Raw genomic sequence first — 111,417 nt, forward strand, 5'->3', positions numbered from 1 at the left:
CCACACGGGCTACGGCGCCTGGCGCGGGCAGGTCTTCGGGGCGGAGCTGATCGGGGATCTCGTGCAGGGGATCGAGGAGCGCGGGGTTCTCGCTCGCTGCGACGCCGTTCTCTCGGGCTATATGGGGGATGCCGCGATCGGGGAGGCGATCATTGACACCTTCGCGCGGGTGCGGGTGGCCAATCCGGCAGCGGTCTGGTGCTGTGACCCCGTGATCGGCGATGTCGGACGGGGTGTGTTCGTGCGGCCGGGGATTCCCGAGTTCATGCGGGATCGTGCGGTGCCGGCGGCGGGGATCGTGACGCCGAACCAGTTCGAGTTGGAATGGCTGACCGGGCGGCAGGTGGTGTCGCTGGACGACGCGAAGGCGGCGGTGACGGAGCTTCAGCGCCGCGGGCCGCGGACGGTGCTCGTGACCAGCCTTCAGGTGGAGGACACGCCCGAGGATTCGGTGGACCTGCTGGCTGGCGAGGAGGGACGGTTCTGGCGGGTGCGGACGCCGAAGCTGCCGATCTCCGTCAACGGCGCCGGGGATGCGATGGCAGCGCTGTTCCTGTTCCATCGGCTGCGCTGGGATGATTCGCGCCTCGCGCTCTCGGCGGCCACGTCTTCCATCTTCGGGCTGCTGCGGCGGACGGCGGAGGAGAAGTCGCGGGAGATCCTGACCGTGGCGGCGCAGGAGGAGTTCGTCACGCCGTCCAGGGTGTTCATGGCGCAGCCCTGCTAGGCACGAGCATTGCAGGGAACGCGGCGACGCGCCCATCATCGCGGCCCCGCGAAACCCATCGCCCCAAGCCCCTCGGAGGCCCCCATGCTGCCCATCCTTCCCCGCCGGCTCGTGCTCGGCGGCGCGCTGGCGATGCCTTTCATCCGCACGGCCAGCGCCCAGCAGACCTTCGAGTTCGTCGCGGGCTCGCTCGGCGGTGGGTGGTACACGATGGGCGCGGGCATCGCGGCGCTGGCAAAGGACGAGGCGGACCTGCAGATCCGCGTGGTGCCGGGCGGCGGGCTCGCGAACCCCACCCGCATCAACAACGGGCAGTCGCAGATGGGCTGGGGGATCGACGCCTTCACCGCCGCCGCGGTGCGGGGTGAGGATCCCTACCGCGCGAAGCACGACAAGATCCGCACTCTCGGCACCGGCTACTCGCCGACGGAGCACAACTTCGTCCGCGCGGCGGAGAAGACGCAGGAGGACATGCGAGCGATCCTGACGCAGCGGGGCATCCGGATCGGCTGCCCGCAGCGCTCCTCGACCGACGAGATGACGTTGCAGCGGATCCTGAGGTTCCTCGGCACCTCGCCCGAGAAGATCCGGGCGGAGGGCGGGACCTACCTCAACGGGTCCTACAACGACATCGCGGCCGCCTTCGGGGACGGGCAGGTGGACTATCTCTATATGGCGCTGGCCAAGCCGGCGGCGATCCTGACGGAACTGGGCACGGGTCGGCGGGCGGCGCGGCTGGTGGCCTTCCCCGAGGACGTGCGCAAGCACCTGATCGACGCCTATGCCTATAACCAGGGCGTGCTGCCGGCCTCGGCCTATCCGGCGCTGCAATCGGCGGATGTGCCGGTGACGACGATGGACAGCGTGATCGTTGTGCACGAGACGGTGCCGGACGAGGTCGCCTACAAGCTGACGAAGGTGCTGATCGCGGCCAAGGGGCCGCGGCTGACGCAGATCCATGCCTCCATGGCGAGCTACGACCCGGCCCAGGCCTGGAAGTATGCGGGCGCGCCGCTGCATCCGGGCGCGGCCAAGGCCTATCGCGAGGCCGGCGTGATGCCGGCCTGAGCGGTTCGTCTTGCGCGCGCTGAAGGGGCCGCTGCGGCCCATTCTGTCCGGGTGGCTGGCGCTGGCGGTGGCGGTCCACCTCTACTTCGGTGGGGTCGGCTTTCCGGAGCCGGTGGGGATGCGCGCCTTCCACCTGCTGGCCTTCGTGCCGCCGATCTTCCTGCTATGGCCGGCGCGGGCTTCGAGCCCCAAGGCGCGGCCGAGCCTGGTGGACTGGGCCTGGTTCCTGGCGGCGGCGGCGCCGCATCTATGGGTGTGGTGGAATGCCGGCGCGGTGTCGGACCGCATGGAATATGTGGACGATTTCACGCCGGCGATGTCCGTCATGGCCGTGCTGGCGATCGTGACGCTCCTGGAAGCGACGCGGCGGGCGGTGGAGCCGGGCCTCGCCTGGATGGTGATCATCAGCATCGCCTACATGGGTTTCGGGCACCTGCTGCCGGGGGTGCTGAACACGCGCGTATTCTCCGCCGCGGAGATCCTCGAAGCCTCCTGGCTGGTGCCGACGGCGGGCGGCGTCTACGGGCCGCTGACGGGGATCGTGGCCACGACCATCGCGGTCTTCATCATCTTCGGCTCCTTCATGGCGGGGAGCGGGACGGGGCGGCTGTTCAGCAATCTCGGGGCCGCGGCGGCAGGGCGCTACACGGGCGGGCCAGCCAAGGTGGCGGTCATCACCTCCGGGCTGTTCGGCACGATGAGCGGGTCTTCCGTTTCGAACGTCATCACCACGGGGGCGATGACGATCCCGCTGATGAAGCGGATCGGGTACCGGCCGGCTGTCGCGGGGGGGATCGAGGCGGCGTCCAGCGTGGGCGGGGCGATCATGCCGCCGGTGATGGGGGCGGCGGCCTTCGTCATGTCGGAGATCACGAACATCGCCTATGGCGAGATCGTCGTCGCGGCGGCGCTCGGGGCGGTGCTCTATTACTTCGCGATCCTGGCCGCCGTGCATTTCGAGGCGAAGCGAATGGGGATGGCGCCCATGCCGGCGGCCGATGTTCCGCCCTGGCGGGAGGTGCTGGCGGACGCGCATCTCGTGATCCCGATGGGCGTGCTCGTCTACCTCATGATGGAGCGCTGGTCGGGCAACTACGCGGCCTTCTGCGCGACGCTGGCGATGATCGCCGTCGCCATGCTGCGGCGGCGGACGCGGATGACGCCGCGCGCGATCTTCGAGGCGCTGGTGAATGCGGGGCTGACCATGGCGCCGCTGGCGGTCGCCATCGCGGGGGCGGGAATCGTGGTTTCCGCGCTGACGGCCACGGGGATGGTCGTGGCCTTCGGGGGGATCATCAAGGACATCGCGGGCGGTTCTCTGCCGCTGCTGCTGATCCTGCTGGCGCTGACGGTGCTGGTGCTGGGGATGGGGCTGCCGACCACGCCCTCCTACATCATCGCGGCGGCGATCGGGGTGCCGCAGCTCGTCGCCATGGGCGTGGGGCTGCTGCCGGCGCACCTGTTCCTCTTCTATTTCGCGGTGCTGGCGGATGCGACGCCGCCCGTGGCGGCCGCGGCCTTCGCGGCGGCCTCAGTCGCCGGGGCGGGGCCGACGATCACGAGCCTGCACGCGACGCGCTTCGGCATCGCGGGCTTCACCGTGGGCTTCGCCTTCGTCTACGACCCCGGGATCATGATGCAGGGCGGGGTGCTCGACATCCTGCTGGCGACCGCCATCCAGGTGGCGGCGCTGGTGGCGATCACGGCCGCCTACGCCGGCTATTTTCTCGCGCCGATGGGGCTGGTGGCGCGCGGGGTGCTGGGGCTGGCGGGGCTGGTTGCCGCCTTCATGCCGGTGGTGCCGGGGCCGGGGCGGCTGGCGCTGGCGGTGGCGGCGATGGGGCTGGCCTGGGCGCTCTCGCGCGCAGGGGCTGGAGTGGCGCGTCGGGCGGCCTAGAAGCCGGCGCAGCTTGGACGGAGGCTGCGCAGGACGCTCTCCTGGGCGAAGCGGGCGCGGTAGGCCTCGGCGAGCGGCTCCGTCCGGGCGGCGGCCTCCGCGAGGCTGGCGCCGGGAAGGACGAGCAGGAGGAGCTTCGAGGGTTCGCGGAAGATCCGGCCGTCGGGGGCGCGCCACTGGCCCTCGGCGTCAAGGGCGGTCAGGCCCTCGGGGAAGCGCGGGGTGGCTTCCTCGGCCAGGAAGGCGGACCATTCGGCATCGGTGACGCGCAGCCGGCCAGCGCTGCTGCGGCCGAGGGCGACTTCCGCGATGGCAGCGGGCGCGGTGCCCGCCGGGCAGGCCGGCGGGAGGGCGCAGGCGCCGAGAATGAGCGGGAGCAGCAGGGTGCCGGTCCGCAGTCGGGCGGGCGGGCGCAAGCCGCGCTCAGGCGCTGGCCAGCATGACGACGCCGAGGCTGATAAGCGCGACGGCGGCGATCTTCTGGGCGCCGAGCGCCTCCCCGAAGGCGAAGTGGCCGATCATCACGGCCACGACGTAGGAGGCGGCGGTGCAGGGCAGGGCGACCGACATCGGGATGCGGCGCAGCGCCACGATGTAGAGCAGGGCCGCGCCGCCGTAGAGGCCGAGACCGACGACGGTGTGCGGGCGGAAGAGCTGGGCGAAGAAGCCGCCATCGCCGGTCGCGCCCGACTTCAGCAGGATCTGGCCGGCGAGCGAGGTGGCGATCGCGGCGGCGAGGGCGATCCAGTGGGCGCTCATCGGCCGTCTTCCTCGTCGGCTGGGCGGGCGCGGACGACGTCGCGCACGACGCCCTGGGGGGTGCCGTTGGCCGAGAGGAAGGCGCGGCCGACATATTCGCCGAGCACGCCGAGGATGAGGAACTGCACGGCCGAGAGCAGCAGCGTGACCGTCATGGTGGAGGCCCAGCCGGAAGGGGTCTCGCCCGTCATGGCCTCGGCCATGACGAAGAAGGAGGCGACGATGCCGAGGAAGCCCATGGCCAGGCCCGCGAAGGTCGCGAGGCGCACGGGCAGGAGGGAGAAGTTGGTGGCGAGGTTCAGCCAGAGCCGGACGAGGCGGCGGAGCGTGTAGTTGCTGCGGCCCTCCACGCGCTTCAGGTGGCGGACCTCGATGGATTCGATGCGCTGGGTGACCTGCATGATCAGGCCGTCGATATAGGGGTAGGGGCCGGCATAGCGGGCGACCTCCCGGACGACGAGGGCGCTCATGCAGCGGAAGGAGGAGAGATAGAGGCCGCGGGGCTTGTCGAGCAGCAGGTCCGCCACGCCGTTGGCGAAGCGGCTGCCGAGGTTGCGCCAGCCCTCGTGCTCCTTGATGGCGTAGCGGGTGTAGACGACGTCCCAGTTGCCGAGGCGGGCGTGGTCATAGAGCTTCAGCACCTCCTCCGGCGGGTTCTGGAGGTCGTCGTCCATCGTGATGACGTAGCGGCCGCGGGCGACGCGGAGGCCGGACATGACCGCGTTGTGCTCGCCGAAGTTGCGGGCGTGCTCCACATAGGTGAGCGGCACGGTGGCCTTCGCGGCGAGGTCGCGGCAGACCTCGGCGGAGTTGTCGGGGGAGCCGTCGTTGACGAGGACGATTTCGATGCCGCCCACGGGACGGAGCGCCGAAAGGGCCGCGACGAGCGTGCCGATGGTGGTCGCGCCGCGATAGACGGGCACCACGATCGAGAGGCCGACGCCCTCCTGCGGGAGGACCTCCCCGGTGAGGGAGGCGGGGAGGGGCGCCGTCAGGGCATCGGGGCGCATGGCGTTCGGGTCCTTCAGGGTCGGTTCGCGGCCAGCAGCACCGAGCCGCCGGCGGGGAGGGGAAGGGCGGTGCGGCGTTCGATCTCGCAGACGCCGTGCAGGAGGCGGTCCAGCCAGGGCGGGAAGTCGCCGACGTCGCTCGCGTGGTTGTCGCCGCGCGCGAGGACCTTGCGCTGGAGGATCATGAGCGGGAGCAGGAAGCCGTTCCAGTAGCGGGTGGTGACGTCGGCGAAGCCGGCGGCGCGCAGGAGGGCGGCGGCGCGGCGGGCGGTGTAGCGGCGGGCGTTGTGCACCCGCACGTCGTGGGCCGAGAACATCCACTCATAGGCCGGCAGGTTGAGCACGAGGGTGGCGCCTGGGGCGAGCACGCGGTGCAGCTCCGCAAGCGCGCGTTCCTGGTCCGCGCCGGCATGGGAGAGCACGTCCACCGAGACGGCGGCGCCGAAGGAGGCGTCGGGGAAGGGCAGGTCGTTCACCGTGCCCGCGGTGACGGGCTGGCCGGACTTGGCGCCTGCCCGCGCGGCGGCGCGTGGGTTGTAGTCGAGGCCGAAGGCGGGGCGAGGGGAGCTTTCCGCCAGGCGGCGGAGAAAGCCGCCCGTTCCGCAGCCGGCGTCGAGCAGCGGCAGGGAGGCGATGCCCGGGCGGGCCGCGAGGGTCTCGAGGAGGCGGGCGTGGACGGCGCGGTACCACCACATCCCGTCCTCCGCGGCGTCCATCAGGGCGTATTCGGCGTCTTCCACTCGGGACCTGCTGGGAGGGCCTTTCCGGTGCGGCGTGCCGGGCGGGCTGGGTGACGAAAGGGCTTGTGGCAGCGGCTTGGGGCGTGGACAAGGCAGCCTCGCCCAGGGGCCGCCGCAATCTGTGGCTAGAAGGCTTCGATACGGGGCTGCAAGATTGCGGCCGCGCTGTCCCAACAGGATCCCCTCTCGAACCGGCCGGCATGAACGCACCTCTTCCCCCCTCTTCTCCGGCCGAGCCGGCGGCGGTGACCCTCGATGCGCCGCGCGGCGCGGGGCGGCTGGGCGCGGCGCTCGGTCTCGGATCGGGTGAGGGGGTGCTAGCAGGGCCGGGGGCCTCGGCGCGCCTCTGGCGGCTGGTGGCGCTGCTGCCGGCGCTGCTTTTCCTGCTGACGGTGCTCTCCCCGCCGCTGAACCACGATGTGGCGGCGGTGCTGAACTTTTCGATGCGCTGGTTGGGCGGGCAGCGGCTCTATTCGGAGCTGATCGACGTCAATCCGCCGCTGATCTTCATCTTCAACCTGCCGGCGGCCTGGCTGGCCTCTGTCACGCCGTTGGACGGGCCGCGGGCGCTGCTGCTGCAACTCGTGTTGTTCTGCGGGCTGGTCTGGTGGCTGAGCGGGCGGCTGCGGGAAGGGGTGGCGGAGGGGCCAGTGGAGGCAGCGGTGCTCTCCGCCCTGCTTCCACTGGCGCTGGTGATGCCGGGCTATGACTTCGGGCAGCGCGAGGTGCTGATGGGGACCGTCGCCATCCCCTACGTGCTGCTGGCCTCGAGGCGGATGCAGGGTTTGCCGACCGGGGGCTGGCTGCTCCTCGGTGTGGCCGTGCTCGCCGCGCTCGGTTTCGCGCTGAAGCCACATTTCCTGGCGGTGCCGCTGCTGGTGGAGGCGGCGGTGGTCACGCGGCGAGGCTGGCGGCGGATCGGGGTTTCGCTGGCCGACCCGGTGCCCTGGATCATGGCGGGGGTCTGGGTGCTCTATCTCGCCTCTATCCCGGTCTTCTTCCCGGACTTCTTCGGGCATGTCGTGCCGCTGGTCTGGGACTACTACGTCGATCTCGGGGGCATGTCGGCCTTCGGGGTGCTGCTGACCCCGAACATGGGCGCGGCGGGGGTTCTGCTGGTCCTGGTCTCGGCGCTCTGCGTGTTCGGGCGGTTCGGGCCGCTGGTGCTGGCGCTCTGGGCGGCGACCGCGGGGGCCTTCGTCTCGGCGGCGGTGCAGCACAAGGGCTGGACCTACCACGTGGCGCCGATCTTCATGCTGGCCGGGCTCTCGATGGGGCTGATCGTCGCGCGCTGGCTGGACGGGGCGCTGCCGCCGGCGCGGGCCCGGCTCTCGGCGCCCGCGCTTTCGGCCGTGATGGCGGGGTTGCTGATGCTTGGCATGGTCCGGGGCGGCGAGGCGCCCTTTCGCGAGATCGGCTACGAGAGCGACAAGGGCGGGCGGCTGACGGCCTGGCTGCAGGAGCATGCCTGGAACGAGCGGCTGCTGATCCTGACGCCCGACATCTGGCCGATCTATCCGGCGCTAAACTATTCCAACAGCCAGTCCACGCTGCGCTTCATGAACCTCTGGCTGCTGCAGGGCGTGAACCAGCGCTGCCCGGAGAGCGGCGAGCGATACCGGGAGACCTGGGAGATGTCGCGGGCGGAGTTCTTCGTCTACCGCACCGTGGCCGAGGACTTCGCCTCGGCGCCGCCCTCGGCGGTGCTGGTCACGCGGCACGTAGGCATACCCTGGTGCGGCAAGGAATTCGATTTCATCGAGTATTTCAGCCGCCACCCCCTCTTCGCGGAGGCTTTCCGGAGCTACCACCAGCAGGGCGAGATCGAGGGCTACAAGCTCTACGTCCGCGAGGACTAGCATCCGCGAGGACTGGGGCGCCCCAATAAGGGGCGGGGGGAAGCGCATGGCGTACGAGGAGTATGTGGGCCGCGAGGAGGTGCGGGAGGACCGCGCCGACCCGAGACTGGCTGTCGGGCTGGCGGCGACGCTGGGGCGGCCGCTGGAGGGGGACGAATGGGGCCCCCTCTGGCACTGGATGCTGTTCCAGGACTGGCGGATGCCCGGGGAGATCGGGCCGGATGGGCACCCCCGGCGCGGGGGCTTCCTGCCGCCGGTGCACGACCTGCCGCGGCGGATGTGGGCGGGCGGGCGCGTGAGCTTCCGGGCACCGCTGCGCACGGGGGACTCGGTGCGGCGGGTGAGCACCATTCTTTCCGTGAAGGAGAAGTCGGGCGGCTCGGGGCGGCTGGTCTTCGTCACGGTCGGGCATGTGCTGCACGGGCCGGCGGGCGTGCTGGTCGAGGAGGAGCAAGACATCGTCTATCGCGGGGCGGAGGGCGCCGCGGTGAAGGCGGCGCCGGCCGCCCCGGCCTGGGAGGGAGCGCTGGAGGCGTCCCTGGTGCCGGACCCGGTGATGCTGTTCCGCTACTCGGCGCTGACGGGGAATGGGCACCGCATCCACTACGACCATCCCTATGTAACGGGGGAGGAGGGGTATCCCGGACTGGTGGTGCACGGGCCGCTGCAGGCGACGATGCTGGCGCGGCACGCGCTGGACCTGGCAGGGCCCGGTGCCGCTCTGGGGCGCATCGCTTACCGGGGGAAGAGGCCCTGCTTCGATGGGCGGCCACTGCGGCTGCTCGGGCGGCTGGAGGCGGAGGGCGTCGTCCGGCTGGAGACGCGGGACGAGACGGGCGCGACCTGTCAGGAGGCCGAGGCCGTCCTTGTCCGGCGATAAGGCGACCGCGCCCGCCAGCTTCGCGGCAGGGCTGCCCGAGGAGGCGCTGCGGGGGATCGGCCTGATCGCGGCGGGGTTCGGGATCGTCACGATCTCGGACGCCGCCGTGAAATGGGTGCTGCCGGAGATCGGGGTTGCCGTCGCGATGATGGTGCGCGGCGCGCTCGGTGCGATGACCGTGCTGGTGCTGGCGGGCGGGCTGCGGGTGCGGGCCGTGAACAAGCGGCTGGTGGCGGCACGGAGCCTGCTGCACTGCGCGGTGACCGTGACCTTCTATCTTGCCTGGTCGCGGGGGATGCCGCTCGGGGACAGCTACGCCGTCGCGGCCGTGGCGCCGCTGGCGATGACCGTGCTGGCCATTCCGCTGCTGGGGGAGAGCGTGGGATGGCGGCGCTGGCTCTCGACCCTCGTCGGCTTCGGGGGCGTGCTGGTGATGGCGCAGCCGGGCGGCGACCTCTGGCGCTGGGAAGCGGCGGTGCTGCTGGGCGGCGTCGTCTTCATGGCGGTGACGCGGATCTGGACGCGGGTGCTGGCGCTGACGGACCGGCCGGCGACGATCGCCTTCTGGCTGATGGTCGCGCATATCCCCTTCGGGCTCGCGGTGCTTCCCTTGTTCCCGGCGATCGGCTGGCCCTCGCTCAGCGGGTGGATCGCGATCCTTTTCGTCGGTATCGGGAACGGCTCGGCGCATTTCCTCTTCGCGCGGGCCTTCGCGCTGGCGCCGGTCGGGGTGCTGGCGCCCTTCGAGTACTCGACGCTCGTGATGGGCACCTTCGTGGGCGTGCTCGTCTGGGGGGACGTGCCATCCTGGGCCACGGTGGCTGGCGCCGCGGTGGTGGTGGCTGCAGGGCTCTATAATTTGCGGCGGGCGCAGATCAGGGCGCGGGAGGCGCGGGCCAGGGCGGCCCTCGCACGCGGCTGATGGTGCTGCGACACGACATGCGCCGCGGGGCGCTGCTGATGCTCGGCGCAACCGCCTGCTTCGCGCTGATGGGCGCGGTGGTGAAGGTGCTGAGCGCGCGGCACGCTTTCCTGGAGCTGATGTTCTTCCGCAACCTCTTCTCCCTGCCGATCGTGCTGGTGGCGGGGCTGCGTACCGGGGCCTTGCTGCGGACGCGGCGCCTGGGCGGGCACGCGGTGCGCGCGCTTTCCGGTATGGCGGGGATGGGCTGCGCCTTCCTCGCGCTGTCGATGCTGCCGCTCGCGGACCAGACGGCGCTGAACTACACGCAGCCGCTTTTCATCATCCTGCTGGCCATTCCCTGGCTGGGGGAGCGGCCGGGGCCGGCGCGCTGGGCGGCGGTGCTGATCGGATTCCTCGGCGTGCTGGTGGTCGCAGCGGGGCAGGGGCTGGGGCAGGGCGCGGCGGCCGGGTTGCTGGCTGGATATGCGGTGGCGGCGCTCGGCGGGTTCTTTGGGGCGCTCTCGACCATGCTGGTGCGCCAGCTCTCGGCGACGGAGGCGAGCACGACCATCGTGCTCTGGCAGGCGCTGCTGATGACCGGGATGGCGGCGATCGCGCTGCCCTTCTTCTGGACGACGCCCGGCTGGGCGGACCTTGCGCTGCTGGTGCTGATGGGCGTGATCGGCGGCGTGGGGCAGGTGCTGAACACCGAGGCCTTCGCGAGCGCGCAGGTCTCCTCCCTCGGGCCTTATACCTACACGGGGTTGCTCTGGGCGGGGCTGCTGGGCTGGATGATCTGGGGCGAGGCGCCGGGGGCCGCGATGCTGCTCGGCAGCGCCCTGATCGTGGGGGCGGGGTTCCTCGTGCTGCGCGGCGAGTACCGGGGCAGGAAGCCCCGCGGAGGAGAGCATGGGTCCTGAGTTCCGGCGCGACGATTCCCTGGCACCCGGAGAGGTGGAGTGGGTGGCGCCGGGAGTGCGGCGCATCCTCTGCGGCAATCCCGGGCCCTTCACCTATCGCGGCACGAACACCTACCTCCTCGGCCGGAGGGAGGTGACGGTGCTGGACCCCGGGCCCGCGGATGACGCGCAGCTGGCGGCCATCCTGCGGGCGGTGGACGGGGAGCGGGTGACGCGCATCCTCGTCTCCCACACGCATCGGGACCACTCGCCGGGGGTGGCGCCGCTGGTGGCGGCCACGGGCGCGGAGACGCTGGGCTTCGGGCCGCACATGACCCCGCCGGAGGAGGGTGGGGAAGGGGCGGACCACGCCTTCGTGCCGGAGCGGCGGCTGGCGGATGGCGAGGCGGTGGAGGGCGACGGGTGGCGCGTCGTGGCGCTGCACACGCCCGGCCATTGCGCGAACCACCTCTGTTTCGCCCTGGAGGCGGACCCGGCGCTGGCGCCCGAGGGAGTGCTGTTCAGCGCCGACCACGTGATGTCCTGGTCCACCAGCGTCGTCTCGCCGCCCGACGGGAACATGGCGGACTACATGCGCTCGCTGGAGCGGGTGGCGGAGCGGAAGGACCGCCTGCTGCTGCCGGGGCACGGGCCGGCGCATGACGATCCCGTCCCCTTCATCGCGGCGCTCCTCGCCCATCGGCGGGAGAGGGAGGCGAGGGTGCTGGAGGCGCTGCGGGCGGCCGGCGGCGCCACGACGGCGGCGGCGCTGGTACCGGCCGTCTATGGGCCGGCGCTGGAGCAGCGGCTGATGCCTGCCGCCGCGCGGAGCCTGCTGGCGCATCTGGTGAAGCTGGCGGAGGAGGGCCTGGCGGTGCGGGAGGGGGAGCTGTTCCGGCGGGTCTGAGGCGTGCTGGTCGGTCGCCGGCTATCCCATTCTCTCAAGCCGCCGGGTATCGCGGCCCTGGTACCAGACGAGGGGGCGGGTTTCGCGCTCCGGTTCCGGCAGGGCCATGAGGTCGCGGAACTCGGCGAGGACCCGGGCGGTGATGGGGGCGAGGTCGTGGGGCGGGGTTTCTGCGACGGGGTAGTAGGCGAGATGTTCGAGTTCTCCGCTGCCGCCGAAGGTGCCGGTCGCGGTCTCGGCCGGGGCCATGAGGAAGCGGGCGTTGAAGCGCACCGGGCTCATGGCGGGGGTGAGGGCGCGGCAGAGATAGCGCAGGGGCGCGAGTTCCGCGTGCAGGCGCCCGGCCTCGAGGGTGCCGAGGAGAAGGCCGGTCTCCTCGTGCAGCTCCCGCACGGCGGCGATGGCGATGGCGCGGGCGAGGCGCGGTGCGGCGCGGTGCTCGAGTGCGCGGCGGGTCTGGGGGTGGAGTTCCGAGGCGGCGGGGGCGCTGCGATCCTCCCGGTCCACCCGCCCGCCGGGGAAGACCAAGCGGTTGGGCATGAAGCGGTGTTTCACGCTGCGGACGCCCATCAGAACCTCGAGGCCGCTCGCGCCCTGCCGCCATAGAAGGAGCGTGGCAGCATCCCGCGGGCGCGCCACCCTTTCAGGCCGGGCCTCGCCGGTCGCGGTGAAATCGGTAGGACGCATGGGTTCGGGCAAGGCGCGTCCTCTTCGATGGGCCGGCGCGGTTCTAGGGCGGGGCGGTGGGCGGGGGAAGCGGGGGCGGGCAACCGCGAACGCCTCGCAAGTGGTTGTTTTCGGGTGCCGCCGGGGGGGTGGCGCCTTGACAGGAACGGGGGGCAGACGCATTTCCTGCCCATACCGGACCGCAGGGGTCGGGTATCCATCCAGTGGTTGGGATCGCCCACCGTGTTGCGTCTTTCCAAATTGGCGGATTACGCGGTCGTCCTTCTCGCCCGGCTGGGGCAGGAAGATGGGCTGCACACCGCACCGGCGCTCGCCTCGGCCACCGGCATTGCCGAGCCGACGGTCGCGAAGGTGCTCCGGATGCTCTCGCAGGCCTCCCTGGTCGAGGCCCAGCGGGGCGCGCGGGGCGGGCACCGGTTGGCCAAGCCGATCTCGGCCATCCCGCTCTCGGACGTGATCGTTGCCATGGATGGGCCGATCGCGTTGACAGCCTGCGTGGACGGGGCCGTGGGCGGCTGCGAGGCGGAGGGACATTGCCCCGTGCGCGGCCGCTGGGATCCCGTGAACGAGGCGGTGCGCGCCGCGCTCTCCGCCGTGACCATCGCCGACCTCGCGCGGCCGAGCTGCAACGAACGGCACCGCCACGCGCCCGTTTTTCCTCCTGCCACTGGACCGGCCCTGGGGCCCTCCCCTTTGGCCGCCGAGTAAGGGACAGAGAATGCCCGCCGTCGAAGAGACCCTCGATACCGTCCGTGACGCCACGCAGGGCGCCTATAAGTGGGGGTTCGAGACAGATATCGAGATGGAGTTCGCCCCCAAGGGGCTGAACGAAAGCATCGTGCGCTTCATCTCCGCCAAGAAGGGCGAGCCGGAATGGCTGCTCGACTGGCGCCTGCGCGCCTTCGAGGCCTGGAAGGGCATGGAGGAGCCGCGCTGGCCCTCCGTGACCTATCCGCCGATCGACTACCAGGACGCCTTCTACTACGCGGCGCCGAAGGAGAAGGCCGGGCCGAAGTCGCTCGACGAGGTCGATCCCGAGCTGCTGAAGACCTATGCCAAGCTGGGCATTCCGCTGCGCGAGCAGGCGATCCTGGCGGGGGTCGAGGGCGCGGGCCAGGTGCCGGCCGAGGGCGGGCGCATGCCGGTGGCCGTCGACGCGGTGTTCGACAGCGTCTCGGTAGCGACGACTTATCGCGAGCGGCTGGAGAAGGACGGGATCATCTTCTGCCCGATCTCGGAGGCCGTGCATAAGCACCCCGAGCTGGTGAAGCGCTATCTCGGCTCCGTCGTGCCGCACACGGACAACTTCTTTGCGGCGCTGAACAGCGCGGTCTTCACGGATGGCAGCTTCGTCTACATCCCCAAGGGCGTGCGCTGCCCGATGGAGCTGTCCACCTATTTCCGCATCAATGCGAAGAGCACGGGGCAGTTCGAGCGGACGCTGATCATCGCGGACGAGGGCTCGACCGTCTCCTACCTCGAGGGCTGCACGGCGCCGCAGCGCGACGAGAACCAGCTGCACGCGGCGGTGGTGGAGCTGGTGGCGCTCGACGACGCCTCCATCAAGTACAGCACGGTGCAGAACTGGTACCCCGGCGACGAGAATGGGGTGGGCGGCATCTACAACTTCGTCACGAAGCGGGCGGCCTGCCGCGGCAAGCGGAGCAAGGTTTCCTGGACGCAGGTTGAGACGGGCTCGGCCATTACCTGGAAGTACCCGTCCTGCATCCTGCAGGGCGAGGAGTCGGTGGGTGAGTTCTACTCCGTCGCCATCACCAACAATCATCAGCAGGCCGATACCGGCACGAAGATGATCCACCTGGGCAAGAACACGCGCAGCACGATCGTCTCGAAGGGGATCTCCGCCGGTAAGGGCCAGAACACCTATCGCGGCCTCGTGCGGATCAGCCCGAAGGCGACGAACGCGCGGAACTTCACGCAGTGCGACAGCCTGCTGATCGGCGATCTCTGCGGCGCGCACACGGTTCCCTATATCGAGAACCGCTGCATGACCGCGAAGACCGAACACGAGGCGACGACGTCCCGCATCGCGGAGGACCAGCTCTTCTACTGCCGGCAGCGCGGGCTGTCGCAGGAGGACGCTGTGGGCCTGATCGTGAACGGCTTCTGCCGCGAGGTGCTCAAGGAACTGCCGATGGAATTCGCGGTCGAAGCGCAGAAGCTGCTTCAGATCAGCCTGGAAGGGAGCGTCGGCTAGTCATGCTGCGCATCGAGAACCTTACTGCCGAGATCGAGGGCAAGGAGATCCTCAAGGGGATCACGCTGGAGGTGCCGGATGGCGAGGTGCACGCCATCATGGGGCCGAACGGCGCCGGCAAGTCCACGCTTTCCTACGCGCTCGCGGGGCGCGAGGGCTACGAGATCACGGGCGGCTCCGTGACGCTGAACGGCCAGGACCTGCTGGGGATGGAACCGGAGGAACGGGCCGCTGCCGGGCTGTTCCTTGCCTTCCAGTACCCGGTGGAGTTGCCGGGCGTCGGCAACGCCAACTTCCTCCGCACGGCGCTGAACGCCATTCGCCGCACGCGCGGCGAGGCGGAAGTGGACGCGATGCAGTTCCTCAAGCTGGCGCGCGCGCGCATGAAGGAGCTGTCCATGCCCGAGGACATGCTCAAGCGCGGCGTGAATGTTGGCTTCTCCGGCGGCGAGAAGAAGCGGAACGAGGTTCTGCAGATGGCGCTGCTGCAGCCGAAGATCGCGATCATGGACGAGACCGACAGCGGCCTCGACATCGACGCGCTGCGGATCGTGGCCGACGGCGTGAACGCGCTTCGTGGGCCCGGTTTCTCGGCCCTGGTGATCACGCATTACCAGCGGCTTCTGAACCATATCGTGCCTGACCGGGTGCACGTGCTGGCCGATGGCCGCATCGTGACCTCCGGCGGGCCGGAACTGGCGCATCGCCTCGAAGCCGAGGGCTACGCGGGCGTGCTGGACGAGGCCGCATGAACATCGATTCCCCGCAGGGCAACGCGGCGGCCTTCCTGCACCGTTACGACGGGCTGGCGGAGCGGCTGCCGGGCGCGTCCATCCCGACGGTGCGCGCGCTGCGCGACGCCGCGGCGGAAACGCTGCGCGCGGGCGGGCTGCCGAACCGTCGTGTAGAGGCGTGGCGCTACACCGATCTCTCCCCGATGCTGCGCGCGGAGTTCCGCGAGGCGCTGACGGCGGTGGACCGCGCCGTGCCGCTTCCGGCGGCGCGGGCGGAGCGGCGCGCGGTCTTCGTGGACGGGCGGTTCCGGGAGGACCTTTCCTCTCTCGATGGACTGGTCGCGGCTTCGCTGGCCGAGGTGATCGCGACGGTGGCGGGACGGCTGAACACGGTTGCTTCTGCCTCCCAGCCGATGGTCACGCTGAACACGCTGCTGTTCGAGGACGGGCTGGTGCTGGAGGTGCCGGAAGGCGTGGACGCGGGGCGGCTGGAGCTGCTCTCGGTTGCCTCTGGCGAGACGGCGAGCACGGTGCATCCGCGCCATCTCGTGCGGCTCGGGCGCGGGGCGCGGCTGGTGCTACTCGAGACGGCAATCTCGAGTAACGGCGCGCGGCACCTGCACAACCCGGTGTTCGAGATCGAAGTGGCGCAGGACGCGAAGCTCACCCATGTGCGCGTGCAGCGGGAGGCGGCGAATGCCTATCACCTCGCGCATCTCGGCGTGCGCGTGGAGGAGGGCGGAACCTATGACGGCTTCGTCCTGAACGCGGGTGGGCGGATCAGCCGGAGCGAGACGCATCTGGCGCTGCTCGGGCCGCGAGCGGCGGCGCACCTGAATGGGGCGCAGCTTGTGGCGGATGGGCAGCTGGCGGACACGACTACGGCGCTCGACCACACGGCGCCGAACTGCGCCTCCCGCCAGACGGTGAAGACGGTGCTGGCGGGGCGTTCGCGCGGCGTGTTCCAGGGCAAGATCCTGGTGAGGCGCGAGGCGCAGAAGACCGATGGCTACCAGATGAACCAGGCGCTGCTGCTGTCGGAGGAGGCGGAGATCGACAGCAAGCCGCAGCTTGAGATCTACGCCGACGACGTGAAGTGCAGCCACGGCGCGACAGCCGGGGCGCTGGACGCCGACAGCCTGTTCTATCTCCGCGCCCGCGGCATCCCCGCGGATACGGCCCGCTCCATGCTCGTGCGCGCCTTCCTGCAGGAAGCGGTCGAGGTGGTGGAGGACGAGCCCGCGCGCGAGGCGCTGGAAGAGGCGGTGGCAGGCTGGTGGGACCAGCATGGGAAGGCTGCGTGATGGACGGCACTCTTCGCCCGGCGCTCGACGTGCAGCGGGTGCGGCAGGATTTCCCGATCCTGTCCACCAAGGTTCATGGCAAGCCGCTGGTGTTCCTTGACTCCGGTGCCTCCGCGCAGAAGCCGCGCGTGGTGCTGGATGCGATGCTGCGGATGATGGAGACCTCCTACGCGAATGTGCATCGCGGGGCCTATCACCTGAGCGAGGCATCGACAGCGGCCTACGAGGCGGCGCGCGAGGCGGTGGCGCGCTTCCTGAACGCCGGCGATGCGCGGGAGGTGATCTTCACCGCGAACAGCACCGCCGCGATCAACCTTGTCGCGCATTCCTATGGGCGCGGGGTGATGCGGCCTGGGCAGGCGGTCGTGGTTTCCGAGATGGAGCACCACGCGAACTTCGTGCCCTGGCAGATGCTCTCCCAGGCGCATGGGATTGAGCTGCGGATCTGTAACGTGCTCGATTCCGGCGAGCTGGACATGGCGGACCTTGAGGCGAAGATCACTGACGGGAAGGTCGGGCTGGTCGCGGTCACGCATATGTCCAACGTGCTGGGCACGGTGACGCCGGCCGCGCGGATCGCGGCGCTGGCGCATGCGCACGGTGCGAAGGTGCTGTTCGACGGGTCGCAGGCGGTGGTTCACCGGCGCGTGGACGTGCGGGCACTGGAAGCGGATTTCTACGTCTTCACGGGGCACAAGCTCTACGGTCCGACGGGAATTGGCGTGCTCTGGGGGCGGATGTCGCTGCTCGACGAGATGCCGCCCTTCATGGGCGGCGGCGACATGATCTCCGAGGTGACCCGGGAAGGTTTCAAGCCTGCCCCGGTGCCGGCGAAGTTCGAGGCGGGTACGCCGGCGATCGTTGAGGCGGTTGGGCTGCACGCGGCGATCGACTACGTCACAAGCATCGGCATGGAGGCCATCGAGGCGCATGAGCGCTCGTTGGTGGATCATGCGATGGCGAAGCTCTCGGCGATCGAAGACCTCACGGTCATCGGGCGGGCGCAGGACCGGGGCGGGGTGTTCTCCTTCGCGCTGGGCAACGCGCACGCGCACGACCTTTCCACGTTGCTCGACCGCGTGGGGATCGCGGTGCGCGCGGGGCGGCACTGCGCGGAGCCGCTGCACGTGCGGATCGGGCATGACAGCACCTGCCGTGCGTCCTTCGGCATGTACACGACGCATGAGGAGGTCGATTTCCTGGCGGAGGCGTTGAACTCTGCGCGGAGGTTCTTCACCTGATGTTCGACGACCTGCGGGACCTCTACCAGGAGGTCATCCTCGACCACGGGCGCAAGCCGCGGAATTTCCGGCGGCTGGACGGGCCCGACCTTTCGGCCCGCGGGGACAACCCGATGTGCGGCGATCGGATGGAGCTGTTCCTCGACATGGAGGGGGATCGCATCGCCGATGTGGCCTTCCAGGGGAAGGGCTGCGCGATCTCGATGGCGAGCGCCTCGCTGATGACCGAGACGGTCAAGGGCAAGACGCCGGACGAGGCGCGCGGCATGGCGGCGCGCTTCCGCGAGATGGCGATAACCGGCACCTGCCCGGATTGCGGCGGGGCGCTGGAGGACGAGATGGACCGCCTGCAGGCGCTGTCGGGCGTCCATGAGTTTCCCAGCCGCGTGAAGTGCGCGACGCTGGCCTGGCACACCCTCAACACCGCCCTTTCCGGCGGGAAGGAGGCTTCGAGTGAGTGAACCGATCACCGCGCAGGGCGGCACGCACGAGGCCTGGTCGCCGGACGGGCCGATCCCGCCGACGCGGGTGAGCGAGGTCGCGGTGCTGGACGCGATCAAGACCGTTTTCGACCCGGAGATTCCCGTCGACATCTATGAGCTCGGTCTCGTCTATGCCGTGGAGATCACGGACGAGGGCGCGGTGCGGATCGAGATGACGCTCACCACGCCCTCCTGTCCCTCGGCGCAGGAATTGCCGGGGATGGTGGAGCAGGCGGTGAAGGTGGTCCCGAACGTTTCCTCCGTGGCGGTCGAGATCGTCTGGGATCCGCCCTGGGATCCGTCCCGCATGAGCGAGGACGCGAAGCTCGCGTTGAACATGTACTGACAGGGGGCTGGAAATGAGCACGACCACCACTGACGCCCCGCGGCCGCGCCGCGCGCTGCCGCCGCTGATGTCGCTGTCGGATGCGGCGGCGGAGCGGCTGCGCTCGCTCTACGCGAAGGCCCAGGGCGGGAAGCTGCTGCGCGTGGCGGTCTCCACCAAGGGCTGCTCGGGCATGTCCTATCAGATCGACTGGGTGGATGCCGCCGGGCCCGGCGACGAGACCGTGACGGACAAGGGCGTGACGGTGCTCGTGGACCGCAAGGCGACCTTGTTCCTGATCGGGACGGTAATGGATTACGAGAAGAAGGCCATGTCCGCTGGCTTCACCTTCACCAACCCGAACGAGAAGGGCCGCTGCGGTTGCGGGGAGAGCTTCCACGTCTGAGAGGAGGTGGCGCCGGGGCTCAGTCGATCGAGCGCCCGGCGAGGCGGGTGTGCCAGGAGGCGATCTGGCGCGCGATTTCCCCGGCGGTGCGGGCCGCGTCGAAGGTGACGGGCTCGACCGAGAGCGCTTCCAGGCGGGCTGACCAGGCAGGGTCTCGGCCGGTCTCCGCGGCCGCGGTGGCAAGGCGCTGGGCGGCCGGTGCGTCCAGATTGGGCGGGGCGAAGAGGCCCCACCATGGAACGAGGTCCACCGAGGGGTAACCAAGTTCTTCGGTCGTGGGGACGTCCGGCAGGTCCGCGTGGCGTTGCGGGTTGGTCGTTGCGAGCGCCCGGGCGCGGCCGTCCTCCAGCAGCGGCCTCGCGACGCCGGTGAGGGCCGGAAGGAAGGCGACCTCGCCGGTCAGGAGCCCGTTCAGGGCGGGACCGCCCCCGCGATAGGGCACATGGGTGAGCATGACCTTGGCGGCATCCGCGAGGGCGAGGCCCGCGAGATGCGGGTCGGTGCCCGCGCCCGGGGTGCCGTAGGGAAGCGCACTCGACCGGGCCGCGGCGACGAGGTCTTCCAGCCGGCGGTAGGGCGAGGCGGCGGGAACGACGAAGAGGATTGCCTGCCGCGCGATGGTCGCGATAGGCGTGAGGTCCCGTTCCGGGTCGTAGGGCGGGGGCGGCTGCAGTGCGGGAAGCACGACGATGGCCGGGGACGAGGTGAAGAGGAGCGTGTAGCCGTCGCCACGCGCGCGGGCGACGGCGGCGGTGCCGATGGCGCCCGACGCCCCGGCGCGGTTCTCGACGACGACGCTGCCGCCGAGGATCTCGCCCAGCCGGACTGCGAGGATTCGGGCGATGAGATCGGTGCCGCCGCCGGGCGCGAAGGGAACGACGAGGCGGATGGGGCGGGAGGGATAGGGATCGGGCTGCGCGCGCGCCGCGCCAGCCGCCCCCGCCGCGAGGCTGCCGAGGAGGAAGGCGCGTCGCGGGGCGCGGGTCACCCCGCCGTGGCCTTGGCGAAGGCCGGGCGGGCGGCGATGCGGGCGCGCCAGGCTTCCAGCGCGGGGAGCGGCGGGCGCTCGATCGGGAAGTCGAGGCAGCGGGCGACGATGGGCGCGAGCGCGATGTCGGCCAGCGTCATGCGGCCCAGCGCGAGCCACTCGGCCGTTGCGAGCTGCCCATCGAGGATCGAGAGCAGGCCGTTGATCTCGCCGAGCTGCGCCGCGAAGTCGGGTGCGCGCTCGGCGCGTGCCTTCTTGGCCTCGCGGAACATGACGAGATAGGGGGCGTTGAGCTGGGCGAGGAGCCAGTCCATCCAGCGCTCCACTTCGCTGCGCTCCGCGGGCGTGGTGCCGTGCATCTCCGGCGCGTGGCTGGACGCGAGGTAGCGGAGGATGGTGTTGGACTCCCAGACCACGACCTCGCCGTCCACGAGGGTCGGCACCTTGGAGTTCGGGTTCATCGCCTTGTATTGCGGGGTGGCGGTGTTGCCGAACTGGCGGCCGTAGTCCTCACGCTCGTAGGGCGTGCCGGTTTCCTCGAGGAGGAAGAGGACCTTCTGCACGTTCCCGGAGGTCGCGCGTCCCAGCAGCTTCAGCATTCTGTTCCCCTTACTTCTCGCGCGGCGCGTAGGCGATCGCGTCCATCTCGATTTTCGTGCTGATGACAGCCCGCGCCTGCACGGTGGTGCGCGCGAGGGTCGCGTCCTTGAAGTGCTCGGCGAAGACCTTGTTATAGCGGCCGAAGTCGCGCGTATCCTCGAGGTAGGTCGTCACGCGCACGACGTCGGCGAGCGTCAGGCCTTCCGCCTCCAGCACGCGCGCAATGGAGAGGCAGGTCCACTTCGTCTCCTCCTCGATCGTGCCGGAGATCATGTTGCCCTCCGCGTCCTTGGCGACCTGGCCGGAGACGAAGACGAAGTCGCCCGCGCGCACGGCGGGGTGGAAAGGCAGGTTCGGATTCTTCTTCCCGATGGGGTAGACGTCGTCGCGCGGCACTCGGCGGTTCCTCTCAGCTGATGAGGGGGGATTCGAGGATCTGCACCCCGGCCACGCGGTCCACGAGGTAGATGAGGCCGCGGTCGTCGATGGTGACGTCGTTGGAGGAGGCGCGGTCGGCGCCCGGGGCGGGAGCGGGCACGTGGTGGCCGACTTCCTGGGGCGCGAAGGGGTCGGAAAAGTCCACGATACGCAGGCCCATGGCGAACCAGGCGCAGGGCAGCACCGTGCCGCGGAAGACCTCGGAGGGCTGGTGGCAGCCGGTCATCGCCGGCTGCGGCGCGCCGTCGGGGTCGAGGCCGGGCACCTGGAAGGTGGAGATCGCCGTCGGGTTCGTCTCGTCAGTGATGTCGTAGAACCAGAGGAAGGAGGGCGCGGCGGGGTAGAGCTTCGCCACGTCCTCATCCGCCACGATGAGGATGCGGCGACCCTTCACGGGCTCGGGCACCGGCATGCAGGTGTGGGTCGGGTGCGGGAAGGCGGCGGAGGTGTTGACGTGGGCGACAGGACGCGGGTTCGCCATGTCGGAGATGTCCAGCGTCCACATCCCGTGGTGCCAGTAGGAGACGTAGAGGCGGTCGCCGAGGCGCATCGGGTGGTGGCAGCGCGGCGTCGGCCAGCCCTCGGGCATGTCGTCGCGCTCGCCGCCGGCGGCGTGCTGACCGGGCGCCCACCAGCGCATGATCTCGCGCGGGCGGGCGGGATCGGAGAGGTCAAGGATGGCGGGGAAGTTACCGACATAACCAGCCTCCGTCGCCGAGACATAGGCGAGGGTGCCGTCGAAGGTGAAGCGGTGCACGCCCTTGCCGGACATGGCGACCTTCGTGATCTCGCGCGGGTTCGCGGGGTCGCGAACGTCGTAGATCATCATGCCGGCGCCGAACTCCTCGTTCCCGGGGCCGAACTTCTCGTGGTTCACGAGCATCAGCCCGTTGGCCGCGCGCACCTTGTGCGAGTGCCAGCCGGCGGGGATCGGGATGTGGTGGAGCACGCGGGGGTTCCGCGGGTCCGCGATGTCCACGACCGTCGTGCCGTGCGGCGGGCGCATATGGGCGACGTAGAGGGTGTTCCCGTCCACCCAGACCTGCCCGCCGCCGGGCAGGTCGAGATGGGAGAGGAGCGAGACGTTCCGGCTGCCGGAGAGAACGCTTTCAGGCAAGCCGCGATACCTCGCCGTTGGCTGCGCGGCCCCACTTCCGGTAGAGGGAGAAGGCTTTCTGCGCGGGCTCGTCGCTGGCGACGAAGAGGATGGCGGGCTCGGTCGCGGAGCCGTTCACGTGCTCGCACCAGCAGCCGCCAGGCACCGCCATGGTGTCGAACTCGCGCCAGTCGAGCCGCTTGCCATCCACGATGGAGTGGCCCGCGCCCCGGAAGGGGGCGACGAGAAGGCTGGCGGTCTGGCGCAGCGGCAGGGTGCGCTCGCCGGGGCGGAGCATCTGGGCGAAGAAGGTGATGGTCTTGAACACGGGCCCGCCCGTGGTGGGGTCCACGTATTCCACCATGATGGCCTCGTGCGGGTCGCCGTCCCAATCGGCGTGACGGTCGAGAAGGGCCTGCATCGCCTCCCACCGGTAGACGTACATGGGCGAGGAGTGGCCGGCGCCGCGCACATGGTTCACGAAGCGCGGCTGCATGCCCCCCGTGCCGTAGATCCGCTGGGAGTAGTCGTCCGGGAAGCGGGCGGACTGCTTCTTCACCACCGCCTCGTCCTCGACATAGTGGTGGTCGAAGGAGACGGCGTTGAGCGTCTCGACCAGCGGCAGGTCGAGGACGGAGAGGTTGATCGCGGGCTCGTCGCCGACGGTGCCGTGGTTGTGCCAGGTGTCGATCGGGGTCAGCACCATGTCGCCGGGGCCGAAGACGATGTCCTCGCCCTCCACCCCCGTGAAGTTGCCCTTGCCCGTCAGGCCGAAGCGGATGGCGCTCGGCGTGTGCTTGTGGGGGGGCATGATCTCGTTGGGGTCGTTCAGCCGGTAGGCCGTGTACATCGTGGAAACCGAGGCGCGCTGCGGGGCGAGGCCGGGATTCACGAGGATGAGCGAGCGCCGGTCGCTGTCGGCGGTGGAGACAAGCTCGGCGGAGCGGCGGAGGATCGGCTCGATGTCGTCGGCGAAGGACCAGAGGTGCGGCACCGCCTTCCGCGTCGCCATGAGCTGGCGGATCTCGTCGTGGTCCGTGTCCTTCGAGGTCGCCCAAAAGGGAAAGAGGTGATGCCGCGCGAGGTCCTCGTAGAGGCCGCGGAGCGCGGCCTCACGGTTGGCGTCGGGCCCCTGCGAGGAGGCCGGGGGCAGGTTCGTGTCCATGGGACCTCCGCGAAGGGGTGACCGTGATGCAACCGTAGGGCCGACCAATGGTAACCGGCAAGGAGAAATGGTCGAGATTCTCAGAGGGCGGCGCGTGGGGCGGGCTGGCGGCCGAGGATGAGGTCGGAGGCGCGCTCCGCGATCATGATGACGGCGGCGTTGATGTTGCCGGAGACAGTCGCGGGAATGGCGGAGGCGTCCACCACGCGCAGACCCTCCACGCCACGCACGCGCAGGTCTCCGCCGAGCACCGCGCGCTCCTCGGTGCCCATGGCGCAGGTCCCGAGCGGGTGGTGCACGGTGATCGCGGTGGCGCGGACATGGGCATCGAGGTCGGCGTCGGAGCCGCGTCCCTCGCCGGGCACGGCCTCCCGCGCGCGGAAGGGGGCCATGGAGGGTTGCGCCATGGTCTCGCGGATCATGCGAAGGCCTTCGCGCAGCCGAGTGCGGTCGCGCTCGGTAGAGAGGAAGTTCTGTCGGATGCGCGGTGGGGCGAAGGGGTCGGCGGAAGACAGCGCGATCTGGCCTTCACTTTCGGGGTGGAGGAGCACCGCGCGGCAGCCGAAGCCGTCCGGGAAGGGGCGGCGGAGCCAGGGCTGGGCGGTGAAGGGCGCGGCGGTGAGGAGGAACTGCAGGTCCGGCGCCGCGCCGGCCGTGCTGCTGCGTAGGAAGGCGGTGATGCCCCCGGGCACGTCGCTCGCGATGCCGGTGCCGCGAAGATAAGCTCGGGCGACGGAGAGGCCGATGCGATCGGCGCGCATGGCCCGCGGGAAGGGGCCAGGGACGCCGCGCGCATAGGGCAGCATGACCGAGACGTGGTCCCGGAGGTTGCGGCCGACGCCGGACAGTGGAACGCGAACCGGGATGTCGAGGCGCCGCAGCGTCTCCGGGTCGCCGAGGCCGGAAAGCATCAAGAGCTGGGGCGAGTTGATGGCGCCGCCCGAGAGGATCACCTCCCGCCCCGCGCGGGCGGTACGGGTTTCGCCGCCCTGGCGATAGGTGACGCCGACGCAGCGCCCGCCCTCGAAAAAGAGGCCGGTGGCGTGGGCGCGCACGACGATGCGCGCCCGGCCGCTCTTCATCGCCGGCCGAAGATAGGCGGTGGCGGCGGAGGAGCGGCGGCCGTTGCGGATGGTCATCTGCAGGGTGCCGAAGCCCTCCTGCCGCGCGCCGTTGTAGTCGTCGGTCCAGCCGAAGCCGGCGTCGCGGCCAGCCGCGGCGAAGGCGTCGAGCAGCGGGTCGGCGTAGCCGCACGGCTTCGTGCCAAGGGGGCCCTCGCCGCCGCGATAGGTGTCAGCACCACCCGACCAGGTTTCCTGCCGGCGGAAGTATGGGAGGACGGAGGCGTAGTCCCATCCGGGCAGGCCGCGCGCGGCCCAGCCATCGTAGTCGGCGCGGTTGCCGCGCACATAGGCCATGGCGTTGGTGGAGGAGGATCCGCCGACGACCTTGCCGCGCGCGCACTCGACGGCACGGCCGCCGACGGACTCCTCGGGCTCGCAGTCGTAGCCCCAGTCGTGCTTGCGCTGCTGGAGGATGCGACCCCAGCCAAGAGGGATGTGGATCCAGGGATCGCGGTCCCAGCCGCCGGCCTCCAGCAGGAGGACGCTGGCGCCGCCTTCCGAGAGGCGCCGCGCGAGGGTGCAGCCTGCCGAGCCCGCGCCGACGATGACGTAGTCCTGCTCCAACCGACCGCTCCCGAGAGGTGCTGAACGGGATCATCCATCGCAACCACTTGTCAACCAAACTCGTCAATGGTTACCCTGGGGTGGAAAGCATGAAGGGGCGTGGATGAAGGGCTCGGACCCGGCGGAGGCCGACAGCGCGCTCGTCGCGACCATCCGCTCCATCGTCGCCTCGGGTGGGCCGCTCCCGGCGGAACGCGTGCTGGCCGAGAGGCTGGCGGTAAAGCGCCACCGGCTTCGCAGCGCGCTTGAGTTGCTGCGCAATGCCGGCGAGATCGAGCCGGCGCGGCCGGGGCGGCGGGGGAGCCTGCGGTCGGACGACCTGGTACCGCTGACCAATCCGGTGGAGGTGACGGAGCTTCGGCTTCTGCTCGAACCGGGCCTGGCGCGGCTGGCGGCGGTGCGCGCCTCACCGGTCGAGGTCGCGCGCGTGCTGCGGGCTGCGACCACGCCGAGCGGGGAGGGGGCGGGGAAAGTCGATCTTGCCTTCCATCTTGCCGTGGCGGCGGCGGCGCGCAACGCGCTGGCGGCGGAGCTCTACGCCCTCGTCAGGCGGGTGGGACGCGACGTGCGGGTGGCGATCGCCGGCCGCACCGCTGCTTGCCCGAATGCGCTTCGCCAGCGCGACGCCGAGCACCAGGCGGTGGCCCGGGCCATCGCGGCGCGCGACCCCGATGCGGCGGAGAGCGCGATGCGGACCCATATGCTGGCGGTGCAGCGGCGGGTGGTCGAGCGCCTCTCGCCCGGCCTGACGGCGGCCTGAGCGGTGGACGCTACACCTTCCCCCCTCGTCGAGGCCCCTGGGGAGGTGCGGCTGCCGCGGGCCGTGCTGATCGTGGAGCAGGGCCTCGTCGGGCTTCTCGGCGTGCTGATGCTGTTCATCGTCGGGCTGAACGTCGCCAATGTAGCCGGGCGCTACATCTTCTCCATGCCCGTGCCGGCGGCGGACGAGATCATGACCTTCGCGATGGTGTGGGGGGTCTTCCTCGGTGCGGCGGTCGTCACGCTTCGCGGCACGCACTTGACCATGGACCTTTTCGTGGGGCTGTTGCCGGAGCGCGCGCGCCGCGCGGCCGAGGCCGTAGGGGCGCTCGCGCTGGTGGTGATCCTCGGTTTCATCGCGTTGCAGTCGCTCGAGTATCTCGATGTGATCGGGACGATCGGCCTGACCAGCATGGCCGCGGGCCTGCCAATGGCCTGGGTGCATGCTGCCATTCCCGTGGGTTTCGGCCTGATGGCTCTTGCCGCCCTGCTGCGGCTGTTCGGGCGGCGCGCATGACGGCGGCCCTCGTCGCCCTTCCGCTGGCGATGCTGGGCGCGGGCTTCCCGGTCTTCCTCGTGCTCCTCGCGGCGGCAACGGCCTACGCGGTCTTCGTCTCCGACGTGCCGCCGACGGTGCTGCACCAGGCGATGTTCGGCGGTGTCGATTCCTTCGCGCTTCTCTCGATCCCCTTCTTCCTCTTCGCGGGCGAGCTGATGACGAGCGGCGTGATCGCCCGCCGGATCGTGGCGCTCGTTGTCGCGGTGGTGGGGCGGCTGCCGGGATCGCTTGCCCTGGCGACGGTGGGGACCTCTACCATCGTTGGCGCCATTTGCGGGTCTTCCGCAGCGGCCACGGCGACGGTGGGGCGGATCCTCTACGTGCCGCTCCAGCAGGCTGGTTACTCGCGCCGCTTCGCCACGGGGGTGATCGCGGCCTCCGCCGGGATCGATGTCGTCATTCCGCCCTCCATCGCGATGATCCTCTACGGCGTGGTGGCGGAGGTCTCGGTGCCGAAGCTCTTCCTGGCGGGGGTGCTGCCGGGCCTGCTGCTGGCAGGATTCATGGCGCTGTTCATCATGGCCCATGCGGCGATCGCGCGGGTGGGCGGAACCTCGCCCTTCAGTCTCGCCGGGATCGGCGCGGCCCTGGTAAGGGCGCTCTGGGCACTCGGCATGCCAACGATCGTCTTCGTGGGCATCTATGGCGGCGTCTTCTCGCCGACGGAAGCGGCGGGGATCGCCTGCGTCTACGCGGCACTTGTCTCGGCGCTTGTGTACCGCGACATCGGGCCCCGCGCCCTGCTGCGCCTGGCGGCGGACGCCATGGTGCTGACGGCGCAGATCATGGTGATCGTGGCGGCGGCGGGCGTCTTTGCCTGGATGCTCACGACGTCGGGCACGCCGGCGCGCCTCGTTGCCTGGATCGCTGCGATGGATCTATCGCCCTGGCAGGTGCTGCTGGTGATCAACATCGTGCTGCTGATCGCCGGCTGCTTCATCGACCCGACCTCGGCGGTCCTTGTGCTCACGCCGTTGCTGCTGCCGATCGTGAAGCACGCGGGGATCGATCCCGTGCATTTCGGGATTGTCATGACGGTGAACCTCTCCATCGGGATGTTCACGCCGCCCTTCGGGCTGAACCTCTTTGTCATGCAGTCGCTTTTCAACGTGCCGACCGGTGATCTCTACCGCGGCGTGATGCCCTTCATCGCCGTTCAAGTCTCGGCTCTTGCGGTCGTGACCTATGTTCCCGCGATCTCGCTCATCCTCGTCGGGGGGTAGGCCCCGGCGAGACCGACAGGAGGCGTGACATGACCTGCATCACCCGCCGCGCCCTCGGCCGCACGGGACTTGGCGCCCTGGCGGCCCTGCCCTTGGCCAGGGCCGCCCGCGCGCAGGGAACTGCCATGAAGATGGCGAGCGCGACCGTGAACGACGTGCAGCACGAATGGCTCCGGCGCTACGACGCAGCCCTGAAGGCGCGACTGGGTGATCGCGTGAATGCCGAGATCTACCCCGCGAGCCAGCTCGGCGCGATCCCGCGCATGGTGGAAGGGCTGCTTCTCGGCACGATCGAATCCTTTGTCACGCCGACCTCCTTCGTCGTTCCCGTGGACCCGCGGATGCAGGTCTTCGATGCGCCGGGGCTTTTCCGCTCGCCCGAGCACCTTCAGCGCGTGATCACCGACCCGGAGACGCGCGCCCGTTCCCTCGCGCTATTGGAAGGACGGGGTGTGAAGGGGATCGGGATCTTCTACAACTCGCCCGTCGTCGTGCTCTCGCGGAAGCCGATAAGGACTCTCGCGGATTTAAGGGGGCAGAAGATCCGCACCTTCGCCTCGCCGCTGCAGACGCGGCCAATGGAGCATTTCGGTGCGACGCCGGTGCCAATGGCGCTCTCCGAGGTGATGCCGGCGCTCCAGTCGGGGGCGATCGACGGGCTGCTCGCGGGCATTCCCGTGCTCTCGGCGCTGCGTTACTACGATGTCGCGAAGACGGTGACCGAGATCCACCCGGCGATCGTCATCTCGGTCTTCCTCGTGAACAAGCGCTGGTACGACCGGCTTCCTGCCGATGTGCGGACAGCCATGGCGGAGGAGGGCGCGCGGGTGGATCGCGATATCTTCGCCTGGACGACGGGCGCGATCGACGAGGCGAACAAGGCGTGGACGGCGGGCGGGGGCGAGATCGTGCGGCTGCCCGCCGAGGAGCAGGAGCGGATGATGCGCGAGCTTTCCGTACTCGGGGAGGGCATCCTCGGCACCTCGGCGCCTGTGAAGGCGGAGTATGAGGCGCTGCGCCGCGCGGCCGAACGCCTGGCCTGAGGACAGGCGCCCTTGTGCGATGGCTGCGATGCCGAGCCCATCCGGGCCGGGCTTTTCTCCCCCGCCGATCTTCGCCGGGTCTCCGCAGCGCGGACGAGCCTGCGGCGGGTCTGTTCTGCGCCGGCGCTGCCGTTGGGGGTAACTGACGGCTCCGTCGCTCAGGCTTGCGCCGAGCGCGGCGCGCCGGGGGAGGGGCCGAAGCGGAGGCCGTGCCTTCCGGCATAGGCGCGCAGCCGCCCCGTGGCGCCGCGCTCCAACGCGAGCGCGACATGCCCGTCCGGGCGGACGAGATAGGCCGCCCCGCGCGCGAAGCCCGCCCGTTCCGCGCCGCCGCTCCAATCGAAGCGGTGGAGGGGTAGCGCTAGTTCTTCCAACTCAGCGCCCAGGGCCGCGTCCGCTTCGCCATGCACCTGGACGTGCCAGTCCAGGCTGGTGAGCGGCGCGAAGTTGTCAGGGCCATCGGCCCAGGGCAGGCGGTCGCCGCCGGCGATGCCGCCCGCCCGCCCCTCGGAGAAGGCGCTGTCCGGGTAGTGGATGCGGATCTGCGACGCGAAGCGGAAGAGGGCCCTCCGGCCCGCGGCGAAATGCGCGGCGGCGGGCAGGAGCATCGGCATCGCGGTGGTGCGGAAGAGCGACCCCGCGAAGCCCTCCGCGACGACGGCCCTGAACATCCGGTCCGTCGTCGCGACGAGCTCTCGCGCGAAGGCGATGCGCTCGGGCTCGTAGGTGTCGAGCAGCGCGGGCGGGGCGCGGCCCTGGAGCACCTCCGCAAGCTTCCAGGAGAGGTTCACCGCGTCGCCGATGCCCGTGTTCATGCCCTGGCCGCCGACGGGGCTGTGCAGGTGCCCGGCGTCGCCCAGCAGGAAGGCGCGTCCCCTGCGGAAGCTGCTCGCCACGCGGTGGTGCACGCGATAGGTCGAGAACCAGTTCACCTCGGCCACCTTCACGCCCAGCAGGTGTTCCGCGCTGCCGCGAACCGTCTCGAAGGTCGGCTGCTCGATGCCGTCAGGCACGAAGCCGATCAGGCGTTCCATGTCGCCCTTCCGGGCAGGCAGGCGCAGCGCGAAGGTCTCGGGGCCGGTGGCGAGATGGAAGTCCTTGCCCCGGTCCGGGCTCTCAAGCCGCACATCCGCGACATAGTAGAGGTGCTGGTAGGTGCCGCCGTCGAAGCCCGTGCCGATGCCCTCCCGTACCTTGCTGCGGGCGCCGTCGCAGCCGAGGAGGTAGTCGAAGCGGGCGGTTTCCGCACGTCCCCCGGGAGCGGCAATGGAGGCCTCCACGCCCGTCCCGTCCTGCCTGAAGGAGAGGAGGGAGGTGGCGCGCTCCACCTCCACGCCGCGCTCGCGCAGCCAGGCCACGAGGAGGTGCTCGTGCTCGTCCTGGGGGAGGTCGAGGATGAAGGGATAGGGGCTGAGGCCGCGCCCGATGCCCTTGATGTCGATATGGGCGCGCTCCTGCCCGCCCTCGTGCAGGCGGATGCCCTCCACTTCGGTGCCGGCGGCGACGAGCGCCTCGGCGAGGCCGAGCTGTCGGTAGAATTCGAGCGTGCGGGCATGGACCGCGAGGGCGCGCGATTCCTGGGCCGGGCCCTCGTGCTGGTCGATGAGGCGGAAGGGCACGCCGTGCTGCGCAAGGCGCAGCGCCATGTTGAGGCCGGTGGGCCCGGCGCCGACGATGAGCACGGGGGGATGGGGCATGGCGGCTCTCCCGCTTTGCGCCAAGCATAGGATCCGGCGGGCAGGGCAGGGTAAAATTGTGGCGCGGAAAGCCCAATGGCCTTGCTGCAACATTATCGTCACTTGCAAGCATCACGTCGGCGCCAGATATGTTCGCTCATGGAAAAGGAATACAGCCCGGCTCGCACCCGGGCCTGCGACTAGGGACGCTACCAGGCGACCGAGCCGGCCCGTGCCTTCGCGCGGCCTTTTCCCCTATCTCTCCCCAAGGTTCCGATGACTTCCCTCAGCGGCCGCGTGCCGCTTCTCTTCCCGCGGATCGGTCGCGACGACCTTCCGCGCGTGCTGCAGCTCGAGCTCGACGCCGATCAGGTCGACCGCTTCCTCGGCCCGCTGCCCGAGATCCTTGCCGCCGTGCGCCGGGGGCCTGCCCATCTCATGTTCGGCATTGAGACCATGGGGCGTCTTGCCGGCTTCTTTGTCCTTCACCCCGACCGACGGGACGGCAGGACGTGGTGGCTCGGCTGGCTCGCCCTCGACTGCCGGTTTCAGGGGCTCGGCCATGGCCGGCGTGCCCTGGAGGAGGCGCTGCGGCGCCTTCGCGCCGCCTCGGCCTGCGATCGGGTAAGGCTCCTCGTCGCGCGCGAGAATGCCGGCGCGCTGAAGCTCTACGAGAGGGCGGGCTTCCAAGCGATCGGCTCTCTGCGCGAGACCGGCGAGTTGATCCTCGAATGCGCCCTGCGCGTCGGCGGCTGGCTGAAACGGGGAACGGAACCCTTGCTGGTAAGCGTGCTGGCCAAGGTGAAGCGCGCCTCGGCCCATCGGCGGCTCCGCGCCTCCGTCGGGCCCCACGCCGCCTGGGTGATCGGGGTGGAGCGTGGGCCTCCCGGCCTCGGTGAGACACCGCAGCAATCGGTGAAAGCATAGGCCGCCACCGGTTCCACCGGGCGGTTGCCATTGGCGCGGTTAATGGGCTGCGCAAAGCTCCATATTAGACGGGCCCGGCGAAAAGCTGCGAGGCTATGGGGAGGATCGCGGGTTCCGGCCGGCGCCTTTCCTGCCGCCGCTGCCGGAACTCCGCCGAAGGAGCACCCCCATGGACAATGCCGCGCCCCGCTTCGGCACCGACTGGCCCTCGGCCCGCGACCAGGTGAGCGAGACGGAGTGGCAGGCGCGGCTTGAGCTCGCCGCCTGCTACCGGCTCGTCGAGGCCTACGGCATGACGGACATGATCTACAACCACATCACGCTCCGCATCCCTGGCACGGAGCACCTGCTGATCAACCTTTACGGGCTACTCTACAAGGAGATCACGGCGACCAGCCTCGCGAAGATCGACGTGGAGGGGAACATCATCTGGAAGCCGGACACGGACTACGGGATCAACAAGTCCGGTTACGTCATCCACGGCGCGATCCACAAGGCGCGGCCGGACGTCGCGGCGGTCCTTCACACGCATACGCGGGCGGGCATGGCGGTCGCGGCGATGAAGGAGGGGCTGCTGCCGTTGAACCAGACGGCCATCCGCTTCGTCGGGCATCTCGGCTACCACGACTATGAGGGGCCGGCGATCGACCTCTCGGAGCGCGAGCGCATCGTGCGCGACCTCGGGACGCACGACGCCATGGTGATGCGCAACCACGGGCTGCTGACCTGCGGGGCGACAATCCAGCAGGCCTTCAACACGATGTACCAGTTGGAGATGTCCTGCCGCGCGCAGGTGGATGCGATGGCCGCGCGGACGGAGCTGACGCTGCCCTCCGCCGAGGTGCTTGAGCGGACCGCGCATCTCTACCAGCCGGGCGCGCGGCGGCCCTACGGCGTGCTGGAGTGGCACGCGATGCTGCGGCTGCTCGAGGCGGAGGCGAGGTCTTCGGGCTTTCCGCCCTACTGGGTCTGACGCGCTGATTGCGGCGCAGCCCGCCGGCAGAGCGGGCGCCGCTGCATGGAGAGGAGAGGTGCATGAACCGGTCCATCACGGGGCGGCGCAGCTTGCTCGCGTTCGCGGCCGTCCTGCTGCCCGCCGCCGCTGGCGCGCAGGTCCCGGGCGGCGCGCCCGCTTCCGGCGCCTGGCCCAACCGGCCGATCCGCTTCATCGTGCCCTTCGCCGCCGGCGGGAACAGCGACGTGACGGCGCGACTCTTCGCGGCACGCATTTCGCCGCGTCTTGGGCAGCCGATCGTGGTGGAGAACCGCAGCGGCGCGACGGGGGCGATCGGCACCGAAACGGTCGTGCGAGCCCGGCCCGACGGCTACACGCTCCTCATCGGCAGCCCGGGCTCCATCGTCAACGGGCCCTTGCTGATGGCGGCGCCGCGTTACGACCCGATGACGGACCTCGTGCCGGTCGCGCTGCTCGGCCAGGTGCCGATGGTGATCATCGTCCGGCCGGAACTGCCGGTGCGGAACCTGGCGGAGCTGGTTGCCTTCTCGAAGGAGCGACCGTCCGGGGTCACAATCGGCACCTCGGGCGTCGGCGGGGCGAACCACCTGCCGCTGGAGCTGTTCAAGGCGGCCACGGGCGCCAACCTCGTGCACGTGCCATACCGGGGCGGCGGCTCCACCCTGCCGGACTTCGTGGCGGGCAATGTGGATGGCATCCTCATCGGGTTACCGAGCGTGCTGGACCTTCAGCGGGACGGGCGCGGGCGGATCCTCGGTGTCGCCTCAGCGGCCCGCTCGGTGCAGGTGCCGGAGGTCGCGACCTTCATCGAGCAGGGGCTGGAGGGCTTCCTCGCCGCCTCCTTCGTCGGTCTCTTCGCGCCGGCGGGCACGCCGGAGCCGGTGCTGGGAACCCTGCAGGCAGCGCTGGCGGAGGCGGCAGCGGATCCGGATGTGCTGGCGCGTCTTGCCTCCTTCGGGGCCGATCCGCCGACCGGCGCGGAACTCACCACGCCGGGCGTCGTGGCCTTCCTGCGGGGGGAGGTCGCGAAGGCGCGGCGGGCCATCGCGGTGGCCGGGCTGAAGCCGGAATAGGGGCGCGCCGCTACTCCAAGAGGTAGGGGGCGCCGCATCCGAGGCAGACGGCGCGTAGTTGCGCGGCCAGGCTGCGTGGGATGGGAATGCCCTCGCGCAGCCGCCGCTCGCGGAAAGCCGCCTCGGGGTCTCCGGGAACGAGGACGGGGAGGGCGGGGTCCACCGGCGGCGCGGCGTGCAGCACGTCCACGACCTCGTCGAGATCGGCCTCAAATTCGCCTTCGTCGCGGAAGGCGTCGGGATCAAGGGCAAGGAAGAAGTGCCCGAGATTGTCGGGGTCCTGCGGTCGCTGGGTCCGCACGCGCAGCGGCGAGAAGGAGGCGCCGGAGAGGACGCCGCCGAGGATGTGGACCATCATCGCCAAGCCGTAGCCCTTGTGCGAGGCCGTTTCGGGCCTGCCGCCGAGGGGCGTAAGCCCGCCCTCCTCGCCGCTGCGGATGATGCGGCGGGCCTCCTCCGGATCGCGCACGGGGTTGCCGGTGCCGTCCACCGCCCATCCCTCCGGCAGCGTGCGGCCGTTCAGGCCGTAGACGCGCACCTTGTTCGCGGCGGTGGTGGTGGTCGCCATGTCCAGCCGGAAGGCGCGGTTGCGCGCGGCTGGGGCGGAGAAGGCAATGGGGTTGGTGCCGAGCAGCGCCTTGCGCGCGCGGGTGGGCACCATGCTGATCGTGCGCGTGGCGCTCGTGACGAGGCCGACCAGTCCCTCCGCCGAGGCGAGGGAGGCGTAGTAGCCGGCCGCGCCGAAATGGTGCGAGTTCCGCACGGCGACGACGCCGACACCCGCGGCCTTCGCCTTCTTCATCGCCAGTTGCATGGCCATGACCGAAGCGGGGTGGCCGAGGCCCGCATCGGTGTCCAGCAGTGCCGTGACAGGGTTCTCCCGCACGATCCGGGGGCGGGCCTGGAGGTTCAGCTTCCCGCTCTGGCGCGAGGCGTCATAGTCCATCAGCATCGAGACGCCGTGGCTGTCCACGCCCGCGAGGTCGGTCTCGACCATCACCTCGGCCGTGGTGCGGATCAGGCCGGGCTCCATGCCCCAGGCGGTTAGCACGGCGGTGATCTGCGCGCGGATCGTCTCCGCGGGGACGAGGATCGGCGGTTCAGGCGACACGGGCCCAGGGCTCCTTCCCGGCGAGGACATCGAGAAGCTGCCGCGCCACGGCGAGGGAGCTGTTGCGCTGCGTGTCGAGGGTGCCGCCCGCCGCGTGGGGGGTGCAGACGACGTTAGGCAAATTCACCAGCGGGTTCGCGGTGCCCGGCGGCTCCACCGCGAAGACGTCGAGGCCCGCGCCGAAGAGGCGGCCGGAGACGAGCGCGGTGTGGAGCGCCGCCTCGTCCACGATGCCGCCACGCGCGGCGTTCACGAGGATCGCGCTCGGCTTCATGAGGGCAAGCGCGCTCTCGCCGATCATGCCGCGGGATTCCGGGGTGAGGGGGAGGTGCAGCGTGAGCAGGTCCACCCTCGGCAGCATCTCCTCCAGGCTCGCGGCACGGGTGTGGGGAATGTCTGGCCAGTAATCAGCGGGGACGTAGGGGTCGTAGGCGATCAGTTCGCTCGCGAAGGCGCCGTGCCATTTGCGCGCGACCTTCGTGCCGATATTGCCCATGCCGACGATGCCCACCACGCGGCCCCAGCTTTCCACGCCGAGGAAGTTCTCGCGCAGCACGGGGCCTCCGGCGCGGACCGCGCGGTCCATTTCGGCGATGCGGCGGCCGACGCAGAGCCCGAGGGCGAGGGCCATCTCGGCCACCGCCTCGCTGTTCACGCCGGGGGTGTTGCAGACGGTGATGCCATGCGCCATGGCCGCGGCGAGGTCGATGCTCTCGACCCCGACACCTTGCTTGCAAACGGCGCGCAGCTTCCTTGCCCGCGCGAAGTCCTCCGCCCTCAGCGGGGTGAGGCGGACCATCAGTCCGTCCGCCTCCTCGCGCCAGCGCGCGATACCCGGGTCGTCGCAGCGAATGAGGTCGGCATGCTGGGCCACCAGTTCGAGCCCGGCCTCGTCGAACTGGTCGAGGGCGTAGATCTTCACGCGGCGGGTTCCGCGAGCGCGCGGCGGATGCCGCCGGTCCAGTTGTTCGCGGCGGCCGCAAGGAAGGCGACGTCGGTCTGCGTGGTCACGAAGAGGGCGCCGCGGCGGATCGCCTCGGCCTGGCGGGCCACGTCGCGGTTGCCGCCGCAGCCCGCATGGATGCCGCGCGCGCGGGCGGCCGCGATCACCCGGTCCTGAGCCGCGACGATGCCTGGATCGTCGAACTGGCCGGGCTTGCCCATGTTCATCAGCAGGTCGTTCGAGCCGACATGGAGCACGTCGATCCCTGGCACCGCCGCGATCTCCTCCACGTTCTCCAGCCCCTCCACCGTCTCGATCATGAGGACGAGAAGGGTGGACTCCTGAAGCTGCGGCACGCTCTCGGTCAGCGGCAAGGCGCGGTAGTCGAAATGCGGGTAGCCGCCGCCGACCGAGCGGCGGCCGACGGGCGGGAAGCGTACGGTCTCCACCGCGCGCCGCGCCTGGGCGACCGTGCCGATATCGGGGAAGACGATGCCCGTGACGCCGTTGTCGAGCAGCAGCGATACATCCGGGTCGTCCACGCCGCGCACGCGCACGAGGGGCGCGATGCCGATGGCGAGGGCTGTGTGCGCGATGTTCGCGATCGTCTCGAGGTCGAAGATCGAGTGCTGCGTGTCGATGAAGAGGAAGTCGTGGCCGGTGGCCTTAGCCACGCGCGCGATGTCGGGGGAGCGCGCGAGGCGGACACTCATGCCGAGGGCGGCTTCGCCGGCGTTCAGGCGCGTCTTCACGGGGTTCGCGAGGGAGGCCTGGGGCGGTGCGGGCATGCTGGTCCTGGGGGAAGGGGTCACTCCGGCTTGATCCCCGCGAGCTCGATCGCGCGGCGGGAGCGGGTGATCTCGTTGCGGAGGAAATCGGCCGTGCCGGCTGGGGTCTGCTGCTGCGGGCTGGCGGGTTCGGCGCCGAGGGCGGCGAGGCGCTCGGTCACGGCCGGATCGTTGGTGGCGGCGGCGAGGGCAGCCTGGAGGCGGGTGATCACCTCCTCCGGCGTGCCAGCGGGCGCCCAGAGGCCGGAGAAGGTGTAGAAGACGAAGTCTCGCAGGCCGAACTCGACGAAAGTCTGCGCCTCCGGCACGAGCGGCGCGCGGTGCGCGGAGGTGATGGCGAGGATGCGCGCCTGGCCTTCCCGATGCAGGTCGAGGACGGTGGAGAACTCCGTGAGCAGCCCGTCCACATTGCCGGCGACGAGGTCCGGCGCGGCCGCCCCGCCGCCGCGATAGGGAACATGGACGAGGTTGGCGCCGGTGGCCGCCTTGAACAGCTCCAGCGGCACGTGGTTGGCGCCGCCGACGCCCGAGGTGCCGACCGTGATGCCGGGGCCCTTTTTCGAGAGCTCGACCAGCTCCGCGAGGTTCCTGGCCGGCAGGTTCGCGCGGACAACGAGCACCATCGGCATGAGGCTCATCAGCCCGATGGAGGCGAAGTCGCGCAGGGGGTCGTAGCGCGGGTTGAGCATCAGCAGCGGGCTGTTCACCATGGGTCCGCCGGCGCCCCAGAGAAGGTTGTAGCCGTCGGGCCTGGAGCGGGCGACGACCTCCGCCCCCGCACTGCCGCCGGCGCCCGCGCGGTTCTCCACCACGACGGGCTGGCCCAGGCGCTCGGACATGCGGGGCCCGGCGAGGCGGGCCATGAGGTCGCCGTTACCGCCGGCGGCGAAGGGCACGACGATCCGGATGGGGCGGTCGGGGAAGGCTGCGACGGCTGGCCGGGCCAGGGCGAGCGCGGGCAGGGCGGGGGCGAGGCGCAGCAGATGGCGTCTGGTCGGCATGGGCATCCCCTTCAGTCCGGCCGGATGCCGGCATCGGCCACGACCTTGCGCCATTTCGGCACCTCGTCGGCCAAGCGGGCGGCGAGCGGGCCAGGACCGTCCAGCCGGGCCGTCGCCGCGCCTTCGGCCATGCGCGCCTGGAGGTCGGGCGCGTCGCGGATCACCGCCATCTCCGCGTTGAGGCGGTTCAGCAGCCGCTCCGGCAGGCCCTTGGGCGCCATGAGGCAGAACCAGTTTGGGGCGGCGTAGCCCGGCACCTGCTCCGCGATGGCGGGCACCTCGGGCAGGGCGGGAACACGCTCGGGCATGGTCACGCCGAGAATGCGCGCCTGCCCCTGGCGCACATGCTGGAGGAGTTCGAGCGTGGAACCGAAGATGAGCGACACGTCGCCGGCATAGACGGCGTTCACGGCCTGACTGACGCCGCGATAGGGCACATGGGTCATCTCCACCCCCGCAAGGGCGGCGAAGAGCGCGCCGGCGAGGTGGTTGGCCGAACCGACGCCGCCCGAGGCATAGGTGAGATCACCCGGACGGACCCGTGCATGAGCGAGGAGCTGCGCAAGGGAGGCGAAGGGCGAGGCGTTGCGGACAAGCAGCCCCGAGGGCACGTCGCACATGAGGCTGACCGGATCGAGGTCGCGGATCGGGTCGAAGTTCAGGGCGGGCTGCAGCGTTGGCACGATGGCGATGCCGGCGCTGGTGGCAAGGAAGACGGAGCCGTCCGCCGGCTGCTGCGCCACGTGCTGGGAGCCGATGCCGCCGCCCGCGCCCGGGCGGTTGTCGATGATGAAGCTGGCGCCGAGGCTGCGGCTGAGCCGGTCGCCAATGATGCGGGTGGGGATCTCGATGGGGCTCCCTGGCGCCTGCGGCACGACGAGGCGAACGACGCGGACAGGCCAGGGTTCCTGGGCGCGGGCCGTGTTGGTCGCTGCGCCGAGCCCGCCGGCGGCGACCGCGAGCGCGAGGCTCCTGCGACGCATTGTTCCTCCCCTTGCCCGCGCGGCGCCGCGGTGTTCGGGAAAGACTGCGCTCCCTTCCCATTACCGTCCAATAGGAAAAGGGGCGAAGTCCATTGACTGAGACAATGGGCGCCCTCAACCGCCGTATTGGGCCGCAACGGTCGCCTTCAACTGCTGAACGAAGTGCCCCATGGCGGCCGAGCGTGGGGCGGAGCGGGCGCGCACCAGCAGGGCCGAGACCTCGATGCGCGGGCGGAGGGGGCGGGCGACGAGCCCGGGTAGGGGCATGGAGGCGAGGAGGAAGGGCTCGACCATCGCGACGCCCACGCCGTGGTAGGCCATCATGATGCCGGTCAGCGAGAGGCTGACCTGCACGGCGATGCGGGGCACCACCCCGGCCTCGCTCAGCGCGCGATCCACAGGGCCGCGCAGCAGGGTCTGCGGCAGGTAGGTGATGATGGCGTAGGGCTCGAGGTCGCGCACCTCGATCTCGGCGCGGGCGGCCAGCGGGTGGTCCTCCCGCAGGACGCAGGCGACGCCGGAGCGGACGAGCACCTCCGTCTCGACCTCCGGGTTCACCACGGGCTCGTAGGCGATGCCCAGCTCCACCTCGCGGCTGACCACACGGTCCACCACCTGCGGGGAGGTGAGGGACTGGAGCGCGACGCGCATTCCCGGGCGCGTTTCCATGAAGTCGGCGACGGCCTTGGCGAGATAGCCATTGGCAATGGGGAAGGCCGCGGCGACGGAGAGCGTGCCGAGCCTTCCACCCGCCAGGTCCTGGGTGAGGCGCCCGACGGCGTCCAGCCGGCCGAAGATGGCGGCCACGTCCGGGAAGATGGCCTCCGCCTCCGGCGTCGGGCGCAGCCGGCCGGCAACGCGCTCGAAGAGGCGAATCCGGAGGCTCGCCTCGCAGTGCTTGAGCACCGTGCTGACCGAGGGCTGGGTGACGCCGAGCAGCCGGGCCGCGGCCGTGACTGAGCCGGTGCGCATGATGGCGTAGAAGACCTCCATCTGTCTCAGGTTCATTATCCACCTGCCCTTGCCGGATGCGCAGCGGGCATAAGATCCGTTTATGGGTGCCGGCGGTCAAACGACTGGACTTGGCGGGCGGCCTGACAGACCCTCCGCGCCCGCTGGAGGAACGAACCATGGATGCAGACCGGGCCTCGCCCGCGACCGGGGCCCGCCGCCAGGCGACGGTGCTCGGCGTCACCCACGCGGCGCCGGGCTTCGAGGTGCCGGCGGGTGCCTGCGACTGTCATGTCCACGTCTTCGGTCCGGCGGGGCGCTACCCCTTCGATCCCGGCCGCGCCTATACGCCCGGCGACGCGTCGGTGGAGGAGCTGCTGGCGCTGCACGATGCTCTCGGGCTGGGACGCGTGGTGATCGTCCATCCCAGCCCTTACGGCACGGACAACAGCTGCACGCTGGATGCCTCGCGCCGGTTGGGTGAGCGAGCGCGCGCGGTCGCCGTCATCGATCCGGGCATCGGGACCGAGGAATTGCGGGAGATGCACGCGGCCGGGGTGCGCGGGGTGCGCGTGAACCTCGAGACGGCCGGGCAGCACGATCCCGCGGCCGCGGGCGCGCTGCTGGAGGCCGCTGCACGGCAGGTGGCGCCGCTCGGCTGGCACGTGCAGACCTATACGAACATGGCGGTGATCGGGGCGCTGCACGAGACGCTGATGCGGTTGCCGGTGCCTCTAGTGGTTGACCATTTCGGCCGGGCGCGCGCCGAGGCGGGCACGGGGCAGGCGGGATTTCCCGAGTTGCTCGCGCTGGTGCGCGCCGGGCGGGCCTATGTGAAGATCTCGGCGCCGCATCGCATCTCCGACCGGCCGGACTGCGCCGATGCGGGGCCGCTGGCGCGCGCCCTCTTCGAGGCGAGCCCGGAGCGCGTGGTCTGGGGCAGCGATTGGCCGCATCCGGGCGGCGCGCGGACCGACATCGCGGCCATTGAGCCCTTCAATCGCATCGACGACGGCGCGGCCCTGAACCGGCTGGCCGAGTGGTTCCCGGATGCGGAGGCGCGCCGCCTCATCCTGGTGGAGAACCCGGCGCGGCTCTATGGCTTCGGCTGACAGCATCAAACCCAGCAGCGGATCTGACCCGATGTCCCAGCGCAACGCCATGCACCTGATCGTCCTTCCCGGGGACGGGATCGGTCCCGAGATCACGGCCGCGACGGTGGAGGTGCTGGAGGCGGCGTCGGAGCGCTTCGGGCTTGGGCTGCAGCTTGAGTCCGATATTGCCGGCCACGAAAGTCTGCAGCGGCACGGCATCACCGTGCGGCCGGAGCTGCTGGAGAAGGTGAGGGGGGCCGATGGGCTGGTGCTCGGCCCCATGTCCACCTTCGACTACACGGACGAGAGCAAGGGCGGGATCAACCCTTCCATGTTCTTCCGCAAACGGTTGGACCTGTTCGCCAACGTCCGTCCGGCGCGTACCTATCCGGGGGTGCAGCACCACGCGGTTTTGGACTTCGACCTGATCGTGGTGCGGGAGAATACCGAGGGCTTCTATGCCGACCGTAACATGGAATCGGGTGGCAGCGAGATGCTGGTCACGCCTGATGTCTGCATCTCCCTTCGCCGGATCACACGTGGCTGCTGCGAGCGCATCGCGCGTGCTGCCTTCCGTCTCGCCATGACGCGCCGGAAGCGCGTGAGCGCCGTGCACAAGGCGAATGTGCTGAAGATCGGCGACGGCATGTTCCTCGAAGAGTGCCGCAAGGTGGCGGCGGAGTTCCCCGAGGTGGTGCTGGACGAGTACATCATCGACGCCATGTGCGCCCATGTCGTGCGCGATCCCGCGAGGTTCGACGTGATCGTGACCACCAACATGTTCGGCGACATCCTCTCGGACCTGACGGCGGAGCTTTCGGGCAGCATCGGCCTCGGCGGCTCCGTGAATGCGGGCGCGAGCCATGCGATGGCCCAGGCGGCGCACGGCTCGGCACCCGACATTGCTGGGCAGGACGTGGCCAACCCGCTCTCGCTCATCCTTTCGGCCGCGCAGCTGCTCGACTGGCACGCGGACCGCCTGGGCAGCCAGGCCTTCGCCGGTGCGAGCCGCGCGATCGAGGCGGCAGTGGCGGAGGCCGTGGCGGCCGGTGAATCCACGCAGGACGTGGGCGGAAGGCTGGGTACGGCCGCGACCGGCGCGGGCATCGCCGCGCGGCTGCGCGCCATGCCTGTACCCGCCTGATCTCGCGAAAAAAATGAGAAGGGAGGAGTTCATGGCAGGTGTTTTGACCAGGCGGGCAGCGTCTCTAGCCGCTTTGGGCGCCATGGCTTATGCGGCGGGTGTCCGGGCGCAGGATACCTCCTTCCCGACGCGGCCCGTGCGCATCATCGTCCCCTTCGCGGCGGGTGGCCCGACGGACGTCATCGTGCGGATCATCGCGGAGGCGCTGTCCGAGCGGTGGAAGCAGCCCGTCGTCGTGGAGAACCGCGGTGGCGGCGGCACGATCGTCGGCACCAACGCGCTCGCCCAGGCGGCGGGGGATGGCTACACCATCGGCGTCGCCACCAATTCCTTCGTAATCAACCCCGCGATCCGGCCGCGCCTGCCCTACGACACGGCGCGCGCCTTCACGGCGGTAGGCATGCTCGTCACCTCGCCCTTCGTGCTGGTTGCCTGGCCGGACCTCGCGCCGAAGAACCTCGCGGAGCTGATTGCCTTCGCGAAGCGGGAGAGCAGCCCGATCGCCTATGCCTCGCCCGGACCGGGGACGGGCGGGCAGATGGCGGGTGAGTTGCTGCAGCTGAAGGCGGGCATCCGGATGGAGCACGTGCCTTACAACGGCAGCGCCCCGGCACTGACGGACGTGCTGGCCGGCCGCGTTCCGCTGATGTTCGACCTGTGGAGTTCCGTGCGGCCCTATGTGGAGGCGGGGCGGCTGAAGGTGCTGGCCGTGGCGACGGACGCGCCACTGCCCGACGCGCCGCAATACCCGACAATTGCCACCACCTTCCCCGGCTTCTCGGTGAGCGCCTTTCAGGCGATGGTGGCGCCCGCCGGCACACCGCCCGCGGCGATCAGGCGCATAGCTGCCGACCTGCGGGAGGTCGTCGCCTCTGAGCGCTTCGCGACACAGGTCCGCCCGCTGGGCGTGGAGCCGGCGCCCTCGACGGCGGCGGAGCTGGAGACCTTCCTGCAGGGCGAGATGGCGAAGTGGCGCGAGGTCGCGCGCAGCTCGAACATCGTCCTCGAATGACCATTCAACGCAGCGGGCAGCCCTTGGCCCGATCCGGAGCGTCGATCATGACCAATCAACCGCGAGGTGCTGCCGACCTCGTCGAGGATCGCCCCGCGGAGGGCGTGTTCCGCGTGCATCGCGACGTGTTCCGCGACCCGCATGTGTTTGAGCTGGAGATGGCGCGCATTTTCGAGGGAACGTGGGTCTTCGTGGCGCTGGAAACCCAGGTCGCGCGGCCGAACGACTTCCTCACGACCTATATCGGTCGCCAGCCGGTGCTGCTGACCAGGGATTCCGAGGGGCAGCTTCACCTCTTCCTCAACAGCTGCCGCCACCGCGGCGCGGTGGTCTGCCCCCTACGCAAGGGGCGGCAGAAGTATCATGTCTGTCGTTATCACGGTTGGGCCTACGACAGCGCCGGGCGGAACACCCTCGTGACGGACCGGGAGGACGGGCAGTACCCGGAATCCTTCGACCGCGAGAGCCACGACCTCATCCGCGTTCCCCGCTTCGGCAACTACCGCGGGCTGCTCTTCGCCAGCCTTTCGGAAGACGTGCCGCCGCTGGAGGAGTATCTTGGCGAAGCGCGCGGCATGCTGGATCTCGTGCTCGACCAGAGCTCCACGGGCTGGGAGTTCGTGCCGGGGCCGGTGACCTACACCTACGATGCCAACTGGAAGCTGCAGCTGGAGAACGGGCTGGACTTCTACCACTTCACCTCCACGCACAGCTCCTACGTGGATGTGCTGCAGCAGCGGGCGAAGCGGAACCCTCCCAGCATCAAGCCGCCGCCGGAGACGGACCCGGAGGCGCAGGGCAGCTTCAGCTTCGCCCACGGCCATTCCGTCATGTGGTCCATCCGCAATCCGCCGAGGGGCCTCCGCCCGCTGGCGGTGGACACGGAGCGGCTGGAGGAGGTCCGCGGGCGCGTGGGCCAGGCGCGCGCCAAGTGGATGCTGCGCCAGCGCAACCTGACGATCTTCCCCAACCTGCAGATCATCGACATCGTCTCGCTGCAGCTACGCACCTGGCGTCCGTTGGCGGCGGACCGGACGGAGATGACCTCTCACTGCCTCGCACCGATCGGCGAGAACGCCGAGGCGCGGCGGCTGCGCATCCGGCAGTACGAGGATTTCTTCAACCCGACGGGCCTCGCGACCTCCGACGACAACGTGATGTACGAGTACTGCCAGTCCGGCTACGCGGCCGATACGGATGGGTGGACGCAGGGCTACGCACGTGGCCTGGGGGGCGGCAGCGGCAGCGGCAGCGGCAGCGGCAGCGGCAGCGGCAGCGGCAGCGGCAGCGGCAGCGGCGCCAGCTCGCTCGCCTCGGAGATCGGGATCACACCCTCGGCGGAGGCGGTGGGCACGCTCGGCTTCGGTGACGAGACCTGCTTCCACGCTGCCTATCGCGAATGGCGGCGGCTGGTCTCGGGCGGTGAAGGGACGGCGGCGCGATGATGGATCCTGCCGCCGCGGTGATCTGCGCCGACCTTCTGTACCGCGAGGGACTGCATCTCGACCGGCAGGAATGGGATGCCTGGCTCGCCCTCTATGCCGAGGACGCGGTGTTCTGGATCCCCGCCTGGCTCGACGAGCACCGCACGACGAGCGATCCGGACCGCGAGGTCTCGCTCATCTACCACGACTCCCGTTTCGGCCTCGAGGAGCGGATCATGCGGATCCGGACGCGGAAGTCGGTGACAGCGCTGCCGTTGCCGCGAACCGTGCATATGATCACCAACATCCTGCCCGTTCAGGCTGCGCCGGACACGATCGAGGTGACATCGAGCTGGATCGTGCACGACTTCGACCCCCGCGTGTCGCGGCAGCACATGCTCTTCGGGCGCTACGAGCATGGGCTGCGCCGGGGGGGTGACGGGACATGGCGGATCGCGCGCAAGAAGGTGCTGCTGACCAACGACGTGATCCCGACAGCACTGGACTTCTACAGCGTGTGACGCCTCAGGTCGGGGATGGCGCCGGGAGGTCCGCCTCGATGCCGAGGGCGCGGGCGGCGTTCAGCGAGACCATCTTGCGGATCTCCTCGTCGGAGTAGCCAAGCTTCATGCAGAGCTTGATGCCCCGGCGGAAGCCCTCGATCGGGCTGAACACGCCGGTCTGCCCGAGGTCGGAGCAGAGGATGGTCTGGCCCACGCCGGCCGCATCGATATGCTTGCGCAGATCCTCCTCCTCGCAGGTCTTGAACTTGGATCCTTCGAGGAACATGCAGAGGGAGTGCTCGACGAAGGCACCCATGGCGGCGATGCCGCTCACGTCGTTCATCGAGGCATCGACGATATCCTCCGGATGCGTCAGGACGAGCCGCTTCACGCCGCGCCGGCGTGCTTCCTCGAAGACGAGCCATGTCTCGCTGATGTGCAGGTGGCCGCTGGCGAGAGCGATGTCGTTCCGCGCGACGATGTCGAGAACCTCCTTCACCTCGTCCCGCACAGCCTTGTTGCCGTCGAGAACCGGGATTCCCGCCGCCGGCCGGATCTTCTGGGTGGAGGCCGGGTGGACCCAGCCCGCGGTCTTCTCCCAACGCAAATGGTTCTCGGCCGCGAGGGTCGGCATCCAGACGACCTTGCCGCCCATGGCCGCCATGTGCTCGACGGCGTAGGGATTGAAGCCGCCGACGACGTTGTTGAGCACGATGCTCGAGTAGACCTTGGTCCTCAGCTCGGGATGGTGCCTGGCGATGAGGGCCGCCGTCATCACGCCGCTGTAGTCGTGATCCTTGGTGACGACTGCCGCGAAGCCCGCCTTGGATGCCTCGATGGCGAGTTGCAGGTGGTCGATGCCGCGCTCCGCGATGGAGGGTCCGCTATGGACATGCGGGTCGATCGCACCTTGGAGCAGGGCGTCCACGCGCTGCTCCACCGGGTCGTTGATCGCTGCTTCGGTCATGCTGTCCTCATGGGCTTGGCGCCCGGTGGGGGCCGGAGGCGGGTGCCTGGGGCGGGCCGGAGGTCGTGGAAGGCGGCCTTACGACGGCATCGGGTAGTCGGCCGCGTTGAGCACCCAGCCCGGCTTGTTCGAGAAGTCCTCCCGCGGGGGACAGAAAAGGTCGACCATCTGCCCGGCCTCCTTGGCCTCCGACGTGTGGATTGAGGGCGGCGGGATGACGGTGAGGGAGGGGCCGCGGCAGTATTCGTGCTCGTCGGGCCGCCAGATCGTCATGTCGGTGGTCCAGGGCCAGCGGAGGTGGTGCGTGTAGGCGCCATCGAGCACGAGGGAGCCCTGCTCGAAGTCATCGTGGTGGTGCGGGGACATCTTGCGCGGGTCGCGCGGGCCGTCGGCGGGGTCGAGCACGTTCACCATCAGCGTCGTGCAGCGCCAGATGCGGCCAAAACGCTTCGGATCCGGCGGCACGTCCAGGCTGTAGGCGCGGAAGAGCAGCCCGCCCGGCGGCTCCGGCCAGGGGCGCAGCGGCGGGATGTTCGGGTCGCGCGCAGCATAGGAGGCGGCGTTAGAGCATTTCGCGACGAGGTCTTCCGCCCGCGTCGTGAGGATGCGCACCACGCGGCCAGGTCGCAGCACCTCGATGCGGCTGTTTCCGGGCGGGATGAAGGCGAGGCCGTTGCCGGAGAGGATATGACGGGTGCCGGATACCTCGACCGCGATTTCGGTGCCGGCATCGGGCAGCAGCACGGCGTACTCGTCGGGCTGGGCGTCGCGCGAGAGCAGAGCCCCCGCCTCGGCTTCCGTATAGGCGACAAGGAAGTTCTGCGCCCGCGCGTACCAGTGCCGCGCGGCCGCGTCCTGCTCCACCGGCGGGGTTTCGTAGAAGCGCTCGTAATGCGCGGGGCTGAAGGCGGTCGGCACGGGCGCGGCGCCGGAGGGGGGCGCGGCGAGAGCGGCGCGCGGGTCGGTCTGGTCGTACATGATCAGTGTCCGCTACTGCTTGGGGATGTTCGCTTCCTCGACGATACGGGACCAACGCTCGCCTTCCGTGCGAATGAAGGTTCCAAAATCCTCGGGGGAGGTGAAGGCGGGGGTGACGCCGAGTTCGAGCAGCTTCTCGCGGATCTCGGGCAGGGCGAGGACGCGGCCGATCTCGCTGTTCATTCGCTCCACCACGGCGCGCGGCATTCCGGCGGGGCCGGCGACGCCGTTCCAGGAGCCGACGACGTAGCCTGGAAGGTCGCGCTCCGTGGCCGTGGGAACGTCGGGCAGCAGCGGGTAGCGCTCGGCGGAGGCCATGGCGAGCGCGCGGAGACGCCCGCCCTGGATCTGGCCGAGGACAGGGGCGAGGATCTCGCTGGCAATGTGGACGTCGCCGGTGGTGGTGGCGTTGATGAGATCCGGTGTGGAGCGGTAGGGCACGACGGTCATGTCCGCACCCGCCATGCTGCGAAGCAGCTCCGCGCCAAGGTGCTGCGCGTTGCCGACCGCGATGGAGCCGAGATTGATGCTGCCCGGCTTCGCGCGGGCGGCCTCGATCACGTCCTTCAGCGTTCGGTAGGGGCTGTTGGCCGCCGTCAGCAGCACGTGGTCGAAGGTGGCGACGCGGGCGACGGGGGCGAAGTCACGCTTCGTGTCGTAGGGCAGGCTGCGATAGGTCGCGTCCGCGGTGCTGTTCGTGGTGGTGAGGAGCAGCATCGTGTAGCCGTCGGGCGTGGCGCGGGCCACGGGCTCGGCCGCGACGATCCCCGCGGCACCGGGCCGGTTATCGATGATGATCGGCTGGCCTAGCCCTTCCGAGATCTTCGGCGCGATCATGCGTGCCGTGAGGTCACCCACGCCGCCCGGTGCGAAGCCGAGTACGAGGCGGATCGGGCGGTTGGGCCAGGCGCGCTGTGCCAAGGCGGGCCGGGCAAGTGCGGTGCCGGCGAGAGCAGCGCCGAGCAGGACGCGGCGGGCGATGGTCATCGTTATTCCTCCCTCATGACGTTTTCTGGCCTGTTTTGGGCCGTTCAGCCCTGCTGTTCCGCCGGCACGTAGCGGCGCCAGTTCTCGTCGAGCGGCGGCATCTGCGCGAAGGTCTTGCGCGTGTCGGCGGCGCGGCCCACGAGTGTCTCCGCGGTCAGTCCCTTGGCAGCGAGATAGGCGTCGAGCGATGCCGCGGCGTCGCGCAGCACCCCCGAGCCGCGCAGCATGACCGGTGAGGCGATACCGACGGCGCTCGCCCCGGCGAGCATCATGCGCGCCACGTCGCGCCCGTCCCTCGCGCCGTTGATGCCGATCAGCGCGGCCTCGGGTCCCAGCCTGGCGCGGGTGAGCGCGAGCCAGTGGCAGGTGAGCGGCAGGTTCCAATAGCCGCCGATACCGAGGCTGGTGCCGAGCATCGGCGTCATGCTGTCGAGGTCGGGCACCATGCCGAGCAGCCGCCCCGCCATCACCACGGCGTCGGCCCCGGCCTCGAAAGCGGCCTCGGCCAGTTCGGGAACGCGTTCGGACTGGCCGGTGAGCTTCACCCAGAGGGGCAGCGAGACGGCCCCGCGCATGGCCGCGACCAACTCTCCCACGCGGCTCGGCTGCAGCTCCGTCGTAACCACGCCTTTCGCGGCCTGGCTGGCATAGGGCGTGCCGATGTTGAACTCGAGCGCGCGCAGCCCCGCACTCTCGATCTGGCGCGCCAGGTCCAAGGATGCTGAGAGATCCGCCATGACGAGGCTCGCCACGAGGAGGCAGTCGTGGTCACGGGCGAGCCGGTCCATCGCGACGTTCTGGGCAAGCCATTCATCGAAGCCCATCGGCGACATGCCGGAACGGCTGGCCAGCGTCACTTCGGGCGGGGCGCTGGCATCCCAGGGGACCGGGTTCCAGCCCGCGTCCAGCGCCACGTATTCGGCCCTTCCGAGCTGGTCCTTGCCGGCCATCGTCTCGTTCGTGGACTTCACGACGACGGCGCCGGCGCCGGCCTCGATAGCGGCGCGGATCCCCTCGGCCTCGATCAGGTGCTCGGCCGCGGCGGCGATCACCGGGTTCTTGATGCGGGTCCGGCCGAGACTGGCCTGCAGGCGCGAGGTCACCGGCGGCGTGGCCCCGCCCGCCGGCTGGGGAGCGCGACCGCCGATCGCTGCGAACTGCGCGACATGTTTCTCTCCCATTGAGTTTTCGGTTCGCGACCAAGGAACGCTGTTCCAGAACTGGTAGGTGTCCGGCCTCGGGGGGTCAAGCAGATTATGAAGGACTCGACAGGCCCAACCACATCATCCATATGGTGTTCTCCTCTCGCGAACAGCAGGATCGTCATGCCAGCACCGCGAAATCTTGATCCGCCCGGCGTACGGGCCGCTGATACGGTGCTTTCCGTGCTCGAGACTGTCGCCTGGGCGGGGGAGCCGATCGGCGTCACGCAAATCGCGCAATCGCTGAATGCGACGAAGAGCGCGATCTTCCGCCATCTCCAGACGCTCGCGGACCGCGTCTACGTGATCCAGGACGCTGACACGAACCGCTACCGGCTTGGGCCGCGCGCTTTCCTGCTCGGTTACCTGGCGCCCCGGTCCTGGGACCTGGCGCAGACGCTGGATGGGCCGATGCGGGAGTTGCGGGATGCCGTAGGATCGGCGGTGGTCCTGAGCACGCCTACACCGCAGGGCGCGCTCGTCGTTTCTACCCTCCCCGGAACCCATCCGATCGAGATCGGGGTGCGCCCGGGCAGCGAACTCGCGCTGCACGCCTCCGCGCAGGGAAAGGTGCTTCTCGCGTTCGGATCCAAGGCCGCGTCGGATCGCGTGCTGCGGGGGCCGCTCGCCCCGCTCACGGACCGCACGATCACGGACCCGGGCAGCCTGGCGGCGGAGCTCGCCCGCATCCGGGAGCAGGGCTACGCGACGGCGCCGGAGGAGACGCTGCTGGGCTGCAACGCGCTGGCGGTGCCGATCTACGACCACGAGGACAGGCTCGTGGCCTCGATTGCCCTGGTGGGGTCGATCCAGCACATCACGACGGTGCCGGGCCCGCCGCTGATCAGCGCCATCCGCCTCGTGGCGGAGAGGGCCTCGCGGCTGCTGGGGCAGGGGCTCGGAACGCGCGTGGCGGCGCCCGCGGAGCGCCGGCGCTGACCGCGTCGTGGCGCGTCAGTGGCTAAGGAGGCAGCATAGCTCGGCGCGCTGGAGCAGGTCCCGCGTCACCCCGAAGACCGGTTCTCGCCCAGTGGCGGTTTCGAGATCGCGATGGATATGCGCCTACCGGTCGCTCCTCAGCCCACCCGGACGGTCATGGCGCCGATCCCGCTGATGGCCGCCTGCATCACGTCGCCCGGGCGGATCGGCCCCACGCCCTCCGGCGTGCCGGTGAGGATGAGGTCGCCCGGCTCCAGCGTGTAGAAGCGAGAGGCGAAGACGATCAGTTCGGGGATGTCGAGGAGGAGGTCGCGCGTGTTGGCGCGCTGCCGCGGCTCACCGTTCACGCTGAGGGAAAGGTCGAGGGCGGCGGGGTCGGCGATCTCGTCGGCCGTCACCATCCAGGGGCCGAGGACGGTGTAGCCGTCGGGCGACTTGCGCATGCTCCGCTCCTCCGGGCCGCGGATGGTGATGTCGAGGCCGATGGCGTAGGCGACGACGTGGCTCATCGCGGTCTCGCGCGTCGCGTTCTTGCAGCGGGTACCAATGATGGCGGCAAGCTCCACCTCGTGGTCCGTACGGCGCTCGGGCTGGACGAGGTGGAGCGTGTCCGAGGCGCCCGCGAGGGAGGAGGTCGCCTTCAGGAAGAGGCCCGTCTCCTCGATCTTCCGGACATGGGCGGCGTGGAAGGTTGCGGGGTCCGCTTCGGCCTCCTCGAGGTGCTTGCGGTAGTTGACCGGCGCCGCAACGATCTTGCCGGGATTGGCCACGGGCGGGCGCAGCCGAACCGAGGCGACCGGCACGCCCGGAGCCTGGCCCGCCAGCGCCAGGATGGGTGCGCGCAGTTCCGGCAGGGCGGCGACCAGCAGGTCGTGGCGCGGCAGCGGGTAACGGCCGGCGGGCAGCGCGTCGAGCACGGCGGAGACGTCGTGCACCAGCTCCCCCTGGACGAGGCCAAGCCGGTTGTCGTCGAAAAAGCAGAGGCGCATCGGAAGGGCTCCGGTAAGGGCGGCAAGGCTTGGTAGAGGAAAGCGCCGCCCGCCGTCGATGGGGCGCCCGCCTCAGCCGCAGCGGTGCAGGCCGGCCGCGTAGAAGTCCCGCAGCGCCTTCCGCAGGGGTGCGGTGGCCTCCCGCCAGTTGCGCGCGCCCTCGGCGCCGTGCCGTGCCTGGGCATCCAGTTCCGCCTGGAGGGCCGGAAGATCGAGGCCGGTGAGGGCGCCGTCCCGCACCACCTCCCGCCCCGCCACCACCATCCGGCGCAGGGCGCCACGGGTGGCGCGCTGGGCGACGAGGGCGGCGTCCGGGCTTTCGAGCACGAGGTCGGCCGCGAGGGCGGCGCGGTCCAGCAGCATGATGTCGGCGGGCGCGCCCTCCGCCATCGGTTCCGCGGGCGGCTGACCGGTGACCGCCTGCCGGCCTCCGGCGCAGGCGGCGCTGAACAGGGCGTCCAGCGGCAGGCCTTCGTCCTGCGAGGTGCCGCGGTGGAGAAGGGCGTTCAGGCGCAGCTCCCGAAAGGCGTCATCGTCGTCGTCCACGGTGAAGCCGTCGAGCCCGGTCGCGAGCGGGACGCCGCGGCGGTGCATCTCGGCCATAGGCGGGATGCCGTTGCGCAGGTGCAGGTTGGAGCTCGTGTTGACGGAAACCGTCACGCCTCGCTCGGCCAGCAGCTCCATCTCGTCCGGCCGCAGCAGGGTGCAGTGGGCGAGGGAGAGGCGCGGTGAGAGGAGGCCGAGGCGGTCCAGGTGGTGGACCGGCCCCTCCGGGTGCTCCGCGTCGAGGTACTCCCGTTGGATGCGCGATTCGAGCAGGTGCATGTGGATGCGCCGGCCTGTGGTGGCGGAGCGCTCGGCGATGGCCGAGAGAAGCGCGTCCGAGCACCATTCGAGGCCGTAGGGGCCGTATTGCACCGTGACTAGCGGGTCGTTGCAGCTCTCGGCGAGGGCGTCGGCGAGGCGCAGTTGCTCGGCCGGCGGGCGCGGCGGGGTGAGGAGGCGCGTCTCCACCAGCGCCCGGGTTTCGGGCGGCAGGCGGGCGAGAATTACCTCGTCCGGCGCGTAGCCGAGCGCGTTGCGGTCGCGCATGGAAACCGCGATCGCCACGCGCACGCCGACGGCGCGAGCGGCGCGCACCACGTCCCGCAGCTCCTCCTCCAGCCGTGCCGGATTCTGGGGGCGGGTGTAGTGCACCATGATGGCGCCGCAGCCGCCGAGGGCCTGACGCCCGAGGGCGGCGGCGACCACCAGCCAGGGGTCGCAGACCGGCGCGCCCGTCATGGTGGCGAGCCAGATCTCCAGCGGCAGGTCGAAGGCCGCGAGTGCCGTTGGGCGGATGCCGCGCGCGTGGTCGTGCGCGTTTGCGAAGGGCGGCATGAGGATGTTGGCCGCGGCCTCTGGCCCGGCGGGCTCGGCCATGGCGACACGGTCAGCACGCAAGGTCAGGCGCAAGGGGGCGCAGGCCGCGCAGCCCTCTCCGAAGCGCAGCGGGCGGCCCTCGAGGATCAATGCCGGGCCCCGTGGTCGAGGAGGAGGCCATCGATCTCCAGCGGGTGCCGGCGCGCGCGGGCGTCGAGGGCGAGCAGCGCCTTGACCAACGGCGCCCGGCGGGTGCGGAGGGCGGTGTACTCGGCGGCCATGGCGACGTGGGCGCCCTCCGCCTCGGCAGCGAGGGCGGCGGGGTCGAAGCGGGTGGGACGGCCGTTGCGCAGGAGAAGTTCGCCCTCCACCAGCACGTGGCGGAGCGAGCGCGCGGGCTCGGCGTGGACGAGCTGGCGGACCGCGCTGTTGAGCGGCACCCAGGCGGGGTCCGAAAGATCGAAGAGGGCGAGGTCGGCGCGGTGGCCGGGCCGCAACCCGCCGACGGTGCCACCGAGGCCGAGCGCGCGGGCGCCGCCGAGCGTCGCGGCGCGGAAGGCCGAGGCCGCCGCCTCCTCCGGCGCGGCGGATTGGAGGGAGAGGTACAGCGCGGCAAAGCGCATGGCGGAGAGAAGGCTCTGCGCGTCGCCCGCGCTGCTGTTGTCGCAGCCGAGCGCGATGCCGGCGCCGGCACTCGCATACTGACGCAGCGGGGCCGCCCCGTTCAGCAGCCGGAGGTTGGCGACGGGGTTGTGCGCGAGGTGGCCGCCGGCCTCGGCCAGCCGTCCGATCTCCTCCGGCGTAATCCAGACGCCGTGGGCGATGACCAGCCGCTCGTTCAGCAGGCCGTGGCGGGCGAGGTGGTTGAGGAGGGAGCCGCCGTCCTCGCCATAGGCGGTGCGGGCGAGCACGGCCTGGGCGCGGGTCTCGTAGAGATGGGTGCAGACGGGCAAGCCGCGCTCGCGCGAGAGGCCGGCGGCCCATCGGAGTAGCGTGGGTGAGCAGCGCTGCGGCGCGGAGGGGGCGAGGACGCTGCCGAGCAGGCGGCCGCTCACGGCGTCGAGCAGAGATTCGACAAGGCGCATGCCCGGCGCGGGGTCGCTCGCACGTGGAAGGGAGGCGAGGATGTCGGGCGGCAGGACCTCGGCGGCGAAAGGCAGGGTTTCCGCCATGCCGCGATCGGCGAGCTGCCAGCCGAGCAGGGCGCGCAGGCCGATGGCGCGGTGGCCCTCGATCACTGCCTCCGCCTGCGCGCGGTCGGCGCCCTGGAGGGTCACCATGTCCTGCACGGTGGTGATGCCGTGCATGAGGCATTCGGCCGCGTGAAGGCGGGTGCGGAGATGGACCTCGGCGTCCGGACGGCGCGACCAGGCGGAGGGGAAGGAGAGGGCGCCCCAGGCATCCAGCGGCAACCCCTCGAAGAGGCCGCGCAGGAGCGTGTCGTGCGAGTGGGAATGCGCGTTGACGAGGCCGGGTGTGAGGAGGAGCCCGGCCGCCTCCAGCCGAGGCGCACCGGCGCCGCGCGCGGTGGCTTCGGCGCCGAGGGCGGCAATGCGCCCATCCTCGATGAGGAGGTCGGCGGTAGGCGGGCGGTGGAGGTCGTCGCTCTCGGGGTCGAGCAGCCGCGCGCCGGCGATGAGGAGGCGGTTCATGCGCGCAGCACCGCGGCGGCGGCTTCCACGGCGTCCACGATGGCGTGGTAGCCGGTGCAGCGGCAGTAGTTGCCCGACAGCGCCTCGCGGATCTCGGTGCGTGTGGGGGCGGGGTTCGTGGCCAGCAGCTCGGCGGCTTGGAGGAGCATCCCCGGCGTGCAGAAGCCGCATTGCAGGGCGGCGCGGTTGAAGAAGGCGTCCTGCAGGGCGCGGATGCGGCCGGTCTCGGTGGCGCCCTCGATCGTCTCGACGCGGGCACCGTCCGCCTGCACGGCGAGCATGAGGCAACCGCGCACCACGCGCCCGTCCACCTGCACGTGGCAGGCGCCGCAGACTCCATGCTCGCAGCCAACATGGCTGCCGGTGAGGCCCTGCCCATGGCGCAGCCAGTCCACGAGGTTCTGGCGCAGCGGCACGCGGGCGCGGATCGGCTCGCCGTTCAGGGTGAGGGCGATCTCGGCGGTGGGTTCGTCCGGGTGGTCCATGGGTCAGTTCGCGAGGGCCCGGCGCAGCAGCACGCGGGCGAGGTGAAGGCGATGGGCGGCGGTGACCTCGGCGCCCTCCATGGCGTCGGGGGCGGAAAGGGCGACGCAAGCGGCCTCAGCGCCGCTCTCGACGAGCGCGGCTTCGGCGGCGTGCTGGCGGCGTGGGGCGGGCTCGATGCCGCAGAGGGCGATGCGGGCCTTTGTGACGCGGGCGCCCTCCCGGCGCAGGGCGAGGGCGAGGCCGGCCATGGCATAGTCGCCGTGGCGACGCGAGACCTCGCTGAAGCCATGTGTCCAGCCGGAAGCGATGGCGGGGATTTCCGCGCGGAGGAGGAGTTCGTCGGGCTCAAGTGCCGTCGCGTAGACGCCGCGGAAGAAGGCTTCCGCCGCGATCCGGCGCTCGCCGCGTGCGGAGGCGGCGACGAGGGTGGCGCCGAGGGCGACCATGCAGGCCGGCATCTCGGCTGCCGGATCGGCCAGAGAGATGCTGCCGCCGATCGTGCCGCGGTTGCGGATGGCGGGGTGGGCGACGTGGTGCAGCGCTTCAGTGAGCATCGGCGCCGCCTGCCGCACGAGCGGGGAGGCCAGAACGTCGGCGTGGCGGGCGCGCGCGCCGATCACCAGCAACCCTGCTTCGAGCGAGATACCATCGAGGCCGGGGATGCGGTTGATGTCGAGCAGCAGGCCAGGCCGCGCCATGCGGAGGTTGAGCATGGGCATGAGACTTTGCCCGCCGGCGAGCACCGCCGCCTCCGGCCCGTGCTCGGCGAGCGCGGCGAGGGCCGCGTCCAGCGTCTCGGGGCGGGCGTAGTCGAAGCGAGCGGGCTTCACGGCAGGGTTCCGAGGGCGCGGAGGACGACGGCGGGCGTGATGGGCATCTCCGTTACCGCCGCCCCGCGCGCAGCCAGGGCGTCGTTCACCGCGCAGAGCACGGCGGCGGGGGCGCCGCAGGTGCCGGCCTCGCCCGCGCCCTTGGCGCCGAGGGCGGAACCGGAATAGGGCGTCTCGACGTGGCCGACGGTGATGTCGGGCGCGTTGTCGGCCATAGGCAGAAGGTAGTCGGCGAGCGTGCCGGTCAGGAGCTGGCCGTTGCCGGGATCGTAGCGGCAGGCCTCCAGCAGCGCCTCTCCGATGCCCTGCACCACGCCGCCGCGCACCTGCTCGTCGACCAGCAAAGGGTTGAGGCGCCGGCCGCAATCGCCGACCACCCAGTGGCGCAGCGGGGTCACGAGGCCGGTGTCCGGATCGACCTCCACGAGGCTCGCCTGCAGGCCGTTGGTGGTGAGGAACACATCCTCCTCGCGCCGGAACTGGTGGGTGGCGGTGAATTGCGGCTGGAGGCCGCCCGGCAGCTCGTGGCCACGGAAGAAGACGGTGGCGGCGAGGTCGGCCAGCGCCAGGCGCGGCGTGCCCGTCGCATCCACCACCTGGCCGTCGCGGAGGTCCAGCGCCTCGGGCGTCGTTTGCAGGAGCGAGGCGGCAGCGCCCAGGATTTCGGCGCGCAGCTTGCGGCCGGCGCCCCATGCGGCCTCGCCGCCGATGCCGGCGCCGCGCGAGGCCCAGGCGCCGCCTCCATGCGGGGCATTGCCGGTGTCGCCGGTGTGGATGGTGATGCGGGAGGGGGAAACGCCCACGGCGTCGGCCACCACCTGCACGATCCCCTGCTGGATCCCCTGTCCGATCTCGGCCACCGAGGCGCGGGCGATCACGTCGCCGCCGGGCTCGAGCTGCACCACGACCGTGTCCACGGCGGAGACGGGAATGCCGGCCGGGCCGTAGGCGCCGGGGCCCGAGGCCGTGTACTCGACCACCGCGGCAAAGCCGAGGCCGACCAGCCGGCCCTGTGCGCGCATCGCCGCGATCTCCGCGCGCAGGCTCGGCAGGTCGAGCAGGCGCTCGAACTCCGCGAGGGTGGCGGTGTGGGACAGCTCGGCCATGCGGCCGCCCGCCGGGTTGGTCCAGGGCAACTCCGCCTCTCGGAGCAGGTTGCGGCGGCGGAACTCGAGCGGGTCCTCCCCGCGCGCGGCGGCGGCGAGGTCCACCAGGCGCTCGGTGGTGGCGCAGCCGATCGGGTGGCCCACGGAGCGGTACTGGCCCGTAGGAACCTTGTTCTGCAACACGGATCGAAGGCGCGCGCGATAGGCGTCGAAGCGGTAGGGCGCGCCCACTGTCCGCAAGGCGCTGATCGCCTCCACGGTGGAGGAACGGGGATAGACGGAGTAGGCGCCGAGGCCCTGGATGTCGTCCACGTCGAAGGCGAGAATGCGGCCCTCGGCATCCACGGCCATGCGGGCGCGCATGACGTGCTCGCGCGCGTGGATATCGGCCATCAGCGCCTCGATTCGATCCGAGACCCAGCGCACCGGGCGGCGCAGCAGGCGCGAGGCGGCGCAGATCGCGACCTCATCGGGATAGACGTGCATCTTGATGCCGAAGCCGCCGCCGACATCGCCGGCAATGACGCGCACGCGGCCCATGGGCAGGTCCAGCAGCTCCGCGAGATGCACCTGCATCTGGTGGGGGATCTGGTGGGAGAGGCGGACCTCCAGCGCCTCGGCGGCGGGGTCGTAGCTGGCCAGCGCGCCGCGGGATTCGAGGGGTACGCCGGTATGGCGGGTGAAGACCAGCCGGTCCTCCACCACCAGGGCGGCGCGCGCGAAGGCGGCCTCCACGTCGCCGCCGCCGAACTCGGTTCGCCAGGCGAGGTTGGAGGGGAGACCCTGATGCACGGCGGGCGCATCCGGCTCCAGCGCGGCGACGGGGTCGGTGGCGGCGGGCAACTCGTCCCAATCGATGCCGATCAGCTCCAGCGCGTCCTCCGCGATGGCGCGGGAGGCGGCGAGGACGAGGGCGACGGGCTCACCCTGGTAGACCGCGCGCTCCCGGGCTAGCGGGCCCTGCACGGGCGAGACGAGGCCAGCGAAGGCGAGAGACTGGGTGCGCCAGGAGCGGCAGGCGGGGACGAGGTCCTCGGCGGTGAGGACCGCACGCACGCCGGGCAGGGTGCGGGCCGCCTCGCGGTCGGAGATGCGGAAGGCGGCGTGTGGGAAGGGGCTGCGGAGGAAGGCAGCGTGCAGCTCGCCCTTCGCCGCGTGGTCGTCCAGGTAGCGGCCGCGGCCCTCAACGAGGCGGCGCGTGGCCGCGCGGGGCAGGGAGCGGCCGATCCAGCCGTCGTCGGGGAGCGTTTCGTTCATGTGAGGGAGTGCAGGCCCAGGGCGGCGGGGATGGCGAAGACGAGGATGGGCACGAAGGCGATCACCAGCGCCACCACCAGCATGGTGAGAAGATACGGCAAGAGATGCCGGCTGAGGTCGGGCAGCGTCGCACCGCTGATGCCGAGGATGATGTAGAGGCCCACCCCCAGCGGCGGGGTGAAGAGGGCGATGCCCATCACCGTCGTCATCACCGTGCCGTAGTGCAGCAGGTCGATGCCCAGTTCCCGCGCGATGGGGACGAAGACGGGAATGAGCATGAGCATGCCCGGGATTCCGTCCAGCAGCGCGAAGAGGACGAGGAAGACGAGGATGCTGAGGATCATGAAGACGGTGCGCCCGCCGCCGACCGAGGCGATGAGGCCGGCGAGCGCCTGCGGCACGCCTTCCACCGCCATCAGCCAGGCGAGTATGTTGGCGCCGGCGATCATCAGCATGACGGCACCCGTTGCGACGCCGCTCCGCACGAGGGCGCGGGCGAGGAAGGCGGGCGTGATCTCCCGGTACAGGAAGCCGCCGGCGATGGCGGCATAGGCGACGGCGACCACCGCCGCCTCGGTGGGCGTGAACAGGCCGCCGAGGATGCCGCCGAAGATGATCACGGGCAGCAGCAGCGCCCAGGCGGCGCCGCGCACCGCGCGCAGGCGCTCGCGCCAGGGAAGGCGCGGCTCCGGCACGATGCCGCTGCGCCGCTCCTCGATGCGGAGCTGGATCATGAGGGCGCCGGCCATGACGAAGGCCGGCAGGAAGCCGGCGGCGAAGAGGGCTGCGATGGAGGTGTTGGTGACGCTGCCGTAGACGACCATGGTGAGGCAGGGCGGCACGAGGATGCCCATGCCGGCGGCGGCCGCGACGATGGCGCCGGCCCGGGCGGCGGTGTAGCCGCGCTCCTTCATCGAGGGGATCATCACGGCCCCGACCGCCGCGGCATCGGCGTTGGTGGAGCCGGAGATGCCGGAGAAGAGCATCATCGCGACCACCACGACGTTGCCCAGGCCCCCGCGAAGGTGTCCCACGAGGCCGGTTGCGACGGCGATGAGGCGGCGGGAGATGCCGCCCGTCTCCATCAACTCACCCGCCAGGATGAAGAACGGGATGGCGAGGTAGGTGAAGCTGTCGATGGCGCCGAAGGTGCGGCTGGCGACGATGCTCATCGGCACCCCTTCCAGCAGCCAGAGGCCGATGGCGGCGGCGGCGCCGAGGGCGAAGGCGATGGGCGTGCCGATGGCAACGAAGACGAGGAAGGCCGAGAGGATCGCGGTCACCCGACGCCCTCCGGTAGCGGAGTGTCCGCGGGCGGCCGCTCGCGTAGCAGGCCGGCCAGGAGGTGGAAGAGCATGAGGGCAGCCCCGACGGGGATGGCGGCATAGGGCAGGGCCATGCCGATGGGCAGGGTGGCGGAATCCTGCAGCGCGGCCTGGGCGGTCTCGTCCAGCCCGGTGCGGAGGAGGATGAGGAGAAAGCCCGCGCCGATGACCACCGCTACCCCGCGCGCGATGGCGCGCGGCACCGGGTCCAGGCGCTCCAGCAGCGCGTCGAGGGCGTAGTGCGCGCCCTCGCGCGTGGCGAGCGCCGCGCCGACGAGGCTGACCCAGACGAAGAGGTAGCGTGCAGCCTCCTCCGACCAGATCAGCGGCTCGTTGAAGGCGTAGCGCGCGATGACCTGGGCGAGGGTGACGCCCGTCATCGCCGCGACGAGCAGGCCGAGGACGAGAGCTTCCAGCATCGCCAGCCAGCCGTCCAGCCGGGCGACGAACCGTTTCAGGATAAGCACCCGATCAGCCGACCGTCGCGACGATGCGGTCCACGAGCGGCTTGCCGAGGCGCTCCTCAAACTGGTCATAGGTCTTGCGGCCGGCCTCGCGGAAGGGGGCGAGGTCAGGCTGCGTGACGTTCACGCCGGCGGCGCGGATCGCCTCCATCGCGCCCGAATCCTTCGCGCGGCGGTCCTCGGCCACGGCGCGGCGCCCCTCAAGCGAGGCCTTGCGCATTACGGCCTTCAGATCCTCGGGCAGGCGGGTCCAGTTGCGCTCGCTCATGACGAAGGTGTTCACGAGCATCATGTGGTTGGTGATGGCGAGGTTGCGCGCGACCTCCAGGTGGCGGGAGGTGAGGAAGGTGACGTTGTCGTTCTCCGCGCCGTCGAGCACGCCCTGCTGGAGGGCGGTGTAGACCTCGCCGAAGGCCATCGGCGTCGGCGCGGCGCCGAGGCCGCGGAAAAGGGCGATGAAGGAGGGATTGGGGATCACGCGGATCTTCATCCCGCGCAGGTCGGCCACGGCGTTGACCGCCTTGCTGCGCGTGTAGATGTTGCGGAACGTCACCTCCCAGAAGTTCACGACGCGCAGGCCGGAGGCGGCGGCGCGGCGCACCAGCTCCTCCTCGACCACGGGGCCGTCCAGCAGGCGGAAGGCGGCGGCCTCGTCCGCGACGAGGTAGGGCAGGTCGAGCACGCCGAACTGCGGCACGAAGGTAACCATGCTGGCGGAGGCATCGATGATGCCGTCGAGCACGCCAGCCTGGACGTTCTGCCACATCTCCCGCTGCGCGCCGAGCTGGCTGGACGGGAAGAGGTTGATCTTCAGCCGCCCGCCGCTCTCGGCCTCCGCCACCTCGGCCATGCGGCGCGCACCGACGAGGATGGGGTGCTGCGGGTCGAGCGCGCTGCCGATCCGGAGCGTGCGGACATCCTGCGCGCCGGCCGGGCGCAAGAAGGGGGCGGCGAGCGCCGTGGCGAACAGGGAGCTGGCGGTGCGGCGCTTCATCGGGTCTTTCCTCGTTCCGTGCGGCGCCTCGCGCATGCAGGGATCGTGCCTCCATGCGCGAGCCGAAGTCATTCTCGCGCAGGGAACGAGGGATGCCCTGATCGGCGGTTCTCGCCAAGGGGGCAAGGCGTCGCGCGCGGGCCGTTCCCCGGGCGCGACGAAGCCGGAACTCAGATGACGCTCGACCACTCCGCGGGAGCGAGGCGGTAGCCGTTCCCCTCCTTCAGCACCGTGCCATTGGCCGGGAAGGACCAGTGGTAGGCGGTGCAGCGGATGCGGTCCGCCGAGATGCGGTCAAAGAGGCGGCGGCGTGTGGCCTCGGCCAGGTTCGGGTCCATGTCGAAGATCACGTGCCAGCCGGGATTCGTCAGGTTGAACTCGGGGCGCGTGGTGAGGTCACCGAGGATCATCGCCTGCGCGTTACCGTCGGAGAGATGGTAAGAGGTGTGGCCGGGCGTGTGGCCCGGTGTCTCCATCGCGCGCAGTCCCGGCAGGATCTCGGCGCCGTCGGCGATGCGCTCCACCTTGCCCTCGTAGGGGGCGAAGCGGCGGCGGACATTGGCGAAGGCAGGGCGCATGGCCTCGGGGGCGCGGCTCGCTTGGCCCTCGTCCATCCAGAAGGCCCACTCCTTCTCGGGCACGATGATGCGGGCGCGCGGGAAGGCGGCATTGCCGGCGCCGTCGAGCAGGCCACCGATATGGTCGCCGTGGAAGTGGGTAAAAACAATCATGTCGATCGTGGTCGTGTCGATCCCGGCCGCCGCGAGGTTGGCGCCGAGCTGGCCGACGCGGCTGTCCGCCGCCGTCTGCGGCCCGTTGCCGGTGTCGAACATGACCGTGCCGCGCGGGGTGCGGAGAACGGTGATGGTGAAGGGGTTCACCAGCCGCGAGGGATCGAGGCCCTGTGCGCGCATGGAGGCCGCAACCTCCTCCGGGGATGCGTTGCGGACGAAGCCCTGGGTCGGGTCGGGGCGCACGGCCTGGCCGTCATGCACCATGGTGACCAGCGACTGGCCGACTCGGAACCGGTAGAAGCCGGGCGCCTGCGTGGGCGCCAGGCCAGCCGGTGCCGGGGCGGGCGCCGGTGCCGCTGACTGCGCCCAGGCGGTGGAGAGCAGGGCGGGCGCGGCGAGCCCCGTTGCGAGCAGCGTGCGTCGATCCATTGGTCCGTTCCCCTTGGGTGTGGGGAACAGTTTTGGATGCGCGCGCCGCGGTCAAGGGGCGCGCGAAAGTGTAACGACGGCCTCCACCTGCGAGGACCAGAGGAACTGGTCGATCGCGACGGCCCGCTCCACCCGCCAGCCCGGCGCGCGGGCGAAGGCGGTGAGGTCGCGCGCGAGGGCGGCGGGGTTGCAGGAGACATAGATCACGCGCGGGACGGTGGAGCGCGCGAGGATCGCCACCTGCTCCGCCGCGCCCGCAAAGGGCGGGTCCAGCACGAGGGCCGCAGCGCCGTTCAGCTCGGGGGCGAGCAGCGGCTGGCGGGCGAGGTCGCGGCGGGCGGCCTTGATCCGCGCGCCTGCACGACCGGCGGCGCTGTTCAGGGCCGTAACGGCCTCCTGCGCGCCCTCGAAGGCCTCCACCCGGCCGCGCGCGGAGAGGGGGAAGGAGAGGGTGCCGTAGCCGGCATGCAACTCGATGATCCGCGGCTTGCCCGGCATGCGCCGCGGCAGGCCCTCGAGCACGGCGGCGACGATGGCGGCCTCGCCCTCCGGCGTTGCCTGGAGGAAGGCCCCGGGGGCGACAGGAAGGTCCACGCCCGAGAGGCGCGCGAGGGAGGGGCCGTTCTGCGCGGCCACTTCCGGCGCCTCGCGGCCGCTCTCGCGGGACCAGGCAATGCGGGGCAGGCCGGCTTCCGTGGCCAGGGCGGCGAGGGTCGCGCGGTCCTTCGTGCCCAGGGGGCCATCTGTGCGCAGCCATAGGTCCGGGCCCGTCCCGAGCAGGTTCACCATGGCCGAGCCGACGCGATGAAGGGCGGCGAGGCGCGTCATCGTCGCGCGCAGTGGATCGAGCAGAGCGAGGATGCGTGGGTGCAGGACGTGGCATTCGCGCATGTCGAAGGGATCGGCCGCGCCGCGCGCGTGGAAGCCGATGGTGATGCCCTCCGGCCCGCGGCGGATGGCAAGGTCCGCACGGCGGCGGGTGTTGGGCGGGCTCGGGACGACTGGGGCGACCTCGATGCCGGGAAAGCCGCCGCGCGCGATGGCCTCCGCCACGCGGGCGGATTTCCAAACGGCGACGGCATCGCCGGCCCAGTGCTGTACGACGCAGGCGCCGCAGGTGCCGAAATGCGCGCAGGGCGGCGCCACGCGGTCGGGAGAGTGAGTCTCGATGGCCGAAAGGGTCGCTGCGCGGCCCTCGCCGCGGGCGGGGCCGGGCTCGGCCTCCACCACCTCGCCGGGCAGGGTGAAGGGGATGAAGACGGGGCGGCGCGCCTCGTCATGCGCGATGCCGTCGCCGGCCGCGCCGATGGCCTCGATGGTCAGGCGCATGGGGTGTTCCCGAAAAGCGAAGGGGCGGCCCCGCGAGGAGCCGCCCCTTCCGGCCGGATCCCTTGAGGGATCAGCCGAAGGCGTTGAGGCCGGTCTGCGCGCGGCCGAGGATGAGGGCGTGCACGTCATGCGTGCCCTCGTAGGTGTTCACGGTCTCAAGGTTCATGACGTGGCGGATGACGTGGTACTCGTCCACGATCCCGTTGCCGCCGTGCATGTCACGGGACACGCGGGCAATGTCGAGCGCCTTGCCGCAGTTGTTGCGCTTCATCATGGAGATCATCTCCGGCGCGGCCTTGTGCTCGTCGAAGAGGCGGCCGAGGCGCAGCACGCCCTGTAGGCCGAGGGTGATCTCGGTCTGCATGTCCGCGAGCTTCTTCTGGATGAGCTGCGTCTGGGCGAGGGGCTTGCCGAACATCTTGCGGCCGAGCGTGTACTCGCGGGCCGCGTGCCAGCAGAATTCGGCGGCGCCCAGCGCGCCCCAGGCGATGCCGTAGCGGGCGCGGTTGAGGCAGGAGAAGGGGCCGGCGAGGGACTTCACGCCCGGCAGGCGGTTCTCCTCCGGCACGAAGACCTCGTCCATCATGATCATGCCGGTGGTCGAGGCGCGGAGGGACATCTTGCCCTCGATCTTCGGCGCGGTGAGGCCCTTCATGCCCTTCTCGAGGATGAAGCCGCGCAGCACGCCCTCGTCGTCCTTCGCCCAGACGACGAAGACATCCGCGATCGGGGAGTTGGTGATCCAGGTCTTGGAACCGGAGACGAGGTAGCCGCCATCGACCTTCTTCGCACGCGTGCGCATCGAGTTCGGGTCGGAGCCGGCATCGGGCTCCGTCAGGCCGAAGCAGCCCACCCACTCGCCGGTGCGGAGCTTGGGCAGGAACTTGTCCTTCTGCGCCTCGGAGCCGAAGGCGTGGATCGGGAACATGACGAGCGAGGACTGCACGGAGAAGGCGGAGCGATAGCCGCTGTCCACCCGCTCAACCTCGCGGGAGATGAGGCCGTACGAGACGTAGCCGACGCCGGCGCAGCCGTGGCTGTCGAGCGTCGCGCCCAGGAAGCCCATCTCGCCGAACTCGTTCATGATCTCCCGGTCGAAATGCTCGTTCCGGTTGCCCATGAGGATGCGGGGCATGAGCTTGGACTGGCAGAACTCGCGCGCGGCGTCGCGGATCATCCGCTCGTCCTCGGTGAGCTGCTCCTCGAGCAGGAGGGCGTCGTCCCACACGAAGGTGCCCATCTTGCTCGGGACGCGGACCTGCGGAGCCTCCGGCATGACCTGGGTGACGACGTTCATCTCTGCGTTCCTCTCTTGCCGTGCAGATCTTGCGAACTGGCTGGCGCGCATCCTGCCCCAGAAGGAGTGGATCGCGCCATGCCGAGGAGGGGAGATGGGCCCCTCCCCACGCGAAGGTCAGGCCGCTTCGGCCTCGTCCGCGTGGCGGCGGGGGCGCGGCACGGGGATGAGCATGAAGGCCGGGGTGGCGTCGCCGAAGCCAACGACGGGCGGGCCGAGGTCGTCCGAACGATGGCGGTAGGCCTCACGGCGGTTGTCGCGCTCGGCGCGGCGGGGGCGGTCCTCGGAGGACCAGTCGCGGCCGGCGTCGCGGTTCACCTCGTCCAGCACGCGGTCACCGGAGCGGCCCTCGCGCCGGGCATCGCGGTCGTTCCGCGGGCGGTCCTCGCGCGGCCGTTCCTCGCGGACCCGGTCCTCACGCGGCCGTTCCTCGCGGACCCGGTCCTCACGGCGCGGGGCGCGCTCCTCTCGGAAGCCGCCGGCCTCGCGGGGGGGGCGGGCCTCCCGCTCCTCGCGGGGCGGGCGAGCAGCCTCCTCGCGACGCGGGCGGTCGCGCCCGGCGTCGCCGCCGCGCTCGCGGCGCGGCTCGCCCCGGCCGCGCTCGCCACGGCCGGCATCGCGGCCCCCGCGGGCGCCGCCGCGGCCCCGGCCGCGGGAGGACTTCAGCCCCTCCTGGATCTCCTCGGGGGTCACGGGCTCCAGACCCTCGATCGTCATCGGCGGGATCGGGCGGCCGGTCAGGCTCTCGACCGCGGCGACAGCCTTCGCCTCGTCGGCGGTGGCGAGCGTGTAGGCATGGCCCTCGCGCCCCGCGCGGCCCGTGCGGCCGATGCGGTGCACGTAGTCCTCGGCATGGAAGGGCACGTCGAAGTTGAAGACGTGGGAGAGGCCGCCGATGTCGATGCCACGGGCCGCCACGTCCGAGCAGACGAGGAGCTGCAGCTCGTTCGCCTTGAACTTCTCGAGGGTCGCGAAGCGCATGGACTGGGCGAGGTCGCCGTGCAGGGCGCCAACGCTGAAGCCGTGGCGCTTGAGGCTCTTGTAGAGGATGTCGACGTCAACCTTGCGGTTGCAGAAGATAAGGGCGTTCTGCACCTGCTGGCTCTTGATCAGGCGGCGCAGGGCCTCGCGCTTATCGCGCTCCTGCACCCAGATCAGGCCCGCGGTGATCGTGGTGGCGACCGAAGCGGGAGCGGAGACGGTGATCTCGCGCGGGTTCTGCAGGAAAGCGTCGGCCAGGCGGCGGATCTCGGGTGCCATAGTCGCGGAGAAGAACAGCGTCTGGCGCAGCCGGGGCAGCAGCGAGACGATGCGCTCGACATCCGGGATGAAGCCCATGTCGAGCATCCGGTCGGCTTCGTCGATCACGAGGACCTTGCAGTCCGCCAGAAGGATGCGACCCCGGTCGAAAAGATCGAGCAGGCGGCCCGGGGTGGCGATGAGGACGTCCACGCCCTTCTCGAGCACGGTCCTCTGCTCATCCATGCTCTCGCCGCCGATGAGCAGCGCGTGGGTGAGGGAGAGGTGCTTGCCGTACTTCACGAAGTTTTCGGCCACCTGGAGCGCCAGTTCGCGCGTCGGCTCCAGGATGAGGCTCCGCGGCATGCGGGCCTTGGCACGGCTGCCGGCGAGGATGTCCAGCATCGGCAGGGTGAAGCCGGCGGTCTTGCCGGTGCCGGTCTGAGCGCAGCCGAGCACGTCCCGGCCCATGAGCACGACGGGGATCGCCTGCTCCTGGATCGGGGTGGGGTGGACATAGCCGGCTTCGGAGACGGCCTGGAGGATGGGATCGGAGAGGCCGAGATCGGCGAAGGTCACGGGCGGGGTGCCGGTGTCCTCCTCCTCGAACTCTTCGTCCTCCTCGCTGGCGGACTCGGCGTCCTCCTCTTCCAGATCGGCCGCCTCGGGCTCGTCGCGGCCGGCCTCGGCGGGCTCGCCCATCTCCATCGCGCGGATGTCGCCGGCGGCGAGGTCGGGGGTGGCCTCCTCCTCGGGCTCGTCGTTCATCGCGACGACGGGCTCGGCGACCTCGAAGGCGGCCGGCTGATCCTCGAAACCGGCGGAGCTGCCCTCGCCCACGGGGTCGCCGTCGGCGGCGCCGAGAACGGAGCCAGCCGCGCCCGCTTCGGGCACGGCTTCGGGCGCGCGGTCCTGCGGCGAGGTGCCGTCGGCGGGAAGGGGCTGGTCGTGGTCGGTCGCGGGGTCGGTCAAGCGTGAATTCCTGTGCCGCCATCCGGCCGGCTGCGGCGGTTACGGCGGTAGTCTGGCGGAGGGCCCCGGTGGGGGCCTGGGGTCGGGCGCGGGCGGCGTGCCGGAGGCGCCCGGCCGGTGGTCCGGCGTGGCGCGTCCGTTCCGGGCCGCGCGACACGCAGCCGCTCGCGCGCGATATGCGCCCGCAACGGCCGCGATGCAAGAAGAGAGGCGTGGCGCGATGGCCAGTGGTGGCGTGACGGCAGCGTTGCGCGCGGCCCAACCGCTGGTTAGCACGGGCGATGCCCTGTCCGCCACTGATCCTCCTTCCCGGCCTGCTCTGCGATGCGCGGCTCTGGCGCGACCAGGTTGCGGGGCTGGCCGATCTGGCGGAGCCGGTGGTCGCGGACCTCACCCTCGATTCGAGCCTGGAGGAGATGGCGGCGCGGGTGCTGTCGCTCGTGCCGGGGCGCTTCGCGCTCGCCGGGCTCTCCATGGGCGGCTACGTCGCGCTCGAGATCATGCGGCGGGCCGGGGAGCGGGTGGAACGCCTCGCCCTGTTCGACACCTCAGCCCGCGCGGATACGGAGGAGGCGGCGCGGCAGCGACGCGGGTTGATGTCGCTGACGCGGCGCGGCGCCTTCCGGGGCGTGACGCCGCGGCTGCTGCCCCGCCTGCTGCACCCCGCGCATCTCGAGGGGCCGCTCGCGGCCGAGGTTAGGGGGATGGCCGAGCGCGTGGGACGCGACGCCTTCCTGCGGCAGCAGGAGGCGATCCTCGGGCGCCCGGATTCGCGTGGCGATCTTGCGCGGATCGCCGTGCCCACTCTCGTTGCGGCCGGCGAGGCGGACGTGCTGACGCCGCCGGACCTCGCGCGGGAGATCGCGGCGGGCATCCCGGGCGCCGCGCTTCACCTGCTGCCGGGCTGCGGGCACCTGCCGAGCATGGAGGCGCCCGAAGCGGTGACGGCTCTGTTGCGGGATTGGCTCGCCGTGCCCCTTCAAGGCGTGCCGGAGGCGACCTAACTCCCCCTCATGAGCAAGGTCAGGCGCATTCTCCTCGTGGCGGCGCTGCTGGCGTCGGCGCTCCCCCTTTCCGCGCCGGCGGAGGCGCGCGGTGGGGTCTTCCTTGGGTTCGGCGTCGGGGTGCCCGTTTATCCTGCCTATCCCTACGCCTACCCGCCGCCGGCCTATTACGTGCCGCCTTATCCAGCCTATGCGGCGCCCTATCCCGCACCTTACACCGCCTATGTGGCGCCGCGTCCGGTCGGGCAGGCCTGCTATGCCGGGGCCTATGTCTGCCCGCTTGAACGCCCCATGGCGGCGGGTGACGCCTGCGCTTGCCCGGCGATGAACGGGCAGCGGGCCTGGGGGCGTGTCGGGAACTAGGCCGGGGTCGGCGGGGCGTTCTTCGGGAAGGCGATGGCCTGGACGCGGTTCGTCCACGCGGGTCCCTTCACACGGCTTGGTGCCGGTGAGCCGCAACCGGTACGAAGCGGTGGTGTGCCGGCTGCGTGGAAACCGCGGGGCTGTGCCGGGCCTTATTCCCGCGGAGGAAGCAGCCGCACCCATGACCAGCGCCAGCCTTGCCGAGACACGGGACGACGCCGCGGAGAGCATCGTCGAGCCGCGAGAGGCGGCGCGGGCGGCGGGGTTGCGCTATGTGAGCGATACCCGGCCCGGCATTCGGCGCGAGGCGAAGGGTGATGGCTTCGTTTACTACGACGCCGCGGGAAAAGCTGTACGGGACGAGGCGACGCTGGAGCGGATCCGCTCGCTCGCCATCCCGCCCGCCTACACGGATGTCTGGATCTGCCCGCAGGCGAACGGCCATATCCAGGCCACCGGGCGCGACGCGCGCGGACGCAAGCAGTACCGTTACCATCCCCGCTGGCGCGAGACGCGGGACGCGACGAAGTACGAGCACATGGCGGAGTTCGCGGCTGCGCTGCCGGCCATCCGCGCCCGCGTCTCGGCCGACCTGCGGCGCAAGGGCCTGACGCGGGAGAAAGTGCTGGCCACCATCGTGCGCCTGCTTGAGACGACGCTCATCCGTGTCGGCAACGACGACTACGCGAAGGAGAATGGGTCCTTCGGACTGACCACGCTGCGCAACCGCCATGTCTCCGTAAAAGGAGAGACGATGCGCTTCGCCTTCAAGGGCAAAAGCGGGAAAACTTGGCGCCTTGGCGTGCAGGACCGCCGCGTAGCGCGGGTGGTGCGGGAGTGCCAGGACCTGCCGGGTCAGGAGCTCTTCGCCTACCCCGCCGAGGATGGTGCGTTGCATGACGTGACCTCGGGCGACGTGAACGACTACCTGCGCGAGGTTTCCGGGCGCGACATCACGGCGAAGGACTTCCGCACCTGGGCGGGGACGGTGATGGCGGCCCTCGCCTTGCGGGAGTTCGAGGCCTTCGACACCCAGGCTGCGGCGAAGCGCAACGTCCGGGCCGCGATCGAGCGGGTATCGTCGCGGCTGGGGAACACGCCCACGGTCTGCCGCAAGTGCTACGTCCACCCGGATCTCCTGGACGGTTACCTGGAGGGCAAGCTCGTGCTGCAGATGGCCGAGCGGGCGGAGGAGGAGCTGCGCGAGGATTTGGAGGACCTGCGGCCCGAAGAGGCGGCAGTCCTGGCACTACTGGCGCACCTGAAGGCAGGCAAGGCAGCCGCACCGGTGAAGCGAGGCGGGACGAAGCGCTCACGCCACTAGGCAGGCGGAGGGATGCCAGTTTGGGTGCTTCCCTGTGGTTATCTTATAACATCACGTGGTGCGGTGCGCAGGATTTCAAGTTGGGCGGGGATGCGACCTGGACGGCGCGGTTCGACGTGGTGAACCTGCTGGACAAGACCTACCTCATCCGCGACGACACCGGGATCGGGATGGGCACGCCGCAATACGGCACGCGGCGCGGCTTCTTCGTGGGGCTGCCGCGCAGCCTCTGATCGGTGCCGGCCGGGGAGGGGGCCTCCCCGGCCGGGCCCGGCTCAGCCGTGCTGCGTCTCGCTGTCCATGTGGAGGAGCTGCGAGGCCGGGTAGCGGGCGCCGGCCGCCGCGCCCGCGGGGATGGCACCCTCGATGGAGGCGAGCGTCGCCTCGTCGAGCGCGAGGTCGGCGGCGCCGAGCGCTTCCTCCAGCCGATCTCGCCGGCGGGCGCCGACGAGGGGCACGATGTCCTCCCCGCGCGAGGCGACCCAGGCGATGGCGAGTTGGGCGGTGGTGACGCCGCGCTCCGCCGCGATGGCGCCCAGGGCTTCCGCCAGGGAGAGGTTGCGGTCGAGGTTCTCGCCCTGGAAACGTGGGCTGATGGCGCGGAAGTCGCGGGCGCCGCTGCGGTCCTTCGACCAGTGCCCGCTGATCAGCCCGCGGGAGAGCACGCCATAGGCGGTGACGCCGATGCCCAGCTCCCGGCAGGTGGGCAGGATATCGCTCTCGATGCCGCGGGAGAGAAGGGAGTACTCGATCTGCAGGTCGGCGATCGGGTGGACGGCATGAGCGCGGCGGATGGTGGCGAAGCCCACTTCGGAAAGCCCGATGTGGCGGAGATGACCCTTCTCGACCATCTCGGCCATGGCGCCGACCGTCTCCTCGATCGGTACGTCCGGGTCGAGTCGGGCAGGGCGGTAGATGTCGATGTGGTCAGTGCCGAGGCGCTGGAGGGTATAGGCGAGAAAGTTCTTCACGGCTGTCGGGCGGGAGTCGTAGCCGGCCCAGCCGCCATCGGGATCGCGCAGGGCCCCGAACTTGACGCTGATCTGGAGGCCGTCCCGCTGGAGGCTGCGCAGGGCCTCGCCGATCAGCATCTCGTTATGGCCCATGCCGTAGAAGTCGCCGGTGTCGAGGAGGGTGATGCCGCGCTCCACGGCCATGGCGATCGTCGCCAGGCTCTCGGTACGGTCGGCGGGACCGTAGAAGTCGGACATGCCCATGCAGCCGAGGCCGAAGGCGGAGACGAGGGGGCCAGTACGGCCGAGGCGGCGCTGCTTCATGGCTTGGTTCCTTGCCGGTTGAGGTGCACGGGATATGCGCCAGGCCACGCGAAGGCTTAATCCCGTATGATCAGCATGATGCGTTCGGGAATCGCGAAGAATGAGAGCGTCGCTGGAGGATTTGGAACTGCTGGCAGCGGTGGCGCGCCTCGGCAGTTTCCGCGCGGCGGCGCTGGAAGCGGGAATATCGCCTTCAAGCGCCACGGAGCGGATCCGGGCGCTGGAGGACCGGGTGGGGGCGCGGCTGCTGAACCGGACCACCCGCAGCGTGGCGGCGAGCGAGGCGGGGAGGGCGTTGTTGGCACGGCTGGGGCCAGCGCTCGGCGAAATCCAGGCGGCGCTGGACGAGGCTGGGCGGGCGGCGGATGCGGTGTCGGGCACGTTGCGGATCAACGCGCCGCCACCGGCCGCTCAGCTTGTGCTGGCACCACTGCTCGCACCTTTCCTCGCACGGCACCCGCGTGTGGTGGTGGAAGTCGCGTCCGACAGTGGCTTCGTGGACATCGTGCGGGAGGGCTTCGACGCCGGCGTGCGCTACGGGGAGAGCCTGGCGCGGGACATGATCGCGGTGCGCCTGGGCGGGCCGCAGCGCTACGTGCTCGTGGCCTCGCCGACGCTGGTCGCGCGCGTGGGCGTACCCTCCGGCCCACGGGCGCTTCTCGGCCTGCCTTGCATCCGCACGCGGTTCAGCAGCGGCACCATGCTGCCTTGGGAGTTCGAGCGTGAGGGAGAGGTGGTGACCATCCGGCCGGAAGGGCCGGTGATCGCAGGGGACGGTCAGGTCGGGCTGGCGGCGGCCATGGACGGGCTGGGCTTCTACGCAACCTTTGAGGGCTGGGCGCGGCCGCATCTGGACTCAGGGCGGCTGGTTTCCCTGCTGGATGAATGGCTGCCGCCCTTCGAGGGGCCGTTTCTCTACTATCCCTCGCGCCGCCATATGCCGGCGGCGCTCAGGGCTTTCGTAGACTTCCTGCGTGCCCGGGGCTGAGGCGGCTCAGACGTCCACCTCCGCCTCGTCCAGCTTCGACGCATTTTCCTGGATGAAGCGGAAGCGCAGCTCGGGCTTGCGGCCCATCAGCGCCTCGATCAACTCGGCCGTCTCCGCGCGGGCGTCCTGTGGCAGGACGACGCGGAGGAGGGTGCGCTTCTTCGGGTCCATCGTCGTCTCCTTGAGGGAGGCGGGCGGCATCTCGCCGAGACCCTTGAAGCGGCTGACCTCGACCTTCTGGTTCGCCTTGAACTCGCGCTTCAGGATGCGCTCCCGGTCGGCGTCGTCGCGGGCGTAGATCGACTTCGCGCCGTGCTGGAGGCGATAGAGCGGGGGCTGGGCGAGGAAGACCTTTCCCTCGCGCACCAGCGCCGGCAGCTCCTTGTAGAAGAAGGTCATCAGCAGGGCCGCGATATGGGCACCGTCCACGTCCGCGTCCGTCATGACGATGATGCGGCCGTAGCGGAGGCGCGCCAGGTCGAAGCGGTCGCCGACGCCGCAGCCGAGCGCCTCCACGAGGTCGCGCAGCTCCTGGTTGCCACGCAGCTTTTCGGTGCTGGCGGAGGCGACGTTCAGGATCTTGCCACGCAGCGGCAGCACGGCCTGGGTGACGCGGTCGCGCGCCTGCTTGGCGGAACCGCCGGCGGAGTCGCCCTCCACCAGGAAGAGCTCGGTCGTCTCGGCGTTTTCGGAGGAGCAGTCGGCGAGCTTGCCGGGCAGGCGGAGCTTGCGCGTTGCGGTCTTGCGCGGGGTGTCCTTCTGCTCCTTGCGGCGGATGCGTTCCTCCGCGCGCTCGATCGCCCAGGCGAGGAGGTTGTCGGCGTTGCGGGTGTCGCCGGTCAGCCAGTGGTCGAAATGGTCGCGCAGCCCGCTCTCGACGAGGCGGGCGGCCTCGGGGGAGGTGAGCTTGTCCTTCGTCTGGCCCTGGAACTGCGGGTCGCGCACGAAGACCGAGACCATGCCGGCGAGGCCGCCGAAGAGATCCTCGGCCGTCACCGCCGCGGCGCGCTTCTCCTTGCGCAGCTCACCGTAGGCGCGGAGGCCCTTCACCAGCGCCGCGCGGAAGCCGGCCTCATGCGTGCCGCCCTGGGGCGTGGGGATGGTGTTGGCGTAGGTGGAGAGAAAGCCCTCGCCCTGCTCGATCCAGGTGGCCGCCCATTCGGCGCGGCCGGCACCGCCTGGGAAGGTGGTCTCGCCCGCCCAGGGGGTGGGGATGACGGCCGGCTTGCCCTCGATCGCGGCGGCCAGGTAGTCGCTGAGGCCGCCCGGGAAGTGCAGGGTGGCCTGGGCCGGGGTCTCGTCCTTGATGAGGCGCGGGTCGCAGGACCAGCGGATCTCCACGCCCCTATAGAGATAGGCCTTGGAGCGGCAGAACCGGTAAAGGCGTGCCGCCAGGAATTGCTGCTTGCCAAAGATGTCGGGGTCCGGCCGGAAGCGGATGGTGGTGCCGCGGCGGTTGTGGACGGGGCCGGCGTTCTTCAGCTTGCCCAGCGGCTTTCCGCGCGAATAGGACTGGGTGAAGAGGGTACGGTCGCGCGCGACCTCGACGTCCATCCGCTCGGAGAGGGCGTTCACTACCGAGGAGCCGACGCCGTGCAGGCCGCCCGAGGTGTCGTAGGCCTTGCCCGAGAACTTGCCGCCCGAGTGGAGGGTGGTGAGAATCACCTCCAGCGCGGAAAGCTTGGGAAACTTCGGGTGCGGGTCCACCGGGATGCCGCGGCCGTTGTCGCGCACCGTCAGCCAGTTGTCGGGCTCGAGCGTGACCTCGATGCGGTCGGCATGGCCTGCCACCGCCTCGTCCATGGCGTTGTCGATCACCTCGGAGGCGAGGTGGTGGAGCGCGTTCTCGTCGGTGCCGCCGATATACATGCCGGGGCGGCGCCGAACCGGCTCCAGGCCCTCCAGCACCTCGATGTCGGCGGCGGAGTAGGATTGCGGGGCGAGGCCCTTGGGGCGTCCGCCGAAGAGATCGTTCATGACTTGTTCTGGTCCCCTGGCCCAAAATAGCCATCCGGGGGGCCATATGCAACCGCCGCCGCAACCCTCTCGGGCCGCGGCGGCGGGGGTGTTACTCCTGGGCCGCTAGGGGCTCAGTTCTTGCCCTGAAGATGGGCCTCGATCATCCAGAGGGACTTGTCGACCACGCGGGAGACCTGGGTGAGGAGGTCCGAGGTATCGGCGTCGCCGGCCTCGTCCGTGGTGTCGATGCCCTCGCGGAGGGCCTTGGCGAGTTCGGCATAGCGCTCGGCGAGAGCCTGGCAGTGATCCAGCCCGTCGAGGAGCTTCGCGTCGTAGGGCGTCAGGCGGGTGCGGGAGCCGACACCCTGGGTCGTGCCGTCGGGGATGCCGCCCAGCTGCACGGCGCGCTCGGCCAGCTCGTCCGACTGCTCCGAGAGGAGGCCGTAGAACTCCTCGAACATCTTGTGCAGGCCGTAGAAGTGGCTGCCCTTGACGTTCCAGTGGGCCTGGCGGGTCGCGTTGGTGGCGTCGATCGTGTCCGCCAGAACCGCGTTCAGCGTGGCGATGCTGACCGCCTTGGCGTTGCCGGGGGTGTCGTTCCGGGTGTCGAGCTGGACCTTGTCGGACTGGGTCTTGGCCATTCGGGACTCCTTCGCGTGGGCTTTGATGGCGGGCAGGATGTGGGATGCTGCCCGCGCCTGGAAAGCCGAATGCTGATGGAGGGGGAAGGTTGCGGGCGCCGCCCTGGGCTGCCGCCGCCGCATGGCGCAGGGCAGGGCGACATGGACGGCCGTTGGGTCGCCAGGGCGGCGCTGGTTCGGCGCCTAGGGCGTGGTAGGCTCCGGGCGGGGCGGGTAGGCATTCTGCCTTGCCGGCCGATGAAACGGGAGGAACGATCATGACGACGAACCGTCGCGAGATGCTCGGCGCTGCGCTGCCCCTGGGGGCTGCCGGCCTAGTGGCGGCCTCGGGCGCGGCCCGGGCTCAGGTGGCGAGCGCGCCACGGACCCTCTTCGAGGTGCCGCAGGTGACCGTTCCGGTGGTCGGGAGCGAGGCGCGCTTCCCCGTGCGCCGCATCTACTGCATCGGCCGCAACTACGCCGCTCATGCGCGGGAGATGGGTTCGGACCCGAACCGCGAGCCGCCCTTCTTCTTCCAGAAGCCGACCGACGCGATCCAGTTCGTGGCGCCGGGAACGGTGGGTGACCATCCCTATCCTTCGCTCACGAAGAACTACCACTATGAGGTGGAGCTGGTGGCCGCGCTGAAGTCGGGCGGGCGGAACATCCCGATCAATGCGGCACTTGACCATGTCTATGGCTATGCGCTCGGCCTCGACATGACGCGGCGGGATCTGCAGCGCGCGCTCGGCGACGAGAAGAAGCCATGGGAGATCGGCAAGAGCTTTGACCGCTCGGCGCCGATCGGGCCGATCCACCCGGTGGAGGCGACGGGGCACTTCAAGGAGGGGGCGATCTCGCTGGCCGTGAACGGCACGGTGAAGCAGAACTCCGACCTGAAGAACATGATCTGGAGCGTGGCCGAGCAGATCTCGAGGCTTTCCGAGGCCTTCGAGCTCAAGGCCGGCGACATCATCTATTCCGGGACGCCGGAGAATGTGGGACCGGTGGTCGCCGGGGATACGATCCTCTGCAAGATCCAGGGCCTGCCCGACCTTTCCGTGCGGATCACCCCGCCGCTCGCGTAAAGCTGGGGCGCGGCCACCGGGCGGAAGCCCGGCGGCCACGCCTCGTTCCTGCGGGAGGCAAGAGGGTACAGGGCGGGTTCGCGCGAGCGGCCCGGCAGGCGGATCGCATCGTCTCCTGTGGCCCGTGAAGGCGCTTTTTCCTCCCTGGCAGTCCGTTGCGGCAGCCGTGACATTCCCGCGATGCCGTGGCGGCCAATCTTGTTGCCGGATGAATCCTCGGGCTAGGGGAGGTGCATGACCCTCTTGGTCCTTTTCGCCACGGATTATCTTGACGTGGCGCAGGGCAATGGCGGGGGTGAGCGGAACACGCATGAGCTGTGCCTCGCCTTCCAGGCCGCGGGCGACGAGCCGGCGGTCTCCTGCGACCTGCGGATGAATGGATCTCTCCTCGTCTGGTCGAGCCGACTGCGGCGGAAGCTGGCGCCCGGGCGCGAGTACAGCCGGGATCGCAGCCTCGGCTATCTGGCCTGCCGCGGCTGAGACCAATCGCGCATCGGCGAGTTTGTGGCGCGCTTCCGGCCGGACGTCGTCGTGGTGCGGCCGACCCATCCGGAGCCGCTGATACCGGCGCTTGCCCCCACCAGCACGCGCTGGACGGCGACTTCGCCAACTGCCGGACCGACCACCAGGACCCCGTGAAGCCCGCCGTGCCCTGCTTCGAGGCGGCGGAGGCCGGGGGGCCGCCGAGTTGCAGCCCGGCGCTGACGCGCTGCATCATCCTCGACGGGCTGCATCTCGGTACCTGCCTCATCGCACGCGCCCTGATCGGAGAGCGCCGCTTCGACCCGGCCGTGCAGTTCGGCGAGGACCTGCTGTTCCTGGCCAAGCTCTCCCTTCTCGCCGGGGCGGACCGCGCGCCGGGGCTCTCCTGTCTCTGCCGGCGCGAGCATGAGAGCATGATGTACTCGCCCGCGCTGCTGACCGACCGCTTCGCCACCGGTCCGCGCGCGGGGTACCGGGACCGGGAACTGCGGCCCTTCCGGCGCGAGTACCGCTGGGCGCTCTACGACATCTGCAAGGACCTCGCAGTGAACAACCTGCTCAACGGGCGGCGGGGTAGTGCGCTTCGCTTCGCTCTGCGGGCACTCCTTCTCGACCCGCGAGAGCTGGGCGACCTCGGGCGCTTCCTTGCCCTGCTGCCGCGCGGTCGCCACGACGACGCGCTGGCGCAGGGGGCGCGACGCTACAGCAAGCGCGAGCAGGTGGTGCTTACCGGCCTCTAGCGGCGCGTGGCGGCGCGGATGAGGACGGCCTCCTGGCCAGCCCTCCGACGCCGCGCGCCCTCGTCCTCGACGCGAGCTTCCCTGCGCGAGGATGCTGGTGCTTCAGTCTTGGAAGCGGCCCTCGACCCACCGGGCGTGGGCGAAGAGCGCTGGGTCCCCCTCCGCAAAGCCGAGTATCTGGAGGCCGAGAGGCAGGCCTTCCGCCTGAAGGACAGGCAGGGTCACCACGGGCACGCCGAGCATCGAGCCGGGCACCACGAAGATCGGGTTCCCGGTGGAGCCCAGCCCGACCGGCGCGGCGCCGGGGGCGGTGACGCTGACCACCGCGTCGCAGCGGGCGGCCAGGGCGGCGTAGGCGGCACGCGCGGCGGAGCGGCGGGCGAGGAGGGCGACATAGTCGTCGCGCGTCATCTTCCGGCCGAGCTCCGCGCGCTCGTGCACAGAGGCGCTCAGGCCGGCCGGGTCGCGGTCGAGGAAGGCGCCGATGGGCCAGCGCCACTCCCAGGCATTGATCCCAAGCGTGATGTCGCGCGCCTCGGCCGTCGCCGTCTCGACCGCGGCGAGCTCAGGGCAGGTCTCGGGTTCCAGGATCTCGATACCGCCCGCGCGCAGGCGTTCGAGGGCAGCTTCCAGCGCCTCGCGGGCGGAGGGCTCCAGGCCGGACCAGCCGGCGGTGCGCAGCAGGGCGAGGCGCGCGGGGCGCTGCGCCTCGGGCGGCGAGAGTGGACCGCCGAGACCGGCATAGCCGGGATCGCCACCCACGCGCTCGGCCATGGCGCGGGCCAGCACCCAGGCATCCTCCAGGCTGGCGGCGATGGTGCCGGTGCAGCTCTGGCTGAGCATGTCGAGACTGCCGCCGCGATTGATGCCGCCGACCGTCGGCTTGAAGCCGTAGGTGCCGCAGAAGGCGGCCGGGCGGATGATGGAGCCGACCACCTGGGTGCCAAGCGCGCCCGCGACGATCCCCGCGGCCACCGCGGCGGCCGAGCCGCTGCTGCTGCCGCCGGGGGTGCGGCTCGTGTCCCAGGGATTGCGCGTGCCGCGAGGCTCGCTGCCGGCAAACTCCGTCGTCACGGTCTTGCCCAGGATCACGGCGCCCGAAGCACGCAGGGCCCAGGCGCCGGCGCCGCTGAAGCGCGGCTGGTAGCCGTCGTAGAGCGGGGAGCCCATTCCCGTGACCATGTCGTCCGTCTCAAGGATGTCCTTCACGCCAACGGGCATGCCGTCGATCGCGGAGAGCGGTCGGTTGTCACGCCACCGGATCGTCGCCGCATCGGCCTGTCGGCGCGCGCCCTCCACATCGACGACGGTGAAGGCGCCGATGCGGGGTTCCCAGCGCTCCAGCTCCTCCAGGCACTCCTCGAGGAAGGCGCGCGGGGTGTCGGCGCCCGCGGAGAAGCCGCCGCTGCGCGACAGGAAGGGACGCCGCCGCGGTGTCGCCGAGGGGATGCTGTCCATGCTTGCACTCCTTAAGGAAGGCGGACCCGTCCGAAGCCCCTGCCACGGCAATGCGCCGGGACCTCTCGCCCGGGAGGATAGGGCCCCGGGAGGATAGGGCACGGAGCGCGCGGAGCAATTGCCGTGCCCCGGACCTGACGCGGCAAGCGGGCGCGGCCACGGAACGATCGTTCGAGCCCGAACGAACGGCACGCATATTGCAACGCCGCGGACGGGCCTTGGCGCAGCCTTGCCAGGCCGGGTGAGGAGTGCTGCGTGATGCGAACGCCTCCGAAGGTGGAACTCCGTGCCGTCCACCACCGCTTCCTCCGTCCCGACGGAAGCGTCTTCACCGCGCTGGACGGCGTCGATCTCGCTGTGGCGCCCGGAACATTCGTCAGCCTGATCGGGCCGTCCGGCTGCGGGAAGAGCACGATCTTCAATGCGGTGGCGGGGCTGCTGACGCCGAGCGACGGAGTCGTCGTGATCGATGGCCAGGACGCGACAGGCACCATCGGCCGCGTCGGCTACATGCTGCAGAAGGACCTTTTGCTGCCCTGGCGCACGGTACTCGACAACATCATCCTTGGTCTCGAAATCCGTGGCGCCTCCGTCAGCGAGGCTCGCGCCTACGCGCTGCCTTACCTGCACCGCTACGGGCTGGGCGGCTTCGAGAATGCCTATCCTGCCTCTCTTTCGGGCGGCATGCGCCAGCGTGCGGCGCTTCTGCGCACCTTACTTTTCGACAGTGAGATCGTGCTGCTTGACGAGCCCTTCGGCGCGCTGGACGCGCAGACGCGCGGGCGCATGCAGGAGTGGCTGCTTCAAATCTGGCAGGACTTCAGGAAGACCGTGATTTTCGTCACCCACGATGTGGAGGAGGCGGTCTACCTCTCCGATGTGATCCACGTCATGGCGGCCCGACCCGGGCGTGTCGTGGCGACGCTGGAGGTGCCGCTTCGGCGCCCGCGACCACGCAGCCTGGCCCTCACGTCCGAATTCAGCGCCATCCGGGAGCGCTGTCTTGATCTGCTCGGGCATGGTGCAAGTGCCCACGCCGAGGAGGAGGCATGAGCGAGGTAGCGAGCGGCCGGGCTGGCGCGGCGCCCGGCGGGGCGCTTTCCAGTGTCGGCGCGCCGCCCAGGCCGAAGCTTTCGCCCTTCCGGGTGCGCCGCCTGCCGCGGGAGAGGATCTGGCCGGCCTGGCTGATCGTGCTCTTCCAGGTTGGGCTGCTCGTCGCGCTGGTGGGCGGTTGGGAGTATGCGGCCGCGACGGGAGCGCTGGACGCCTTCTTCTGGTCGCGCCCTTCTGCCGTTGCCGAGACGATGGTCGTCTTCTTCCGCGACGGCGATGCCTTGACCGATGCCTGGTACACGGCGCGCGCAACGCTGCTCGGCTTCATTCTTGGCACTGCCCTGGGCACCGCCTGGGGTCTCTCCTTCTGGTGGTCGCGCAACTACGCCGCGATCGTGCAGCCTTACATCATCTGCTTCGAATCAATTCCTAAACTGGCTCTTGCCCCGCTGGTCATCCTCGTCTTCGGCATCGGGCTCGCGTCGAAGGTCGCGCTTGGTATGGCACTGACGGTGATCGTCTCCGCCCTGACGACCTATTCCGGTGTGAAAGCGGTGGATGCCGATCATGAGCGGCTCATGTACTCGCTCGGTGCCTCACGCTGGCAGGTGTTCAGCAAGCTTGTCGTGCCGGCCTGTCTCCCCTGGGGCATTTCGGTGCTCCGGGTGAACATCGGGTTGGCCCTGACCGGCGCGGTGGTGGGAGAGTTTATCTCGTCCCAGCACGGGCTCGGGCGCGCCATCCTCTACGCAGGGCAGACCTACGAGATCGCCCTGGTGTGGTGCGCCGTGACCGTGCTCTCGGCCATGTCGGTTGTCATGTACCTCGCGGTCAGCTGGCTCGAGCGCCTGCTGCTGAAGCATGTTCGCCACTGAAGGAGAACCAGGCGATGCTCGACCTTCCCACCCGGCGCGGCCTGCTTGGCGCTGCCTCCGTCCTTGCGGCGCCGCGTCTTGCTCGGGCACAGGCGCGTGAGATCATCGTGGCCGAGCCGGGGCACCTCGTCGGCTATCTGCCGCTCTACCTCGCAAGCCACAAGGGCTACTTCGCGGAGGAGGGCCTCTCGCTCAAGGTGCTGACTGTGGAGGGAGGCGCCTCGCACACCAACGCCGTGCTCACGCGGCAGGCGTTTGCCTTCATCGGCGGCCCCGAGCACAACGCTTTCGCCAAGGCCCGCGGCGCGGAGTTGCGCGCCGTGTGCAACGTGGTGGACCGTGGCAACGTCTACTTCGTGGCACGCAAGGGCCTGGCCCCGCAAGGACGTGATTTCACGAGCTTCGTGCGCGGCAGGACGATCGCGACCGGCCTCTACGGCGGCACGCCAAACTCGATCACGCGCTATCTCCTCGGCGAATGGAAGCTTGACGCCCGGCGCGACGCGACGCTGAGCGAGTTGGCGACCGCGCCAATCATGGCCGCCGTTCGCGCGCGCGCTGCCGAGATCGCGGTCGTCAGCGAGCCAATGGTGACGCAGGGGCTGCGCGCGGGATTGTGGGACGAGCCCTGGCTGAACGTGCCCAAGGAACTCGGCCCTTACGCCTATTCCACGCTCAACATCCGCCAGGACAGCATCCAGTCTGAGCCGCGCGTGGTGGAGGGCTTCGTGCGTGCCGTCGCGCGCGGGCTGAAAGCGGCTTATGCCGATCCAGCGGAAGCCGCGACTTTCGCACGCCGCGAGTGGCCGACGGCACCGCTTGAGGACCTGAAGGCGACGCTGGACCGCACCTTTGCGGACGAGCTCTGGAGCCACGACGGCAGCATCAGCGAGGCTTCCTGGACCACCGGACACCGGGTGGTGCGCGCCGCCGACATCCTGAAGAGCGATGTTGCCTATGACGGCATCATCGACATGCAGTTCCAGCGGCAGGTCGCCGCGTCGCTCTGAGCGAGGAGGAAGAGGTTGAGCAGCACCAAAGAACCTGTTTGGAACCAGTTCCTGACCGAGCGGGACAAGCAGGTCTTCTCGGCCGCCGGCTACGGCGCACGGCAGGGCTTCGGGAAACGGCCAGCCCTCCTGATCATCGACGTGAACTACAATTTCTGTGGCGACAAACGGGAGCCGATCCTTGAATCAATCAAGCGTTGGCGGAATTCCTGCGGCGAGGAGGCATGGGACGGGGTGGCTGCGATTGCAAAGCTCGTCGAGGCCTGCCGTGCTAAGGGTCTGCCCATCATCTACACCACCGGAGACAAGCGCGCCGACAACTGGGACGCGGGTTCCTGGGCATGGAAGAACCGGCGCAACGGCGAGGCGCCCCGAGTGCCGGTGAGCAATCGCGACGGCAACGACGTCGTCGATGAGATCGCACCGGGCCCACAGGACATCGTCATCCGCAAGCTCAAGCCGTCGGGCTTCGAGGGAACGCCATTGACCTCTTTCCTGACGCTGCTCGGCGCTGACAGCGTGCTGGTGACGGGCACCACCACCTCCGGCTGCGTGCGGGCGACAGTGCTCGACGCCTTCTCCCTGAACTACCGGATCTCGGTGGTCGAGGAGGGATGCTTCGACCGCTCTCAGGCGAGCCACGCCATCAACCTTTGCGACATGCACGCGAAATACGCCGATGTAGTGCCGCTTGAGGAGACGCTTGGCTTTGTCAGTGGCCTGCCGGACGGGCTGTTTGAGCTGCCCTCGGGCGCTGGAATGCGGCCGATGGGCGTCGCTGCGGAGTAGGAAGGAAAGGGCGGCAGGGCGAGGCGATCCTCGCCCTGCCTGGGCGATCCTACCGCACTGCAGTCCCGGCCATAGCCGCGTTCCAGTAGGTGGGATCGCAGTACCGTGTCACCTCGGACAGGTTCTTCGGCGAGGCGGCATAGCGACTGCGCAGCGCAAGGACGTTCCGCAGGCCCTCGACACTAACCTGCGCGCCACGGAAGAAGCCCTCACGCGCGTCAAGCAGCTCGGTATAGCTCTACGAGGCAAGTTCCGACGACATACCTGGACGGTTCCGCCGCAGGATTGCAATCGCCTCCTTTCGGTTCGCCTCTTCGTAGAGCCAAGTGATGGATGCGGCATAGGCGCGGACCTAGCCGACCAGCTTTTCCGGGTTGACCGCCGCCCAGCTGCGACGCGCGGCGGCGACGTTTCCCTGGTATGGGCCAATTACCTGCATTGCCCAGGATAGCTGGCGGAAGCCGCGCGCCTTGGCGAGGATGGCGTAGGGGCATGACAGGATAGTGCCAATCTGCTCGCCTCGCTGCATGGCTTCCCAGCGTTGCGTCATACCTCCGACCGTCACGAGCGAGTAATCACCCTCGCGCAGCCCCTCGCGGCAAGCATCTTGCGCAGGACAAAGGCGTATCCGGTGGTGCGTGCGACACCGGAGAGATCATCCTGGTTCTTGGCACATTGGTTGCCTGATCTCAGCACCGCCGCGGCGCGAGATAGTTCGCCGAGCCCTGGCGGCGGAGGATCTGACCTTGCGCCGTTCCATCATTGCCGCCGCTGCTGGCACCCTGTTGCTGGCCACAGCGGCCGTCGCCCAGCTTGCCTTCGAGAAGCGCACGATCGACAACGGGAACTGGAACAGTGGCCGGTTCGCCGACGCGGTGACGGTTCGTACCCCGGCCCGCTTCATCTACCTGTCCGGGCAGGGATCCGAAGACGAGAAGACGGGCGCCATCCTCTTTCCTGGAGATGTCGCGGCGCAATGCCGATACGCCTGGGAGAAGGTCGGCCGCATGCTCGCGCAACAGGGCGCTTCGGTTTCCGACATCGTCAAGGCCACGACCTACGTGACCGACGCACGCTTCCAGCAAACCATCGGTGAGTGCCGCCGCAACGCGATGAATGGCGCCCCGGCCACCCCGCACACCTTTCTCGTGGTGCAGGCTCTGGCCTGGCCAGGCATGCTGATGGAAGTTGACGTGGTGGCGGCCGTCGCACCATAGGCCAGTCGGAGTTTGTGTGGGCCGGGTGGGCCGTCGGTGATGCGCGCGTGATGCTGCGGGGTGGACAGGCCGATCAGCCGGCGGCCCGGCCGGAGGGCTCGGAGTCAGCAAGGGCCGGATCCATCACGAGCACCACCTTCCCGATCTGTTCGTTCGCATCGAGGAGGGCGTGCGCCTCGGCTGCGCGCTCCATGGGCAGCGCGGCACAGATGCGGGTGTTGATCTGGCCGCTCTCCAGCAGCGGCCAGACCTGCTCTCTCAGTTCCCGCCCCAGGCGGCCCTTGTAGGCGGGCGGCCGCGGCCGGAGCGTGGAACCTGTCAGTGTCAGCCTGCGCCGCACGACCGCGCGCAGGTCGACGACTGCCTCGGTGCCGCGGTGGCTGGCGATGAGGACCAGACGGCCATCCGGCGCCAAGAGTTCCATATGGGGGCGGGTGTAGTCGCCGGCCTGAGCGTCGAGGATCACGTCCACCCCCGCCTCCGGCGCCACCTCCCGGACCAGGGCGGGCCAGTTCGGGTTGCGGTAATCGATCGCGGCGTCGGCGCCGGTCTCGAGGCAGATGCGGCGCTTCTCCGGCGTTCCGGCCGTCGCGATCACTCGTGCGCCGCGAAGCCGCTTCGCGATCTGGATCGCGGCCAAGCCGACGCCGCTGGTTCCGCCCTGCACGAGGAGCGTTTCGCCCTCGTTGAGGCGACCGAGCCAGATCACGTTGTTCCAGGCGGTGAAGAATACCTCGGGCAGGGAGGCCGCCTCGACGAAGCTCAGGCCACGCGGGATCGTAAGGCATTGCTCCACTGGCACCGCGCAGTATTCCGCATGGGCCGCGCCGGTGACGATGGCGCAGACGGCGTCGCCGACGCACGGCCAGGAGATGCCTGGTGCCGCGCGTTCGACGATGCCGGACAGATCCAGGCCGGGGATGTCGGAAGCACTCGGGGGTGGCGGGTAGAGGCCGCGGCGCTGCTGCACGTCGGGCCGGTTGAGCCCGGCCGCGACCACGCGCACGAGCACTTCGCCAGGGCCGGGCAGGGGAAGCGGCCGCTCGGCCAGCCCGAGCACCTCGATCCCGCCGGCGCCGCGGTATTCGATGACTTTCACAATGGCGGTCCTAGTCGAGCCGGATGTTCGCCTCTTCGACGATAGGGCGCCAGCGCGAGACCTCCTCTCGGATGGTGCGCGCGAAGTCTTCCGGCGTACCGCCGCGGACCGGGGCGCCGAGGCTGGCGAGGAGCCTACTTCCCTCCTGACCTTGGATATAGGCGTTGATGGAGGCGTTCAGGCGGTCGATGACCGGGCGCGGCATGCGGGCGGGCCCAACCAGCCCGAACCAAGCCTTGGGCGTGTAGCCCGGCAGCCCTTGTTCCGTCGTCGTACGCAGCCGCGGGGCGCTGGCGAGGCGCTCGGGCGAGGTGACGGCGATGCCGCGGAGCGCGCCGCTGTCGAACTGGGCGAGGTAGGTGGGCACGAAGTCGAAGGCGAGGTCCAGCGTGCCGGCCAGCAGATCATTGGTCAGCGGACCGGTGCCGCGATAGGGCACGTGGTTCAACCGGATACCCTGCTGGAACATCAGCTGCACGGCGGCCATGTGGCCCATGGTACCGTTGCCTGGCGTACCGAAGTTCAGCGCGTCGGGGTTGGCCTTCGCGTAGGCGATCAGCTCGGGCAGCGTGGAAAAGGGCTGCTTCGGCGTCGCCGCGATCACGAGCGGCGTGTCGGCGATGAGGCCGATCGGCGCGAGATCCTTCTCCGGGTCGTAAGGGATCTGTTTGTAAAGAAGCTTGTTCGTCGCACCCGGGCCACTGGTGGTCATCATCAGCGTGTAGCCGTCGGGCGCAGCGTTCACGAGGCTTTGGGCACCGATGTTCCCAGCCGCGCCGGCGCGGTTATCCACGACGAAGGCCTGGCCGAACTCACCTGTCAGGTGCTTGGAGAGAGCGCGGGCAACGACATCTGCGGAGCCGCCGGCCGAGAAAGGCACGATCACCGTGACGGCACGCGAGGGCCACGCAGGTTGTGCGGCGACGCGGCGCAGCGGCGCTGCGAGTGCCGCACCCGAAAGGGCGAGGAGCGCGCGGCGCCTCGTGAGCATGATCATCTTCCTTGTTCCGCCGACGCTGCTTCTACCTCTGCCTCTCAGGCCACCTTTGCCTTGGCGGCGGTCTCGTTCGCGCCGATACCGGCGAGCTGGGCGGCATTGGTCGAAACCATGCGGCGGACCTCCTCCGGCCCGTATCCGAGAGAGAGGAGCAGACGGATGATCCCGCGGAACCCCTCGACCGGCATAGGCACGTTCGTCTGCCCCATGTCGGAACCAAAGAAGGTGCGGTCCACGCCCGCCGCGTCGATCATGGCCTTGAGGAAGTCGCCCTCGTAGCACTTCAGGCGGTTAGGGATGAACATGCAGATCGAGTGCTCGAGCCACACGCCCATGGAGGCGAGTTCCTTCATGTCAGACAGGCTGGCGCCGACGGTGTAGCTCGGGTGGTTGCAGAGCAGGCGTGTTACGCCGCGCCGCTTCGCCTCATCGAAGAGCGGCCAGCACTCGCTGATGTGCAGGTGCCCGCAGGAGAGGACGGCATCGTGCTCCGCGATAAGGTCGAGCACCTGCTTCACGTTGTCCAGCAGGTCGCCGCGCTCGTCGACAGCGGAGAGCGCCACCTGCTTCAGCATCTTGCCCTTGGTCGGCAGGAGCGACTTGCGATGCCCCTCGCGGATGTGGTTCGCCGCCGAGACGGTGGGCATCCATACAACCTTTGCCCCGGTCTTCAGCGCGGGCTCCACCGCGAAGGGATTGATGCCGCCGACGGAGTTGTTCAGCACGATACTACCGATCGGCTCGGCAACGGTCGCTTTGCCTGCCTCCTTCAGCACATCCACGAAAGGCCCGGTGGGATAGTAGTGGTCCTTAAACAGCACGGCGCGCATGCCCGCCGCGGCTGCCTGGGCAAGCGCTTCCTCGTGGTTCAGCGCGCGCGCCATCACGGATGGCCCACTGTGGCAGTGCAGGTCGATGGCGCCCTGCATCAGCGCGTCCACCTCCGCGGCGTCGATCGCGTCGGGGGTGATTTTCTGTACGGTCATGGCTTGTGGTCCTCTTTCCTGCCTCAGGCCGTGGCAACCTGGGCCACGCCGAGCGCGCGAAGGTCGGAGAGGGCGCGCGTGGCAGCCTGCTTCATGAATCCCTGGTCGGAGGAGTAGACGAAGGCCGTGGCGCCGATCCCAGCCAGCCATTCCGCCTCCTTCATCCCGCCTACGAAGACGGCGATGGGCTTGCCCGCGCGGCGCGCAGCCTCCGCGATGCGATCCACGGCGTCGCGGATGGCCGGCGCATCGTTCGTGGGGGCGCCCATCGAGGCCGTCAGGTCACCGCGCCCGATAAAGAGCGCGTCGATCCCCTCCGTGGCTGCGATGGCGTCGATCTCGTCCAGCGCCTCGGCATCCTCGATCTGCGCGATAACCGTGGTGGTCGTGTCGGCGTGGTCGATCGCCTCCCACATCTTTCCGCCGCCATAGCCATGCGCACGCACGGAGCCGGACCAGCCTCGTCGCCCGCCGCGGTAGCGGCAGGCGGCGGCAGCCTGTCGTGCCATCGCGGCGCTCGCGACGTGCGGGACCAGCACGCCCGTCGCGCCGCAATCGAGCACGGAGAGGAGGTGGTGAGGCGCTGCGCTGGGCACCCGCACCAGTCCGGCCATGCCGGTGGCGCGGGCGGCGAAGAGGGCCGCGTCGGTCGCCTGGCGGTCGAAAGGCGAGTGCTCCTCGTCCACCACGACGAAGTCGAGCCCGACGCCGCCGAGGATCTCCGCCGCATGCAGCGTGGGGGTCTTGAGAAAGGTGCCAACCAGGCGCTCGCCCCGGAGAAGCCTTTCGCGGAAGCCAGCGCCTTGGCTGTCAGCCGATGAGGGTGGGGTCATTGGCGGGTTCCTGAACGATCCTGACCTAGCCTTGATGCCATCGCACTGTTCTGGTAAACGGGACACCAGGCCGTTGAACAGAACGTAGGGTTGCTCGTCCTTGGCTGTCAAGGCGGGGTAGAGGAGGGCTAATGCCCAGGATCGCAGGACCGGTGCGGGGGGAGGGGCTGCAGGCCGTGTCCATGGCCCTCGGCATTCTCGAGTTCCTGGCGCGGCAGCCAGGCGGGGTCGGAGTTACGGACCTCTCCCGGGCTATGCAGAGCTCCAAGAGCCGCGTGCACCGGCACCTCCGCACGCTGCTGGAGCAGGGCTATGTCACGCAGCCCGCGGGATCAGAGAAATACCTCATCGGAAGCCGCCTTGTGACGCTCGGGCGGATCGTCGCCGAGGCCTTCGATCTCGCGGCCATTGCTCGGGACGCGATGCGCGACCTGCGGGACGCGCTCGGGCAGTCAGTCGTGGTGAGCCGTGCCGCGGCCGAGGGCGCCCAGGTGCTCGCGACGCTGCCGAGCCGTGAGGCGATTGAGATCGTGGTGAAGCCCGGCTCTCAGCTCGCGCTCCACTGCACGGCGCAGGGAAAGATCACGCTCGCCTATTCCGAGCCGGAGCAACGAGAAAGGGTTCTTCTCTCACGGTTCGAGATCCGGACTGCCCACACCATCTCGAGCCCGACCGCACTTCGGGCGGAACTGGAGCGGGTACGGCGGCGCGGATGGGCCGTCTCGCCGGGCGAGAGCGTGCTGGGCGTGAATGCCCTTGCCGCGCCGATCTTTGATGGATCGGGCGCGCTGGCCGGAACGATCGCGATCGTTGGTTCCATCCAGTTCATCGAGGCGGAGCCTTCGCCGGGCCAGATTCGTGCCGTGGTCGAGGCGGGCCGACGTGTCTCGGCGCTGCTCGGCCTGCAGGCGCCCCCAGCCGCCGCGGATTGACATCGCCAATCCCGCGGAACAATTCTTGGTCTGATCCACGGAAAGATGTTCCGATGATCGGGACAGGATCCTTGGGAGGGACCCAGCATGTACGACCGTTCGGACCCGCGCGCCGATCTGGCGCCCAGCCAGGCCACGCGCCCTGCCCCCGCCCGTCTCGCCCCGGCGGAGTATGGGCTCTTCTACGAGGTGCCCCCGCAGGAAAGCGGTGCCGATGCGCGAAGCTGGTACACGCGCGGCCAGAACTTTCTCACGGCCTATACCGAGGCGGAGACAGGGGCCGTCCTGTCGCGCGCGGCGCAGCCGGACGAGTATGTGCTTCTCCTCCCCGACGCGGGCACCTCCGTGCAGGTGGAGGCCGGCGGCGAGCAGCGGGCGATCGCTGGCCACTCCATCGCTTTCATCCCGCCGGGGGAGAGCCGGATCACGGTTCAATCCGGGGGGCGAGTGGTGCGGTTGTTCACCACCCGCTCGGCGGATCTCGTCGCACTGTGCCCGAACGCAGCGTCTTACGCGGAGCCGCGCTCCAACATCCCACCGCTGGAGAACTGGCCGGTGCCGCCGGGCGGTTTCCGCATCCGCGCCTACAGCCTCGACGTGCCGAAGCAGGCAGGTCGCTTCGGGCGGATCTGGCGCTGCACGACCTTCATGGTGAACGTCCTCGAGCCGGCGCCGGGGCCGCGCGACATCTCGAAGCTGTCGCCTCACCACCACGACGACTTCGAGCAGGGCTCGCTGGTGCTGAACGGCTCCTACACGCACCACATCCGGTGGCCCTGGACGACGGACATGAACGCCTGGCGGGAGGATGAGCACCGCCTCTGCAAGGCGCCTTCTCTGACAGTGATCCCGCCGCCGGCCATCCACACCTCCCGCGCGGAGGAGGCGGGGCAGATGATCGACATCTTCAGCCCGCCGCGTCACGACTTCTCGGCCAAGCCCGGCTGGGTGCTGAACGAGGCGGATTACCCGGCACCCGCGCCGAGCTGAGGGCGCACCATCCGGCGGTGGGGCGCGCGTGGGTAATGCGCGTCTCCGCCCCTGTTGGATTGTCGGTGACGATGAAGCCGGTCCGGACCGGGATCAGGAGGAGACACAGGTGGACGGGTTGCGAGCGGGTGGGCAGGGTGAGTACCGGCTTGAAGGGCGCGTGGCCGTCGTCACCGGCGGCAGTAGCGGGATCGGGGCAGCTGCGGTGCGGCGCCTCGCGGCAGCCGGTGCGACGGTCGTCCTCGGCTTCAATGCCGGGGCAGACCGCGCAGAAGCGCTGCGTGCCGAGCTTCCCGGGGAGGGGCATCTTGCCCTACGCATCCCCATGGAAGACAGCAGCGCGATCGGTGCTGCCGCAGACGAGGTGGAGCGCCGATTTGGGCGCGCGGATATCCTCGTGAATTCCGCCGGCGTCACCCGTGCCGTGCCGCACGCCGATCTCGACGCGCTCGACGATGCGACCTTTGATCGTATCCTGATCACAAACGTGCGCGGCCCCTTCGCAACGATCCGCGCCTTCACCCCGCTTCTCCGGCGCGGGGGGGACGCGGTTGTTGTCAACATCTCGTCGCTGTCCGGCAGCACGGGCCTTGGCAGCAGCATTGCCTATTGCGCCTCCAAGGCGGCGCTGGACACGATGGGGCTCTCGCTCGCGCGCGTGCTCGGGCCGGAAATCCGGATCATCGGCGTCTCTCCCGCGGCGGTCGCGACCGACTTTGTGCCCGGCCGGACACGCGAAGGTGTGGAGAAGCAGGCTGCGACCACGCCGTTGAGGACGGTTGCGGAGCCGGATGACGTAGCCCTGGCAGTCATGGCAGCGGTGACCCATCTGCGCCTGACCACGGGCAGCAACATCGTCGTGGACAGCGGACGGCATCTCTGAGCCCAGCCCGTGACGCGGTAAGTTGCTGTCCGTCGCGCTCGTAAGTCCCGCAGGAGGCGACGCATGATCGACGGCTGATCATGCGTCACGCGCCGGCTCAGAAAGCCTTCAGTACCTGATGCGTGTGCTCGACGGCGGGCGGCGAAGCGAAACAGTCGCCTACCAGGCGGCGCCACTCCTGAAAGTCCGCCGAGCCGCGGAAGTCGACGGTATGGTTATCAACCGTCTCCCAGGTGACGATCAGGCGATAGCGCGAGGGAAACTCGACGGAGCGCTGCAGCTCCATGCCGCGGCATCCCTTGGCCCGTTGGAAGAGAGGGGCGGCCTTTGCCACTCCCTCCTGGAACGTGGCCTCGCTTCCAGGCTTCACTTCGATTTGTGCGATCTCGAGGAACATGCTCTCGTTCAATCCTTCTGCTCTGCGCGAACCGGGCAGGTCGCGCCCGTCGCAGCAAGGATATGCGTGGCGGCCGCACATGCGTAGGTCCAGGGGCCAGTCGATCCCTCGACGTTGATCAGGCAGTGCGGCAAGGGAACCGGCATCCGGGAGATCTAACTCGGCCTGCTGGCGCCCATATCTGGTCGGCCCCCGCTGGCGTGGCACCTCGTCCGAGTGGTTCGGCAGGGCTGATCGAGGCTTGCACTACACAGGACGCCGCGGCTGTTTGCTGCGGTGAAGCCAGCTGCGAATCAATCCAACGCAGGGCTCCGCCTTCCCGTTGCTAGACCGCCTCCACAGTGCGGGCTTGGATCGGCAGTGGCTGCCAGCCGGGCTCCGCATAACCGCGGCCGTAGTGGCGTTCCAGGCGGACCTGGACGAGGTTCCAGAGCGTCGTCAGGATGAGATAGTAGACGGCAGCGACGCAGTAGAGTTCGAGTACCTCGAACTTCTCTTGCATCAGCACCTGGCTGCGGCGCATGACCTCCTCCAATGAGATCACGGAAGCGAGAGAGGTGGCTTTCAGCAACCCGTTCAGCGAGTTGCCGAGCGGTGGGATGATCAGGCGCGCGACCTGCGGCATCAGCACGAGGCGCAGCGTGTGCCAGCGGGAGAGGCCAAGCGCCTTGGCGGCTTCGGCCTGGCCCTTGGGGATGCCATTGAAGCCTGCCCGTATGGTCTCGGACAGATAAGCGGCTTCGTTCAGGCTGAGTGCGAGCAGGGCGGAGGCCAGGACGCCCAACCTGATCCCGACCTGCGGGAGGCCGGTGTAGATCAGGACGAGCTGCACCAGTAGCGGCGTGCCGCGAAAGGCCCAGATATAGATGCCCGCGAAGCCGGAAAGTGCCGCGTTCTTGGACATGCGCATGAGGGCGAGCGCGGTGCCGAGAATCAGGCCAATGATCATGGTCACAACGGTCAGGCCGATCGTCACCACCACGCCTTCCAGCAGGTAGGCGTTCGTCAGGTATGACAGGAAGGCCCGGACGTCGAACATCGGTCTGATCCTTCTTGGCTGGGCGGGAGCGCCTAGTTCGGGCCGTTGCCGCGGATGGCGAAGCTGCTGTTCGTGAGGCGTGTCATACCGAACTTTTCGAAGAGGCGGTCATAGGTGCCATCGGCCTTCAGCTCGTTGAGCGCTGCTGCGAAAGCCCCGGCCAGGGCCTTGTCGCGGAACGCGTAGGTGATGTCGGTACCAAACAACGAACGCACATGAATCTTCGCGATGCCACGGCTGACCATCTCATTGGCCGTTTCGTCGATGTTGATGGCGGCTTCGAGCTGGCCGGCGCGAAGGGCGGCGACCGTCTCGCTGGCTGTGGAGAAGGTGCGGAAGTTCACCGGTCGGAGGCCGCGCGCGACCATGTCGGCGTTCGCCTCGCGTGACTTGCGCTCGTTATACGTGCCGGTCTCCACGCCGACGGTGCGGCCCGAAAGGTCATCGAACTTGGTGATCTGCAGGCTGCTGTTTGGAAGCGTGTAGATGCTGATGGCCTGCTGGGCATAGGGCACGAGGTAGAACATCGTGGACCGCTCCTCGGTCCAGAACATGCCGGTGTTGATGGTGTCGAAGCGTGCAGCGCGCAGGCCAGGGATCATCGGCGGGAAATCCATGCGCAGAAACACCGGCTCAACGCAGATCTTCGCCGCGGCGGCGCGGGCCAGTTCCACGTTCAGGCCCTGCAGCTCGCCGCGGCTGTCCACGAACTGCTGTGGCGGAAGGGTGGGATTGATAGACATGGTCCACTTGCCCGCCTCGATGAGGCTGCTGGCCGGTACGCGCGGTGTGCAGGTCTGCGCCATGGCGGCTCCGCCGAGGAGGGCGGAGCCGGCGAGGCCGAGGAGGAGACGTCGCATTTGCATCACACGGTTCCCATTGCGTTGGTTGCCCGACCGGCAGGCTGGACTCAGGCGGTCACCTCAGGAGAAGCAGGATGATTGCCACGCGTGGCAATAACTGTGCCTACGTATCCTCGCCCCGGCGGGCCAGGATAAGCGAGGCGTGCTCCGCCTCGATCACAACCTCGCCGCGCGCGTTCAACAGCTCGAGGAATTCCGTGACCACGCCGCGGCCGGGATTACGGCTGGGCCGCTTCGCCGTGAAGCGCATGCGCAGGTGCAACTCGTCCCCCGCGAAGACGGGCGCACGGAAGCGCACCTTGTCCCAGCCGAGAGAAGCAATGGATGTGCTCTCGTAGAGCCGCAGCTCGGTCTTGAGGCCCTCCATTAGCGAAAGGCCAAAGAGGCCATGCGCGATGACGGCCGGGAAGCCACGGCTGCGGCAATAGGCCTCGTCCGTGTGCAATGGGTGATGGTCCCGCGTGAGCGCCGCGAAAGCGGCGATTTCTTCGGCGGTTACGATGTGCGTGCCGGTTCGCCAACCCTTGCCGACGGTGATGTCGTCAAGGAATAGGCTGGTGGCGGCGGGGACGGTCATCGGGCGGGCCTTGGGCGCGCGGCCTGCATCAGGAATTCATCGCGGAGCGCCATGGGGCCGGCACGGAACAGGCGAGCGTCCATGGGCTTGAGCGCGGGGCTGACGAGGGGGCGGAAGCCTAGTTGATCGAGCACGTCCTCCTGTAGGCGCACACCAGGGGCCATCTCTGCCAGCACCACGCCCTCTGCCTCCAACTGGAAAACCGCACGCTCGGTCACGAAGGTGACTTGCTGGCCCTTCTGGCGAGCGAGATGTCCGCTGAAGCTGATCTGCTCGACGGAGGGGACGAATTTGCGCATCCGCCCCTCGCGCCGGATCTCGATGCCGCCTTCCGCGAGGCCGATATCAAGGCCGCTGCCGGTGAGAGTGCCGCTGAAGACGAGGCGGTGCGTGTTCTGTGTGATATCGATGAAGCCGCCAGAACCGGCGAAGCGGTTGCCAAACTTCGTTACGTTGACGTTGCCCTCGGCGTCCACCTCCGCGAAGGAGAGGAAGGCGGCCGAGAGGCCTCCGCCGTCGTAGAAGTCGAACTGGTAGCCCTGATCGATGATGGCGCGCGGGTTGACGGCTGTGCCGAACTCGCGGGCATGGCCAGGCACGCCGCCGATCACCCCGGCCTCGACGGTGAGAGTGATAAGGTCCTCGATCCCCTCCTCCGCCGCCACGTTCGGGATCATGGCGGAGACGCCGACGCCGAGATTGACCACGTCGCCGGGCCGCAGCTCCAGCGCGGCGCGGCGAGCCATGACGCGCCGCTCGCTCATCGGGTCGGGCATGATGGAGGAGGTTGGAACACGAGTTTCGCCACTGCGGCTCGGGTCGTAGGCCGTGCCGAAGGTCTGCATCTGCTCTGGTTCGACCACGAGATGGTCGATGAGGAAACCGGGGATCTTGACCAGGTGCGGGTTGAGGCTGCCGCGCCGCGCCAGGCGCTTGACCTGGCAGATGACGATCCCGCCCGCATTGTGCACGGCCTGGGCGATCGACAAGTCCTCCCGCGTCGTCGCCTCGTGCTCCATCGTGACGTAGCCGTCCTCGTCGGCCGTCGTGCCGCGGATGAGGGCGACGCGCGGCGTGCCGGGGACGCGGTAGAAGAGCCAGTCGCGGTCCATCAACCGGACATGATCGACCAGCGGATCGGTGGTACGCGCGTTCATCCGGCCGCCGCTCTCGGCGGTGCCCTGACGGGGGTCCATGTAGGTCCCGAGGCCGACATGGGTGAGGATACCCGGCTGCCCCGAGGCCATGGCGCGGCAAAGGCCGGTCATGACGCCCTGGGGAAAGTTGTAGGCCTCGATGTGGTTGCCGTCGATCAGCGCCATGAAGGGCACTTGCAACCCGTAGTGGCCACCGATCACGCGGCGCACGAGGCCACGGTGGCCGAGATGGCACATGCCGTGCTCATGTACCGCGCCGATGCCCGTTACGTGGAACAGGGTCAGGTCATGCGGGCCCTGGCCTGCGAGGAAGCGGCGCTCCACCGCCTCGATCAGCGCTTCGGGCGTACCGGTGCCGCCATTGCCCCCGACGATGACGAAATCACCGTCACGGACGAGCGCGGCCGCCTCGTCGGCAGTGAGCTGGCGCGGGCCGGTCGCGCCCATCACACCATCTCCTTCTCGACCTGGCGCGCGATGATGAGGCGCTGGATCTGATTCGTGCCCTCGTAGATCTGCGCGAGCCGCACGTCGCGGAAGAGGCGCTCCACGCGGTATTCGCGGGAATAGCCGTTGCCGCCGTGGATCTGCAGGGCGTTGGAAACGTGCTTCATCGCCATGTCGGTCGTAAAGAGCTTGGCTTGCGCGGCTTCCTTCGCGATGGGCATACCGGCGTCGTAGAGGTGGGCAGCGTGGTCAATGAGGAGGCGCGCCGCCGCGATGTCGGTGGACATGTCGGCGATCATGAACTGGACGGCCTGATGGTTGATGATGGGACCGCCGAACTGCTTGCGCGTCCTCGCATAGGCCACGGCGTCCTCGAACGCGGCCTGGGCCATGCCCAGCGCCATGGCGGACATCATGAGGCGGCTGAAGTTGAAGTTGCCCATGGCCAGCTTGAAGGCGCCGTTCTCGGGGCCGACCACGGCATCGGGCAGCGCGCGCACGCCGTCGAGCGTAATCATGCAGTCCTCGAGACCGTGCATGCCGAGCAGCTCCTCGGTCTTGCCGCGGACGATGCCAGGTGCGTGCCCGTCGAGCAGGAAGCAGGAGATGGCCTTGTGACCGCCCTCCGTCCCGCTGCGGGCGAAGACCATCAGCGCGTCCACGATGCCGCCGAAGGTGACCCAGGCCTTGGTCCCGTCGAGAACCCAGCCATCGGCATCGCGCCGCGCGGTGGTGCGCAGCCCTGCGACATCGGAGCCGTGGTCCGGCTCCGTCACGGCGGTGGCCGGAATGATGTCGCCGGCGAGGATCCCAGGGATCAGCGATCGATGGCGCTCGTTGCCATGGTGATCGAGAAAGAGGGCGGCCTCCACCGGAATGGCGAAGGCATTGCCCACAGCGCCAGAGCAGCGCGCGATCTCCTCCATCACGATGCAGGCGCCGGCGGCTCCCATCCCGGTGCCGCCTGCCTCCTCGCGTAGCGCGACGCCGAAGAGGCCGAGTTCGGCCATGCTCTTGTAGAGGTCGCGGTCGAAACGATCCTCGCGGTCGATAGCGGCGGCGCGCGGCAGGATCTCGCGCTCGGCGAAACGGCGCGCCGTCTCGCGGAGGGCGGTCTGGTCCTCGGTCAGGAAGCGGTGCATCGGCGCCTCAGGAGGGTTCGGCGTCTGAGGAGAGAAAGCCGGCATGGGCTACCTCGTCCTTCGCGCGATCGAAGAAATAGACGGCCAGCGCCTTGGCAGTGGTGCCGTAGAGGGTGGCCAGCGGCGCGGTAAGGGCGGCGGCCGCTTCGCGCCGCGCCGGTATGCTGCGGCGATAGGCGTGTACCTTGACGAAGATGCGCTGCTCCCCGGTTGCCGGGCCCATCATGCCGGCATGCGCGTAGGCACTCGGGGCGATGTCAAGGAAGTAGAGCGTCACCGTCTCAGGCCCGACGGAGAAGGAGCGGCAGATGCCGTCGGTGACGGCAGTTGCCACCTGCTGGCGGCGCTCGACCGGGAGGGGAGGGGCGAGGATTTCGATGTAAGGCATCAGGAAACCACCGGGCGACAGGACTGGCGCCGGATCAGCCGTGCGCCGATGCGGTACTCGTGGGCGGTCGCGGCTGGCGGCGCCGCATGGGAACGAAGGCGCAGGAGGAGGCGGTCGGCGGCGAGCTCGGCCATGGCATGGGCGCCGCTGTCCACCACGCTTAGGGCGGGGCGCTGCCACTCGAAGCCCGGCATGTCCTCGTAGCAAAGGAGCGAAATGTCGTCGGGAACAAGGAGCTCCCGTTCCGCCAGCCCGCGAAGGACACCGAGCGAGGATTCATGGTTGGCAACGAACAGGGCGGTGGGCCGGTCCTCTCGATCCAGGAGTTGCCGGCAACCGGCGAGGCCCGTCTCCGGCTCATAGCGGCCGGCATGGACGAGCGTGGGGTTGAAGCGGATGCCCGCTTCCTCCAACGCCCGGCGGTAGCCCGAGAGCCGCTCGCGGCCAGAGGTGGTCTCCTGCCGGCCGACGATCAGGCCGATGCGCCGGTGGCCGAGTTCCAAGAGGTACCGCGTGCCGGCGAAGGCGCCTTCCGGATCGGCCGCGAGAACGGTTTCCATCTCCACCGCCTCGTGGCGCCGGACGACACAGGTGACGGGCGTGCCGCCACGGTCGAGCGCGGCAAGCTGCTCGCCGTTGTGGCCGGTGGGGCAGATGATGAGGCCGTCCACGCGCTGGTCCGCGAGCGTTGCGATCGTTTCCGCCTCCTGGTCCGGGTTGTCGGCGGTGATGCAGAGGATGACCTGGTAGCCCTCGGCCCGGAGCCGCTGCTGCACCACCTCCGCCAGCACGCGGAAGGAGGCGTTGGCGAGGTTGTGGACCACCAGCCCGACGAGGCGCGTAGATCGCGTCTTAAGCCCGCGGGCGAGCGTATTCGGACGGTAGCCGAGCTCCGCGGCAATCCGCTGAAGGCGTGTTTCGGTGCTCTTGCTGGTCAGCCCGCCCGCCAGGGCGCGCGACGCCGTGCTGACCGAAACCTTGCCGGCCCGCGCGACGTCACGAAGCGTCACTGAATTCTGCATCGCCGCGGACTATGCTTCGCAAACGTTTGCGGGCGCAAGCCTCGCTTTTGAGCATAAATGACCCAAGGCCCGGTTTGACTGCGGCTGAATGACGCGATCTAATGCACTGGCAAACGTTTGCGGCAATCCGGAAGGATCTCCCCTTGAACCTGACGGGCATCGGCGGCATCTGGCCGGCCTCGCTGACCCCCTTCGACCGCGACGGCACCATCGACGACGCGGCTCTCCGGGCGCATCTGCGATACCTCGCTGCCACACCGGGCGTGCATGCGTTGGTGGTGAATGGCCATGCCGGCGAGACGGGCTCGTTGAACCGTGCAGAGCGGCAGAGCGTGATCCGGATCGCGCGGGCAGTGGCTGGCAGCGCGACAGGGGTGGTGGCGGGCATCGTCTCGGAAGATCCACGCGCGGCCTGCGACCTGGCGCGCGATGCGGCGGATGCCGGGGCTGACGCCCTGCTGCTCTTCCCGCCGCTTCTCTTCTCCGGTGGAGCGGAGGCGCGCCCGGACATGGTGCTGCGGTTCTTCGAGGCCGTGTCCGAGGCGGCGCCGCTGCCGATCGTGCTGTTCCAGCTCTCCCGCCCTGCCGGCCTTGGCTACTCGCCGGAGTTGCTGGCGCGGCTGTTGCGCGAGGTACCCTCCATCATCGCGGTGAAGGAGGGGAGCGATGTCGTTGCCTCCTATGAGGACAACCTGCAGGTGCTCTCGGCCTGCGGGCGCCGCGTGAGCATGCTGACGAGCAACAACACCTGGCTGCTGGCCTCCCTAGCCCTCGGCGCGGACGGGATCCTCTCCGGCATCGGCAGTGTGGCGCCGGGCTTGCTGGCGGAGATGCATGGGGCGATGACGCGAGGGGATCTCGTGGCCGCACGGCGCGCGAACGACCGACTGCGGCCGCTGGTGCGCGTGTTCTACAGGCGCCCCGCGCTCGACATGCACAACCGGATGAAGACGGCGCTGCACCTAATGGAATTGCTGCCCAACCCGGCGCCACGCGCGCCGCTGCTGCCTATTGAGGCGGGAGAGCGGGAGGAGATCCGCGGGGCGCTGATCGCCGCCGGCCTTATTCCCACGACGAACATGGCGGCCTGAGTACGATGACGATGAAGAGCTTCCGCGGCACCTACACGGTGATGATCACGCCCTTTACTGAAGACGGCGAACTGGACCTGCCGGGGCTGCGCCGGTTCGTGGACTGGCAGATCGGGCAGGGCATCCACGGGCTGATCCCCCTGGGTTCCACCGGTGAGTTCCTCTCGCTTTCGGACGAGGAGCACGTGGCGGTGGCCGAAACGGTGATCCGTCAAGCCGCCGGCCGCGTGCCGGTGCTGGTGGGCACAGGCGCCGAGGACACGCGGGAAGCCGTGCGCCTCAGCCGCCGCGCGGAGAGCCTCGGGGCGGATGGGGTGATGATCATCCCGCCGTTCTATTCGACACCGACCGAGGACGAACTCTACCACCACTACAAGACGATCGGCGACGCGATCGGCGTTCCGATCATGGTCTACAACAACCCGGCGACTGCGAATGTGGACCTGACGCCGCCGGTCGTCGCGCGGCTCTCCACCATCGGGAACTGCCGCTACATCAAGGAGTCGACGCTCGAAGTGACGCGGGTGCGCGATATCATTCGCCTCTGCGGCGAGCGGATGACGGTGTTTGGCGGAATCCTCGGCTTCGAGTCCTTTGTCGAGGGCGCGCAGGGTTGGGTGGCGGTGGCCTCGAACCTTGCGCCGGGACCGCTGTCGAGGCTTTTCGAGCTGGTGGCCGACGAGCAAAGGATCAGCGAGGCGCGCAAGCTCTACCTGGAATACCTGCCGCTGATCGAGTTCGTTGGCGGGCAGTATTACGTGGCGGGTACGAAGGCGCTCCTGCGGCACATGGGCCTCCCGGTCGGTGCGCCACGCCCGCCACGCCTGCCGCTTCCTGCCCAGCGCGATGCCGTGGCGCGGGATATCGTGCAGGCGCTTGGCTTGACCCTTCGGCCAGGGGCCTGACGGGCCGGCATGGATTTAGAACTTTTACTGTGAGGGCGGTTCAGCCCGCTTGCTCGTTCAGGCGGGTGACGAGGGCGACGGCGCCATCGACCAGGAGGTTGATGTCGTTGGTCGCGACGACAAGGCTCGCGCCAAGGTCGAACCCGAGCACGCCGAGTAGCGGCTCGGGCACGCCGATCACCGCGAAGCGAAGGCCGTTCGCTCGCGCCGCCGCGGCGATGCGGGCGAAGGCCTCCAGGACCACGGGGTGTTCAAGCTGGCCCGGCAGGCCGAGGTCGGCGGCAAGATCGTTCGTGCCGATCATCAGCGCATCAAGGCCCGGGGTTGCGGCGATGGCCTCCACTGCTTCCAAGCCTGCCCGGCTTTCGATCATCGGGATGACCACGGTCACGGCCTCGCTTTCCGCCATGAACTGCGGCGCGGGCGGCATGCGGTAGCCGAACTGCGGCAGCGGCGCGGGCAGGGAGCGGCTTCCCAACGGCCCGAATCGGAGAAGGCGGACGACGCGGGCCGCTTCCTCCGGCGTGTCCACATGAGGGACGACCACCCCCACCGCCCCGACATCCAGCGCACGGGCGAGATCGGGATGATGGGGGCCGCCGACGCGGATGAGGGCCGGAAAGCCGGCGGTCCGGGCGGCGACGGCGAGGTTTCCGGCCTCGCCAAGGGTGGTGGGCGTGTGCTCGAGGTCGATCAGCAGCCAGTCGAAGCCGGCACTGCGCGCGACCAGCACGATCTCGGGCGTGCGGATGACGCAGGCGGCGAGGCCCAGAAGGGTCTCTCCGCCCGCCAGGCGCTGACGGAAAGATTCGTTCACCGCGTTTCTCCCGGCCGCCCGCTACTCGAGGAAGGTGAAGTCCATGGTGCGGGCATGGTAGTGAAGCCCCCCATCCTGCACGATAAGGAAGCGCGCCTGCACCGGCCCGGCATTATGATGGGAATGCGGGTCGCCCGGCGGCGTGACGAGGGTGGCGCCGGCCTGCCACGGCACCGGCTCGCCCGCAATCATGGAATGGCAGGCTTCGCCTTGCAGCACGAGGGTGATGGCGGCGGAGTTGTGCCAGTGAGCCCTTTGCTCGCCATGCGGTGGAAGGGTGTTCAGCGACAGTGTGAGCAGGGGGGTGATGTTCCGCGCCTCCTCCAGCCCCTCCGACGAGAAGATGACGGCCATGCCGGAGGTCGCGTCCTTCCGCGTCGTGGTGCCGAGGATGGCGAGCTGCCGCTCGATCTCGGTAGCGGGATAATGGACCGGGAGGGGAGTACCCGGGGTGGGCCGGGCGCCTTCGAGTGCCAGAAGGGGCTCGTCCGTCACGACCCAGAGGAGCGTGTCCTCCAGGGCCTGGAAGCGAACGGGCTGGCCGCCGGGCAGGAGGAAGATGTCGCCGGCGCTCCAGGTGAAATCCGTCGTGTCCCCGCGACCGCGCAGAGCGTGAACGATGACGCCCGTCGCGGCCAGTTCGACCGTCAGCGCCTCCCCGGCGCGGATGCGGGCGTAGCGGGCCAGCATGAGCGGTGTGGTGGCGGGGAAGGAGCAGCCGAGCGCGGCAGACTGGTCGCAGGCGTAGAGGCCAGTCGAAGCCTCGGGGGCGCTCGCCGAGGCCAGCACCTCCGGGAAGCCGGAGGGCCGGACGGGCGGCAGCTTGATGTTGAACGCGTTGCCGGAGTTGAAGAAGCGCGCCCGGGCGGCGGCGGCGCTTCGCGGCGCCTCCGGCAACTGCACGGGAAGGTCGGCCATGTCGGTCATGACGCGGGCTCCAGGACAAGGCCGGCCGCCACCTCCGCCAGCACCGCGGCGCCGGCGGCGACATGGGCGGGCTCGGCCCATTCGTGCTCCGCGTGGCTCACGCCGTCACGGCAGGGGATGAAGATCATGGCGGCGGGACAGAGCGGCGCCATGTGCCGGGCGTCGTGTCCGGCGGCCGAGAGGATGGGCATGGCGGCTTCGCCCAGCCCCTTGGCCGCACTTGCGATGCGGGCGCGCAGATCTTTGTCAAACCCGTTCGAGGGGGCATCAACGAGGCGCTTTACGTCAACCGTGCAGGGCGGCGCGTAGAAGCCGGCAAGCACCTCCAGCCGCTCGCCGGCAGCGTCCAGCACGACGTTGTCCGGGTGTCGCAGGTCAATCCGGAAGATCAGGCTTGCGGGCACGACGGAGGGGGCGTTGGGCTCCATCCGCACCATGCCGATGGTGAACTTGATAACGGGGTCGATGGTGCCGACCTCGCGGAACATGGCGTCTGCCATCCGGGCGAAACCGGCCAGCGCGTCGCGGCGATCAGCCATGTCGAGCGTGCCGGCATGCCCCTCCTCGCCACGCACCGCCATCTCCCAGGTCTTCTTGCCCTGGATGCCCGTAACGATCCCGATGGGAGTGCCATGCTGCTCGAGAAGCGGGCCCTGCTCGATATGCGGCTCCAGGTACCACGCGATCGGGAAGCCGAGCGGGCGGCGAGGCATCTCTGGGAAGGCGGCGTGCAGGGCGGAGAGCGCCTCGGCCACGCTGGTGCCTTCCGCGTCCCGGGTAGCGAGGATTTCGGCGAGCGGGCGGACGCCTGCGAAAGCCTCGGAGCCCATCATGCCCGGCGCGAAGCGGCTGCCCTCCTCGTTCATCCAGGCAACGACCGTGACATCCCGCGCGGGCGTGCTGCCCAAGGACTGCGCGGCTTCCAGGGCGGCGAGGACGCCGAAGGCACCGTCGAACTTCCCGCCCGTCGGTTGGGTATCGATATGGCTGCCCATCAGCAACGGCGGCAGGGTGCGGTCGCGGCCGGGCAGGGTGAGGAACAGGTTGCCCGCCGGATCGGTGGACGGCTCCATGCCGACTTCGGCGCCCCAGCCGATGAGCAGGCGCCAGGCCTTGATCTCGCCGGGGGAGAGGGCCTGGCGGTTCACGCCGCCACAAGGCAGGGCTCCGATCTCGGCCAGCGCCATGAGGCGGCCCCAGAGGCGGTCCGCCTTCGTGCGGGGGGTCACGTCGTCTTCATCACCTGGCCCGGAAGCGCGCGGGGGTCGCGCAGCTTCCAGGCGCCGTGCTCCGCCTGGGCGAAGAACTCGGCCAGCAGGGCGTTGAAGGCGGCGGGCTCCTCGAGGTTCAGCGTGTGGCCGGTCTTGGGGAAGATCGACAAGCCGCAGGCGGGAAGGGTCCGCTTGAGGTAGAGGCCCGGCTGGAGGCAGTGATCGTCCTCGTCCCCGACGACGACGAGGCTCGGGACGGTCATCCTCTTGAGTTCCTCCTCCAGGTCCCAGAAGGAAGGGCGGCGCGCCTGGACACCGCGCATGGTCATGGCGGCACCGAGGCTGTCATGCGTGCCAAGGCGCTCCACGAATTCCTGCCAACCCAGGGGATCCTTGTTCTGGAACTGCACGCGGGACGCGCCGGAGCCGTAAATGGGGGCGAAGGCCACTGAGCCGAGTTGCTCGAACTTGTCCGCCACTTCGCGGGAAACGCCGCGGAAATACTCCTCGAACTCCTTCTCGCACCCGTAGCCCGCACCCGCGATGGTCAGCGAGAGGGCGCGCCCGGGAGTGCGGAGGCCGAAATGAAGGGCGCAGAAGCCGCCCATGGAGAGGCCGACGACATGAGCCTTGTCGATCCCGAGGGCGTCGAGCACCGCCACCGCGTCGTCGGCCGCGATGGTCTGGCCGTAGCTTTCCAGGTCCCTCGGCACGTCGGAGGGCGGGTAGCCACGGGCGGCATAGGTGATGCAGCGGTAGCGGCGGGAGAAGAAGCGGAGCTGCGGCTCCCAGCTCTCATGGTTGCCGCCGAACTCGTGGATGAAGAGGATGGGTGTGCCCTCGCCCACCTCCTCCACGTGCAGAGCGATGCCGTCCTTTGTCGTGATGCGCGGCATGATTGTCCCCTCAGAATTGCGGCGCGACGTCGTTGAGCGTGCGCGCCTCGGCCGCGATGGCGGGAAAGGCATCGCGCAGGCGCTCGGCCCATTCGGTCGGGACCGAGGTGCTGATTTTGATGAAGCGGTCGCCGAAGCGCTCCGTGTGGTAGGTGCCCTGGCGGATCATGATGCCGCGCCGGCGGGCGGCCTCCACCAGCGCCTCCGGGCGCAAGCCGGCCGCGCCGGTCTCCAGCACGAGGAAATTGCCGTGACTGGGCCAGACGGGGCAGGTGAGACCGATGGCGGCGGCGGCATCCCGGATCAGCGCCTTGTTGGCGCCGTCGATCCGGCGGGCCTCCGCCATCCATTCCTGCTTCACGGAGAGGCCGGCGAGGGCGGCGCGCTGGGCGATGACGCTGGCGCCCAGAACGCTGGTCGCCTGGGCCGCGAACTCGCCGAAGAGAGCGCGGGGTGTGACGAGCGCGCCGATGCGCATACCGGCGAGGCCGAGCCACTTGGAGAAGGAAAGGGAAACCACCGCGTGCTCCGGCGCCTCGAGCAGCGCGGGGTGATGGCCCTCCGCGAAGTCGCGGTAGGTGCAGTCATGCACCAGCAAGGCGCCGCAATCCCGGGCGATGCGGGCGAAGGCGGCGATCTCCTCGGCGGTGTAGCGGATGCCGAGCGGGTTGTTCGGATCGACGAGGTAGATGACGGCCGTGCGGTCGTCCACGGCGGCGGCCAGGGCCGCAGGCGTCAGCTTGTAGTTCACGGCGGGATCGTAGATCGGGATCTCCACCACCTCCGCGCCTGCCTGGCGTGCGAACATCAGCGGCCACTTCCAGCTTGGATCGGTGGTCACGAAGCGCGTGCCGGGCTTGCAGCGCGCGCGGCAGACGAGGGCGAGGGCGTTCACCCCGCCCTCCGTCACCAGCGCCTCCGCCCCCTCGACGCCGAGATCCGCGACGATGGCGGCGCGCAGTGCTTCGAAGCCGAGCGGCGGGGCATAGGCGTTGAACTCGCCGCGCTCGACCGCCTCGATCATCGCGGCGCGCACGGCGGGATGGGCGGGGATGTGGTTCGTGTTCTGGCCCATCCAGGCCAGGTCCGGGGTGGCGGTCAGCTCGTCGAAATAGCGATTGCGGAGCAGCGCCCGCTCGGTGACGTCGGGTGGCATGTCAGATCACCGAGCCACGGGCCGCGATGCCGCCGTCGATCGTGACGACAGTGCCCGTGATGTAGCCAGCACGCGGGGAGGCCATGAAGGCGACGAGATCGGCGCATTCGCGGGCTGTGGCCGGGCGCTTACCCGGATACTTGTCGAAAAGCTCCTCCCAGCGCGCGGCATCGCCCAGCATGTCCACGGCCTTGGTGCGCATGATCTTCAGCATGCGGTCGGTGGCGACGGGACCGGGATTGATGCCGATGATGCGGATTCCATCGTCCAGGCTGCGGCCGCCGATCGCCTTGGAGAAGGACATGAGGGCGGCGTTACCCGTCGAGCCGGCGAAATACGCGGCGTCCCAGTTTTCCCCGGAGTTGCCGATGACGTTGATCACCACGCCGCCGCCCTTCGCCTTCATGCGAGGATAGTAGAGGCGGGTGAGGGTGATGTAGCCGAAGACCTTCAGGTCGAAGCCATTGCGGATCGCCTCGTCAGTGACGGAGGCAAGGGTGCCAGACGGGATGTCGCCGGCATTGTTCACGAGGATGTCGATGTCGCCCACCGCTCCGGCCAGGGCTTCCATGGCCGGGGTGCTGCCGAGGTCGGCGGCGTGGACCGTGACCTCAACCCCGTGCTCGGCCCGGAGGCGCGCCGCGGCCTCCTCCATGGCGGCGCCATTTCGAGCGGCGAGGTGAAGATGACAACCCTCTTCCGCCAGTACTTCGGCGCAGGCGAGGCCGATGCCCTTTGAGGCGCCGGTGATCAGGGCGGTCTTGCCGGTAAGGTCGAGCTTCAAGTTCTGGCTCCGCTGGTCAGTATGCAACAGGGAGCAATTTGCATACCAAAGGCTCACTCGAAGGCGGCGATAAAGTCGAGGAGGTTGTCGCCCAGCAGGCTGAGATGCGCGCGCATAGCGGCATGGGCACGCTCAGGGTTCCGGGTGACGATGGCATCCATGATCTCCGCGTGCTCCCGGATCGTGTCCCGGATACGATCGGGCATGCGCGTGACGCGGCGGCGGTAAGTCGCCACGCGGTTACGCAGCTTGCGTGTTTCCTCGGCTAGGAAGACGTTACAGGACGCTTCGTAGATCGCCTCGTGGAACTCCTGGTTGACGTCGTAGAAGGCGTCCGGCCCGGCCTCGGCGGCAGCCTCGAGGCGCAAATGGATGGTGGCAAGTCGTTCTATCTGGCGGGCCGACGCCCGCCGGGCGGCCAGGCGAGCGCAAAGCCCCTCTAGTTCCCCCATCACCTGGAACATCTCGACGAGTGTATGGACGCCGATTCTGCGGACGAGGGCGCCTTGCCGGCCGCGCAGCTCAACCAGCCGGTCGGAGGCAAGCAGACGGAACGCCTCCCGGACCGGGGTGCGCGAAATGCCGAAGCGCTGGGCTACTTCCTGTTCATCCAGGCGGCTGCCGGGATCCAGCCGCCCCTCGGCGATCTCCGTCTCCAGCCGGCGACGCAGGGCACTGGCCAGTGTCTCGCCCCCGGTGGCCAAAAGCGGCTGCTGCTCTGTTTTCGACGCGTTTGCTCGCGAATGTGGCTCGGCCCTGCTCATATGTGTGCAAGCTCCCAGTCTTTGTATTCATCAGGCCGGTCCCGTGCGGTAGCTTTTCGGGACGCCGTATTCCTCATCTGCCAGGAATTCTCGCTTCTGGCACGAGGGTTGCTGAGCCTGGGCGATCCTGGCTGCCTTACAAGGAACCGGAACGCTTGACTGAAACCCCCACCGAGACGGCTCGGCTGCTGGAGCTCCGCGGGATCGACAAGACCTTCGGAACGGTTCAGGCGGTGCGTGGGCTGACGCTGAGCGTCCCCGCCGGCGAATTCGTCACCGTCGTCGGGCCGAGCGGTTGCGGCAAGAGCACCCTGTTCAACATGGTGGCCGGACTGGACGAGCCCGACCCGGGCGGCGTGCTGCGCTTCAAAGGGCGTAGCTGCCACGCGCACGAGTTGCTGGGCCGGGTCTCCTTCATGCCGCAGCGTGACCTGCTGCTGCCATGGCGGAATGTCATCGACAACGCGATCATCGCCAACGAGATCGAGGGCGCCGACCGCAAGACCGCGCGTGCGAGGGCGCTGCGAATGCTGCCCGAGTTCGGTCTTACCGGCTTCGAGGCGCAGTATCCTCACCAGCTCTCGGGTGGCATGCGCCAGCGCGTGGCACTGATGCGCACCTTCATGTTCGAGCGCGAGCTGATGCTTCTGGATGAGCCTTTCGGCGCACTGGACGCGTTGACGCGCAGCATGATGCAGCGCTGGCTTCTCGATGTATGGGAGCGGCACCGCCGGACGGTACTCTTCATCACCCATGACGTGGACGAGGCCATTTTCCTCGGCGACAGGGTGCTCGTCATGACGGCGCGGCCGGGCTCCGTGAAACTGGCGCGGCCAGTTGACCTGCCTCGGCCACGATCGGCGGAACTGGTGACCTCGCCCGAGTTCATCGCGATCAAACGGGAGATCCTCGCGGCTATCGAGGAAGAAAGCATGAAGTCCTTTATGGCCACGGGCATGAGGGCGGCATGAGCATTGATGCCGCCGAGCGTGAGGCGCGTGTCTCCCTGGCCGCCTGCTACCGGCTCGTGGCGCGCTTGGGCCTGGACGACATGATCTACAACCACATCTCGCTGCGCGTGCCGGGGCAGGAGGATCATTTCCTCATCAATCCCTATGGCCTGCTCTTCGAGGAGATTACCGCCTCGGACCTGGTGAAGATCGACACGCAGGGTCGTAAAATCGACAAGTCGCCCCACGAGGTAAACGTCGCAGCCTTTGTGATCCATGCGGCGCTCCATAAGTCATGCGCCGAGGCAGCCTGCGTGCTGCATACCCATTCGGATGCGAGCCTCGCCGTCTCCGGCCAGCAGGAAGGTCTTCTGCCGCTCAGCCAGTTCGCCATGCGCTTCTACCAACGACAGTCATTCCACGACTACGAGGGGGTGGCGATCGACCTTGATGAGCAGGAGCGCTTGGTGCGCGACCTCGGCGACAACAAGGTGATGCTGATGCGCAACCACGGCATTCTCACAACCGGCCGCACGCCAGGCGAGGCCTTCATGCTGCTTTACTACTTCGACCGTGCCGCCCGTATTCAGCTCGACATGCAGGCTGCAGCTGCGGCCGGTGCGAAGCTGGTGATACCGCCGCATGAGGTCTGCGAGAAGGCCGCGCGCCAGTTCTGGGAACAGCAGGGCGATATCCTCGTGCCCGGTGAGCGGGAATGGCCCGCGCTGCTCCGCCAACTCGACCGTACCGACCCATCCTACCGCAAGTGACCTTAGCCAAGGAGCCCGTTCCGATGCAGAGGCGTACCCTTCTCGCTGCGGCCGCAGCGGCGCCCGCCATCCTGCCCTTCATCGCCCATGCTCAAGGCACGCAGAAGGCGACCCTGCGGCTGAAGTGGCTTGCGCAAACGCAGTTCGCGGGCTTCTACCTTGCGAAGGCCCGCGGCTATTACGAGGCCGAAGGCATCGACCTGACCATCAATCCCGGCGGGCCTAACCTGCTGACAGAAAACCTTGTCGCATCCGGCGCGGACACCTTCGGTCTCTCCGGCGGCACGGACAGCGTCTTCGCCGCGCGGGAGAAAAACCTTCCGGTCGTTTGCGTCGGCGTCGCGCACCAGCAGACGCCCTTCGTCTTCGTTTCCCGCGCCGACGGGCCCATCCGCACAATCCAGGACTTCAGGGGCAAGACGATCACCACCTGGTTCACCGGCGCCAACTACGTGCTGCTCGGCATGCTCGCAAAGGCGGGTCTCAAGCCCGGCGACTTTACCATGCAGCCCCAGCAGGTGTCGGTCACGCCGTTCGTGGATGGGCAGGTCGATGTGGTCACCGCCACCCGCTACAACGAGTTCTACACCCTGATGACCCGCATGGGCCGTGAGAAGCTGCGGACCTTCGTCGCCGAGGACCAGGGCATTACCTTCCCGCGCGACACGCTGATCGTGAGCGAGACGACCGCGCGGCAGAAGCCGGAGATGGTGCGGGGCTTCCTGCGTGCGTCGATCCGCGGCTGGCGGGATGCGCTGAAGGACCAGAAGGCGGGGGTGGATGCGGTAATGGCCGCGGCGCCTTCGCTTAATCGCGACCACCAGGAGTTCATGCTGGTCGAGGCCGGCAAGCTGATGACGGCCGGGGCCGCCGCGCAGCAGGGCCTCTTCTGGATTGACGAGGCAGCGGTGCGTTCCGCCCACGACTTTCTGCGCGAGTACGAGGTGATCAAGGCGCCGATCGACCTTGCCAAGGCTTATGACGGTAGCTTCCTCGCTACGATACCTGCCGCGGACCGGATGGCTTGAGTGCGGCGCTCGCACTGACGGCGCGACGCGGAGCAGCGGGTTGGCGCTGGGCAGCCCCTGCACTTCTCTGGCTCGGCCGGTTGATCCTGGGCCTCGCGATTGCCGCCGCTGTGTGGGAGGGGGCCGTGCTCGCCTTCGCCATCCGACCCGAATACCTGCCGCGGCTGAGCGCCATCCTCGCGACCATCGCGGCTACCCCGGAAGCCTACGTCGCAGGCTTCCTGCGCACCTTGTTAGAAACCCTCATCGGTTTCGCGGCGGGAGTTGTGGTGGGCGTGCTGAACGGGATCCTCTTCCTGCGCGCCCCTGTGCTGCGGGACATGCTTTTCCCGATTTTTGTCGTCTCGCAGACCATCCCGGTCATCGCTTTCGGCGCGCTCGTGGTGCTCTGGTTCGGCAATACGCTGCTGGCTAAGGCGGTGATTGCCTTCTACCTCACCTTCTTCCCGGTGACCGTGAACACGCTCCTCGGTCTTCAATCCGTTGATCCCCGGCAAATTGCGCTCCTTCGCAGCTTCGGAGCCAGCGGACGGCAGTTGCTGCTGCGGTTGATGCTGCCCGCCGCGCTGCCGCAAATCTTCGTCGCCCTTCGCCTTGGTGCATCGCTCAGCCTGGTGGGAGCGATCGTGGGCGAGTGGTTCGGAGACACGACCGGACTCGGCGTAATCCTGCTGCAGGCCATGTACACCGAGCAGGTGACGGTGATGTGGGCCGCCATCCTCTGCGCAGCCTTGCTAGGCACCGGCTTCTACGCGGCCGTTTCGTTGGCCGAGCGCTGGCTGGTCTTCTGGGGTGCCGAGCAGTGAGTCGTGAAGCCCTCCGGGGATTGCTCGGTGGCGCACTCCTCGTCCTCCTTTGGGAGGGCGTGGCGTGCGGCTTTGCGCTGCCCTCATACACCCTGCCTGCGGTCAGCGAGATCTTGGCAAGCATCTGGGTGCAGCGTGCCAACCTGATCACGGGCGGCGCGACCACGCTGCTCGAAGCGCTCGCTGGTTACGCCTTCGGCACAGCCATCGGGATCACGCTCGCCACCGTCATCATCGTGTTGCCGTGGTCGCGGAGCGCGATTCTGCCCGTGGTCATGGCCGTGAATTCGGTGCCGGTTGCGGCCTACTCGCCGCTCGTGCTCCTTTGGTTCGGCATCGGTGTATCCTCCAAGATCGCTCTCGTGACGCTTGCGGTAGGCTTCACCGTCTTCCTGAGTGCGCTCGCGGGCTTCGACCGGGTGGACCGGCGGAGCGTAGACCTGCTGCGCAGCTTCGGTGCCGGCCAAGCCTCCGTGCTGTGGCGGCTTCGCCTTCCTGCGGCGCTGCCATTGATCGCCGCCGGTATGCGCGTCGCGACCGTTCGCAGCCTGATCGTCGCAATCGTGACGGAGATGCTGGGTGCTCAGAGCGGTCTCGGCTGGATCATATACCAGGCAGTCGTGGGGATCGATTTCGTCGGGGTTTGGTCCGCCATCTTCGTCGCTTCCGCCCTCAGCCTCGCCTTCTTCGGAGTTATTGGGTGGATCGAGCGCAAGGTGATCTTCTGGCGATGACCCGTGAGATGCATTTGGGCCTGTTCCTGCTGGGAACGGGGAGCCACGTGGCAGGCTGGCGCTACCCGGGGGCGGTAGATAGCTTCCAGGACATGGCCGCGCTGCGGAGGATCGCCGAGACAGCGGAGCGCGGGCGCTTCGACATGATCTTCATGGGCGACAACCTCTATGCCGAGCCGGCCGCCCATCCGTCCTATACGCTGCGTCTCGAACCGCTGACCATGCTTTCGGCGCTGGCTTCTACGACGACCCATATCGGCCTCGGCGCGACGGTGGCGACCACCTACAGCGACCCCTTCACGGTAGCGCGGGCCTTCGCCTCACTTGATCATATCAGTGGTGGCCGCGCCGCCTGGAACGCCGTGACCGGAGCGAGCCCTGCTGCTGCACCGAACTTTGGCAAGCTTCACCCTAACCATGCGGAGCGGTACGCCATCGCGCGTGAGTTCCTGCAGGTCGTGAAGGGGCTATGGGACTGCTGGGCGGATGATGCGGTGGTTGCTGATCGGGAATCGGGACGCTACATCGACTCCGCCAAGGTCCGACCGTTGAACCATGACGGGCCGCACTTCAGGGTAAAGGGGCCGGTGAATATCGGCCGCTCGCCGCAGGGCCATCCGGTGGTGCTGCAAGCTGGAGGATCGGAGCCGGGCCATGCCTTGGCCGCCGAGACCGCCGATGTTGTCTTCTCCGTGGTCCAGGATATCGAGGAGGCGAAGGCGCAGTACGCTTCCTTCAAGGGCCGCCTTCCAGCGCTCGGCCGCAGGCCCGAGGACGTAACAATTCTACCAGGGGTCATGCCGGTGGTCGGGCGCACGGACAAGGAGGCCTTCGAGAAGCTCGCCGTGCTGCAGGACTATGTGGACGGCGGCAATGCGCGCCAGCTGCTCAGCGACCGGTTCGGCCGGGACATGAGCGCCTACGATCTGGACGGACCAATCCCAGATATCCCACTGCCGGATACCTACCACAGCTTCGCGACGGTCATGCTGAGCAAGGCTCGGCGCGAGGGGATGACACTACGTGATATCTACAACCTGATCGCGGCAGCGCGGGGGCATTGGGTGCTCTGCGGCTCAGCCGAGAATGTTGCCAACACGCTGGAGCGGTGGTTCACCGAACGCGCGGCGGATGGGTTCAACGTGATGCCGCCCTACTTCCACGAAGGTTTTGAGGACTTCGTCGACCTGGTCGTGCCTATCCTGCAGGAGCGTGGCCTGTTCAGGAGGAACTATGCAGGCATGACCTTGCGTAGCAACCTCGGCATTTCCCGTCCGCCACGTGTCTGAGGGCGCACGCGTTGGCGATGGTGGGGCATGGCCAATCTGCCGCCGGCGGGGCAGGCGGCGGGCGATGCACTAGGCCACGGCGTCGTAGCTGCGCGTGTACATCTCCCGGACGTGGACAGCCACGGTATCGGGCCTGTGGCCGGCTGGCTCACCAGGGGCGAGTCAGTTGAGAAGACAATCCATGAGAACGTCCAGGTTGTCGTTGAAGAAGCAGCGAGTGGAGTACCGCTCTCACCTTGGGCATCGTGAAGGTGCCTGCAGGCACTCAGGCTTTGCCCTGCACTGGCATGCCGGCGGATTTACTCCCCCCTCCGGTATCAGCCGGCCGCGCGCTAGAGTCGTTGTCTGTCGCCTCGTCAAGAGCGCGCCTGGCGAGTAACGGCCGACCGATGGTCTGATGCGGCGGGCGCGCTCCGGGAGTTTCACCGCCGCTTGGCCCCTACTTCGCGCCGCCGGTCGGCGTGTTGCGCTGAGGCGAGGAGTGCAAAGAAGGCCCAAGTAGTCGCCATGCCCGTTCAAACGGCATCTGCCGAAACAGTTGCTTCGCCTTGGAACGATATAATCGTCAAAGGAGCTATTTTCTTTGGCAATCTTTCCTCGACAAGGAGTCATAGCGGAATCAGGTTCTTAGGGCGTCTCCTTCACGAGGAATTTGACCTTTGCCTGCCCGTCCACTTCGGAGCCACCAGCGTGAGGTCGCCGCGATCGTTGCTGCGATGGCAACCGGCGAGGCCGGAGGGACAAGGGATATCCTTGCGGCCGTCACCCCTGGCGGAGGAAAGTCGCTCCTCCCGGTAATTGCCGCACGTGCCCTGATCGGCGCGGGGATGTGCGAGCGGGTCTGCTGGGTCGTGCCGCGGGATAGCCTTCGCCTGCAGGCAGAGGAGGCTTTTGCCGATCCGATGTGGCGAACAGCGCTCGGCCACAATCTGTCCGTCCGGGCGGCGGAGAACCTGCCGGGAGATCCCTGCCGTGGGCTCGCCGGATACGTCACCACCTACCAGGGGATTGCCGCCGCGCCGGACCTGCATCTCGCGGCCTTCAGGGCCCATCGCTACCTCCTCGTGGTGGACGAGGTGCATCATCTGCCGGCGCTCGGCCAGGTCGAAGCGGGCGCGGGGCACGATGCACAAGGCGAGGCGTCGGCGGCGTGGTCCGCGGCGATCGAGCCGCTGCTCGCTCTCGCCTCGGCGCGGCTGCTGCTGTCGGGCACCCTGGAGCGAGCTGATGGGCGGCGGATCCTCTGGCTCCCCTACCGGGCTGGAGTAGGAGGGCGGCAGGAGGTGGACTTGGCGGCACCAGACTGGGCGGTGGTGGGCTACAGCCGCGCGCGCGCCCTGGCCGAACGCGCGGTCCTTCCGGTCGCCTTTGGCGCCTTGGATGGCGAGGCCGCCTGGCTGGGCCCCGAACCCGAGGGCGGCGGCGAACGGCCGCGCCTGGGGCCGCACCGGCTGCGTGCCGTGGCGCCGAACGAATCGACCAGACCGGCCCTGTTCACCGCGCTCCGCACCGGCTTCGCCACTGGCCTGCTGCGGCGTG

The 111,417-nt window shown here is 69.6% G+C and carries 113 protein-coding genes (2 of these 113 only partly in view); 54 read left to right on the forward strand and 59 right to left on the reverse strand.

All coding sequences use genetic code 11. The features are described 5' to 3' along the window. The 3 genes from pdxY to BO39_RS01595 all read left to right on the forward strand — a co-directional run. A protein-coding gene (gene pdxY / locus BO39_RS01585; RefSeq protein ID WP_043829293.1) for a pyridoxal kinase PdxY crosses the window boundary here: on the forward strand, positions 1–727 show its 3' portion. 122 nt of this gene lie to the left of the window's left edge; the window shows 727 of its 849 coding nt (coding positions 123–849); the start codon falls outside the window, past its left edge; it ends in the stop codon at positions 725–727. 84 nt (positions 728–811) lie between these two features. Then, entirely contained in the window at positions 812–1,795 is a 984-nt protein-coding gene (locus tag BO39_RS01590) for a TAXI family TRAP transporter solute-binding subunit (protein ID WP_043829295.1), read from the forward strand. 10 nt (positions 1,796–1,805) lie between these two features. Next, on the forward strand, positions 1,806–3,692 hold the full coding sequence (locus tag BO39_RS01595; RefSeq protein ID WP_052401294.1) for a TRAP transporter permease: 1,887 nt from the start codon (positions 1,806–1,808) through the stop codon (positions 3,690–3,692). On the opposite strand, the gene BO39_RS01600 is transcribed toward BO39_RS01595, so the two are convergent. Genes BO39_RS01600 through BO39_RS01615 form a run of 4 tightly spaced genes read right to left on the reverse strand, consistent with a single transcriptional unit; the run spans position 3,689 to position 6,201 of the window. After that, on the reverse strand, positions 3,689–4,108 hold the full coding sequence (locus tag BO39_RS01600) for a DUF3574 domain-containing protein (protein ID WP_052401295.1): 420 nt from the start codon (positions 4,106–4,108) through the stop codon (positions 3,689–3,691). The two genes, BO39_RS01595 and BO39_RS01600, sit on opposite strands and share 4 nt — an antisense overlap. A gap of 7 nt (positions 4,109–4,115) precedes the next feature. Beyond that, positions 4,116–4,451 carry a DMT family transporter gene (locus BO39_RS01605; RefSeq protein WP_043829297.1) on the reverse strand — a complete coding sequence of 112 codons (336 nt, stop codon included), beginning with the start codon at positions 4,449–4,451 and terminating at the stop codon, positions 4,116–4,118. Continuing rightward, a complete protein-coding gene (locus tag BO39_RS01610) occupies positions 4,448–5,461 on the reverse strand; it encodes a glycosyltransferase family 2 protein (protein ID WP_084697752.1) in 1,014 nt (337 codons plus the stop codon). Before BO39_RS01610 ends, BO39_RS01605 begins: the two co-directional genes overlap by 4 nt. A gap of 14 nt (positions 5,462–5,475) precedes the next feature. Then, on the reverse strand, positions 5,476–6,201 hold the full coding sequence (locus BO39_RS01615) for a class I SAM-dependent methyltransferase (protein WP_043829298.1): 726 nt from the start codon (positions 6,199–6,201) through the stop codon (positions 5,476–5,478). A 200-nt stretch (positions 6,202–6,401) separates the two neighbouring features. On the opposite strand from BO39_RS01615, the gene BO39_RS01620 reads away from it, so the two are divergent. Genes BO39_RS01620 through BO39_RS01640 form a run of 5 tightly spaced genes read left to right on the forward strand, consistent with a single transcriptional unit; the run spans position 6,402 to position 11,650 of the window. Beyond that, positions 6,402–8,060 carry a hypothetical protein gene (locus tag BO39_RS01620; RefSeq protein ID WP_245614887.1) on the forward strand — a complete coding sequence of 553 codons (1,659 nt, stop codon included), beginning with the start codon at positions 6,402–6,404 and terminating at the stop codon, positions 8,058–8,060. A gap of 46 nt (positions 8,061–8,106) precedes the next feature. Further along, positions 8,107–8,940 (forward strand): HTD2 family dehydratase, encoded by an 834-nt coding sequence (locus tag BO39_RS01625; RefSeq protein ID WP_043829300.1) that lies wholly within the window; start codon positions 8,107–8,109, stop codon positions 8,938–8,940. Then, positions 8,927–9,862: a DMT family transporter gene (locus tag BO39_RS01630; RefSeq protein WP_245614889.1), complete on the forward strand. Its 936-nt coding sequence runs from the start codon at positions 8,927–8,929 to the stop codon at positions 9,860–9,862. The genes BO39_RS01625 and BO39_RS01630 overlap by 14 nt, the downstream gene beginning before the upstream one ends. Next, positions 9,862–10,764 (forward strand): DMT family transporter, encoded by a 903-nt coding sequence (locus BO39_RS01635; protein ID WP_156963370.1) that lies wholly within the window; start codon positions 9,862–9,864, stop codon positions 10,762–10,764. The genes BO39_RS01630 and BO39_RS01635 overlap by 1 nt, the downstream gene beginning before the upstream one ends. Further along, a complete protein-coding gene (locus tag BO39_RS01640) occupies positions 10,754–11,650 on the forward strand; it encodes an MBL fold metallo-hydrolase (protein WP_043829302.1) in 897 nt (298 codons plus the stop codon). The genes BO39_RS01635 and BO39_RS01640 overlap by 11 nt, the downstream gene beginning before the upstream one ends. 21 nt (positions 11,651–11,671) lie before the next feature. Here BO39_RS01640 and BO39_RS01645 read toward each other — a convergent pair whose 3' ends face one another. Next, positions 11,672–12,349, reverse strand: a complete 678-nt coding sequence (locus BO39_RS01645) for an NUDIX hydrolase (protein WP_245614891.1) — start codon at positions 12,347–12,349, stop codon at positions 11,672–11,674. Between the two features lie 210 nt (positions 12,350–12,559). On the opposite strand from BO39_RS01645, the gene BO39_RS01650 reads away from it, so the two are divergent. From BO39_RS01650 to BO39_RS01685, 8 genes are read left to right on the forward strand one after another with little or no spacing between them, the layout of a single operon-like run. Continuing rightward, positions 12,560–13,045, forward strand: a complete 486-nt coding sequence (locus tag BO39_RS01650; protein WP_043829304.1) for an SUF system Fe-S cluster assembly regulator — start codon at positions 12,560–12,562, stop codon at positions 13,043–13,045. A gap of 10 nt (positions 13,046–13,055) precedes the next feature. Continuing rightward, positions 13,056–14,555, forward strand: coding sequence for a Fe-S cluster assembly protein SufB (gene sufB, locus BO39_RS01655; RefSeq protein ID WP_043829307.1), 1,500 nt, complete (start codon positions 13,056–13,058; stop codon positions 14,553–14,555). A 2-nt stretch (positions 14,556–14,557) separates the two neighbouring features. Next, on the forward strand, positions 14,558–15,307 hold the full coding sequence (gene sufC / locus BO39_RS01660) for a Fe-S cluster assembly ATPase SufC (protein ID WP_043829309.1): 750 nt from the start codon (positions 14,558–14,560) through the stop codon (positions 15,305–15,307). Beyond that, a complete protein-coding gene (gene sufD / locus BO39_RS01665) occupies positions 15,304–16,593 on the forward strand; it encodes a Fe-S cluster assembly protein SufD (protein ID WP_043829311.1) in 1,290 nt (429 codons plus the stop codon). Before sufC ends, sufD begins: the two co-directional genes overlap by 4 nt. Then, a complete protein-coding gene (locus BO39_RS01670; RefSeq protein WP_043829313.1) occupies positions 16,593–17,834 on the forward strand; it encodes an aminotransferase class V-fold PLP-dependent enzyme in 1,242 nt (413 codons plus the stop codon). The genes sufD and BO39_RS01670 overlap by 1 nt, the downstream gene beginning before the upstream one ends. Beyond that, positions 17,834–18,295 carry a Fe-S cluster assembly sulfur transfer protein SufU gene (gene sufU, locus BO39_RS01675; protein ID WP_043829315.1) on the forward strand — a complete coding sequence of 154 codons (462 nt, stop codon included), beginning with the start codon at positions 17,834–17,836 and terminating at the stop codon, positions 18,293–18,295. The genes BO39_RS01670 and sufU overlap by 1 nt, the downstream gene beginning before the upstream one ends. Further along, the gene (locus BO39_RS01680; protein WP_043829318.1) at positions 18,288–18,662 is read left to right on the forward strand and encodes an SUF system Fe-S cluster assembly protein; all 375 of its coding nucleotides are present in this window, start codon (positions 18,288–18,290) and stop codon (positions 18,660–18,662) included. Before sufU ends, BO39_RS01680 begins: the two co-directional genes overlap by 8 nt. A 13-nt stretch (positions 18,663–18,675) precedes the next feature. Further along, positions 18,676–19,047: a HesB/IscA family protein gene (locus tag BO39_RS01685; protein ID WP_043829320.1), complete on the forward strand. Its 372-nt coding sequence runs from the start codon at positions 18,676–18,678 to the stop codon at positions 19,045–19,047. Positions 19,048–19,066: 19 nt separating this feature from the next. Here the strand turns inward: BO39_RS01685 and BO39_RS01690 are convergent, their stop codons facing one another. From BO39_RS01690 to BO39_RS01715, 6 genes are all read right to left on the reverse strand, one after another. Continuing rightward, positions 19,067–20,035, reverse strand: a complete 969-nt coding sequence (locus tag BO39_RS01690) for a Bug family tripartite tricarboxylate transporter substrate binding protein (protein ID WP_052401297.1) — start codon at positions 20,033–20,035, stop codon at positions 19,067–19,069. Continuing rightward, on the reverse strand, positions 20,032–20,634 hold the full coding sequence (locus tag BO39_RS01695) for a glutathione S-transferase family protein (protein WP_043829322.1): 603 nt from the start codon (positions 20,632–20,634) through the stop codon (positions 20,032–20,034). The genes BO39_RS01690 and BO39_RS01695 overlap by 4 nt, the downstream gene beginning before the upstream one ends. Before the next feature lie 10 nt (positions 20,635–20,644). Next, positions 20,645–21,031 carry a RidA family protein gene (locus BO39_RS01700; protein WP_052401298.1) on the reverse strand — a complete coding sequence of 129 codons (387 nt, stop codon included), beginning with the start codon at positions 21,029–21,031 and terminating at the stop codon, positions 20,645–20,647. A gap of 13 nt (positions 21,032–21,044) precedes the next feature. Next, positions 21,045–22,190 carry an LVIVD repeat-containing protein gene (locus tag BO39_RS01705; RefSeq protein ID WP_043829323.1) on the reverse strand — a complete coding sequence of 382 codons (1,146 nt, stop codon included), beginning with the start codon at positions 22,188–22,190 and terminating at the stop codon, positions 21,045–21,047. Then, the gene (locus BO39_RS01710) at positions 22,183–23,334 is read right to left on the reverse strand and encodes a cupin domain-containing protein (RefSeq protein ID WP_052401299.1); all 1,152 of its coding nucleotides are present in this window, start codon (positions 23,332–23,334) and stop codon (positions 22,183–22,185) included. Before BO39_RS01710 ends, BO39_RS01705 begins: the two co-directional genes overlap by 8 nt. An 80-nt stretch (positions 23,335–23,414) precedes the next feature. Continuing rightward, positions 23,415–25,022: a GMC family oxidoreductase gene (locus BO39_RS01715; RefSeq protein WP_043829324.1), complete on the reverse strand. Its 1,608-nt coding sequence runs from the start codon at positions 25,020–25,022 to the stop codon at positions 23,415–23,417. 103 nt (positions 25,023–25,125) lie between these two features. Here BO39_RS01715 and BO39_RS01720 point away from each other — a divergent pair, with 103 nt between their 5' ends. The 4 genes from BO39_RS01720 to BO39_RS01735 are packed head-to-tail and all read left to right on the forward strand — an operon-like array spanning position 25,126 to position 28,606. After that, entirely contained in the window at positions 25,126–25,782 is a 657-nt protein-coding gene (locus BO39_RS01720) for a FadR/GntR family transcriptional regulator (RefSeq protein WP_043829326.1), read from the forward strand. A gap of 3 nt (positions 25,783–25,785) precedes the next feature. Then, the gene (locus BO39_RS29550; RefSeq protein ID WP_156963372.1) at positions 25,786–26,298 is read left to right on the forward strand and encodes a TRAP transporter small permease; all 513 of its coding nucleotides are present in this window, start codon (positions 25,786–25,788) and stop codon (positions 26,296–26,298) included. Next, a complete protein-coding gene (locus BO39_RS01730; protein ID WP_043829328.1) occupies positions 26,295–27,563 on the forward strand; it encodes a TRAP transporter large permease in 1,269 nt (422 codons plus the stop codon). The genes BO39_RS29550 and BO39_RS01730 overlap by 4 nt, the downstream gene beginning before the upstream one ends. A gap of 29 nt (positions 27,564–27,592) precedes the next feature. Continuing rightward, the gene (locus BO39_RS01735; protein WP_052401301.1) at positions 27,593–28,606 is read left to right on the forward strand and encodes a TRAP transporter substrate-binding protein; all 1,014 of its coding nucleotides are present in this window, start codon (positions 27,593–27,595) and stop codon (positions 28,604–28,606) included. 158 nt (positions 28,607–28,764) lie between these two features. Here BO39_RS01735 and BO39_RS01740 read toward each other — a convergent pair whose 3' ends face one another. Continuing rightward, positions 28,765–30,303, reverse strand: coding sequence for an FAD-dependent monooxygenase (locus BO39_RS01740; protein ID WP_043829330.1), 1,539 nt, complete (start codon positions 30,301–30,303; stop codon positions 28,765–28,767). Positions 30,304–30,558: 255 nt separating this feature from the next. On the opposite strand from BO39_RS01740, the gene BO39_RS29555 reads away from it, so the two are divergent. From BO39_RS29555 to BO39_RS01755, 3 genes are all read left to right on the forward strand, one after another. After that, entirely contained in the window at positions 30,559–31,209 is a 651-nt protein-coding gene (locus BO39_RS29555) for a GNAT family N-acetyltransferase (protein ID WP_052401302.1), read from the forward strand. Positions 31,210–31,378: 169 nt separating this feature from the next. Further along, positions 31,379–32,182, forward strand: coding sequence for a class II aldolase/adducin family protein (locus BO39_RS01750; RefSeq protein WP_052401303.1), 804 nt, complete (start codon positions 31,379–31,381; stop codon positions 32,180–32,182). 62 nt (positions 32,183–32,244) lie between these two features. Continuing rightward, a complete protein-coding gene (locus BO39_RS01755; protein WP_043829332.1) occupies positions 32,245–33,258 on the forward strand; it encodes a Bug family tripartite tricarboxylate transporter substrate binding protein in 1,014 nt (337 codons plus the stop codon). Positions 33,259–33,268: 10 nt separating this feature from the next. Here BO39_RS01755 and BO39_RS01760 read toward each other — a convergent pair whose 3' ends face one another. From BO39_RS01760 to BO39_RS01785, 6 genes are all read right to left on the reverse strand, one after another. Continuing rightward, complete coding sequence (locus BO39_RS01760) at positions 33,269–34,369, reverse strand: Ldh family oxidoreductase (RefSeq protein ID WP_211257345.1); 1,101 nt, start codon at positions 34,367–34,369, stop codon at positions 33,269–33,271. Then, a complete protein-coding gene (locus BO39_RS01765; RefSeq protein ID WP_043829334.1) occupies positions 34,359–35,291 on the reverse strand; it encodes an NAD(P)-dependent oxidoreductase in 933 nt (310 codons plus the stop codon). The genes BO39_RS01760 and BO39_RS01765 overlap by 11 nt, the downstream gene beginning before the upstream one ends. Next, positions 35,288–36,100, reverse strand: a complete 813-nt coding sequence (locus BO39_RS01770; RefSeq protein WP_043829336.1) for an HpcH/HpaI aldolase family protein — start codon at positions 36,098–36,100, stop codon at positions 35,288–35,290. The genes BO39_RS01765 and BO39_RS01770 overlap by 4 nt, the downstream gene beginning before the upstream one ends. Before the next feature lie 20 nt (positions 36,101–36,120). Then, positions 36,121–37,101: a Bug family tripartite tricarboxylate transporter substrate binding protein gene (locus tag BO39_RS01775; protein ID WP_043829804.1), complete on the reverse strand. Its 981-nt coding sequence runs from the start codon at positions 37,099–37,101 to the stop codon at positions 36,121–36,123. An 11-nt stretch (positions 37,102–37,112) separates the two neighbouring features. Continuing rightward, a complete protein-coding gene (locus tag BO39_RS01780) occupies positions 37,113–38,084 on the reverse strand; it encodes a tripartite tricarboxylate transporter substrate-binding protein (RefSeq protein WP_043829338.1) in 972 nt (323 codons plus the stop codon). 114 nt (positions 38,085–38,198) lie between these two features. Further along, positions 38,199–39,092: a LysR family transcriptional regulator gene (locus tag BO39_RS01785; RefSeq protein WP_052401305.1), complete on the reverse strand. Its 894-nt coding sequence runs from the start codon at positions 39,090–39,092 to the stop codon at positions 38,199–38,201. Between the two features lie 122 nt (positions 39,093–39,214). Here BO39_RS01785 and BO39_RS01790 point away from each other — a divergent pair, with 122 nt between their 5' ends. The 5 genes from BO39_RS01790 (at position 39,215) to BO39_RS01810 (ending at position 44,230) form a co-directional block, all read left to right on the forward strand. Continuing rightward, entirely contained in the window at positions 39,215–40,147 is a 933-nt protein-coding gene (locus BO39_RS01790) for an amidohydrolase family protein (protein ID WP_084697755.1), read from the forward strand. 31 nt (positions 40,148–40,178) lie between these two features. Continuing rightward, positions 40,179–41,273: an isocitrate/isopropylmalate dehydrogenase family protein gene (locus BO39_RS01795; protein WP_211257346.1), complete on the forward strand. Its 1,095-nt coding sequence runs from the start codon at positions 40,179–40,181 to the stop codon at positions 41,271–41,273. An 82-nt stretch (positions 41,274–41,355) separates the two neighbouring features. After that, positions 41,356–42,285 (forward strand): tripartite tricarboxylate transporter substrate binding protein, encoded by a 930-nt coding sequence (locus tag BO39_RS01800; RefSeq protein WP_052401306.1) that lies wholly within the window; start codon positions 41,356–41,358, stop codon positions 42,283–42,285. 47 nt (positions 42,286–42,332) lie between these two features. After that, a complete protein-coding gene (locus tag BO39_RS01805; protein ID WP_043829342.1) occupies positions 42,333–43,730 on the forward strand; it encodes an aromatic ring-hydroxylating oxygenase subunit alpha in 1,398 nt (465 codons plus the stop codon). Then, the gene (locus BO39_RS01810; protein ID WP_052401307.1) at positions 43,727–44,230 is read left to right on the forward strand and encodes an aromatic-ring-hydroxylating dioxygenase subunit beta; all 504 of its coding nucleotides are present in this window, start codon (positions 43,727–43,729) and stop codon (positions 44,228–44,230) included. The genes BO39_RS01805 and BO39_RS01810 overlap by 4 nt, the downstream gene beginning before the upstream one ends. A gap of 4 nt (positions 44,231–44,234) precedes the next feature. On the opposite strand, the gene BO39_RS01815 is transcribed toward BO39_RS01810, so the two are convergent. From BO39_RS01815 to BO39_RS01830, 4 genes are all read right to left on the reverse strand, one after another. Continuing rightward, entirely contained in the window at positions 44,235–45,179 is a 945-nt protein-coding gene (locus BO39_RS01815; RefSeq protein ID WP_043829345.1) for a DUF6282 family protein, read from the reverse strand. Between the two features lie 78 nt (positions 45,180–45,257). Further along, a complete protein-coding gene (locus BO39_RS01820) occupies positions 45,258–46,157 on the reverse strand; it encodes a cupin domain-containing protein (protein ID WP_043829347.1) in 900 nt (299 codons plus the stop codon). A gap of 12 nt (positions 46,158–46,169) precedes the next feature. Next, positions 46,170–47,144, reverse strand: coding sequence for a Bug family tripartite tricarboxylate transporter substrate binding protein (locus BO39_RS01825; protein ID WP_043829349.1), 975 nt, complete (start codon positions 47,142–47,144; stop codon positions 46,170–46,172). Positions 47,145–47,188: 44 nt separating this feature from the next. Next, on the reverse strand, positions 47,189–48,325 hold the full coding sequence (locus BO39_RS01830) for a beta/alpha barrel domain-containing protein (protein WP_084697757.1): 1,137 nt from the start codon (positions 48,323–48,325) through the stop codon (positions 47,189–47,191). A 144-nt stretch (positions 48,326–48,469) separates the two neighbouring features. Between BO39_RS01830 and BO39_RS01835 the strand changes: the two genes are divergently transcribed. Next, the gene (locus BO39_RS01835; RefSeq protein WP_052401308.1) at positions 48,470–49,285 is read left to right on the forward strand and encodes an IclR family transcriptional regulator; all 816 of its coding nucleotides are present in this window, start codon (positions 48,470–48,472) and stop codon (positions 49,283–49,285) included. 137 nt (positions 49,286–49,422) lie between these two features. On the opposite strand, the gene BO39_RS01840 is transcribed toward BO39_RS01835, so the two are convergent. The 13 genes from BO39_RS01840 to BO39_RS01900 form a co-directional block, all read right to left on the reverse strand. Continuing rightward, the gene (locus BO39_RS01840) at positions 49,423–50,274 is read right to left on the reverse strand and encodes a fumarylacetoacetate hydrolase family protein (protein WP_043829351.1); all 852 of its coding nucleotides are present in this window, start codon (positions 50,272–50,274) and stop codon (positions 49,423–49,425) included. A 72-nt stretch (positions 50,275–50,346) separates the two neighbouring features. Next, positions 50,347–51,786 carry an amidohydrolase family protein gene (locus tag BO39_RS01845; RefSeq protein WP_052401309.1) on the reverse strand — a complete coding sequence of 480 codons (1,440 nt, stop codon included), beginning with the start codon at positions 51,784–51,786 and terminating at the stop codon, positions 50,347–50,349. Beyond that, the gene (locus tag BO39_RS01850; RefSeq protein ID WP_043829353.1) at positions 51,783–53,288 is read right to left on the reverse strand and encodes an amidohydrolase family protein; all 1,506 of its coding nucleotides are present in this window, start codon (positions 53,286–53,288) and stop codon (positions 51,783–51,785) included. The genes BO39_RS01845 and BO39_RS01850 overlap by 4 nt, the downstream gene beginning before the upstream one ends. After that, a complete protein-coding gene (locus BO39_RS01855; protein ID WP_043829355.1) occupies positions 53,285–53,773 on the reverse strand; it encodes a (2Fe-2S)-binding protein in 489 nt (162 codons plus the stop codon). The genes BO39_RS01850 and BO39_RS01855 overlap by 4 nt, the downstream gene beginning before the upstream one ends. A gap of 3 nt (positions 53,774–53,776) precedes the next feature. After that, on the reverse strand, positions 53,777–54,604 hold the full coding sequence (locus tag BO39_RS01860; protein ID WP_043829357.1) for an FAD binding domain-containing protein: 828 nt from the start codon (positions 54,602–54,604) through the stop codon (positions 53,777–53,779). Next, positions 54,601–56,967: a xanthine dehydrogenase family protein molybdopterin-binding subunit gene (locus BO39_RS01865; protein WP_043829359.1), complete on the reverse strand. Its 2,367-nt coding sequence runs from the start codon at positions 56,965–56,967 to the stop codon at positions 54,601–54,603. Before BO39_RS01865 ends, BO39_RS01860 begins: the two co-directional genes overlap by 4 nt. Next, positions 56,964–58,250, reverse strand: a complete 1,287-nt coding sequence (locus BO39_RS01870) for a TRAP transporter large permease (protein WP_043829361.1) — start codon at positions 58,248–58,250, stop codon at positions 56,964–56,966. Before BO39_RS01870 ends, BO39_RS01865 begins: the two co-directional genes overlap by 4 nt. Further along, the gene (locus BO39_RS01875; RefSeq protein WP_052401310.1) at positions 58,247–58,759 is read right to left on the reverse strand and encodes a TRAP transporter small permease; all 513 of its coding nucleotides are present in this window, start codon (positions 58,757–58,759) and stop codon (positions 58,247–58,249) included. The genes BO39_RS01870 and BO39_RS01875 overlap by 4 nt, the downstream gene beginning before the upstream one ends. A 4-nt stretch (positions 58,760–58,763) precedes the next feature. Then, entirely contained in the window at positions 58,764–59,750 is a 987-nt protein-coding gene (locus BO39_RS01880; RefSeq protein WP_043829364.1) for a TRAP transporter substrate-binding protein, read from the reverse strand. A 170-nt stretch (positions 59,751–59,920) separates the two neighbouring features. Next, entirely contained in the window at positions 59,921–60,913 is a 993-nt protein-coding gene (locus BO39_RS01885; RefSeq protein WP_043829366.1) for an MBL fold metallo-hydrolase, read from the reverse strand. A gap of 51 nt (positions 60,914–60,964) precedes the next feature. Then, positions 60,965–62,242, reverse strand: coding sequence for a class I SAM-dependent RNA methyltransferase (locus BO39_RS01890; protein WP_211257347.1), 1,278 nt, complete (start codon positions 62,240–62,242; stop codon positions 60,965–60,967). Between the two features lie 70 nt (positions 62,243–62,312). Then, the gene (locus BO39_RS01895; protein WP_169742719.1) at positions 62,313–63,518 is read right to left on the reverse strand and encodes an acyl-CoA dehydrogenase; all 1,206 of its coding nucleotides are present in this window, start codon (positions 63,516–63,518) and stop codon (positions 62,313–62,315) included. A gap of 138 nt (positions 63,519–63,656) precedes the next feature. Continuing rightward, entirely contained in the window at positions 63,657–65,486 is a 1,830-nt protein-coding gene (locus BO39_RS01900; RefSeq protein WP_084697797.1) for a DEAD/DEAH box helicase, read from the reverse strand. Between the two features lie 545 nt (positions 65,487–66,031). On the opposite strand from BO39_RS01900, the gene BO39_RS01905 reads away from it, so the two are divergent. The 4 genes from BO39_RS01905 to BO39_RS32380 all read left to right on the forward strand — a co-directional run bounded on the left by BO39_RS01905 (position 66,032) and on the right by BO39_RS32380 (position 68,674). After that, complete coding sequence (locus tag BO39_RS01905) at positions 66,032–66,754, forward strand: alpha/beta fold hydrolase (protein ID WP_043829369.1); 723 nt, start codon at positions 66,032–66,034, stop codon at positions 66,752–66,754. A 9-nt stretch (positions 66,755–66,763) separates the two neighbouring features. Next, a complete protein-coding gene (locus tag BO39_RS01910) occupies positions 66,764–67,117 on the forward strand; it encodes a hypothetical protein (RefSeq protein ID WP_052401311.1) in 354 nt (117 codons plus the stop codon). Positions 67,118–67,298: 181 nt separating this feature from the next. Continuing rightward, the gene (locus BO39_RS01915) at positions 67,299–68,441 is read left to right on the forward strand and encodes a DNA topoisomerase IB (RefSeq protein ID WP_052401312.1); all 1,143 of its coding nucleotides are present in this window, start codon (positions 67,299–67,301) and stop codon (positions 68,439–68,441) included. Positions 68,442–68,521: 80 nt separating this feature from the next. After that, the gene (locus BO39_RS32380; protein WP_156963375.1) at positions 68,522–68,674 is read left to right on the forward strand and encodes a hypothetical protein; all 153 of its coding nucleotides are present in this window, start codon (positions 68,522–68,524) and stop codon (positions 68,672–68,674) included. A gap of 42 nt (positions 68,675–68,716) precedes the next feature. On the opposite strand, the gene BO39_RS01920 is transcribed toward BO39_RS32380, so the two are convergent. Beyond that, entirely contained in the window at positions 68,717–69,718 is a 1,002-nt protein-coding gene (locus BO39_RS01920; RefSeq protein WP_043829371.1) for an aldo/keto reductase, read from the reverse strand. Positions 69,719–69,818: 100 nt separating this feature from the next. On the opposite strand from BO39_RS01920, the gene BO39_RS01925 reads away from it, so the two are divergent. Beyond that, positions 69,819–70,706: a LysR family transcriptional regulator gene (locus BO39_RS01925; RefSeq protein ID WP_043829373.1), complete on the forward strand. Its 888-nt coding sequence runs from the start codon at positions 69,819–69,821 to the stop codon at positions 70,704–70,706. A 6-nt stretch (positions 70,707–70,712) separates the two neighbouring features. On the opposite strand, the gene parE is transcribed toward BO39_RS01925, so the two are convergent. Then, on the reverse strand, positions 70,713–72,683 hold the full coding sequence (gene parE / locus BO39_RS01930; RefSeq protein ID WP_043829375.1) for a DNA topoisomerase IV subunit B: 1,971 nt from the start codon (positions 72,681–72,683) through the stop codon (positions 70,713–70,715). A 113-nt stretch (positions 72,684–72,796) separates the two neighbouring features. Further along, complete coding sequence (gene dps / locus BO39_RS01935) at positions 72,797–73,306, reverse strand: DNA starvation/stationary phase protection protein Dps (protein ID WP_043829377.1); 510 nt, start codon at positions 73,304–73,306, stop codon at positions 72,797–72,799. Between the two features lie 257 nt (positions 73,307–73,563). Here dps and BO39_RS01940 point away from each other — a divergent pair, with 257 nt between their 5' ends. From BO39_RS01940 to BO39_RS01950, 3 genes are all read left to right on the forward strand, one after another. Next, positions 73,564–74,373, forward strand: a complete 810-nt coding sequence (locus BO39_RS01940) for a fumarylacetoacetate hydrolase family protein (RefSeq protein ID WP_043829378.1) — start codon at positions 73,564–73,566, stop codon at positions 74,371–74,373. Between the two features lie 234 nt (positions 74,374–74,607). Beyond that, positions 74,608–74,853, forward strand: a complete 246-nt coding sequence (locus BO39_RS01945) for a hypothetical protein (RefSeq protein WP_043829379.1) — start codon at positions 74,608–74,610, stop codon at positions 74,851–74,853. Between the two features lie 155 nt (positions 74,854–75,008). Further along, entirely contained in the window at positions 75,009–75,596 is a 588-nt protein-coding gene (locus BO39_RS01950; RefSeq protein ID WP_043829380.1) for a hypothetical protein, read from the forward strand. A 102-nt stretch (positions 75,597–75,698) separates the two neighbouring features. On the opposite strand, the gene BO39_RS01955 is transcribed toward BO39_RS01950, so the two are convergent. Then, entirely contained in the window at positions 75,699–77,054 is a 1,356-nt protein-coding gene (locus tag BO39_RS01955) for an amidase (RefSeq protein WP_043829381.1), read from the reverse strand. A 258-nt stretch (positions 77,055–77,312) separates the two neighbouring features. Between BO39_RS01955 and BO39_RS01960 the strand changes: the two genes are divergently transcribed. Genes BO39_RS01960 through BO39_RS01975 form a run of 4 tightly spaced genes read left to right on the forward strand, consistent with a single transcriptional unit; the run spans position 77,313 to position 80,781 of the window. Further along, entirely contained in the window at positions 77,313–78,107 is a 795-nt protein-coding gene (locus tag BO39_RS01960; RefSeq protein ID WP_043829382.1) for an ABC transporter ATP-binding protein, read from the forward strand. Further along, positions 78,104–78,982, forward strand: a complete 879-nt coding sequence (locus BO39_RS01965; protein ID WP_052401313.1) for an ABC transporter permease — start codon at positions 78,104–78,106, stop codon at positions 78,980–78,982. The genes BO39_RS01960 and BO39_RS01965 overlap by 4 nt, the downstream gene beginning before the upstream one ends. 14 nt (positions 78,983–78,996) lie before the next feature. Beyond that, entirely contained in the window at positions 78,997–79,992 is a 996-nt protein-coding gene (locus BO39_RS01970; protein ID WP_052401314.1) for an ABC transporter substrate-binding protein, read from the forward strand. A 15-nt stretch (positions 79,993–80,007) separates the two neighbouring features. Then, a complete protein-coding gene (locus tag BO39_RS01975) occupies positions 80,008–80,781 on the forward strand; it encodes an isochorismatase family protein (protein ID WP_043829383.1) in 774 nt (257 codons plus the stop codon). Positions 80,782–81,133: 352 nt separating this feature from the next. On the opposite strand, the gene BO39_RS32385 is transcribed toward BO39_RS01975, so the two are convergent. Further along, a complete protein-coding gene (locus BO39_RS32385) occupies positions 81,134–81,331 on the reverse strand; it encodes a hypothetical protein (protein ID WP_156963377.1) in 198 nt (65 codons plus the stop codon). Between the two features lie 196 nt (positions 81,332–81,527). Here BO39_RS32385 and BO39_RS01980 point away from each other — a divergent pair, with 196 nt between their 5' ends. Then, the gene (locus BO39_RS01980; RefSeq protein WP_052401315.1) at positions 81,528–81,998 is read left to right on the forward strand and encodes a RidA family protein; all 471 of its coding nucleotides are present in this window, start codon (positions 81,528–81,530) and stop codon (positions 81,996–81,998) included. Between the two features lie 73 nt (positions 81,999–82,071). Here BO39_RS01980 and BO39_RS01985 read toward each other — a convergent pair whose 3' ends face one another. Genes BO39_RS01985 through BO39_RS02000 form a run of 4 tightly spaced genes read right to left on the reverse strand, consistent with a single transcriptional unit; the run spans position 82,072 to position 85,913 of the window. Next, positions 82,072–83,097, reverse strand: a complete 1,026-nt coding sequence (locus tag BO39_RS01985) for an NAD(P)H-quinone oxidoreductase (RefSeq protein ID WP_043829384.1) — start codon at positions 83,095–83,097, stop codon at positions 82,072–82,074. 10 nt (positions 83,098–83,107) lie between these two features. Next, positions 83,108–84,088 carry a Bug family tripartite tricarboxylate transporter substrate binding protein gene (locus tag BO39_RS01990; protein WP_169742714.1) on the reverse strand — a complete coding sequence of 327 codons (981 nt, stop codon included), beginning with the start codon at positions 84,086–84,088 and terminating at the stop codon, positions 83,108–83,110. Between the two features lie 44 nt (positions 84,089–84,132). Beyond that, entirely contained in the window at positions 84,133–85,080 is a 948-nt protein-coding gene (locus BO39_RS01995) for a DUF6282 family protein (protein WP_052401316.1), read from the reverse strand. Positions 85,081–85,103: 23 nt separating this feature from the next. Continuing rightward, positions 85,104–85,913 carry an HpcH/HpaI aldolase family protein gene (locus BO39_RS02000; protein WP_043829386.1) on the reverse strand — a complete coding sequence of 270 codons (810 nt, stop codon included), beginning with the start codon at positions 85,911–85,913 and terminating at the stop codon, positions 85,104–85,106. Positions 85,914–86,044: 131 nt separating this feature from the next. Between BO39_RS02000 and BO39_RS02005 the strand changes: the two genes are divergently transcribed. The 3 genes from BO39_RS02005 (at position 86,045) to BO39_RS02015 (ending at position 88,718) form a co-directional block, all read left to right on the forward strand. Continuing rightward, a complete protein-coding gene (locus BO39_RS02005) occupies positions 86,045–86,845 on the forward strand; it encodes an IclR family transcriptional regulator (protein ID WP_043829387.1) in 801 nt (266 codons plus the stop codon). Between the two features lie 87 nt (positions 86,846–86,932). Beyond that, on the forward strand, positions 86,933–87,835 hold the full coding sequence (locus BO39_RS02010) for a cupin domain-containing protein (RefSeq protein ID WP_043829388.1): 903 nt from the start codon (positions 86,933–86,935) through the stop codon (positions 87,833–87,835). Positions 87,836–87,944: 109 nt separating this feature from the next. Then, positions 87,945–88,718 carry an SDR family NAD(P)-dependent oxidoreductase gene (locus tag BO39_RS02015; protein ID WP_211257349.1) on the forward strand — a complete coding sequence of 258 codons (774 nt, stop codon included), beginning with the start codon at positions 87,945–87,947 and terminating at the stop codon, positions 88,716–88,718. A 97-nt stretch (positions 88,719–88,815) separates the two neighbouring features. On the opposite strand, the gene BO39_RS02020 is transcribed toward BO39_RS02015, so the two are convergent. The 8 genes from BO39_RS02020 to BO39_RS02055 form a co-directional block, all read right to left on the reverse strand. Further along, complete coding sequence (locus BO39_RS02020; protein ID WP_043829389.1) at positions 88,816–89,115, reverse strand: antibiotic biosynthesis monooxygenase family protein; 300 nt, start codon at positions 89,113–89,115, stop codon at positions 88,816–88,818. A gap of 325 nt (positions 89,116–89,440) precedes the next feature. Beyond that, positions 89,441–90,154, reverse strand: a complete 714-nt coding sequence (locus tag BO39_RS02025) for an amino acid ABC transporter permease (protein ID WP_052401317.1) — start codon at positions 90,152–90,154, stop codon at positions 89,441–89,443. Between the two features lie 32 nt (positions 90,155–90,186). Then, positions 90,187–91,020 (reverse strand): transporter substrate-binding domain-containing protein, encoded by an 834-nt coding sequence (locus BO39_RS02030; protein ID WP_043829390.1) that lies wholly within the window; start codon positions 91,018–91,020, stop codon positions 90,187–90,189. A gap of 100 nt (positions 91,021–91,120) precedes the next feature. Further along, positions 91,121–91,594: a MaoC family dehydratase gene (locus BO39_RS02035; protein ID WP_043829391.1), complete on the reverse strand. Its 474-nt coding sequence runs from the start codon at positions 91,592–91,594 to the stop codon at positions 91,121–91,123. Beyond that, entirely contained in the window at positions 91,591–93,198 is a 1,608-nt protein-coding gene (locus BO39_RS02040; RefSeq protein WP_043829392.1) for an acyl CoA:acetate/3-ketoacid CoA transferase, read from the reverse strand. Before BO39_RS02040 ends, BO39_RS02035 begins: the two co-directional genes overlap by 4 nt. Then, positions 93,198–94,340 carry an acyl-CoA dehydrogenase family protein gene (locus BO39_RS02045; protein ID WP_043829393.1) on the reverse strand — a complete coding sequence of 381 codons (1,143 nt, stop codon included), beginning with the start codon at positions 94,338–94,340 and terminating at the stop codon, positions 93,198–93,200. The genes BO39_RS02040 and BO39_RS02045 overlap by 1 nt, the downstream gene beginning before the upstream one ends. 7 nt (positions 94,341–94,347) lie before the next feature. Next, positions 94,348–94,728, reverse strand: coding sequence for a tautomerase family protein (locus BO39_RS02050; RefSeq protein ID WP_043829394.1), 381 nt, complete (start codon positions 94,726–94,728; stop codon positions 94,348–94,350). After that, positions 94,728–95,750, reverse strand: coding sequence for a LacI family DNA-binding transcriptional regulator (locus tag BO39_RS02055; protein ID WP_043829395.1), 1,023 nt, complete (start codon positions 95,748–95,750; stop codon positions 94,728–94,730). Before BO39_RS02055 ends, BO39_RS02050 begins: the two co-directional genes overlap by 1 nt. A 143-nt stretch (positions 95,751–95,893) precedes the next feature. On the opposite strand from BO39_RS02055, the gene BO39_RS02060 reads away from it, so the two are divergent. Together BO39_RS02060 and BO39_RS02065 are read left to right on the forward strand one after the other, a co-directional pair. Beyond that, the gene (locus BO39_RS02060; protein ID WP_043829396.1) at positions 95,894–96,841 is read left to right on the forward strand and encodes a dihydrodipicolinate synthase family protein; all 948 of its coding nucleotides are present in this window, start codon (positions 95,894–95,896) and stop codon (positions 96,839–96,841) included. 5 nt (positions 96,842–96,846) lie between these two features. After that, positions 96,847–97,746, forward strand: a complete 900-nt coding sequence (locus BO39_RS02065) for a dihydrodipicolinate synthase family protein (RefSeq protein WP_043829397.1) — start codon at positions 96,847–96,849, stop codon at positions 97,744–97,746. Between the two features lie 40 nt (positions 97,747–97,786). On the opposite strand, the gene BO39_RS02070 is transcribed toward BO39_RS02065, so the two are convergent. From BO39_RS02070 to BO39_RS02095, 7 genes are read right to left on the reverse strand one after another with little or no spacing between them, the layout of a single operon-like run. Further along, positions 97,787–98,563, reverse strand: a complete 777-nt coding sequence (locus BO39_RS02070; protein WP_211257350.1) for an HpcH/HpaI aldolase family protein — start codon at positions 98,561–98,563, stop codon at positions 97,787–97,789. A gap of 21 nt (positions 98,564–98,584) precedes the next feature. Beyond that, the gene (locus BO39_RS29560) at positions 98,585–99,490 is read right to left on the reverse strand and encodes a cupin domain-containing protein (RefSeq protein WP_052401318.1); all 906 of its coding nucleotides are present in this window, start codon (positions 99,488–99,490) and stop codon (positions 98,585–98,587) included. After that, positions 99,487–100,719 carry a Zn-dependent hydrolase gene (locus BO39_RS02075; RefSeq protein ID WP_043829399.1) on the reverse strand — a complete coding sequence of 411 codons (1,233 nt, stop codon included), beginning with the start codon at positions 100,717–100,719 and terminating at the stop codon, positions 99,487–99,489. Before BO39_RS02075 ends, BO39_RS29560 begins: the two co-directional genes overlap by 4 nt. Continuing rightward, positions 100,716–101,597, reverse strand: a complete 882-nt coding sequence (locus tag BO39_RS02080; RefSeq protein WP_043829401.1) for an alpha/beta fold hydrolase — start codon at positions 101,595–101,597, stop codon at positions 100,716–100,718. The genes BO39_RS02075 and BO39_RS02080 overlap by 4 nt, the downstream gene beginning before the upstream one ends. A gap of 10 nt (positions 101,598–101,607) precedes the next feature. After that, positions 101,608–102,753, reverse strand: coding sequence for a pyridoxal phosphate-dependent aminotransferase (locus BO39_RS02085; protein WP_043829403.1), 1,146 nt, complete (start codon positions 102,751–102,753; stop codon positions 101,608–101,610). A gap of 1 nt (position 102,754) precedes the next feature. Further along, positions 102,755–103,537, reverse strand: a complete 783-nt coding sequence (locus BO39_RS02090) for an SDR family oxidoreductase (protein ID WP_043829404.1) — start codon at positions 103,535–103,537, stop codon at positions 102,755–102,757. A 53-nt stretch (positions 103,538–103,590) separates the two neighbouring features. After that, positions 103,591–104,301 (reverse strand): GntR family transcriptional regulator, encoded by a 711-nt coding sequence (locus tag BO39_RS02095; RefSeq protein ID WP_052401319.1) that lies wholly within the window; start codon positions 104,299–104,301, stop codon positions 103,591–103,593. Between the two features lie 155 nt (positions 104,302–104,456). Between BO39_RS02095 and BO39_RS02100 the strand changes: the two genes are divergently transcribed. From BO39_RS02100 to BO39_RS02130, 7 genes are all read left to right on the forward strand, one after another. Beyond that, positions 104,457–105,272: an ABC transporter ATP-binding protein gene (locus tag BO39_RS02100; RefSeq protein ID WP_043829408.1), complete on the forward strand. Its 816-nt coding sequence runs from the start codon at positions 104,457–104,459 to the stop codon at positions 105,270–105,272. Next, a complete protein-coding gene (locus BO39_RS02105) occupies positions 105,269–106,021 on the forward strand; it encodes a class II aldolase/adducin family protein (RefSeq protein WP_043829410.1) in 753 nt (250 codons plus the stop codon). The genes BO39_RS02100 and BO39_RS02105 overlap by 4 nt, the downstream gene beginning before the upstream one ends. 23 nt (positions 106,022–106,044) lie before the next feature. Beyond that, on the forward strand, positions 106,045–107,049 hold the full coding sequence (locus BO39_RS02110; protein WP_043829412.1) for an ABC transporter substrate-binding protein: 1,005 nt from the start codon (positions 106,045–106,047) through the stop codon (positions 107,047–107,049). A 125-nt stretch (positions 107,050–107,174) separates the two neighbouring features. Then, the gene (locus BO39_RS02115) at positions 107,175–107,855 is read left to right on the forward strand and encodes an ABC transporter permease (RefSeq protein ID WP_211257351.1); all 681 of its coding nucleotides are present in this window, start codon (positions 107,175–107,177) and stop codon (positions 107,853–107,855) included. After that, positions 107,852–108,589: an ABC transporter permease gene (locus BO39_RS02120; RefSeq protein ID WP_211257352.1), complete on the forward strand. Its 738-nt coding sequence runs from the start codon at positions 107,852–107,854 to the stop codon at positions 108,587–108,589. The genes BO39_RS02115 and BO39_RS02120 overlap by 4 nt, the downstream gene beginning before the upstream one ends. Further along, entirely contained in the window at positions 108,586–109,878 is a 1,293-nt protein-coding gene (locus tag BO39_RS02125; RefSeq protein WP_043829414.1) for an LLM class flavin-dependent oxidoreductase, read from the forward strand. Before BO39_RS02120 ends, BO39_RS02125 begins: the two co-directional genes overlap by 4 nt. Before the next feature lie 659 nt (positions 109,879–110,537). Beyond that, positions 110,538–111,417: the 5' portion of a DEAD/DEAH box helicase gene (locus tag BO39_RS02130; RefSeq protein WP_245614893.1), read on the forward strand. 1,103 nt of this gene lie beyond the right edge of the window; the window shows 880 of its 1,983 coding nt (coding positions 1–880); the start codon lies at positions 110,538–110,540; the stop codon falls past the right edge of the window.

Source organism: Roseomonas aerilata DSM 19363, from assembly GCF_000711725.1.
GTDB lineage: Bacteria > Pseudomonadota > Alphaproteobacteria > Acetobacterales > Acetobacteraceae > Roseomonas > Roseomonas aerilata.

Excerpts from the sequence above, each read along its gene's own strand:
- BO39_RS01590 (WP_043829295.1), top strand. The coding sequence starts at position 812 with ATGCTGCCCATCCTTCCCCGCCGGCTCGTGCTCGGCGGCGCGCTGGCG.
- BO39_RS01605 (WP_043829297.1), bottom strand. The coding sequence starts at position 4,451 with ATGAGCGCCCACTGGATCGCCCTCGCCGCCGCGATCGCCACCTCGCTC.
- BO39_RS01610 (WP_084697752.1), bottom strand. The coding sequence starts at position 5,461 with ATGCGCCCCGATGCCCTGACGGCGCCCCTCCCCGCCTCCCTCACCGGG.
- BO39_RS01620 (WP_245614887.1), top strand. The coding sequence starts at position 6,402 with ATGAACGCACCTCTTCCCCCCTCTTCTCCGGCCGAGCCGGCGGCGGTG.
- BO39_RS01625 (WP_043829300.1), top strand. The coding sequence starts at position 8,107 with ATGGCGTACGAGGAGTATGTGGGCCGCGAGGAGGTGCGGGAGGACCGC.
- BO39_RS01635 (WP_156963370.1), top strand. The coding sequence starts at position 9,862 with ATGGTGCTGCGACACGACATGCGCCGCGGGGCGCTGCTGATGCTCGGC.
- BO39_RS01640 (WP_043829302.1), top strand. The coding sequence starts at position 10,754 with ATGGGTCCTGAGTTCCGGCGCGACGATTCCCTGGCACCCGGAGAGGTG.
- sufB (WP_043829307.1), top strand. The coding sequence starts at position 13,056 with ATGCCCGCCGTCGAAGAGACCCTCGATACCGTCCGTGACGCCACGCAG.
- sufC (WP_043829309.1), top strand. The coding sequence starts at position 14,558 with ATGCTGCGCATCGAGAACCTTACTGCCGAGATCGAGGGCAAGGAGATC.
- sufD (WP_043829311.1), top strand. The coding sequence starts at position 15,304 with ATGAACATCGATTCCCCGCAGGGCAACGCGGCGGCCTTCCTGCACCGT.
- BO39_RS01670 (WP_043829313.1), top strand. The coding sequence starts at position 16,593 with ATGGACGGCACTCTTCGCCCGGCGCTCGACGTGCAGCGGGTGCGGCAG.
- sufU (WP_043829315.1), top strand. The coding sequence starts at position 17,834 with ATGTTCGACGACCTGCGGGACCTCTACCAGGAGGTCATCCTCGACCAC.
- BO39_RS01685 (WP_043829320.1), top strand. The coding sequence starts at position 18,676 with ATGAGCACGACCACCACTGACGCCCCGCGGCCGCGCCGCGCGCTGCCG.
- BO39_RS01695 (WP_043829322.1), bottom strand. The coding sequence starts at position 20,634 with ATGCTGAAGCTGCTGGGACGCGCGACCTCCGGGAACGTGCAGAAGGTC.
- BO39_RS01710 (WP_052401299.1), bottom strand. The coding sequence starts at position 23,334 with ATGGACACGAACCTGCCCCCGGCCTCCTCGCAGGGGCCCGACGCCAAC.
- BO39_RS01720 (WP_043829326.1), top strand. The coding sequence starts at position 25,126 with ATGAAGGGCTCGGACCCGGCGGAGGCCGACAGCGCGCTCGTCGCGACC.
- BO39_RS01730 (WP_043829328.1), top strand. The coding sequence starts at position 26,295 with ATGACGGCGGCCCTCGTCGCCCTTCCGCTGGCGATGCTGGGCGCGGGC.
- BO39_RS01735 (WP_052401301.1), top strand. The coding sequence starts at position 27,593 with ATGACCTGCATCACCCGCCGCGCCCTCGGCCGCACGGGACTTGGCGCC.
- BO39_RS01740 (WP_043829330.1), bottom strand. The coding sequence starts at position 30,303 with ATGCCCCATCCCCCCGTGCTCATCGTCGGCGCCGGGCCCACCGGCCTC.
- BO39_RS29555 (WP_052401302.1), top strand. The coding sequence starts at position 30,559 with ATGACTTCCCTCAGCGGCCGCGTGCCGCTTCTCTTCCCGCGGATCGGT.
- BO39_RS01750 (WP_052401303.1), top strand. The coding sequence starts at position 31,379 with ATGGACAATGCCGCGCCCCGCTTCGGCACCGACTGGCCCTCGGCCCGC.
- BO39_RS01755 (WP_043829332.1), top strand. The coding sequence starts at position 32,245 with ATGAACCGGTCCATCACGGGGCGGCGCAGCTTGCTCGCGTTCGCGGCC.
- BO39_RS01770 (WP_043829336.1), bottom strand. The coding sequence starts at position 36,100 with ATGCCCGCACCGCCCCAGGCCTCCCTCGCGAACCCCGTGAAGACGCGC.
- BO39_RS01775 (WP_043829804.1), bottom strand. The coding sequence starts at position 37,101 with ATGCCGACCAGACGCCATCTGCTGCGCCTCGCCCCCGCCCTGCCCGCG.
- BO39_RS01780 (WP_043829338.1), bottom strand. The coding sequence starts at position 38,084 with ATGCGTCGCAGGAGCCTCGCGCTCGCGGTCGCCGCCGGCGGGCTCGGC.
- BO39_RS01785 (WP_052401305.1), bottom strand. The coding sequence starts at position 39,092 with ATGAACCTGAGACAGATGGAGGTCTTCTACGCCATCATGCGCACCGGC.
- BO39_RS01790 (WP_084697755.1), top strand. The coding sequence starts at position 39,215 with ATGGATGCAGACCGGGCCTCGCCCGCGACCGGGGCCCGCCGCCAGGCG.
- BO39_RS01795 (WP_211257346.1), top strand. The coding sequence starts at position 40,179 with ATGTCCCAGCGCAACGCCATGCACCTGATCGTCCTTCCCGGGGACGGG.
- BO39_RS01800 (WP_052401306.1), top strand. The coding sequence starts at position 41,356 with ATGGCTTATGCGGCGGGTGTCCGGGCGCAGGATACCTCCTTCCCGACG.
- BO39_RS01805 (WP_043829342.1), top strand. The coding sequence starts at position 42,333 with ATGACCAATCAACCGCGAGGTGCTGCCGACCTCGTCGAGGATCGCCCC.
- BO39_RS01810 (WP_052401307.1), top strand. The coding sequence starts at position 43,727 with ATGATGGATCCTGCCGCCGCGGTGATCTGCGCCGACCTTCTGTACCGC.
- BO39_RS01815 (WP_043829345.1), bottom strand. The coding sequence starts at position 45,179 with ATGACCGAAGCAGCGATCAACGACCCGGTGGAGCAGCGCGTGGACGCC.
- BO39_RS01820 (WP_043829347.1), bottom strand. The coding sequence starts at position 46,157 with ATGTACGACCAGACCGACCCGCGCGCCGCTCTCGCCGCGCCCCCCTCC.
- BO39_RS01825 (WP_043829349.1), bottom strand. The coding sequence starts at position 47,144 with ATGACCATCGCCCGCCGCGTCCTGCTCGGCGCTGCTCTCGCCGGCACC.
- BO39_RS01830 (WP_084697757.1), bottom strand. The coding sequence starts at position 48,325 with ATGGGAGAGAAACATGTCGCGCAGTTCGCAGCGATCGGCGGTCGCGCT.
- BO39_RS01835 (WP_052401308.1), top strand. The coding sequence starts at position 48,470 with ATGCCAGCACCGCGAAATCTTGATCCGCCCGGCGTACGGGCCGCTGAT.
- BO39_RS01840 (WP_043829351.1), bottom strand. The coding sequence starts at position 50,274 with ATGCGCCTCTGCTTTTTCGACGACAACCGGCTTGGCCTCGTCCAGGGG.
- BO39_RS01850 (WP_043829353.1), bottom strand. The coding sequence starts at position 53,288 with ATGAACCGCCTCCTCATCGCCGGCGCGCGGCTGCTCGACCCCGAGAGC.
- BO39_RS01855 (WP_043829355.1), bottom strand. The coding sequence starts at position 53,773 with ATGGACCACCCGGACGAACCCACCGCCGAGATCGCCCTCACCCTGAAC.
- BO39_RS01865 (WP_043829359.1), bottom strand. The coding sequence starts at position 56,967 with ATGAACGAAACGCTCCCCGACGACGGCTGGATCGGCCGCTCCCTGCCC.
- BO39_RS01880 (WP_043829364.1), bottom strand. The coding sequence starts at position 59,750 with ATGAAGCGCCGCACCGCCAGCTCCCTGTTCGCCACGGCGCTCGCCGCC.
- BO39_RS01885 (WP_043829366.1), bottom strand. The coding sequence starts at position 60,913 with ATGGATCGACGCACGCTGCTCGCAACGGGGCTCGCCGCGCCCGCCCTG.
- BO39_RS01890 (WP_211257347.1), bottom strand. The coding sequence starts at position 62,242 with ATGCGCCTGACCATCGAGGCCATCGGCGCGGCCGGCGACGGCATCGCG.
- BO39_RS01895 (WP_169742719.1), bottom strand. The coding sequence starts at position 63,518 with ATGCCGGAGGCTCCGCAGGTCCGCGTCCCGAGCAAGATGGGCACCTTC.
- BO39_RS01900 (WP_084697797.1), bottom strand. The coding sequence starts at position 65,486 with ATGGAGATGGGCGAGCCCGCCGAGGCCGGCCGCGACGAGCCCGAGGCG.
- BO39_RS01905 (WP_043829369.1), top strand. The coding sequence starts at position 66,032 with ATGCCCTGTCCGCCACTGATCCTCCTTCCCGGCCTGCTCTGCGATGCG.
- BO39_RS01910 (WP_052401311.1), top strand. The coding sequence starts at position 66,764 with ATGAGCAAGGTCAGGCGCATTCTCCTCGTGGCGGCGCTGCTGGCGTCG.
- BO39_RS01915 (WP_052401312.1), top strand. The coding sequence starts at position 67,299 with ATGACCAGCGCCAGCCTTGCCGAGACACGGGACGACGCCGCGGAGAGC.
- BO39_RS01920 (WP_043829371.1), bottom strand. The coding sequence starts at position 69,718 with ATGAAGCAGCGCCGCCTCGGCCGTACTGGCCCCCTCGTCTCCGCCTTC.
- BO39_RS01925 (WP_043829373.1), top strand. The coding sequence starts at position 69,819 with ATGAGAGCGTCGCTGGAGGATTTGGAACTGCTGGCAGCGGTGGCGCGC.
- parE (WP_043829375.1), bottom strand. The coding sequence starts at position 72,683 with ATGAACGATCTCTTCGGCGGACGCCCCAAGGGCCTCGCCCCGCAATCC.
- dps (WP_043829377.1), bottom strand. The coding sequence starts at position 73,306 with ATGGCCAAGACCCAGTCCGACAAGGTCCAGCTCGACACCCGGAACGAC.
- BO39_RS01940 (WP_043829378.1), top strand. The coding sequence starts at position 73,564 with ATGACGACGAACCGTCGCGAGATGCTCGGCGCTGCGCTGCCCCTGGGG.
- BO39_RS01945 (WP_043829379.1), top strand. The coding sequence starts at position 74,608 with ATGACCCTCTTGGTCCTTTTCGCCACGGATTATCTTGACGTGGCGCAG.
- BO39_RS01955 (WP_043829381.1), bottom strand. The coding sequence starts at position 77,054 with ATGGACAGCATCCCCTCGGCGACACCGCGGCGGCGTCCCTTCCTGTCG.
- BO39_RS01960 (WP_043829382.1), top strand. The coding sequence starts at position 77,313 with ATGCGAACGCCTCCGAAGGTGGAACTCCGTGCCGTCCACCACCGCTTC.
- BO39_RS01965 (WP_052401313.1), top strand. The coding sequence starts at position 78,104 with ATGAGCGAGGTAGCGAGCGGCCGGGCTGGCGCGGCGCCCGGCGGGGCG.
- BO39_RS01970 (WP_052401314.1), top strand. The coding sequence starts at position 78,997 with ATGCTCGACCTTCCCACCCGGCGCGGCCTGCTTGGCGCTGCCTCCGTC.
- BO39_RS32385 (WP_156963377.1), bottom strand. The coding sequence starts at position 81,331 with ATGACGCAACGCTGGGAAGCCATGCAGCGAGGCGAGCAGATTGGCACT.
- BO39_RS01990 (WP_169742714.1), bottom strand. The coding sequence starts at position 84,088 with ATGCTCACGAGGCGCCGCGCGCTCCTCGCCCTTTCGGGTGCGGCACTC.
- BO39_RS01995 (WP_052401316.1), bottom strand. The coding sequence starts at position 85,080 with ATGACCGTACAGAAAATCACCCCCGACGCGATCGACGCCGCGGAGGTG.
- BO39_RS02000 (WP_043829386.1), bottom strand. The coding sequence starts at position 85,913 with ATGACCCCACCCTCATCGGCTGACAGCCAAGGCGCTGGCTTCCGCGAA.
- BO39_RS02005 (WP_043829387.1), top strand. The coding sequence starts at position 86,045 with ATGCCCAGGATCGCAGGACCGGTGCGGGGGGAGGGGCTGCAGGCCGTG.
- BO39_RS02010 (WP_043829388.1), top strand. The coding sequence starts at position 86,933 with ATGTACGACCGTTCGGACCCGCGCGCCGATCTGGCGCCCAGCCAGGCC.
- BO39_RS02020 (WP_043829389.1), bottom strand. The coding sequence starts at position 89,115 with ATGTTCCTCGAGATCGCACAAATCGAAGTGAAGCCTGGAAGCGAGGCC.
- BO39_RS02025 (WP_052401317.1), bottom strand. The coding sequence starts at position 90,154 with ATGTTCGACGTCCGGGCCTTCCTGTCATACCTGACGAACGCCTACCTG.
- BO39_RS02030 (WP_043829390.1), bottom strand. The coding sequence starts at position 91,020 with ATGCAAATGCGACGTCTCCTCCTCGGCCTCGCCGGCTCCGCCCTCCTC.
- BO39_RS02035 (WP_043829391.1), bottom strand. The coding sequence starts at position 91,594 with ATGACCGTCCCCGCCGCCACCAGCCTATTCCTTGACGACATCACCGTC.
- BO39_RS02040 (WP_043829392.1), bottom strand. The coding sequence starts at position 93,198 with ATGGGCGCGACCGGCCCGCGCCAGCTCACTGCCGACGAGGCGGCCGCG.
- BO39_RS02045 (WP_043829393.1), bottom strand. The coding sequence starts at position 94,340 with ATGCACCGCTTCCTGACCGAGGACCAGACCGCCCTCCGCGAGACGGCG.
- BO39_RS02050 (WP_043829394.1), bottom strand. The coding sequence starts at position 94,728 with ATGCCTTACATCGAAATCCTCGCCCCTCCCCTCCCGGTCGAGCGCCGC.
- BO39_RS02055 (WP_043829395.1), bottom strand. The coding sequence starts at position 95,750 with ATGCAGAATTCAGTGACGCTTCGTGACGTCGCGCGGGCCGGCAAGGTT.
- BO39_RS02065 (WP_043829397.1), top strand. The coding sequence starts at position 96,847 with ATGACGATGAAGAGCTTCCGCGGCACCTACACGGTGATGATCACGCCC.
- BO39_RS29560 (WP_052401318.1), bottom strand. The coding sequence starts at position 99,490 with ATGACCGACATGGCCGACCTTCCCGTGCAGTTGCCGGAGGCGCCGCGA.
- BO39_RS02080 (WP_043829401.1), bottom strand. The coding sequence starts at position 101,597 with ATGCCGCGCATCACGACAAAGGACGGCATCGCTCTGCACGTGGAGGAG.
- BO39_RS02085 (WP_043829403.1), bottom strand. The coding sequence starts at position 102,753 with ATGCCACCCGACGTCACCGAGCGGGCGCTGCTCCGCAATCGCTATTTC.
- BO39_RS02095 (WP_052401319.1), bottom strand. The coding sequence starts at position 104,301 with ATGAGCAGGGCCGAGCCACATTCGCGAGCAAACGCGTCGAAAACAGAG.
- BO39_RS02105 (WP_043829410.1), top strand. The coding sequence starts at position 105,269 with ATGAGCATTGATGCCGCCGAGCGTGAGGCGCGTGTCTCCCTGGCCGCC.
- BO39_RS02110 (WP_043829412.1), top strand. The coding sequence starts at position 106,045 with ATGCAGAGGCGTACCCTTCTCGCTGCGGCCGCAGCGGCGCCCGCCATC.
- BO39_RS02125 (WP_043829414.1), top strand. The coding sequence starts at position 108,586 with ATGACCCGTGAGATGCATTTGGGCCTGTTCCTGCTGGGAACGGGGAGC.